This window comes from Bifidobacterium sp. ESL1133 (assembly GCF_058107325.1).
In genome coordinates this window covers 1-115,343 of record NZ_JBYLUI010000006.1, presented here as the reverse complement: position 1 = coordinate 115,343, position 115,343 = coordinate 1, and the positions used below count along the sequence as shown (strand labels likewise).

The 115,343-nt window shown below is 57.3% G+C and carries 86 protein-coding genes, 2 tRNA genes and 1 pseudogene (1 of these 89 running past the window's edge); 28 read left to right on the top strand and 61 right to left on the bottom strand.

Going from position 1 to position 115,343, the window contains the following annotated elements; translation table 11 throughout:
• The 5 genes from cydC to AC3B5A_RS07175 form a co-directional block, all read right to left on the bottom strand.
• Positions 1 to 420, bottom strand: the start of a protein-coding gene (gene cydC, locus AC3B5A_RS07195; RefSeq protein ID WP_489760702.1) for a thiol reductant ABC exporter subunit CydC. The gene continues 1,524 nt to the left of window position 1, outside the view; the window shows 420 of its 1,944 coding nt (coding positions 1-420); its start codon is at positions 418 to 420; the stop codon falls past the left edge of the window.
• Between the two features lie 4 nt (positions 421 to 424).
• Positions 425 to 2,374, bottom strand: coding sequence for an ABC transporter ATP-binding protein/permease (locus tag AC3B5A_RS07190; protein ID WP_489799987.1), 1,950 nt, complete (start codon positions 2,372 to 2,374; stop codon positions 425 to 427).
• Positions 2,375 to 2,579: 205 nt separating this feature from the next.
• Positions 2,580 to 3,617, bottom strand: a complete 1,038-nt coding sequence (cydB, locus tag AC3B5A_RS07185; protein ID WP_489799986.1) for a cytochrome d ubiquinol oxidase subunit II — start codon at positions 3,615 to 3,617, stop codon at positions 2,580 to 2,582.
• A complete protein-coding gene (locus tag AC3B5A_RS07180) occupies positions 3,614 to 5,071 on the bottom strand; it encodes a cytochrome ubiquinol oxidase subunit I (RefSeq protein WP_489799985.1) in 1,458 nt (485 codons plus the stop codon). Before AC3B5A_RS07180 ends, cydB begins: the two co-directional genes overlap by 4 nt.
• A gap of 45 nt (positions 5,072 to 5,116) precedes the next feature.
• Positions 5,117 to 6,292, bottom strand: coding sequence for an NAD(P)/FAD-dependent oxidoreductase (locus AC3B5A_RS07175; RefSeq protein ID WP_489799984.1), 1,176 nt, complete (start codon positions 6,290 to 6,292; stop codon positions 5,117 to 5,119).
• Positions 6,293 to 6,800: 508 nt separating this feature from the next.
• Here AC3B5A_RS07175 and AC3B5A_RS07170 point away from each other — a divergent pair.
• Complete coding sequence (locus AC3B5A_RS07170) at positions 6,801 to 7,631, top strand: Fic family protein (protein WP_489799983.1); 831 nt, start codon at positions 6,801 to 6,803, stop codon at positions 7,629 to 7,631.
• Between the two features lie 75 nt (positions 7,632 to 7,706).
• On the opposite strand, the gene AC3B5A_RS07165 is transcribed toward AC3B5A_RS07170, so the two are convergent.
• Both AC3B5A_RS07165 and serS read right to left on the bottom strand, forming a co-directional pair.
• Positions 7,707 to 7,791 (bottom strand) — tRNA-Ser (locus AC3B5A_RS07165).
• Between the two features lie 232 nt (positions 7,792 to 8,023).
• Complete coding sequence (serS, locus tag AC3B5A_RS07160; protein ID WP_489760696.1) at positions 8,024 to 9,310, bottom strand: serine--tRNA ligase; 1,287 nt, start codon at positions 9,308 to 9,310, stop codon at positions 8,024 to 8,026.
• Positions 9,311 to 9,444: 134 nt separating this feature from the next.
• On the opposite strand from serS, the gene AC3B5A_RS07155 reads away from it, so the two are divergent.
• From AC3B5A_RS07155 to rpiA, 4 genes are all read left to right on the top strand, one after another.
• Positions 9,445 to 10,566, top strand: coding sequence for a diacylglycerol/lipid kinase family protein (locus AC3B5A_RS07155; RefSeq protein WP_489799982.1), 1,122 nt, complete (start codon positions 9,445 to 9,447; stop codon positions 10,564 to 10,566).
• Between the two features lie 125 nt (positions 10,567 to 10,691).
• Positions 10,692 to 12,365 carry a phosphoglucomutase (alpha-D-glucose-1,6-bisphosphate-dependent) gene (gene pgm / locus AC3B5A_RS07150; RefSeq protein ID WP_489799981.1) on the top strand — a complete coding sequence of 558 codons (1,674 nt, stop codon included), beginning with the start codon at positions 10,692 to 10,694 and terminating at the stop codon, positions 12,363 to 12,365.
• 270 nt (positions 12,366 to 12,635) lie between these two features.
• Entirely contained in the window at positions 12,636 to 13,829 is a 1,194-nt protein-coding gene (locus AC3B5A_RS07145) for a ribonuclease H family protein (RefSeq protein WP_489799980.1), read from the top strand.
• 153 nt (positions 13,830 to 13,982) lie between these two features.
• Positions 13,983 to 14,681 (top strand): ribose-5-phosphate isomerase RpiA, encoded by a 699-nt coding sequence (gene rpiA, locus AC3B5A_RS07140; protein WP_489799995.1) that lies wholly within the window; start codon positions 13,983 to 13,985, stop codon positions 14,679 to 14,681.
• A gap of 169 nt (positions 14,682 to 14,850) precedes the next feature.
• On the opposite strand, the gene tpx is transcribed toward rpiA, so the two are convergent.
• Positions 14,851 to 15,357: a thiol peroxidase gene (tpx, locus tag AC3B5A_RS07135; protein ID WP_489799979.1), complete on the bottom strand. Its 507-nt coding sequence runs from the start codon at positions 15,355 to 15,357 to the stop codon at positions 14,851 to 14,853.
• Positions 15,358 to 16,402: 1,045 nt separating this feature from the next.
• Between tpx and AC3B5A_RS07130 the strand changes: the two genes are divergently transcribed.
• Positions 16,403 to 17,392 (top strand): mucin-binding protein, encoded by a 990-nt coding sequence (locus AC3B5A_RS07130; protein WP_489799978.1) that lies wholly within the window; start codon positions 16,403 to 16,405, stop codon positions 17,390 to 17,392.
• 1,295 nt (positions 17,393 to 18,687) lie between these two features.
• On the opposite strand, the gene AC3B5A_RS07125 is transcribed toward AC3B5A_RS07130, so the two are convergent.
• The 4 genes from AC3B5A_RS07125 to AC3B5A_RS07110 all read right to left on the bottom strand — a co-directional run bounded on the left by AC3B5A_RS07125 (position 18,688) and on the right by AC3B5A_RS07110 (position 20,618).
• The gene (locus tag AC3B5A_RS07125) at positions 18,688 to 18,777 is read right to left on the bottom strand and encodes a 30S ribosomal protein bS22 (RefSeq protein ID WP_003817716.1); all 90 of its coding nucleotides are present in this window, start codon (positions 18,775 to 18,777) and stop codon (positions 18,688 to 18,690) included.
• 214 nt (positions 18,778 to 18,991) lie between these two features.
• A complete protein-coding gene (locus AC3B5A_RS07120; protein ID WP_489799977.1) occupies positions 18,992 to 19,681 on the bottom strand; it encodes a hypothetical protein in 690 nt (229 codons plus the stop codon).
• A gap of 30 nt (positions 19,682 to 19,711) precedes the next feature.
• Positions 19,712 to 20,209, bottom strand: a complete 498-nt coding sequence (locus AC3B5A_RS07115; RefSeq protein ID WP_489799976.1) for a MerR family transcriptional regulator — start codon at positions 20,207 to 20,209, stop codon at positions 19,712 to 19,714.
• A 1-nt stretch (position 20,210) separates the two neighbouring features.
• Positions 20,211 to 20,618: a cupin domain-containing protein gene (locus AC3B5A_RS07110; RefSeq protein WP_489799975.1), complete on the bottom strand. Its 408-nt coding sequence runs from the start codon at positions 20,616 to 20,618 to the stop codon at positions 20,211 to 20,213.
• A gap of 303 nt (positions 20,619 to 20,921) precedes the next feature.
• Between AC3B5A_RS07110 and radA the strand changes: the two genes are divergently transcribed.
• Together radA and AC3B5A_RS07100 are read left to right on the top strand one after the other, a co-directional pair.
• Positions 20,922 to 22,337: a DNA repair protein RadA gene (gene radA / locus AC3B5A_RS07105; protein WP_489799974.1), complete on the top strand. Its 1,416-nt coding sequence runs from the start codon at positions 20,922 to 20,924 to the stop codon at positions 22,335 to 22,337.
• 124 nt (positions 22,338 to 22,461) lie between these two features.
• On the top strand, positions 22,462 to 22,983 hold the full coding sequence (locus AC3B5A_RS07100) for a cupin domain-containing protein (RefSeq protein ID WP_489799973.1): 522 nt from the start codon (positions 22,462 to 22,464) through the stop codon (positions 22,981 to 22,983).
• A 135-nt stretch (positions 22,984 to 23,118) separates the two neighbouring features.
• Here AC3B5A_RS07100 and AC3B5A_RS07095 read toward each other — a convergent pair whose 3' ends face one another.
• Positions 23,119 to 23,916, bottom strand: a complete 798-nt coding sequence (locus AC3B5A_RS07095; protein ID WP_489799972.1) for a 5'-methylthioadenosine/S-adenosylhomocysteine nucleosidase — start codon at positions 23,914 to 23,916, stop codon at positions 23,119 to 23,121.
• Positions 23,917 to 24,140: 224 nt separating this feature from the next.
• Between AC3B5A_RS07095 and AC3B5A_RS07090 the strand changes: the two genes are divergently transcribed.
• From AC3B5A_RS07090 to AC3B5A_RS07075, 4 genes are all read left to right on the top strand, one after another.
• Positions 24,141 to 25,004, top strand: coding sequence for an ABC transporter substrate-binding protein (locus AC3B5A_RS07090; RefSeq protein ID WP_489799971.1), 864 nt, complete (start codon positions 24,141 to 24,143; stop codon positions 25,002 to 25,004).
• 323 nt (positions 25,005 to 25,327) lie between these two features.
• Complete coding sequence (locus AC3B5A_RS07085; RefSeq protein ID WP_489799970.1) at positions 25,328 to 26,185, top strand: ABC transporter substrate-binding protein; 858 nt, start codon at positions 25,328 to 25,330, stop codon at positions 26,183 to 26,185.
• Positions 26,186 to 26,368: 183 nt separating this feature from the next.
• Positions 26,369 to 27,217, top strand: a complete 849-nt coding sequence (locus tag AC3B5A_RS07080) for an amino acid ABC transporter permease (RefSeq protein WP_489799994.1) — start codon at positions 26,369 to 26,371, stop codon at positions 27,215 to 27,217.
• 149 nt (positions 27,218 to 27,366) lie between these two features.
• A complete protein-coding gene (locus tag AC3B5A_RS07075; RefSeq protein WP_489799993.1) occupies positions 27,367 to 28,104 on the top strand; it encodes an amino acid ABC transporter ATP-binding protein in 738 nt (245 codons plus the stop codon).
• A 168-nt stretch (positions 28,105 to 28,272) separates the two neighbouring features.
• On the opposite strand, the gene AC3B5A_RS07070 is transcribed toward AC3B5A_RS07075, so the two are convergent.
• The 6 genes from AC3B5A_RS07070 to nusA form a co-directional block, all read right to left on the bottom strand.
• On the bottom strand, positions 28,273 to 31,545 hold the full coding sequence (locus AC3B5A_RS07070) for a glycoside hydrolase family 2 TIM barrel-domain containing protein (RefSeq protein WP_489799969.1): 3,273 nt from the start codon (positions 31,543 to 31,545) through the stop codon (positions 28,273 to 28,275).
• Positions 31,546 to 31,664: 119 nt separating this feature from the next.
• Entirely contained in the window at positions 31,665 to 32,870 is a 1,206-nt protein-coding gene (locus tag AC3B5A_RS07065; protein ID WP_489799968.1) for a riboflavin kinase, read from the bottom strand.
• 89 nt (positions 32,871 to 32,959) lie between these two features.
• Positions 32,960 to 34,147 (bottom strand): tRNA pseudouridine synthase B, encoded by a 1,188-nt coding sequence (locus AC3B5A_RS07060; RefSeq protein ID WP_489799967.1) that lies wholly within the window; start codon positions 34,145 to 34,147, stop codon positions 32,960 to 32,962.
• On the bottom strand, positions 34,140 to 34,751 hold the full coding sequence (gene rbfA / locus AC3B5A_RS07055) for a 30S ribosome-binding factor RbfA (RefSeq protein ID WP_489799965.1): 612 nt from the start codon (positions 34,749 to 34,751) through the stop codon (positions 34,140 to 34,142). The genes AC3B5A_RS07060 and rbfA overlap by 8 nt, the downstream gene beginning before the upstream one ends.
• Positions 34,752 to 34,914: 163 nt before the next feature.
• Positions 34,915 to 37,770 (bottom strand): translation initiation factor IF-2, encoded by a 2,856-nt coding sequence (gene infB / locus AC3B5A_RS07050; RefSeq protein ID WP_489799963.1) that lies wholly within the window; start codon positions 37,768 to 37,770, stop codon positions 34,915 to 34,917.
• Positions 37,771 to 38,011: 241 nt separating this feature from the next.
• Positions 38,012 to 39,166 (bottom strand): transcription termination factor NusA, encoded by a 1,155-nt coding sequence (gene nusA / locus AC3B5A_RS07045; protein WP_489799992.1) that lies wholly within the window; start codon positions 39,164 to 39,166, stop codon positions 38,012 to 38,014.
• A 305-nt stretch (positions 39,167 to 39,471) separates the two neighbouring features.
• Here nusA and AC3B5A_RS07040 point away from each other — a divergent pair, with 305 nt between their 5' ends.
• On the top strand, positions 39,472 to 40,230 hold the full coding sequence (locus tag AC3B5A_RS07040) for a hypothetical protein (protein WP_489799961.1): 759 nt from the start codon (positions 39,472 to 39,474) through the stop codon (positions 40,228 to 40,230).
• Positions 40,231 to 40,252: 22 nt separating this feature from the next.
• Here AC3B5A_RS07040 and AC3B5A_RS07035 read toward each other — a convergent pair whose 3' ends face one another.
• A complete protein-coding gene (locus tag AC3B5A_RS07035; RefSeq protein ID WP_489799959.1) occupies positions 40,253 to 41,917 on the bottom strand; it encodes a glycosyltransferase family 39 protein in 1,665 nt (554 codons plus the stop codon).
• Between the two features lie 240 nt (positions 41,918 to 42,157).
• On the opposite strand from AC3B5A_RS07035, the gene AC3B5A_RS07030 reads away from it, so the two are divergent.
• Positions 42,158 to 42,925, top strand: a complete 768-nt coding sequence (locus AC3B5A_RS07030; RefSeq protein WP_489799991.1) for a type III pantothenate kinase — start codon at positions 42,158 to 42,160, stop codon at positions 42,923 to 42,925.
• A gap of 135 nt (positions 42,926 to 43,060) precedes the next feature.
• On the opposite strand, the gene AC3B5A_RS07025 is transcribed toward AC3B5A_RS07030, so the two are convergent.
• The 12 genes and pseudogenes from AC3B5A_RS07025 to prfB all read right to left on the bottom strand — a co-directional run bounded on the left by AC3B5A_RS07025 (position 43,061) and on the right by prfB (position 58,240).
• Positions 43,061 to 44,473, bottom strand: a complete 1,413-nt coding sequence (locus tag AC3B5A_RS07025; RefSeq protein ID WP_489799957.1) for an ABC transporter substrate-binding protein — start codon at positions 44,471 to 44,473, stop codon at positions 43,061 to 43,063.
• A 79-nt stretch (positions 44,474 to 44,552) separates the two neighbouring features.
• On the bottom strand, positions 44,553 to 45,470 hold the full coding sequence (locus AC3B5A_RS07020; RefSeq protein WP_489799955.1) for a pseudouridine synthase: 918 nt from the start codon (positions 45,468 to 45,470) through the stop codon (positions 44,553 to 44,555).
• A gap of 52 nt (positions 45,471 to 45,522) precedes the next feature.
• The gene (glmS, locus tag AC3B5A_RS07015) at positions 45,523 to 47,412 is read right to left on the bottom strand and encodes a glutamine--fructose-6-phosphate transaminase (isomerizing) (RefSeq protein WP_489799953.1); all 1,890 of its coding nucleotides are present in this window, start codon (positions 47,410 to 47,412) and stop codon (positions 45,523 to 45,525) included.
• An 82-nt stretch (positions 47,413 to 47,494) separates the two neighbouring features.
• Positions 47,495 to 48,334: an amino acid ABC transporter ATP-binding protein gene (locus tag AC3B5A_RS07010; RefSeq protein WP_489799951.1), complete on the bottom strand. Its 840-nt coding sequence runs from the start codon at positions 48,332 to 48,334 to the stop codon at positions 47,495 to 47,497.
• Positions 48,335 to 48,347: 13 nt separating this feature from the next.
• Positions 48,348 to 49,340, bottom strand: coding sequence for an amino acid ABC transporter permease (locus tag AC3B5A_RS07005; protein ID WP_489799949.1), 993 nt, complete (start codon positions 49,338 to 49,340; stop codon positions 48,348 to 48,350).
• A 250-nt stretch (positions 49,341 to 49,590) separates the two neighbouring features.
• On the bottom strand, positions 49,591 to 50,511 hold the full coding sequence (locus AC3B5A_RS07000; protein ID WP_489799947.1) for an ABC transporter substrate-binding protein: 921 nt from the start codon (positions 50,509 to 50,511) through the stop codon (positions 49,591 to 49,593).
• Between the two features lie 292 nt (positions 50,512 to 50,803).
• Positions 50,804 to 52,429 carry a cell wall-binding repeat-containing protein gene (locus tag AC3B5A_RS06995; protein ID WP_489799945.1) on the bottom strand — a complete coding sequence of 542 codons (1,626 nt, stop codon included), beginning with the start codon at positions 52,427 to 52,429 and terminating at the stop codon, positions 50,804 to 50,806.
• Between the two features lie 202 nt (positions 52,430 to 52,631).
• Positions 52,632 to 53,117 carry an SsrA-binding protein SmpB gene (smpB, locus tag AC3B5A_RS06990; protein WP_489760442.1) on the bottom strand — a complete coding sequence of 162 codons (486 nt, stop codon included), beginning with the start codon at positions 53,115 to 53,117 and terminating at the stop codon, positions 52,632 to 52,634.
• A gap of 140 nt (positions 53,118 to 53,257) precedes the next feature.
• Positions 53,258 to 54,598, bottom strand: a complete 1,341-nt coding sequence (locus AC3B5A_RS06985; RefSeq protein ID WP_489760444.1) for a CHAP domain-containing protein — start codon at positions 54,596 to 54,598, stop codon at positions 53,258 to 53,260.
• A 96-nt stretch (positions 54,599 to 54,694) separates the two neighbouring features.
• Positions 54,695 to 55,618: a permease-like cell division protein FtsX gene (gene ftsX / locus AC3B5A_RS06980; protein WP_489799943.1), complete on the bottom strand. Its 924-nt coding sequence runs from the start codon at positions 55,616 to 55,618 to the stop codon at positions 54,695 to 54,697.
• Positions 55,619 to 55,823: 205 nt separating this feature from the next.
• Positions 55,824 to 56,916 (bottom strand): annotated as a pseudogene (ftsE, locus tag AC3B5A_RS06975) (cell division ATP-binding protein FtsE); the annotation flags it as partial.
• A gap of 202 nt (positions 56,917 to 57,118) precedes the next feature.
• Positions 57,119 to 58,240 (bottom strand): peptide chain release factor 2, encoded by a 1,122-nt coding sequence (gene prfB / locus AC3B5A_RS06970; RefSeq protein ID WP_489760482.1) that lies wholly within the window; start codon positions 58,238 to 58,240, stop codon positions 57,119 to 57,121.
• 358 nt (positions 58,241 to 58,598) lie between these two features.
• On the opposite strand from prfB, the gene dapD reads away from it, so the two are divergent.
• On the top strand, positions 58,599 to 59,561 hold the full coding sequence (gene dapD, locus AC3B5A_RS06965) for a 2,3,4,5-tetrahydropyridine-2,6-dicarboxylate N-succinyltransferase (RefSeq protein ID WP_489799941.1): 963 nt from the start codon (positions 58,599 to 58,601) through the stop codon (positions 59,559 to 59,561).
• A 204-nt stretch (positions 59,562 to 59,765) separates the two neighbouring features.
• Here the strand turns inward: dapD and map are convergent, their stop codons facing one another.
• Positions 59,766 to 60,542, bottom strand: coding sequence for a type I methionyl aminopeptidase (gene map / locus AC3B5A_RS06960; RefSeq protein WP_489799939.1), 777 nt, complete (start codon positions 60,540 to 60,542; stop codon positions 59,766 to 59,768).
• Positions 60,543 to 60,676: 134 nt separating this feature from the next.
• Between map and AC3B5A_RS06955 the strand changes: the two genes are divergently transcribed.
• On the top strand, positions 60,677 to 62,758 hold the full coding sequence (locus AC3B5A_RS06955; protein ID WP_489799937.1) for a M13 family metallopeptidase: 2,082 nt from the start codon (positions 60,677 to 60,679) through the stop codon (positions 62,756 to 62,758).
• A 261-nt stretch (positions 62,759 to 63,019) separates the two neighbouring features.
• Here AC3B5A_RS06955 and AC3B5A_RS06950 read toward each other — a convergent pair whose 3' ends face one another.
• The 7 genes from AC3B5A_RS06950 to AC3B5A_RS06920 all read right to left on the bottom strand — a co-directional run bounded on the left by AC3B5A_RS06950 (position 63,020) and on the right by AC3B5A_RS06920 (position 71,846).
• Positions 63,020 to 63,592: a single-stranded DNA-binding protein gene (locus tag AC3B5A_RS06950; RefSeq protein ID WP_489799935.1), complete on the bottom strand. Its 573-nt coding sequence runs from the start codon at positions 63,590 to 63,592 to the stop codon at positions 63,020 to 63,022.
• A gap of 327 nt (positions 63,593 to 63,919) precedes the next feature.
• Positions 63,920 to 65,740 (bottom strand): proline--tRNA ligase, encoded by a 1,821-nt coding sequence (locus AC3B5A_RS06945; RefSeq protein WP_489760452.1) that lies wholly within the window; start codon positions 65,738 to 65,740, stop codon positions 63,920 to 63,922.
• Between the two features lie 50 nt (positions 65,741 to 65,790).
• On the bottom strand, positions 65,791 to 67,200 hold the full coding sequence (locus AC3B5A_RS06940) for a PIF1 family DEAD/DEAH box helicase (protein WP_489760453.1): 1,410 nt from the start codon (positions 67,198 to 67,200) through the stop codon (positions 65,791 to 65,793).
• Between the two features lie 21 nt (positions 67,201 to 67,221).
• Positions 67,222 to 67,929 (bottom strand): oligoribonuclease, encoded by a 708-nt coding sequence (gene orn / locus AC3B5A_RS06935; protein ID WP_489799933.1) that lies wholly within the window; start codon positions 67,927 to 67,929, stop codon positions 67,222 to 67,224.
• Positions 67,930 to 68,329: 400 nt separating this feature from the next.
• Positions 68,330 to 69,877, bottom strand: coding sequence for an IMP dehydrogenase (gene guaB, locus AC3B5A_RS06930; RefSeq protein ID WP_489760455.1), 1,548 nt, complete (start codon positions 69,875 to 69,877; stop codon positions 68,330 to 68,332).
• Between the two features lie 111 nt (positions 69,878 to 69,988).
• Positions 69,989 to 71,143, bottom strand: coding sequence for an MraY family glycosyltransferase (locus AC3B5A_RS06925; protein ID WP_489799931.1), 1,155 nt, complete (start codon positions 71,141 to 71,143; stop codon positions 69,989 to 69,991).
• Positions 71,144 to 71,147: 4 nt separating this feature from the next.
• On the bottom strand, positions 71,148 to 71,846 hold the full coding sequence (locus AC3B5A_RS06920; RefSeq protein ID WP_489799929.1) for an L-threonylcarbamoyladenylate synthase: 699 nt from the start codon (positions 71,844 to 71,846) through the stop codon (positions 71,148 to 71,150).
• 167 nt (positions 71,847 to 72,013) lie between these two features.
• Here AC3B5A_RS06920 and AC3B5A_RS06915 point away from each other — a divergent pair, with 167 nt between their 5' ends.
• The gene (locus AC3B5A_RS06915; protein WP_489799927.1) at positions 72,014 to 72,670 is read left to right on the top strand and encodes a sugar O-acetyltransferase; all 657 of its coding nucleotides are present in this window, start codon (positions 72,014 to 72,016) and stop codon (positions 72,668 to 72,670) included.
• Positions 72,671 to 72,835: 165 nt separating this feature from the next.
• Here the strand turns inward: AC3B5A_RS06915 and prmC are convergent, their stop codons facing one another.
• From prmC to AC3B5A_RS06880, 7 genes are all read right to left on the bottom strand, one after another.
• Positions 72,836 to 73,900, bottom strand: a complete 1,065-nt coding sequence (gene prmC / locus AC3B5A_RS06910) for a peptide chain release factor N(5)-glutamine methyltransferase (protein ID WP_489799925.1) — start codon at positions 73,898 to 73,900, stop codon at positions 72,836 to 72,838.
• A 9-nt stretch (positions 73,901 to 73,909) separates the two neighbouring features.
• On the bottom strand, positions 73,910 to 75,001 hold the full coding sequence (gene prfA / locus AC3B5A_RS06905; protein ID WP_489799923.1) for a peptide chain release factor 1: 1,092 nt from the start codon (positions 74,999 to 75,001) through the stop codon (positions 73,910 to 73,912).
• 112 nt (positions 75,002 to 75,113) lie between these two features.
• On the bottom strand, positions 75,114 to 75,326 hold the full coding sequence (gene rpmE, locus AC3B5A_RS06900) for a 50S ribosomal protein L31 (RefSeq protein ID WP_489760461.1): 213 nt from the start codon (positions 75,324 to 75,326) through the stop codon (positions 75,114 to 75,116).
• Between the two features lie 137 nt (positions 75,327 to 75,463).
• Complete coding sequence (locus AC3B5A_RS06895) at positions 75,464 to 77,764, bottom strand: DUF2207 family protein (RefSeq protein ID WP_489799921.1); 2,301 nt, start codon at positions 77,762 to 77,764, stop codon at positions 75,464 to 75,466.
• 58 nt (positions 77,765 to 77,822) lie between these two features.
• Entirely contained in the window at positions 77,823 to 78,452 is a 630-nt protein-coding gene (locus AC3B5A_RS06890; protein ID WP_489799919.1) for a DNA-3-methyladenine glycosylase I, read from the bottom strand.
• A 72-nt stretch (positions 78,453 to 78,524) separates the two neighbouring features.
• Positions 78,525 to 80,195, bottom strand: a complete 1,671-nt coding sequence (locus AC3B5A_RS06885; protein WP_489799917.1) for an ABC transporter permease — start codon at positions 80,193 to 80,195, stop codon at positions 78,525 to 78,527.
• The gene (locus AC3B5A_RS06880; protein WP_489799915.1) at positions 80,192 to 81,088 is read right to left on the bottom strand and encodes an ABC transporter ATP-binding protein; all 897 of its coding nucleotides are present in this window, start codon (positions 81,086 to 81,088) and stop codon (positions 80,192 to 80,194) included. The genes AC3B5A_RS06885 and AC3B5A_RS06880 overlap by 4 nt, the downstream gene beginning before the upstream one ends.
• A gap of 170 nt (positions 81,089 to 81,258) precedes the next feature.
• Between AC3B5A_RS06880 and AC3B5A_RS06875 the strand changes: the two genes are divergently transcribed.
• Together AC3B5A_RS06875 and AC3B5A_RS06870 are read left to right on the top strand one after the other, a co-directional pair.
• Positions 81,259 to 81,999, top strand: coding sequence for a histidine kinase (locus AC3B5A_RS06875; RefSeq protein ID WP_489799913.1), 741 nt, complete (start codon positions 81,259 to 81,261; stop codon positions 81,997 to 81,999).
• Positions 82,000 to 82,024: 25 nt separating this feature from the next.
• Positions 82,025 to 82,582 (top strand): sensor histidine kinase, encoded by a 558-nt coding sequence (locus tag AC3B5A_RS06870; protein ID WP_489799911.1) that lies wholly within the window; start codon positions 82,025 to 82,027, stop codon positions 82,580 to 82,582.
• 35 nt (positions 82,583 to 82,617) lie between these two features.
• On the opposite strand, the gene AC3B5A_RS06865 is transcribed toward AC3B5A_RS06870, so the two are convergent.
• From AC3B5A_RS06865 to AC3B5A_RS06855, 3 genes are read right to left on the bottom strand one after another with little or no spacing between them, the layout of a single operon-like run.
• Positions 82,618 to 84,054, bottom strand: coding sequence for a hypothetical protein (locus tag AC3B5A_RS06865; RefSeq protein WP_489799909.1), 1,437 nt, complete (start codon positions 84,052 to 84,054; stop codon positions 82,618 to 82,620).
• 54 nt (positions 84,055 to 84,108) lie between these two features.
• Positions 84,109 to 84,687: an FtsX-like permease family protein gene (locus AC3B5A_RS06860; RefSeq protein WP_489799907.1), complete on the bottom strand. Its 579-nt coding sequence runs from the start codon at positions 84,685 to 84,687 to the stop codon at positions 84,109 to 84,111.
• Positions 84,684 to 85,514, bottom strand: a complete 831-nt coding sequence (locus AC3B5A_RS06855; RefSeq protein ID WP_489799905.1) for an ABC transporter ATP-binding protein — start codon at positions 85,512 to 85,514, stop codon at positions 84,684 to 84,686. The genes AC3B5A_RS06860 and AC3B5A_RS06855 overlap by 4 nt, the downstream gene beginning before the upstream one ends.
• Before the next feature lie 351 nt (positions 85,515 to 85,865).
• Between AC3B5A_RS06855 and AC3B5A_RS06850 the strand changes: the two genes are divergently transcribed.
• Positions 85,866 to 86,381 carry a ClbS/DfsB family four-helix bundle protein gene (locus AC3B5A_RS06850; protein ID WP_489760469.1) on the top strand — a complete coding sequence of 172 codons (516 nt, stop codon included), beginning with the start codon at positions 85,866 to 85,868 and terminating at the stop codon, positions 86,379 to 86,381.
• Between the two features lie 82 nt (positions 86,382 to 86,463).
• On the opposite strand, the gene AC3B5A_RS06845 is transcribed toward AC3B5A_RS06850, so the two are convergent.
• From AC3B5A_RS06845 to AC3B5A_RS06830, 4 genes are all read right to left on the bottom strand, one after another.
• Positions 86,464 to 86,835 (bottom strand): type II toxin-antitoxin system PemK/MazF family toxin, encoded by a 372-nt coding sequence (locus tag AC3B5A_RS06845; RefSeq protein WP_489760470.1) that lies wholly within the window; start codon positions 86,833 to 86,835, stop codon positions 86,464 to 86,466.
• On the bottom strand, positions 86,832 to 87,092 hold the full coding sequence (locus AC3B5A_RS06840) for an AbrB/MazE/SpoVT family DNA-binding domain-containing protein (protein ID WP_489760471.1): 261 nt from the start codon (positions 87,090 to 87,092) through the stop codon (positions 86,832 to 86,834). Before AC3B5A_RS06840 ends, AC3B5A_RS06845 begins: the two co-directional genes overlap by 4 nt.
• A gap of 66 nt (positions 87,093 to 87,158) precedes the next feature.
• Positions 87,159 to 88,598 carry an FtsX-like permease family protein gene (locus AC3B5A_RS06835; protein ID WP_489760472.1) on the bottom strand — a complete coding sequence of 480 codons (1,440 nt, stop codon included), beginning with the start codon at positions 88,596 to 88,598 and terminating at the stop codon, positions 87,159 to 87,161.
• Complete coding sequence (locus tag AC3B5A_RS06830) at positions 88,595 to 89,374, bottom strand: ABC transporter ATP-binding protein (RefSeq protein ID WP_489799903.1); 780 nt, start codon at positions 89,372 to 89,374, stop codon at positions 88,595 to 88,597. The genes AC3B5A_RS06835 and AC3B5A_RS06830 overlap by 4 nt, the downstream gene beginning before the upstream one ends.
• A gap of 123 nt (positions 89,375 to 89,497) precedes the next feature.
• Between AC3B5A_RS06830 and AC3B5A_RS06825 the strand changes: the two genes are divergently transcribed.
• From AC3B5A_RS06825 to AC3B5A_RS06815, 3 genes are all read left to right on the top strand, one after another.
• Positions 89,498 to 90,127 carry an NAD(P)H-dependent oxidoreductase gene (locus AC3B5A_RS06825; RefSeq protein ID WP_489760475.1) on the top strand — a complete coding sequence of 210 codons (630 nt, stop codon included), beginning with the start codon at positions 89,498 to 89,500 and terminating at the stop codon, positions 90,125 to 90,127.
• 164 nt (positions 90,128 to 90,291) lie between these two features.
• Positions 90,292 to 91,029, top strand: coding sequence for a response regulator (locus tag AC3B5A_RS06820; protein WP_489799901.1), 738 nt, complete (start codon positions 90,292 to 90,294; stop codon positions 91,027 to 91,029).
• Between the two features lie 238 nt (positions 91,030 to 91,267).
• Complete coding sequence (locus AC3B5A_RS06815) at positions 91,268 to 91,903, top strand: ECF transporter S component (protein WP_489799990.1); 636 nt, start codon at positions 91,268 to 91,270, stop codon at positions 91,901 to 91,903.
• A gap of 78 nt (positions 91,904 to 91,981) precedes the next feature.
• Here the strand turns inward: AC3B5A_RS06815 and AC3B5A_RS06810 are convergent.
• Positions 91,982 to 92,055, bottom strand: a tRNA-Ile gene (locus AC3B5A_RS06810).
• A gap of 85 nt (positions 92,056 to 92,140) precedes the next feature.
• Entirely contained in the window at positions 92,141 to 92,677 is a 537-nt protein-coding gene (locus AC3B5A_RS06805; protein WP_489799899.1) for an NADPH-dependent FMN reductase, read from the bottom strand.
• Between the two features lie 190 nt (positions 92,678 to 92,867).
• Here AC3B5A_RS06805 and AC3B5A_RS06800 point away from each other — a divergent pair, with 190 nt between their 5' ends.
• From AC3B5A_RS06800 to AC3B5A_RS06790, 3 genes are all read left to right on the top strand, one after another.
• Positions 92,868 to 93,875, top strand: coding sequence for a hypothetical protein (locus tag AC3B5A_RS06800; RefSeq protein WP_489799897.1), 1,008 nt, complete (start codon positions 92,868 to 92,870; stop codon positions 93,873 to 93,875).
• A gap of 97 nt (positions 93,876 to 93,972) precedes the next feature.
• Positions 93,973 to 94,665, top strand: a complete 693-nt coding sequence (locus AC3B5A_RS06795) for a hypothetical protein (protein ID WP_489799895.1) — start codon at positions 93,973 to 93,975, stop codon at positions 94,663 to 94,665.
• Positions 94,616 to 95,836, top strand: a complete 1,221-nt coding sequence (locus AC3B5A_RS06790; RefSeq protein ID WP_489799893.1) for a helix-turn-helix domain-containing protein — start codon at positions 94,616 to 94,618, stop codon at positions 95,834 to 95,836. Before AC3B5A_RS06795 ends, AC3B5A_RS06790 begins: the two co-directional genes overlap by 50 nt.
• Before the next feature lie 129 nt (positions 95,837 to 95,965).
• Here AC3B5A_RS06790 and AC3B5A_RS06785 read toward each other — a convergent pair whose 3' ends face one another.
• On the bottom strand, positions 95,966 to 100,009 hold the full coding sequence (locus tag AC3B5A_RS06785) for a DEAD/DEAH box helicase (protein WP_489799891.1): 4,044 nt from the start codon (positions 100,007 to 100,009) through the stop codon (positions 95,966 to 95,968).
• A gap of 542 nt (positions 100,010 to 100,551) precedes the next feature.
• Between AC3B5A_RS06785 and AC3B5A_RS06780 the strand changes: the two genes are divergently transcribed.
• Together AC3B5A_RS06780 and AC3B5A_RS06775 are read left to right on the top strand one after the other, a co-directional pair.
• Positions 100,552 to 102,444 (top strand): isopeptide-forming domain-containing fimbrial protein, encoded by a 1,893-nt coding sequence (locus AC3B5A_RS06780; protein WP_489799889.1) that lies wholly within the window; start codon positions 100,552 to 100,554, stop codon positions 102,442 to 102,444.
• Positions 102,445 to 102,803: 359 nt separating this feature from the next.
• On the top strand, positions 102,804 to 104,717 hold the full coding sequence (locus AC3B5A_RS06775) for a hypothetical protein (RefSeq protein ID WP_489799887.1): 1,914 nt from the start codon (positions 102,804 to 102,806) through the stop codon (positions 104,715 to 104,717).
• A 160-nt stretch (positions 104,718 to 104,877) separates the two neighbouring features.
• Here AC3B5A_RS06775 and AC3B5A_RS06770 read toward each other — a convergent pair whose 3' ends face one another.
• The 4 genes from AC3B5A_RS06770 to AC3B5A_RS06755 form a co-directional block, all read right to left on the bottom strand.
• Positions 104,878 to 107,385: a glycoside hydrolase family 2 TIM barrel-domain containing protein gene (locus AC3B5A_RS06770; protein ID WP_489799885.1), complete on the bottom strand. Its 2,508-nt coding sequence runs from the start codon at positions 107,383 to 107,385 to the stop codon at positions 104,878 to 104,880.
• 339 nt (positions 107,386 to 107,724) lie between these two features.
• Positions 107,725 to 110,664: a glycoside hydrolase family 3 protein gene (locus AC3B5A_RS06765; protein WP_489799883.1), complete on the bottom strand. Its 2,940-nt coding sequence runs from the start codon at positions 110,662 to 110,664 to the stop codon at positions 107,725 to 107,727.
• 399 nt (positions 110,665 to 111,063) lie between these two features.
• Entirely contained in the window at positions 111,064 to 113,961 is a 2,898-nt protein-coding gene (locus AC3B5A_RS06760; protein WP_489799881.1) for a glycoside hydrolase family 3 protein, read from the bottom strand.
• Positions 113,962 to 114,267: 306 nt separating this feature from the next.
• The gene (locus AC3B5A_RS06755) at positions 114,268 to 115,299 is read right to left on the bottom strand and encodes a glycosyltransferase family 2 protein (protein ID WP_489799989.1); all 1,032 of its coding nucleotides are present in this window, start codon (positions 115,297 to 115,299) and stop codon (positions 114,268 to 114,270) included.
• Positions 115,300 to 115,343 lie beyond the last annotated feature (44 nt).

Genomic DNA, 115,343 nt, shown 5'->3' with positions numbered 1-115,343 from the left:
GAACGTTGGACGCCCGATGCCGAACGCACGGGTGAGCACGATAGGCACGTAGACCATGAGAATATTGTATGGGTGGCGCGCCGAACGACTGATGAGGTAGCCGGAGGTGAACATGAGTCCGGCACCGCACACAAACGTCATCACGCCAAGAAAAAAGATGAAAGCGAGCTTGCCCTTGTGCTGCTTGAGATATGGCCAGAACCAGTGGTCATGGTCCCAGACCGCATGGTAATCGGTGTGCCGCGTGTGCCGGGCGTCCCCTGTCTGCGCCTCGACACGACCGGTCTGTGCTTCGCCCGCACCGGTGGTATGTATCTGTTCTTCGCCATGCACCGCCGGCGACGTGCCGCGCCGCTGTTCAGTCTGCGCTGACACACCATCGCCCGATGTCTTGTTCTTGCTGTCATTCCGCTCGCTCATGCGCTCACTCACCGTCCTCGTCCTCTCGCTCGTTCTTGTGCTGCGTCGCTGCCTGAGACACGCCTTTCGCACCGTTATCCATGCCCGATTCCCGACGATAACCATCGATGCGATTGCCGCCCATCTGCACGATAAGCTCGTCGAGTGGGCCCCCAGAGCCGATCAGTTCTTCCGGAGTACCGGATTCCACCACATGCCCGTGATCGAGCATCACCACTTGGTCCACATTGGACAGCCAGTGCAGGCGGTGTGTAGCGAAGATGACAAGATGGCCTTCCATGATGGGCAGCAGCGTCTGCTTCAGCTCATACTCGGTTTCAATGTCCAAATGTGCGGTAGGCTCGTCGAACAGCAGAATCTCACGAGACTTGTCAAGCAGCACACGTGCCAACGCGATGCGCTGCGCCTGACCACCACTCACACCCCTGTTTCCTTCTCCGATGCGTGTCTCCAAACCTTCCGGCAGCTGAGCAAGCCAGCCGTCAAGGCCAGCTTGGCGAGCAGCCTCAGACACGGCTTGTTCGGTGGCGTCTTCAACATAGAAACGGATGTTGTCAGCGATGGTGCCGCTGAAAATGTAAGGGGTTTGCGGAATATAGCTGACATGACGCTGCCATGCCGGAGCGTTGAAGTGGTGCAGTTCATGGCCATCCAGTTCGATGGCGCCTCGTTGGGGCTGGTTGAACCCAGCCATCACGTCCACCAGAGTGGTCTTGCCTGAGCCGGAACGGCCTATCACCGCTACTTTGGCGAAACCACTGACATCCAGCGATACATCATGCAGGGCGTCGTCCGGTTCATGGATTCCATCCTCCGGCACATCTCCGTCGCTGTTCCGCGTCTTGGCAGGGCGCTGTTGCTCCACTGCTTGCATGGCCGTGGAATGTCCGGCTGATTGAGCGTCGCTCTCTTCGGCCTTGGCACCATCGTAAGCAAAATCCAAGCCGCTGATATGAAGCTCGCTGTGCTCGTTCCAGCCATCCCATTCCAGGCTTTCGTCCACATCCGGATCAGGCGTGTTCAAGAACGCCATCACGTCCGACATGGCATTCTTGCCGTCCAGGGTGGCATGGTAATTTTCGCCGAACTGACGAATGGGCAGGAAATAATCCGGTGCCAAAATAAGTGCGAGCATGGCGGGAGCCAACGCCATCTTGCCGTCGATCAGATCGATGCCAAGAAACACCGCCATGATGGCGATGCCCAGCGTGGCGAAGAAGTCCAACGCAAAGGTGGAGGTCATGGCCACGCGAATCACGCTGATGGTACGTTTACGGAACTGCTCGCTCACACTGTAGATCTCGTCCTCGTACTGCTCGCTCACGCCCAGCATCTTCAACGTTGGCAAGCCAAGGATGCTGTCCACGAACTTGGAGTTGAGGATGCGGAACTGTGCATACTGTTTGTTGGAACGGTCTCGCGAGGCAAGCCCGAGAATGGCCATGAAGAAGATGAGCAACGGGAACATGAGCAGCAGCACCAAACCACTCACCCAGTGCTGAATCCATACGTATACCAGAATGACCGGTGGAATGAGCATCATGTCAGTCATCTTCGGCAGCACAATCTGCAGGTAGTTCTTCACCTGGTCAAGCCCGTCAATGAGCATGGTCACACTGGCACCGGTGCCACGCTGGGCGAGAGAAGCAGGTCCCAGACGGAATACCTTCTCTTGGATGCGCGGGTGCAGCTCGGTGACCACCGCGTCCGCTTGGTTGGCAGCAAGGCGCTGCTTGGCCACGTCGATAAGCTGACGCAGCAGATAGCAGGAGAAGAATTCTGCCAATGGTCCCCACAGTGACGAAACAGTGTGAAGCTTCCACACTTGAACAAGGCCGCTCGTCAATCCGTGCGCCTGTCCGACAATACAGAACGCCTGTACCAAAGAAAGCAACGACAGCAGCCCCAACGTACGCCGTACTCCCGTAAATGTAAACAAACTCTTATCAATCACCGTATCATCCCAACTGTTGCCGCATCGGTCTTGTGCCGATGCCGGCCCAACGCCGTCTCCTAGGCACCTGCCGCGCAAATCTGACAAAGCCCGAACCATACAGCAATGCCCGGAACCTGTAGATAAGCGCAATACAGCACTTCTATACTACAAGGCACCGGGCATTAAGCCAGCACATGGCCGCAAGTTGTGCGGCCGTTCACATTCAGGCTTGTGCAGCCTGTGCTGTGGCAGGCGAATCGCTCACCAAACGCTTGCGCTGGAGGAAGTAGCTCCACGCAAAGTAAATCAGCACAATCGGCAGCAGCACGCACAGCACGACCGTCATGATCTGCAGTGTGTACGGCGAGGCCGAAGCATCCTTGGCCAGCAAGCTCAGCGAGGAATCCTTGGCGATCATGACGCGCGGGAACAGCCCGTTGAAAATGAAGGCGATAATGCCCATCAGCGTCACGCCGCTGGAGATGAATGCCCAGCCGCCGCGCCGCTTGGTGACCGCCACATGGCCGCCTACCGTGGCCACGAGAATCACCACGGTGATGAACAGCGTAGAGAAGGTGCGTGCCTGGTAGAAGTCGGTCATGAAGAACACCAGAATCACGAAGAGCACCAGTGCCGGGTAGGCGATCCAGTACAGCTTCTCGCTGATGTTGAGCATGTGGCGGGAACGTTCGGCATCCAGCTTCAGGCTCAGGAAGTGCAGCCCATGCAGGAAGCAGAAGAACACTGTGGCGATGCCGCCGACCACGGACAGCCAGTTGACAACACCGAAGAAGCCGATGCGTGCATTGCCTTCAGCATCCATGGGAACCCCCTGGATGAGGCTGGTGAGCATCATGCCCAAGAGGAAGGGCGCCACCGTGCTGCCGATGAAGTTGGCCCACTGCCATACATTGCGCTCACGATCGGTGATGGCATGCCCGGCGAACTCGAAGGAGACACCGCGCAGAATAAGACCGACCAACACAAGGAAGAGCAGGATGTAGTAGCCGGAGAACAGGCTGGCATACCACAGCGGGAACGCTGCGAACATCGCACCGCCTGCAGTGATGAGCCATACCTCATTGCCGTCCCAGTGTGGGCCGACGGCACGCATGTACAGCGCACGTTCGTCACCGCTGCGAGCCACCAGGCGTGTGGCCATGCCCACGCCGAAATCCAGTCCGTCAAGGAACAGGAAAATCGCGAATACCAATGCGATGACGAAGAACCACAGCAGTTGCAGGAAACTCATGCCGTTCATGCCAGTGCCACCTTTCCTTGTGCCGAAGCCTTGTGAGCAGCCTTCTCAGCCACCGGTTCGGCCTCGAACTCCTCTTCCTTCTCCAGCGCCTCAGGCCCCTGATGCAGGGTGCGACGCGCGTAGAAGATCATCACGCCGCCAAGCAGCACGAAGAGCAGGAAGTAGACGATGTTCGTGAAGAGCAAGCTGCCCACCGTGGCCGTCGGCGATACACCGTCGGCGATGGTCAGCAGGCCGTAGACGAGCCACGGATAGCGGCCGAGCTCGGTGATGAGCCAGCCACCGGTGGTGCCGATGAAGGGCAGATACATGCAGATGCCCAGAATCCACAGCTTCCAACGGCTGTCGGCAAGCGTGTTCTTGGACTTGCGGGTGAACCACAGCGCCAGAATCGAAAGAATCAGCGTGGCGAAACCGACGGCGGCCATGAAGCGGAAGCTCCAGAACAGCACGTTGGTGGGCACGTAGTAGTTCATGTCCGAGCCGAACTTGGCGTCGAACTGCTGGTGCAGTTCCTGGTTGACGGTGTTCATGCCCTTGACCGCTCCGCTGAGCTTATGGTAGGCCAGCAGGGAAAGCATGGCGGGAATCTCAATGCCCTTGGTGGTCTTGGCCTGCTCGTTGATCAAACCGATGAGGGTCCACGAGGCCGGGTCTCCCGAGTCGTCGTACAGACCTTCGGTGGCCGCGAACTTCATCGGCTGGTCGTCGATAATGAAACCGGTCTGCAGATCGCCGGCGATGATGACCAAGATGGAGGAGACCAACGCAATGATGGCGGAGACGCGCAAAGAGCGCACGTAGAACGCCTTGTTGGCTGCCTGCTTCTTGTTCAGCAGACCGAAGGCGCTCATGCCAACCACCACGAAGCTGCCGGTGAGCAGCGCGCCGGTGATGACGTGCGGGAAGGAGCGCCACAGCTGCGGGTTACCGATGATGGCCGCGAAATTGGTCATCTTGGCATGCCCGTCCTTGGGGTCGATCTTAAAGCCGACCGGGTGCTGCATGAAGCTGTTCGCTGCCAGAATCCAGATGGCGGACAGCGTGGAACCCAGCCAGGTGAGCCAGATGAAAATGACATGCACGCCGGGCTTGAACCGCTTCCACGTGAACATCCACACACCTACGAACGTGGACTCCATGAAGAACGCGAGCAGCGCCTCAATGGCCAGAGGCGCACCGAAGATGTCGCCCATGAAGCGCGAATAGTTGGACCAGTTCATGCCGAACTGGAACTCCTGGATGATGCCGGTGACGATGCCGACCGCGAAGCTCAGGAGGAAGATATTCCCCCAGAACTTGGCCATACGCTGATACACGGCCTTACGCTTGAACACGTACAGCGTTTCCATGATGGCCACCGTGAACGCCAAGCCGATGCTCAACGGCACGAAGAAGAAATGGAATACCGTCGTCATCGCAAACTGAAAGCGCGACAGTCCCAAAACCGTCATGTGTCTCTCCCTTCTCTCTTGTCTAACCTCTAAACCCTTTAAAGACTAGTTGCTTTCCAGCATAGTCTTCACATTCGCCAACTCCAGCACGGAGCGGTCGTTGACGATCTTCTTGACGATCTGCACCTTGGCACCCTTGAGCTTCATGTGGCCGAACGCATCAAGCGAGGCGATGCCGCAGTGCGGGCCTAGCGAGCACACGGTGCCCAGGCTCTTGTACACGAACTTCTTGGTGGGCTGGCCGTTCATCGTGGCCACCAGGTTCGCCGCAGCGCAATCCGCCTGAGCGATGGAAATCTGGCCTGTCGTCGGGTACAGGCGACCGTTTGAAGGATCCTTGACTGCCGAAACGTCGCCGATGAGGAACTCGTTCGGTTCGCCGGCCACAGTGAGGTCGTCCTCCACCACCACGCGGTTGCGCTTCTGGTCGTAGCCCGAACGCGCGATGACTTCGCTGCCGCGTACACCTGTGGCCCAAATCACTGTACTGGCAGGATAATCCACATCACCACAGGACACCCCGTTGTCACGAACTTCGGTAATCGAAGTGGCTACGTGGAAGGTGACGCCGTGGCTTTCCAAGTACTTGACGCCCCAGTTGGAGAGCTTTTCGTCGAACATGGGCAGCAGGCGGGGCGAAGCCTCGATGCAGTCAATCTTGATCTTGTCTGCAGGAAGACTGTATTCCTTGACCAGATGGGGCATGCGCCATACCAGCTCGCCCAAGTATTCGATGCTGGTGAAGCCGCCACCGCACACCACGATGTGCAGGTCGTTCTCGTCATGACTGGTGTTGTATCGCTTCAGGTTGTCTTCGAGCTCACGGCGAGCGGCAAGTGCCGTATCGATGTCAACCAGTGAATAGCCGTATTCGGCAGCGCCAGAGATACCGAACGTCTCGGATTCGAAGCCCAAGGCATTCATGAGATAATCGTAGGCAACCGGTTCGCCGTTCTTGAGGAGCACCTTGTGGTTTTCTCGATCCACCTGCGTGACCTCGTCGATGATGACCTCGACGTTCTTCGGCGCCACCTCACGAATGTTGAATGTTACATCCGCAGGATCCTTGGTGCCGGCGGCCACCTGATGGAGCTGAGTGGACTCATAGTGGTATGGATTCTTGTTGATCAGTACGATGCGCGCATCGATGTGAGCGTGTGCCAACTTCTTCACAGCCCGCATGCCTGCGTAACCAGCGCCGAGGATAACTACGGTTTTCATTCCCGTTTCCCTTCTCATTTCATGACGAAACCGGTGCGGTAATACCGCCACCGGTTTCCAGCATCTCATTCGTCTTTGCCGAGACACATGGTATGGTGGACTATGAACAACGCGACATAATCACCTATGTCCCATCACTCATCGTTTAGATTCCAGTATACCACTGCATTTACCGCATAATTGCAACGATGAAGGCACGCGTAACGTGTTTTTCTACCAGCACGCACCCCGCTCCGGAAAACAGGCATCCGCGGCATGACTCTCACAGCGTAACCACGCCCATATCATGTGTGCCGAAATTCACAGCCTGCGCCTGGCGGCGTACCGAGAGATTGTTTGCACCTTCGCCTCATTGAACCGATATGCGCGAAGGCTGCGAATATGCGAGACAGCGGCGTTGTCTCCTGCAAGAACGGTATTGTCTCCCGCAAAGCAAGACCATTGCACTAGTATAAGTGACATCGGGCGTCGCACATACGGCAACACACACGCAATCCAGGAGGCGATCATGACCGCAACATCATCGTTGGGCGAATGGCTCAAGACCGAACGCGACCAACGCATCTCCCACGGCGTTTACTACTGGACGTCCATCCAGCTGACGTACAACTCCAACCATATGGAAGGCAGCACCCTAACCCGGCGTCAGATGCAGCAACTGTACGACACCGGCACCTTGACTCCGGCCGACGATTCCACCCCTATCCGCGCGGATGACATCATCGAAACGCAAAATCACTTCCGCCTCTTCGATCTGATGCTCGACCATTACCAGGAGCCGTTGAGCCACAGCATGGTCACCGGCATGCATGCCGTGCTCAAAGCCCGAACCAGTCAGGAACTCAGGCCGGACATGTGGGGAGTCGGAGAATACAAGCAGCACCCCAATCAGATAGGCCTGTTCGATCCAGTCACCACCACACCGCCGAATCGTGTGCGTCCCGCCATGGAGGAGTTGTTCTCACTCATGGACGAGTTCACCGGCACCGACGGACAACTCGCCCATTTTCACGCGGCTTTCGAGCGCATCCATCCCTTCTCAGACGGCAACGGTCGCATTGGCAGAATGCTCATGTTCAAGGAGTCGCTGCGAATAGGAGCACTGCCACCGGTTATCTTCGATGATCAGAAAGCACCGTACCTTGATGCTTTGGCAAACTGGACGGCAAGCACACCTGAATCATTGAGCAGGTTCATGCACGACAGCCGAGCACGATACCGCGACGAGGTACTCAACCAGTTCGATGCCGGCAACGAATTCATCTACGATTTCGCATCAGTTACCGACACTGCGGATTTTGACGCCCAGACGCAGCCAGGGCAGGCACAGCAACGGTAACACAACAACAACGTCAGTGTGCGGCCGGTAACCAAAAGAGCTCGGCCGGTAAACGGAAGCCTACCATATGAAAAGCGGACGGGGCGAGATTCGAACTCGCGGTGGGTTTCCCCACAACGGTTTTCAAGACCGTCTCTTTAGACCGCTCAGACACCCGTCCGTGCACATCTTGCGTGCAAATCGCAACTATAGCAGACCAAGTAGCCAACGACAACACTGGCAACGCTTCCACGCCATGGATGTCGATCTGCTACGCCATCTCAAAAGCCTCTTTCCCGCGAAAGCGTTGAGGTCTGATATGCCTTGTTTTCGAGTAAGACTCGGCCTAGCGGCCCGGAGCGTTCGAAAACAAGGCATATCAGACCTCAACGCGACGCAAGTTTAAAGAAACCCTACGCCTCCCACCGAGTCGGTTCAATCACCTCTCGGCCTCCCATGTACGCCCGCATGGCCTGCGGAATGACAATGGAGCCATCCTTCTGCTGGTGATTTTCAAGAATCGCCACCAGCCAACGCGTAGTGGCCAGCGTGCCGTTGAGCGTAGCGACGGAGCGTGTGGAACCGTCTTCCATACGCTCGCGGATGTTGAGACGACGCGCCTGATACTCGGTGCAGTTGGAGGTGGAGGTGAGCTCACGGTAGCGACCTTGCGTGGGCACCCAAGCCTCGTTGTCGAACTTGCGTGCAGCGGAGGAACCAAGATCGCCGGCAGCGGTGTCGATGGTGCGGTAGGGCACTTCCACTTTGGCCAGCATCTCCTCTTCCATGCCCAGCAGCTGCTGGTGCATGTCGTGTGCTTCTTCCTGCTTGCAGTAGACGAACATCTCCACTTTGTCGAACTGATGAACGCGGATAATGCCCGAGGTATCTTTGCCCGCGGCACCCGCCTCACGCCGGTAGCAGCTGGACCAGCCGGTGTACTTGAGCGGGCCGTTCGACAGATCGAGGATCTCATTCTCATGCATGCCGGCGAGCGCCACTTCCGAGGTGCCGACCAGATACTGGTCATCGGGCTCACGCAGACGGTAGATTTCGTCGGCGTGAGAGTTCAAAAAGCCGGTGCCGGCCATGACTTCGGGACGTACCAACGTAGGTGTGATGGCCAAGGTAAAACCGGCCGCTTCCGCCTGGTCGACCGCCATGGTCAGCATGGCTATCTGGAGTCTGGCCACCGCACCGCGCAGGAAGTAGAACCGTGAGCCGGAAACCTTGGCGCCGCGCTTCATATCGATGCCCGCTACGCCCTCACCCAATGCCAGATGATCTTTGGGCTCGAATCCTTCAGCCGCGAAGTCACGAATGGTACCGACCTTCTTGACGACGACATAATCGTCTTCGCCGCCTTCCGGCGCCTCGGGCTCCACCACGTTGGAAAGTTTCCACATCGCTTTCGTGTATTCGCCGGAGGCCGCATCCGCCTGAGCTTTGTAGCGCGAAACCTGCTCGGCCAGCTCTTTGGTCTGTGCGATGAGTTGCGCTTTCTCATCGGCAGCTGCGGATGCCACCTGCTTGCCGATGGCTTTTTGTCGAGCGCGCGCCTCTTCGAATTCCTTCAGCGAAGAGCGCCGCGTCTCGTCTGAGCTCAGCACTTCGTCGACGAGCTCCACAGACTCTCCGCGCTTGCGCTGGGACTCCTTCACCACGTCGGCATGTTCACGAATGTATTGGATATCTAGCATGATTTGAGTTTACTGTTTCAAGCCGACACGCAGGCGGCTCGCGCGGATCTTCGACGACTCGCAGAGCGCGTAATCGTTTCTCGCTCGTACTAGAGTGGAGGCATCTCTGCAGCCCAGACCAAGGATCGGTATCCATGCCTCTTGCCACAGCCATTGTCCTCGCAGTCGCGCTGGCCGCGCTCGTGGTGCTGGCTGTGGTACTGGTGCAACGTCATCTCAAACGCGAAGCCCGGGATCGGGAGCTGAGTGCCAGAGCCGGAGACCAAGTCCATTACGCGTTTGTGATCAATCCGTCCAAGCCTCGAGCCCAGCAGGCCAAAGCGCAGATTCGCCAGTTCTGCCGTACTCATGCTTTGGGAGACCCTGCTTTTTTCGACACCACACTGGACAAGGATGGTCGCGCTTGCGCACTCGAGGCGCTGGAACAGGGTGCCGACGTGGTGATTGCCGTGGGGGGCGACGGTACAGTGCGCACCGTGGCGAGCGCGCTGAGCGGGTCCGGTCATGCGTTGGGCATCATTCCCATCGGTACGGGCAATCTTTTTGCGCGCAACATGAACATTCCGATTGACGATATCGACGCAGCGCTCACTGTGGCCACGTCCCTCGGCGGAACGCTCATTGATGTGGGGCGCATGTCTTTGCTGGACGATGAGACCGAGACGCACCCTCACGCGTTCCTGATCATCGCCGGCATCGGTTTTGATGCGCAGATGATTGACGATACCGACCCGAAGCTCAAGAAAAGCCTGAGCTGGTTGGCCTATTTTGCCGGCGGTATGAAGAACCTGTTCGCGCCCAAGTATCGTGGCGACGTGACGATCACCAAGGCCGATGGAACAACGCACACCACTGCCGGCTTGGAGTTCCGCACGTTGATGAGCGGCAATTGCGGGCAGATTCCGGTCTTTTCCCTCATTCCGGATGCCAGCTATGACGACGGCCTGCTGGATTTCGAAATCATCGACACCACAGGCGGCCTGCTGGGTTGGGCCAACCTGCTCGGCGATGTGATGCACCAGACCATTACCGGCAAGGCGCAGCAAAGCCCGCTGTCCACCAATTCCACCATTGATCAGATTCAGGGTGTGTGCGCTGAAGTGCTGTTGAAGAAGCCCGCTCTGGCCGAGGTGGATGGGGATACGCTCAAGCGGACGCGTCATATCCGTTTCACCGTCGAACATCGCTCGTTGTTCGTGCGGGCCCCGCAGCCCGGTGAGGGTGAGAAGGTTGCGGACGAGAAGGTTGCCGCTTAACCGCCAAGGCGGCGCGTTGACAGCACCCAAGCACTCTTTAACCCCAAATGTGCACACAATATATCATCAATCGCTCAAAATAACACAAACTTGAACATGATATGCAATCGTGGCACAATAGAGGCATGGTAGCAAACAATGCGGGTATGCCCGCCACCCCATCCGACCTGATTGACGTAGACACAGTCATTGCCGACTACTACGACGCCATCCCAGACCCTTCCGTGCCCGAGCAGCGGGTCTCGTTCGGCACTTCCGGCCATCGCGGCTCCTCACTGAAGATCTCGTTCAACGAGGCACACATCGTGGCAATCTCCCAAGCCATCGCCGAATACCGTCGGCAGGCCGGCGTAAACGGCCCGCTTTATCTGGGGCGCGACACTCATGCGCTTTCCGGCCCAGCCGAGCGCACTGCCATCGAGGTGCTCGTCGCCAACGGCGTGCACGTGCGCATCGATGCACGTCAAGATTTCGTCCCCACCCCAGTAATCTCCCAAGCCATCTTGACCCACAATCGCGCCGCAGACGGTTCCCAGCGGTTCACCGGAGACGGGCTGGCCGACGGCATCGTGGTGACACCTTCGCACAATCCTCCCACCGACGGAGGTTTCAAGTATGACCCCGTCACAGGAGGACCAGCCCCTGCTGAAGTCACCGAGCAGATCGCAAGGCGCGCCAACGAGCTGCTGGGGCATTTCAAGGACATCAAGCGCATACCCTACGAGCAGGCCGTCAAGTCCGAGTTCGTCGAGCGATTCGACTTTAGAGAACACTACGTGAGCGACCTCGGCAATGTCATCGACTTTGAGGCGATCCGATCGTCCGGCGTTCGGCTGGGCATCGACCCTCTGGGCGGCGCTTCGGTGAACTACTGGCCGCTCATCAACGAGACATATGGTTTGAACATCGACGTGGTGCGTCCCCAAGTGGATCCGACTTGGCGGTTTATGACGCTGGACCACGACGGCAAGATCCGCATGGACCCCAGCTCCGTTTATGCCATGAAGGGCCTGGTGGACTCGCTCGACAACGGCGCTTGGGACAAGTACGATCTGGTGGGCGGCACTGATCCCGATGCCGACCGGCATGGCATCGTTTGCCCGGACTGGGGTGTGATGAATCCCAATCACTACTTGGCCGTATGCGTGGAATATCTGTTCGGCGGCAACCGCCCGGGCTGGCCCGAGGGCACCGGCATCGGCAAGACGCTCGTCTCCTCCAGTCTCATTGACCGCGTGGCCTCCTCGCTGGGAGCCCCGCTGGTGGAAGTGCCTGTAGGGTTCAAGTGGTTCGTCGACCCGCTCTTTACTGGAAAAGTGGCATTCGGCGGTGAAGAGAGCAGCGGTATGAGCTTCCTGCGCCGCGACGGGCACGTGTGGACCACCGATAAAGACGGTCTCATCCCCGACTTGCTGGCTGCCGAAATCACGGCTAAAACTGGCCAAAATCCTGCACAACTGCACCAAGCACAGATGGAGCGGTTCGGCGAGAGCTGGTACCAGCGCGTCGACACCCCCACCACGTTGGAGCAGAAGCAGAAGTTCGCCACCATGAGCGCTGATGACATCACTGCTGCCACACTAGCCGGCGAGCCCATCGAATCTGTGATGACCACGGCTCCTGGCAACGACGCTCCCATTGGCGGCCTGAAAGTGACCACGAAAAACAATTGGTTCGCCGCCCGTCCCTCAGGCACGGAGAACATTTACAAGATCTACGCTGAATCGTTCGACTCGCCAGAGACTCTGCAAACCGTACTGAGCGAAGCGGAAACGGTGGTGAACGCCGCGCTGGCATAAGAGCGACTTGCTGGTGTTGGTGGCGCCATATCAGTTATGTATGAGCGTCAGCAACACCATGCCCCAGACACGCGTTCGTCATTCGCGGTACAGTAGTGCGCAGTATGACGCACATATGGGGTGAGCGCGCCCGACGACGTTCCCATCCCACGCAAGCGATTGGCTGAGTGCTCTATATTTTCGAACGCTCCGGGCCGCTCGGCCAAGTCTTTACTCGAAAATATAGAGCACTCAGCCAATCGAGTCGAAACGTTTAAGGAACTATGACCTATGATTACAGTCTCCACTGATGGCAGCGCTCTCGGCAATCCGAACGGCCCGATGGGCTGGGCGTGGGCCGACCATGATGTGGATGCGGCACGCACGCCCGGCCACAGCCATGACGGCGACTGCGATGCCGGCGGCGCTACGAACGGCACCAACCAAATCGGCGAGCTAGTGGCCGTACTGGAGGCTTTGCGCGCCCACCCTGGCGATGAACCGCTAACTATCGAAACCGACTCGCAGTATGCCATCAACTGTTCCACCAAATGGGTTAAGGGTTGGAAAAAGAACGGGTGGAAGAACTCGCAAAAGAAGCCAGTCAAGAACGCGCCGCTGATCAAAGCTATTGACGCTGAGATTGCCGACCGTGAAGGCCCAGTAAAGTTTGTGTGGGTCAAAGGACACAACGGCAATCCCGGCAACGAGAAGGTGGACGATCTGGCGCACACCTATTCTGGGGACGCGCGCAGCGGCGTGAAGGACGGGTACTTGCCCTTAGAAGGTTGGCAGTCGCTGCTGGCCTCGGACTACGCGCGCGGCGTAGATATTCCCGCCGACGCTCAGCTGCTTATTGATGGCGAGATTACCAATGAGGAGTACCATCTCGGGCGCGGCGAATCGTCAGGTTCAAGCGCTGCTACCAGTGCCCCAAACAGCGAGTTTGCTGGCGCAACGCCCGGCAGTCGTTCTTCGCATACCAGCCGCACGCTCAACGATCTGTTCGACGAACCCGAAGGAGTGCCCGACTATGACTTCGGACATTCTTCTTCTAGTAATTCCAGCAATTCCAACGATTCTACGAATGCCAGCTCGTCCTCTCATCAAGTAGCTGACGATGCTTCCGACGTGCAGCAGAATACAGACGAATCTGCGACACCTCGCTCCCAAGGCGCAGCAAACGTTTCCCGCGAGGCAAATGATGGTGCCACCAGCGCCGCAGCAACCGGCAGTAGCAAGAGCAACAACACTGCACCAGCGTCTGCTCATCAAAATGCTCCAGCTCTCAGAGCCTCAAGCCTGAACGCCTCAGGCCTCACCGTTTCCGGCACGGTGCAGGTCTCCCCTCCGCCGTCCAGCAGCGCCACTTACACCGGTCAGCCCAAGCATCTCCACGGGTTTGTGGAAGTGGACGCGATGGTGGCAGGCGACGGCACGGTCACGCTCCAAGCTGCTCCCTTGTTCATCGGCGGGGCTAACTAGGTATTCACTCCCGTTGACCGCACGCGGCAGCGGCATACGCCAGACTTTGCGCGCAACATCAAGCGCCGATAAAGTACTGCAAAACCGGTAGTATACGAGAGAGATACCTCACATGGACGGCCAGGATTGGCCTCCACAGCAGTAAGGAGCATGATGGACAAGGCAGAACAGGATCGGCTCAAGCAGGCCGCAGGCATCGAAGCGGCGAAGATCGTGGAGAACGGCATGACCGTCGGTCTCGGCACCGGATCGACCGTGAAATTCCTGGTGGACGAACTCGGCCGCCGCACCCAAGAGGAAGGCTTGCAGTTCACCGGTGTCACCACATCCCGCCGCACACAGGAGCAGGCGGAGGGCTACGGCATCAAGATCATGGATATTGACGACGTGGATCACATCGACGTCACCATCGATGGCGCTGACGAGGTGGACAGCAATTTCAACGGCATCAAGGGTGGCGGCGCAGCCTTGCTGTGGGAGAAGATCGTGGCCACGAACTCCGACAAGATCGTGTGGATCGTGGACGAGTCGAAAGTGGTGGACACCATCGGCGCATTCCCCCTGCCGGTCGAGGTAATCCCCTTTGGCGCAGGCCACGTGGTGAAGCTGTTCGAAGAAAAGGGTTACAAGCCGGTGCTGCGGCTGGATGGCGACGGCAAAGAGGTACGTACCGACGAGAACAATTTCGTGGTGGATTTGCACTTGGAACGCATCGACCAGCCGGAAGCGTTGGCCGAAGACCTTATCAACACCGTGGGCGTGGTGGAGCACGGCTTGTTCCTGCACATGGTAGACACGGTGATCGTAGGCAACCCCAACGGCCCGCGTGTCATGCAGAACAGCAATAAGTAATACCGCACGCTCAGCCTCGCACCGGCCGATATCACCGCTCTAGGAGGGACGGCCGGCAGCGATGGCAGCAATAACTCAAGTCCGGCATACATCCGAAGTTATAGGGATGCGTGCCGGACTTTTGCATGCTATCGCGTGAGTAGCTGTTGCCGAGCTACTCGCAGAAAACCTACTTGAGTTTGGCGATGGCCTCGCGCGCAGCAGCGTAATCAGGTTCGGTACCGATTTCGGGAACCTGCTGGGTGTAGGCCACGGTGCCATCGGAGTTGATGAGTACCACGCAGCGTGAGAGCAGGCCACGCATGGAGCCGTCGTCGATGGTCAGGCCGTAATCTTCGCCAAACGTGGAGCGGAAGGCCGAACCGGTGATAACTCCGTCGATGCCTTCAGCACCGCAGAAGCGCGCGGTGGCGAAGGGCAGGTCCTTGGAGACGCAGAGCACGGTCACGTCGTCGAACTCTTCGGCCACCTTGTTGAAATTGCGCACTGACATGGAGCACACATCGGTGTCGATGGAGGGGAAGATGTTGAGCACGATCTTCTTGCCGGCAAGGCTGGCGGAATCGAAGTCGTTGAGGTCTTTGTCGGTCAGAGTGAATGCCGGGGCAGGAGAACCTACCTCGGGGAGTGCGCCGACGGTTTGTGTGGGATTGCCATCCAATGTAATTTGTGTCATATGGCCATTCTCCCACAGCCCGGCTGCAACCACCATTTACGCTGTCGGCAAGGGCGAACGGGCGCAACAGCGCATTCATGTCACGGCACTTGACCTTACCGCCAGAACGCTTGTTACCGATGTCACAGAGCTGTAATAAACTATAGAAATATGTGCATGTATGCAGTACTTTGCTGACATGCCTGCATCAATGAAGGACTCGACAATGTGTCGTTGTGGTGTTTGGACACAGAAAGAGAGATTGCTATGTCTCCCATAAGCCACGGTGTGACGAATTCGCGCCAAGGCCATACTCTTGCCGCTGTTGTCACCATAATGGTAGCGGTTGTATCCCTTGCCGGAGGCATCACCGCCTACGCGTCGTCAGTTTCCAGCACAAGTGCCGACTCTGCAGATAGCACCACCGCAACTTCACCTGCCGCTTCCGCAAGCTCGGCAGAAGCATTAAATATCACCCCCCCCCAGCGAGTCTGAACCTCTAACTTCCAGCACACCACTTCTAGATTCTTCCAATACCAGTCAAAACAGTACAGACGCCAACGCAGACGCTGATACATCGTCGACAGCCGATGCAGAGTCTTCGCCAAATCCAATATCTCCCGTCATATCTACACTCGGTGACGGCGCATGTATTACCACCAACATAGATTACAGAAATTTCAAAGTCACAGCTGTTGATCTGCCAAAAGGCAGCCAGAACCCTCACACAATCGACCAAGCCGAACCAGGCGCGTTGTACACATGCATCTACCACGCTTACAGCACCACGCAATTCAGATACTCCAACGGCACCGCCACACAAGGCGACACTTCACAAAACATCACACTCACCACCGCAGCATTCACAGAAAGAGCACGAGTATTAAAAGTGAAGCCGGGTTACCCTGTAGATACCTCTAAATCATATACAATACAGTGCTACTTTAACTCAACCGTACAAGGAACAGACTTCTCAAAAGCCCCGTATTATACCGGCTTGAGCAAACTCAAGTTTTTGTCTTCCGGGAAAAACAGCGATGTATATAATGCTACTTGTCCTGCGGCTGTGGGTGCAGTGTACCAACTCAACGGCAACTACCCAACCAACACCAGCGTGCAACCCTCATACAACCAAGTCTACGCACCAAACATCCCCGGCTACGACATCACCGTCACCAACGGCACCTACAACCCCACCACACGCATGGTCACCATCCCCAACCCCGTCAACACCAACGGAACCCCAGTCTACGGCAACAACCTCATGAACGCCACCAACGCCATCACCACCATCACCTACCACAAAGCAGCAGCCAACGCCACCATCCACTGGAACATCAACGGAACCGAAAACACCAACATGCAACAAACCTTCAACGGATACCAAGACGACCCCCTCAACACCGTCCTAGCCACACGCATCCCAGCAGGCTACTACGCACAACCAGCAAGCCCAGGCCTATCATGCAACGATTCTACCTGCACCATCAACACCACCTACCAGCCAGGACACACCGACTACTGGATCAACTGCTCAAAACTCATCACCGAAACCCAAACCAAAACACAAACACGCACCATCCACTACCAACACAACGACCACACCCAAGCAGCACCAGACCAAGTGGACACCATCACCTGGACCCGCACCAAAACCACCAACCCGGTCACCGGAACCACCACCTACACCAACTGGACCACAACAAACACCAATGACGGCACCACCAAAACCACCGGCTACTACCCACAAGCAAACAGCCCACACCTCGACGGATGGACCACCACAACCCCCACCACCCAAGCGCAAACCACCCTCCACACCGACGGCACCCCGGCAGCCGACCCAACCAACCCAACCAGTCCCACCGACCCGCAACTCACCAACCGCACCACCGAAATCACCATCTTCTACATACCCACCATCAAAGCACTCCCCTTCACCGGAACCACCACCAACACAACCACAATCACACTCACCGGACTAGTAACCGCTGTCATACTTGTCGCGGTCTCCTCAATACTCCGTCGCCACCACAACTCTCTCTCAACACGGTAGACGACGGCCACAAAGGGGTGGCTGGCACGGCAACCCTGCCCACACCAACCACCCCTCACACTTCCACCAACACCAACAACCAAACCCGCCAGACTTCCGTCGCCAGCCACAACCTCTCTCACCGGCAGACGACGGAACACAGGGTGGATGGCACAACTCCACAGCTGTCACCATCCACCCCACACAACCCAACGCACCAGAACCGTCACCAAATCTATTTCACCGACGGTTCCGCAGCGCACTGACACCGCCACGCAACACAACCGACACTGCCACCACTTCAACGACGGTTCCGCCGCACAACAATACTTCCACGCAACCAAACCGACACTAACCAGACTCTATCGACGGTTCCGCCGCACAACAATACGCCTGCGCACCAAAACCGACACTGAATCTATTTCACCGTCGGTCCCGCTGCGCAACAGCACCACCACGCAACAAAACCGACGCCAACCGCACTTCACCGTCGGTTCCGCCGCGGCTCAGCACCACCACGCAACAAAACCGACACTAACCCCACTTCACCGACGGTTCTGCAGCATAGCAGCACCGCTACGCGTTGGATACGATTCACTTACTCAATGCTCGACAGCGAACAAATCACGCCATTACCATACGCACAGATACGATAGTCTTCCTCAGCAGTACCGCATCCACACATGAGGAGGCCCGCCCCACAAGTGCAGGACGGGCAGAAACATGAGCCACAGGAGCATACTTCTCAATACCTGCAGCAGCTCCCCTACTTCAACTCGCTGTCACCGCCTCTTATGGCAAACCAGCACAGCGCCAGTATCACTACATCAGCAACACCAGGATGCACTTTAGCGGCCAGTACAACCGCCAACACCATCATCAACTCAACTAACGAAGCCGAACCAGGCCCCTCATTCTTACTACGCATGCTACGCATGCCTTTCTACTACAGTCGCGCCCTTCTAGGCGCGACTACTGTCACGCCGACGATTGCCGACCGGCCGATCGCCTTGCCCGTTACGGAAGACGTTCGACAAGCTCAAGCCTATCATGTATAGTAGGTTCTGTCAGTTGATGGACGCCCGTTAACGTTTCCAACTTTTGAGGCGGCGACACACTTCTTACACGGAAACGGTTCCCAACTGATAGGGCAGCTTCTTACTCTGTCCTCATACCTTCGGAGGGGTCTCAATTACGATTGAGACCCCTCTTTAATTCTGAAACCCCACCACAGACCTCGCAACATACAAAAGGCTCGAACCCAGAAGGTTCGAGCCTTTACTCCTTGCGTATCGCTAGGATACCGCAGACCGTCGCTACTTGCGCTGGTGACGAGTCTTACGCAGCATTTTGCGGTGCTTCTTCTTGCTCATCCGCTTGCGGCGCTTCTTGATGACGGAACCCATCTGAAGCCTCCATTCCTAGACTATACGATTGCAACTTTCCCTACTATACACAAAGAAGCCGACTTTCACGCTGCCCACTGTGCACACCATCCACTGCGAGCTCACCGACCACCGTGCACGCAGCACAGCCACACAGCACCTACTTGCGCGAACCTCCACCCGTGCAAGCTTTCCGTCTGCAGCGCGAGTTCCGCCCACAACGAGAAACTCCCGCCTACAACGGGAACTTCTGGTAGAAGCGCAGCACCGAATCCTTTGAGCCCGTGGCCTCGAACACCACTGTGTCGTTGCGCCACACGGCCGTGGTGGCGCCACTGTGGCTCTTCACCTTGGCATCAGCGCTGCCGTCTTTCTTCTCATCGCCAGCACCAGACGCATCACTCGATGCCGCACCATCATTCTTGCCCGATGTCTCCTTGACCACATACGCACCAGTGACATTGCCGGAAACCTTCACATCCCCCGAAGCCACATCTACACCGGACAGACCTTTGGAGAGCGTCTCATACTGCTTCTTGGCCTTGTCATCGCTTGGCCACTGGGCCACGCGAACCTCAACATCATCGGCCTTTTTACCGGTCGAATAAGTCATGGCATATTCCTCCAAAGGCGTGGATGCTTTCCACCCATCACTCGGAGAGACCTCAACGCGCGCAAAATTAAGCACGCTATCGGGCATGGACTTGAGCAATTCCGTGGACCCCTTCGGCAGCTCCTTCGCTTTGATGGAAGGGGTGGTGGGAGCGGATGCGCTTTGCTCAGGAGCCACCGGCTGAACGTTCTTATTCAACGCCCACCCGGGCCACACGAATGCGGACAGCAGCGCCAACACCACCACAACGGCGGCGCACGCCACCACAACAATGAGTTTGCGGTGGGAGGAAGACTTGTGATTGCTCGTCATAGACCTCATTGTTTCATAGCGGGCTGACGCTTACTCGCGCATGGAAGCGCTGCCTCCAACCTTCTTTGCGGCTTTGCGACTCAACTGTTGCGCCAGTTCAGACGCTCGCTCCCCGATACGCTGAGCTGCGTCCTCATCCCCATTGCCTACAGCCTGCCAGTAGTCGATTTTCAACGAAACGTACTCACGCCGTGCCTGGAGGAATGCTCGTTCCTCATCCAACCGGTTGCGCTGCCGTGCCAGCAGCTCCATCTCGACGCGAGCACCCACCTGTCCATTCTCCCGGTTGGCCATATATGAGCGCATATCAGCCAGAGGCATGCCGGTGGCATTGAGACAGGCCACAGTGGTAAGCGCGGCAAGATCGTCGTCGCTGTAGGCTCGGTGCCCTGATGAGGGGTCTCGCACAATGCCTGAGATGATGCCGATCTGCTCGTAGTAACGCAGTGTGCTTTCGGGCAGCCCGCAATACAGTGATGCTTCTTTGATGGAGTGCCACTGGCGTTGAGTGTTACGCTCGTCGTTCATGCTAGGCCAGCTTTGCATATTCATGCTCATCCACTGGTTCAAGCCAGTCGGTTGGTGTACCGGCAGCCATCACAGCGATGTGCGCGAAGGGGCTGTTGGGGCTGGCTCCGTGCCAGTGTTTGGTATCTGCGGGAACGACCACTACGTCGCCAGGCTCCATGCGCCGTACAGGTTCGCCTTCCAGCTGACAGTAGCCCACTCCACCCACGGCAAGAAGGATTTGTGCCGCACCGTGGTGCACATGCCAGTGGTTGATGCACCCGGGTTCGAAGGTAACGTTGCTTACGCCCACATGCTCGTCTCCGCCCAGCGGTGCTAGGTAGCTTTGGCCGGTGAAGTACTGGGCGTAGGCGTCGTTGGAGTCGCCGAGCGGGAATGGGCTGGGGTTGGTGGATTCGGTGATAGGCACGGGTGCTCCTTAATTGTTGAAGTACTATGCTGTGAAGCAATATGAACAGACTAAAAACTTCAAGTACTTGAAGTCAAACCGGCACTACTTCAACATCGTGTCCACATATCCACATCTTTGCTGTGCAAACAGCATAATCCACTTATCCACAGCTTTGGTTTCCAAACATCCTTACCACACAGTCCACACGATTCACACAGCTCACACAGTCAACATTGTTCACAACGCCAAGGTTTGTCCACAAATCCACATATTCGCCAGTTCGACTTGACCGGGTCGGCCGGCACGGCTAGCGTCGGAACCATGGCAAAAAGCACAACGCAATACGTCTGTTCCGAATGCGGGTGGAATGGGGCAAAGTGGTACGGGCGCTGCCCTGAATGCGGGCAATGGGGCACGGTTGAGGAGTTTCACGAAGCGCGACCGTCAGCTGCAAAACGCACCGCAGCTCAGGGCCGCACCTCGCGCACTCAAGCTGGTGTTGCTCCCCTAGCGGGTGCCGCAGCGGCCACACCGATCACCGGCATCAGCGCCGACGCCGAGCAGCGCACGTCCACCGGATTTTCCGAGTTCGACCGCGTGCTGGGCGGTGGCATCGTAGCCGGTTCGGTGGTACTGGTGGCAGGCGAACCCGGCATCGGCAAATCAACGCTGCTGCTCGAAACCGCAGGCAACATCGCCCGTTCCAAACCCGGGCAACCGGTGCTTTATATTTCCGGAGAGGAGTCCCAAGCACAAGTGCGCATGCGCGCCTCGCGCATTGCGGCTCTGGAACCGAACCTGCTCATGGCCGCCACCACCGACCTGTCCACGGCCTTGGCGCTCATCGAGCAGCATAAGCCGAGCCTAGCCATTGTGGATTCGGCGCAAACCATCGTCTCACAAGATGTTGATGGCATCTCCGGCGGCTCCACTCAGGTGCGTGAGGTGGCGAGCGCGCTCATCGACACCGCCAAAACGATCGGCGTCCCGGTCATGCTGGTGGGGCACGTGACCAAGGACGGCACCATCGCCGGGCCGCGCACGTTGGAGCATCTGGTGGATGTGGTCTGTCAGTTCGAGGGCGACAGCCAGACGGCACTGCGCCTGCTGCACGCGAACAAAAACCGCTTTGGCCCGACCGACGAGGTGGGCTGTTTCGATATGTCGGGCGAGGGTATCGAAGAGGTCACCGACCCTTCCGGCCTCTTCCTTTCCACCGATGATGCTCCGGTAGAGGGCACGTGCGTAACATTCACACTCGACGGTCACCGCAGCCTGCCCATCGAGGTGCAGGCGTTGGTCACCAAATCGGTGCTCCCCACCCCCAGACGCAACACCAACGGCATCGATCAGAACCGTCTTGCCATGCTTTCGGCTGTTCTCTACCGCCACGGCAAGGTCAATCTGCTCGCCAACGATCTGTATGTCTCCACCATCGCCGGTGGTTTGGCCAAAGAACCTGCGTGCGACTTGGCCATCGTGTCTGCACTGGCGAGCGCGTCAAAGGCCCGCCCGATCGACCGCGCCACGTGTGCGATCGGCGAGATATCACTGACCGGACAGGTACGCCCCGTCCCCCAGCTGGCACACCGGTTGAACGAGGCCGCTCGTTTGGGGTACACCAAGGCCGTGGTCCCGGTAACCCGTGGCCGTCAACGCACATTGAAGGCAGTGCCGGGATTGGAAGTGGTGGAGGTGTCGTCGCTACGCGACGCGTTGGACGCGATGGGACTGTAATCGGGTGCCACCCGCCCGCTACAATGGGCATGGCAGTTCCTCTTGTTAGCACGCTGGTTCGTTGCCGCAATGGCACTGCTGACCCACATTCGTTCACAACCCACATGCAGGTAAGGAAGTCACCATGGCCAACAGCATTCCTTTGGAAGACATGAGCGAATACGCTCGCAACGCAGTGCACACCCTCGACCTTGAGCCACACCCGGAAGGTGGCTGGTACAAGCAGACATGGCTGAGCCAGCAGGCTTCACAAGGCACGGTCGATGGTGAAGACAAAGGCCGACCGCTGGCTTCGCTTATTTACTTCCTGCTGGCCCAGGGCGATGCGAGCGCTTGGCATAAGGTGGATGCGGATGAGATTTGGCTGTGGCACGGACCTGCCACGGTGACCTTGGAGTTGGGCGGCAGCGGTGATGCTCCTGACGATGACCCCAAGCAGATCACCCGCGTAATGCTGGGGCAGGGCTTGGCTGACGCTGACAACGCTCGCCACGGCAACACTGCTGCCGCTCCCGATCAGGAACCGGTGGGACAGTATGTGATTCCCAAGGGGTACTGGCAGCGCACTGTTCCCGGCACCGGAGACGCCATCGTCTCATGTGTGGTAAGTCCTGGGTTCTCCTTCGACGGGTTCACGCTCGAATAGCCTCATTGCGAGCAATCCGCCGCCATGTCTGTATGCGGCACGCGCAAGAACGTAATGGTACGAAAACATAATGGTGGCGATGTGCTCCGGTGCGACTGGTGCACATCGCCGCTATTGTTTTGAGCGACTGTACGTTCAGAGACGTTCTGCCATCTGGCGCAGTGTACCCAAGGTAACGTCGGCGGCGGCGTCGGCCGCACGCTGCATGCTGCGCTGTTGGGTGTTCAAGTCACTGTAGGAATCACCGCACGGGTTGCTGATGCCGCGAATGCACAGGAACGGCACATCGCAACGAGCACATACCTGACCTGCCGAAGCCTCCTCCATGGCCTCGCCTTCGGCATCGAAGCGCGCTATCAGTTCGCGCAGTACATCCGGATCGGTGTTGAACCGATCGCTGGTAGAAAGGTTACCCACCACATAACTGGGCTGATGGTCGGCACTCACGTGGGCGTCCAAGGCCAGCGTTCCAGCCATCGCACTGCCTTGCTCGCGCAGTTCGGCCTGTGAGGCCACACGGTTGAGTCCAAGCTCCTGCGCAGCGCGTTCGGCATCGGCGACCAGTGCGGGGTCCGAGGGGAAGAATTTGAGGAACGGCTCGCAATCGGCGATGACTTCCATGTTGCTTTCCGCATAGTGCTGCTCACGCGCCACCACTACATCCGCAATGTCTAAACCAGGGTTGATGGAACCGGCGATGCCGCTGAAAATCAGAGCCTGCGGGTCGTAGCGGTCGATGATGAATTGGGCAGCGGCAGCCGAGTTGGCCATCCCCATGCCTCCCATGACCACCACCACATGCTTGCCGGCATACATGCCGGTCGTCACTACGTTGTGATGGATGGTCTCAGTGGTGGCATCTTGCAGAGATTCGACGATTTTTGCGGATTCCTCAGGAATCGCACATTGCACAGCAACAGTAGGAGTACTCATAGCTCTATGGTAATGCATGTCACACCCAAACCCACTGCTCGTTTGGAGCCGCAGACATCACCAGGCAAGGCCTCTATTCGTACCCATTCACACCACCGTTCCAACCCAAAACCGGCAATGCGCCAGTAGGGTGGTAACCATAGAATGGTGGAGCTTCCGGCTCCGCGCAGGTACGCGTGTGCAGTCGAATCATCATGGGCACGGCAAGGTTAAGGGACAATCACATGAGCATCTTCAACGGCAAACATATTCTACGCAACACAGCGGCGGCATTGGCAGCGGCCGTACTCGCACTCTCAGCCTCAGGATGCGGTTCCGAATCTTCCAGCGCGCCTGCCGATTCCTCGGATCCCACACAAATGACCGCAACGCCCGGAACTCTCACCATCGCCACCGGAGAGCCCGCCTATGCCCCATGGGTAATCGACGACAAGCCGGAAAGCGGCAAAGGCTACGAGGCGGCACTCTCCTATGCAGTAGCCAAGGAGATGGGTTTCAAGAACTCGGACGTAAAGTGGGTGCGCACCACCTTCGATGAGGCCACGGCCCCCGGCGCCAAGAACTGGGACATGAACATCCAGCAGTTCACCATCACCAAAGAGCGCAAGCAGGCGGTCGACTTCTCCCCCAGCTACTACAACGTCAAGCAGTCCATCGTGGTGCGCAAAGACTCCAAACTGGCGAGCGCCAAGTCAGTGAGCGAATTCAAGAATGCCACCGTTGGAGCCATGGTCGGTTCCACTTCCCTGGACTTCGCCCAGTCGAAGATCAAGCAGGACATCAAGATTTTCAACGATAACGCGGCATTGGCCGAAGCGTTGGATTCCAATCAGATCGACGCGATCGTACTTGACACCCCTACTGCAGTGGATGTGGTTAAGGAGAATCAGGTGAAGGATTCCGTAGTGGTGGGTCAGATTCCAGGTTCTGACGATCCGGAAGGCACCGGTTTCGTGCTGTCCAAGGATTCCAAGCTCACTCCGGCCGTTACCAAAGCCGTGAATGCACTGAAGAAGGACGGTACGCTGGACAAGTTGCAGAACCAGTGGCTGGCCGAGTACACCACTGACATACCTATGCTCAAGTAGGCACACCGGACTTTCAGGCGCACCGGACTTTCAGACAGGCGCGGCTCTCACCATACCGATGGTGGGGCCGCGCTTGTTTTATGCACAAACCAGATTCCACACAACAGGGAAAGTCATATCACAAAGAGAGCCACTTCACCCCTCCGTACAAGAGACAGACCGATGGCAGATGCCCGTACGCCCAAGACGTGTAGGACGGTACGGGTAGCATGGTGAGTGTTTCCGGCAACGCGATGCCTCGTCCGAAGACTCGCGCAGTCGAGTGACATCACCCTATCCAACTCAACGAAATATACGATTCTCCATTAGGCAGAGGCATCATCATGAGTGTTTGGAACCATCATTTCTCACGTGCTATCGCAGCCGTCAGCGCTGTGGCAATGCTGGCATTGGCGGCCGGCTGCGGCTCCGGCGGCGCAGCCGAATCATCCGATCCCAACGACGTCAAACAGATGACCGTGAGCCAGGGCACACTCACGGTGGCGACCGGCGAACCCGCCTACTCACCCTGGGTGCTCGATGACAATCCCGAAAGCGGACGTGGCTACGAGGCCGCCGTTGTCTACTCATTGGCCAAGCATCTCGGTTTCGCCAAAGAGGACGTGAAGTGGACACGCAGCACCTTCGATGCGGCCACCGCCCCAGGTGCCAAGGACTGGGATATGAACGTCCAGCAATTCTCCATCACCAAGGAACGCAAGCAGGCCGTGGACTTCTCCCCCAGCTATTTCAACATGACCGAAAGCGTGGTGACCCGCAAGGATTCCAAGTTTGCCAAAGCCACGTCCCTCAGCGAGCTGAAGGACGCCACCATCGGGGCCATGGTCGGTTCCATCAGTCTCGACATCGCCAAGTCGAAGATCAAGGACGACATCAAGGTGTTCAACGACAATGCGACCGTGGTACAAGCCATGAGCGCCGGCCAAGTGGACGCTGTGGTGTTCGACACTCCCACCGCCGTGAATGTCGTGAAAACAAAACAGGTGCCGGACGGTATGGTGCTCGGTCAGATTCCAGACTCGCAGGATCCCAACGGCATCGGCGTTCTTATGCCCAAGGATTCCAAGCTCACGCCTACGGTCACCAAGGCCATGAACGAGATGAAGAACGACGGAGAGCTGCAGAAACTGCAGGATCGTTGGCTTAAAGAGTACACCACCGACGTACCGGAACTCAAGTAGTACCCTTACTTTGGTGGGCATTGCAGGCAAGACTGCCCACCAAAGCGTTATCCTTACCCATCACAACCCGCTGAGGACGAGACAGACAGTATGAACAACACACCATCGGTTCCGAACCGATCCACGCCGACCGCGCAGAGCACTTCGGAAAAACCTACGCAGGGCAAGCTGGCTCACCATGAGATGAGCGTGAGCACCGTAAGCGAAGTGGAACTGGAGCGCCGGGAATTCCGGCGTCGGCAACGCTACCAATCCACCGCGGTGAGCGTGGTGAGCACCTTGGTGCTCGTCGCCGTCATCGTCATCGCGCTCAGGTTCTCCCCCGGCTGGCCGCACGTCAAGGAATCGTTCTTCTCCGGGCACTATTTCGTCCAATCCTTCCCCTCCATTCTCAAAGGCTTGTGGGTCAACGTCGCCGTACTCGCCATCGCCGTGGTGGGAGTGGCCATCTTCGGCACCCTCATCGCCGTCATCCGCACCAGCAAGGCCGCTGTGCTCTTCCCCTTGCGCGCGCTGGTGACCATCTACACCACCGTGATGCGCGGCATTCCCATGCTCGTGGTGCTGTACCTCATCGGTTTCGGCATTCCCGGACTCAATATTTTCGGCCGCATTCCGCCGGTCGTACTCGGTACCATAGCCGTGGTCATGTCCTATTCGGCATACGTCGGCGAGGTACTGCGCGCCGGTTTCCAAGATGTGAACCCCTCACAGCGTGCCTCTGCCCGATCATTGGGGTTGACCAGCGCTCAGACAGTGCGTTTGGTCGTCATACCCCAAGCCCTGCGCAAAGTGGCACCGGCGCTCATGAACGACTTTATCTCCATGCAAAAGGATGTGGGGCTCATCTCCGTGCTCGGCGTGGTGGACGCAGTGCGCGCCGCACAGATCGCCGTGGCTCGCACATACAATTACACGCCTTATGTGGTGGCCAGCCTGCTGTTCATCCTGCTCAGTGTGCCTTTCATCATCCTCAACGACTGGTATTCCGCCAGATTGCGCCGGCGTGAGCAGAGCGGAGGCACCGTATGACCTCCGAGCATGCACCGCACATCAGCACGCCGATCGAGAACGAGTCAGAAAGCAGCATGACCAATACCACATCAGAACCGCAAACAGCGTCGTCAAACAAGCAAACGGAAGCACAACAGCAGTCCGACCTGCAGACGACAACCCCCAACATGCAACCGGTATTGCGTGTGGATGGCGTGGCCAAGTCGTTCGGAGGCAACCACGTGTTGCGCGGCATATCGTTCAACATCCAGCCGCATGAGGTGGTGGCGTTGCTTGGCCCGTCCGGTTCCGGCAAATCTACACTCATGAAGTGCATCAACCTGTTGGAGCAGGTGGACGATGGACAAATCTGGCTGGGCGGCACCGACATCACCGACCCAGCAGTGAACGCCGACCAGAGCCGTTCGCGCATTGGCGTGGTCTTCCAGCAGTTCAACCTCTTCCCTCACATGACGGTACTGAAAAACGTGACGCTTGGTGCCATCAAAGTACACCATTGGAGCAAAGAGCAGGCTGAAGAGAAAGCCATGGGCTTGCTCAAACGCATCGGCATGGATGGCAAGGCTCACTCCTACCCTGACCAGCTTTCCGGCGGCCAGCAGCAGCGCGTCGCCATCGCACGTGCGCTTATGACTGAGCCGGAACTGCTGCTGCTCGACGAGATCACTTCGGCGCTCGACCCCATGCTGGTCGGCGAGGTGCTGGGCATGGTGCAGGAACTCAAAGAACAAGGCACCACCATTTTGATGGCCACCCACGAAATGCAGTTCGCCCGCGATGCCGCAGACCGTGTGATCCTGCTACGCCAAGGCGTCATTGCAGAGAACGGCACACCGCAAGCGGTGATGAACGAGTCGCAAGATGCCGATACCCGCGCGTTCTTCAGCCATTTCAGAGGGATCTAACCCACCGCCAGCGCGCGGAATAGCAAACAGCCTAGGCCCCACCAATAGAGCCTAGGCTGTTGCATATCAGCTGTTCAACACCTCACGCGCCAAGTCATCCGAAAACTCAAGAAGAGTGTGGTGGTATGCGCAGCAACGTTGAGCTGCGCATACCACCAGACCGTAGACTTACACCACTTGTGGCACAAGCTTGAACGAGCAACTGAATTGCTCATCGTCGAGCCGGTAGCGTTCGGCAAGCTCAGGCCCGCACGAGTTGGAGCCCATACCCGATTGCGCGTGATCAAGGCACAGCACGGTGTACGGCGCCTCTTCCAACTCATAGTCGTGGCCTTTATTGGTCAGTTCCTCCTGCGTGTACGGCGAGCAGTTGAAAGAGAACGGCGTCTCAGCCGCCACACTCAGGCCGGCATCGCCATCGTTCACCTCCACCGTGTCACAACCCCAGTGTGAACCGTTCTCCTGAGGCCGCAGATAGTGCTCGACCATGTTCGCCGCGCTCGACGAGAACCGGCCGTAGCGGCTGGCACGATGCTTGTCTTGGTAGCTCTCGTACGGCCCATAGCCGCAGTATTCCACCTGGCCCATAGCCTTTGGCAGGAAGAGACGCAGTCCGAAACGCGGCAGGAACGGGAATTCCTGAGCTTGACGAGTCACGTCCAAGGTGACCTTCAACGTGCCGTCGGCGGCGATATGCCATACGGCCCGCACTCGCGCGCACGGCTGGAGTGCATCAGCCGCCAACGCGATATCGGCACGCACCGTCACACTTCCGGCGGCCTCGGACTGCACTTCACAGGTATAGGCACGTGCACGAGTGCGGTCGTAGCCGGCAGCAACCCAATCCAGTTTGATGTTGCGGTCGTTGTCGGTCGGAGCACGCCAGATGTTGAGTTCGGCGGGCTTGACCAGCAGGTTGCGGTTGCGCACCGACATGGTGGCGATGAGGCCGGTGCGACGGTCGAACGTGTAACGCCAGTCAGCTCCCTGCACCACGATTTCGGCAGAAGACCGGGACACTGTGGGCTGCACGGCCTGAGATTCACCTTTACCAGCCTCAAGCAGTCGACCAGCCTTCTCGTTGCGCCGACCATCAACGGCTACAGCCACCTCGTCGAAGCCTAGATCGAAGCCCTTCGGCAGCAACGCTTCGGCCCGCTTGAGCCGGTAGCCGATCAGCAGCGTCACTTTGCCGGCTGACGGCACCTCTCCAATAGGCAGGCGCACCGCACCGTCGCCATGAGGGGCAATGTCGGGAGCTGCGAGCTCACCATGACCCACTTGCTCGCCGTCCACCAGCAGCGACCACGAGATGGTCAGATACTCGGCCAAGTTCACAAAGTCCATGTAATTGTGCAGTGTTGCCTCACCAGAGCCGGCGTTGAAGGAGACCACGCGCGCCGGACGGAAGACGTTCTTGAACTCTTTGAGACCGGTGTGCGGCGTGCGGTCGGGGTAGACGAGGCCGTCCATGCAGAAATTCCCGTCGTGCGGGAACTCGCCGTGGTCACCGCCGTAGAGGTACTGCTTGTGGCCGTGCACATCTCGACCAACGTCGATGGCATGGTCCGCCCACTCCCACATGCAGCCGCCGAGCATGCCCGGGTGGCGCTGGATCGCCTCGAAGTATTCCTCAAGATCGCCCGGACCGTTGCCCATGGCATGGCAGAATTCGCACAGGAAATATGGCTTGGTGCCGTGGTCGCCGTCGTCGCCGGTGGAGCAGACGCCGTGCGGGCCTTCGGGCGTGAAATAGGCGTCGATCTGCTCGATGGAAGGGTACATGCGCGAGTGCAGATCAAGGTTGGTATAGTCGAGCCCCTCGCGCGGCGCGCCGTGGATTGCGGACTCGTAATGGGTCAGTCGGCTCCCATCACGTTGCTTGGTCCAAGCCAGCGCTTGCTCGAAGCCGCACCCGTAGCCGGACTCGTTGCCCATCGACCAGATGACGATGCCGGGGTGGTTCTTGTCCCGTTCCACACTGCGCTGCACGCGGTCGCAGATGGCGTCGGCGAACCGTGGTTCATCGGCGATATGGCCGTTCCAGCAGGTGTCTGCGCTCATCCCCTCTCCCGATTCCAGCATGGCCTCTTCGATACCGTGCGTCTCGATGTCCGCCTCGGCTATGACGTAGAAGCCAAGCTGATCGTACAGCGCGTAGTACAGGGGCGCGTTGGGATAGTGGCTGGTGCGGATTGCGTTGACGTTGTGCTCCTTCATGAGCTTAAGATCGCGCATCAGCTGGTTTTGGTCAATCGCAAAACCGGTGACCGGGTCGCCATCGTGACGGTTGACGCCGTGGATCTTGACCGGCTGGCCGTTGACTTTGACCACGCCATCATCCACGTGCACCTCACGAATGCCGATAAAATCGGTAATGACCTCACTGGGGTCAGTCCCGCCATCTGTGGCGAAACTTTCCAGCTCCACCCGGTACAGGTTCGGTTGTTCGGCGTTCCACAGGCTTGGCTGCGACACCGTCCACGACACGCTAGCCGTTCCGCCGTCTGGGTTTACGTTCACCTCGCTGCTCTCCAGCAGCTTCCCGTTCTGGTCGTACAGCGAAGCCTTCACCGGGCAGGTTACGCCGGCGCCCGTTGCGGTGCACGTCTCAGCGTTGTCCGAGCGCGAAACGCCGGACGCTTTGAGGAAGTCGATGTCTACGCTGACTTTAGCCTCGCTCAAATCGGCAGCAAGTGCCGTGTGCACGAAGTAGTCGCGAATGCCGGCCTGAGGTCGGCGCAACAGGTACACACTGCGGAAGATGCCGCTCATACGGAACTTGTCCTGATCTTCCAAATAGCTGCCGTCACACCACTTGAGCACGAGCACCGCCACGCGGTTGCGTCCCGGTCGTAGCAAATCCGTTACTTCGAACTCGCTCGTGGCGTGGCTCACCTGGCTGTATCCGGCCAACTCACCGTTCACCCACACGTAGAAGCATGAGTCCACGCCTTCGAAGTTGAGGAACGCCCGTGGTGCGTGAGGATTAGGATCATAATCAACGTCGCGCAAATAGACGCCGCACGGATTGTCCTGCGGCACGTAGGGCGGGTCGAAGGGGAAGGGATAACGCACGTTGGTATACTGCTGGTGGTCATACCCGTTCATCTGCCAGACCGAAGGTACGGTGATGCTGGTGAACCCGGTGCTCTCTGCGGCTGTACCCTCGTCCGCAAGCGCTGGTTCGACCTGAAAATCGGCATCATAGAAGGCTTTTTCGCCATGACTCAGGAACGTGGACACCTCGGCATCCAGATCGTAGATGCTCGGGTAGTAGCGGAACGCCCAGTCGCCGTCCAAACTGACGAAGCGGTCGGAATGTTCCCTCCGCTCACCGCGCAGGTCAGCCGGCTCGGCATCAGGGATAAAGTAGGCGTGCGCGGGTTCGGTACCCACATGCAGCCGTGTCAGATCTTCATACCATCGTTGGATAAACACGATACTCCTAACCTCATTGTAGTGGATCCGCTTTGATCGCACTCAACGTGCCATTTTACTCTGCGTGCTATCGTCCCCAAGATATTTCGGATTTAACGAAAAAGCGAACATGAATTTGGTTAGATTGTGGTTGCATCCTGCCCACCGTTAACGCTCAGCGTCTGGCGCACATAATCCTTCATGGCCTCAACCAGTTCGTCACTGCCGCCGAAGTCCACTTGCGCACGCAGGAATTGCGTGAACTCCACGCGCACCCTGTGGCCGTAGAGCTCCAGCCAGTCGTCGGTGATCGCATACGGTTCCACCACACGTTCGATCTGCCCCAACTCAGCCCGATAGGTGGGCTTGGTGCCAATCGAAATGGCCGCCGGCCAACGCCACTGGGAGCCGGGCATCATACGCATCCGGTCATGTTCGAAGCTCGTCTGCGCGTCCGCCGGCCCCAAATCCACCAGCCAACCGGCATACACCCCGTCCACCGGAACATATCCGTCAATCTGCGCGCCGAGGTTGGCAGTGGGGAAACCCAACGCACGACCCTGCTGCTCGCCATGGACCACTTCGCCTTCCACGCTAGGCTCACGTCCCAGCACATCGGCTGCTGCACGCACACAGCCTTGGGAGAGCAGGTAGCGCACGTTGGATGAGCTCCACACACGCACGTTGACGCTGTTCACCGACTTGCTCCAAGCGCGGAAATCGGTTTTGCTCATACCCGCACGCGGGTCGGCCGGCTCGCCCAATCCAAGCGGCGCATGAGCTTCGATCATCCTGGGCACGCGCGTGTATCCTGGACCACAGTCATCCACTACCTCAAGTTCGAACACACCCGCGGCCTGCGCCAACGTGTCAATGTCTTCCACTCCTCCGCTGGCACCGGCACCCATCGTAGCGTCGTGTCCCAAAACCAGTTTGTTCATACCGAGCTTGCCAACCAGCTGCCCGAGGAAGAAACGGTATGATTTCGCTGCGAACGCCATGGTGTAGTGCACCACGAGCACATGGTCGACACCCATGCGCTCGAGTTCGCGCAGACGATCATTCACCGAACTCAGCGCGCCTGCATCGTGGAAATCATCTGGCACGTCGGCTCCGGCGTGCGACGCAGCATACCCGTGCGCCACACCGGGACGCGGATCGAACATGATGACCACGGCAAATGAACCGTCAGCTTTTGCCAGTTCCACCGTACGCTTGATGACAGCCTGATGCCCCTGGTGCATGCCGTCGAACGACCCTACGGTCACCACCGCATGCCTAGTGCGGCTCAGCAAAGGCCAATCCACCAATCCCGACTCGTCAGGCTGTAATCTCGTAACGTTCATCTGGTCAATTCTCCTGCATCAGCTTGTAACATCTCCACTGTAGCAGCCCGGAGACGCATACGACAGTCCACTTTTCAGTCGGCCAGAAATTAGGCAGGATTGGTCGGTGTAGCAGACTGGGCTGGGAATACCACTACTGGCTTGACTTCATCCCGGCTGGCAGCACTGACCAAAGCGATGACCTCACCGGTTTGCGGTATGTACGCCGCACTAACATCGCTGGTTTCGCCAGTCTCGCTGAACATGCGCTTCAATCTGCGACCATAGCGCAAATCCTGCGCTTCTCGCGCACTCACCTCGAGCGTAGGCATAACCGCCTGCACAGCCTCGAGCATCGAGTAGGCACATTCCAGCAGCGCGTCACGATCAGCATCGAGCACCACCCGGTTGCGGGTTACCTGTTCACCCTCACGATTGGTGAACGTGCGCGGCTGAACATGAGCGGTGACCACGTTGAGACCATCTGATTCGAAACGCCCTATGCGTAAACGGCGCAGACGCGTCAAATGCCCACCGGCGCCCAATAGCTGTCCCAAATCGCGCCCGAGAGAACGGATATAGGTGCCGGCAGAACAGCTGACTTGCACATCCACGTCCACGACAGGCGCAGCGCCAATAGTGGGATTCGTCTGCCTCACTGCCAGCACTTGAAAGTCCGAAATAGTCACCTCGCGAGCTGTAAGCTCGACCTCCACTCCAGAGCGAGCTAAATCGTAAGCCCGTTTGCCATCGACTTTAATCGCAGAATAGGCGCTAGGCACCTGTTCGATGCGCCCAGTCAGGTGTTCTGCTATCGTTTGCTTAATCTGTTCAGCATCGATCAGCACCGGTTGTTCGGTATCCACGTAGTGTTGCTCTGCACCGATACTGCCTGAGTTAGACCGTATCTGTCCATGTTCGGCGACACTGTCTGCCGGCGGTTCACTCACTGGCACATGCTCAGCCTGCGCATCTGCGCCATGATGTGCGCGCAGGCCCAGCAGTGTGGGCACACTTTGCACAATATCGCCATCGGCATCGTCGGTGGTGGTGGTCTGTCCCAAACGAATCGTAGCCTCATACGTCTTGTGATGGTCGACGATGTAGTTGAGCAGCCGAGTGGCATGGCCGAACCCGATGACCAGCACCCCGGTGGCCATCGGGTCGAGCGTGCCGGCATGCCCCACGCGGCGCATATGCAACGCGCCGCGTACAGCGCCCACCACATCGTGACTGGTCACGCCCTGCGGCTTATCCACCACCAACAGGCCGGAAAGTTCCTGCTTGGCCTTACTCATCGGCCTCATCAGCAGTAGCGGCGACATCAAGCGCATCGGTCACATCACTCGTCTGCCCGGAAGTTTCGCCGTCAAGATCCAGCCCGTCGCTTTCGACATCGGCATACGGGTTGCCGGCAAAATGTTCCTGCGCTTCGGCACGACGGTTTTCGAAGTCTTCGGCGGTCTTCTTGCGAGGGTGCTCGTACGGGTCCTCTCCCCCGGCATAGCTCGCCACAGCGCGCGTTTTTTCTGTCTCCTCATCGCGCTTGCGGGCAACGGCAAGAATATCTTCGATCTCATGCGCCTCGCTAGGCACCTCGTCGTAGACGAATTGCAGCTTCGGAGTCAGCCTCAATCCCGCCTTGGTACCGACCAGTGAACGAAGTTTGCCTGTGGCTTGGTTCAGCGCCTGCTGCGCACGCTTACGCTCACCTTGTGCTTTGCCCTCCTGGCCGAGCTGGGTCCAGTACACTTTGGCCTGCTGCAGGTCTCCGGACACTCGCACGTCGGTAATGGTGACCCCGTCCAAACGCTTGTCGTGCAGCTCGCGCTCCATGGTGGATGCGATCACACGCTGTATCAACGCCGCAATACGTGCGGCCCTCGGGCTGTCTCCTGCCACAATTACCTCCTACTATGCACGGCACACTCACTTACTGTGCAATACTGTGCTGTGCCGTGCTGTGGTGCGTCACCAATCGCGCCGGCAGTTCGCCGATACCGCGACCCCGCAAAGCATGCCCGCAGCGCGTCGGCACAAAGCCTGACCGCGCTGCGGGTGCTCGCTACTTGCGCTCAATTTCCTGCATCTCGAAGGTCTCGATGATGTCGCCGTTCTCGATGTCGTTGAAGGAGCCGAGGTTGATACCGGCCTCGTAGCCTTCCTTGACCGACTGCACGTCGTCCTTGAAACGACGCAGCGAGGAGATCTCCAGGTCGTTGACCGTGGCCACACCATTGCGCAGGATGCGTGCCTTCGTACCGCGCTTGACCTCGCCGTCCTGGACCATGACGCCGGCGATGTTGCCGAACTTGGAGGAGCGGAAGATCTCGCGGATCTCGGAGTGGGAGGTGGTGACCTCCTCGTACTCCGGCTTGAGCATGCCCTTGAGGGAGGCCTCGATGTCTTCGATGGCCTTGTAGATGATCGAATAGTACTTGATCTCCACACCCTCGCGCTCGGCCAAATCCGCCACCTGGCGGTTGGGTCGCACGTTGAAGCCGATGATGACGGCCTTGTCGACCGTTGCAAGGTTCACGTCGTTCTGGGTAATGGCACCCACACCGCGGTGGATGACCTGGATGCCAACCTCGTCGGAGACCTCGATCTTCATCAGGGACTCTTCCAGAGCCTCGACGGAACCGGAGGAATCGCCCTTGATGACGATGTTGAGCATATCGACCTCAGACTTGGCGAACTGCTCCTTGAGGCTTTCCAGAGAGACGATCTTGCGACGCTTGGCCAGCTGAGCCGCACGCTCGGACGCCTGACGCTTCTCGGCGATCTGGCGGGCGGTGCGGTCGTCCGGAGCCACGAGGAAGAGGTCGCCAGCGCTCGGCACCGACGTGAGACCCAAAACCTGCACTGGAGTAGAAGGCTCGGCCTTGTCCATTGGGTTGCCGTTCTCGTCGAGCATGGCACGCACGCGTCCGTACGACGTTCCGGCCACAATCGAGTCACCCACGCGCAACGTACCGGACTGCACCAGCACTGTTGCCACGGCACCACGGCCCTTGTCAAGGCGCGCCTCGATGGTGGCACCACGTGCATCCATGTCGGGATTGGCCTTCAGATCCAACTCGGCATCAGCGGTGAGCAGCACCGCTTCGAGCAGCTTGTCAACGTTCGTGCCCTGCTTGGCGGAGATGTCGACGAACATGGTGTTGCCACCGTATTCTTCGGGGATCAGACCAAACTCACTGAGCTGGCCACGCACCTTGTCCGGGTTTGCACCGTCCACATCAATCTTGTTGACGGCCACCACGATCGGTACGTCAGCCGCTTGGGCGTGGTTGATGGCTTCCACGGTCTGCGGCATCACACCGTCATCCGCAGCCACCACCACGATGGCGATATCCGTCACTTCGGCACCACGCGCACGCATGGCGGTGAATGCCTCGTGGCCTGGCGTATCGAGGAAGGTAATCCTGCGTTCGTTGCCTTCGAACTCGACACCCACCTGGTAGGCACCGATACGCTGGGTAATGCCGCCGGCCTCGCGCGCTATCACGTTCGTCTTGCGGATAGTGTCAAGCAGACGGGTCTTACCGTGGTCGACGTGACCCATGACGGTAACCACCGGCGGGCGAGGCTTGAGATCCTCATCCTCCTGCAGTTCCTCTTCGTCCAGGTCGATGTCGAACTGCTGCAGCAGCTCCTTATCCTCTTCCTCTGCGGACACGATCTTGATGGTCCAGCCGATTTCCTCGCCCAAAATCTGGAACGTGGATTCATCGAGGGACTGTGTGGCCGTGGCCATCTCACCCAAGTGGAACATCACCGTGACCAAAGCGGCCGGATTGACATTGATCTTTTCGGCCAAATCAGCGAGTGTGGCACCCTGACGCAGACGAATTACCTGACCGTTGCCAGTGGGAATGCGAACACCGCCGATGGTCGGTGCTTTGATCTCCTCAAAGTCACGACGCTTTGCCAAACGGTTCTTGCGCGCCTTGGAAGACTTGCCTCCCTGACGCCCGAACGCACCTGCTGCACCGCCGCGACCGCGGCCGCCCCTGCTGGGACCGTGCGACGGAGCTGCACCCTGGAAGTTGCTGGGGCCGCCCTGACCACCTTGGAACCTACCTCCGCGATTCTGATCGCCGCCGGTTCCACCTTGGCCTTGACGGGTGTGTCCCCACTGCCCGGGGCGTGGAGTGCCGCCATTGCCGGGACGAGGACCGCCGTGGAAACCTCCGCGACCACCCGTAGGACGTCCGCCTCCACGACCACCACGGCCGTTGCCCACAGTGGGACGTGCCATCGGGTGAGGACGAGGAATATCGCTGGGAACCGGGGCACGCATACCCTGGTTGCGATTGAACGGATTATTGCCTGGACGAGGACCGGAAGCCGACTGCCCTGGAGCAGACGGACGAGCGGACTGTGCACCACCCGCATTGCGAGGGGCACCGGCACCTGGCCGAGGAGCACCACCCTGAGGACGGGCACCACCGCGCGCATCCGGCTTGCCCCCGGAACGGGGACGCGCGCCGCCGTCGGGACGACCTGCGCCATGCGCTCCTGCACGGGACTGACCGGGCTTGGCGGAGAAGCGAGGAGCAGATTGCGGCCTTGCGTTGGAGTGAGCCGAAGCGCTCTTGGGAGCATCGGGCTTTGCACTCTGTCCGTCGGACTGGGGCTTTGGTTTTGCAGCTCCCGAAGCGGCACCCGGTTTGGGTGCGCCAGCGGCCGGTGCTGACTTCTTGGCCGGAGTCACGGCCTTGGAACCATGCTGTTCTTCGCTCTTGCCCCCGGCATTCTGCGCCGGGAAGGCGGCCTTGAGCTTACGTACCACAGGAGCTTCGACAGTCGACGATGCCGACTTGACAAACTCCCCCATATCTTTCAACTTATTCAAAACGGTTTTACTGTCCACGCCAAGATCTTTGGCGAGTTCATATACGCGCTGTTTTGCCACTCAGTGTTCTCCTAATATTGTGGGAACCAGACCGCGCATATGCATACGCGATTCAGTTCCCGATGACGGCGAGCTTACCCTGACTCATCGTTCGACCATGATCGTGTTACCTCGTCTCTGTCCGATGCCGACACACTGCGCGCCAACACTCGGTTTTCCAGTACCCAGCATACTCGTGACGCTGGATGCCGCGAACATGTTCCGGTGCCAACCGTGTCGGCACCGGAACACGTGTAAGTTGCTACTGCTCCTGGCCCGACGGCACCTCGGCTGTCTCCGACACCTCACCAGCGTCGGAAGCACCTGCCACATTGACATCATCAGTTGAGTCAGCACCCTGAGCTGCAGAGGCGGAAACCACAGGAGCTAACTTGGCTTCAGCTGCCATCGCAGCCGCATGCTTCTCTGACGATTCGATGCCGATCTTCCAGCCTGTGAGTTTGGCTGCAAGGCGGGCATTCTGCCCCTCTTTGCCAATGGCAAGGGAAAGCTGATCGTCATGAATGTATGCCACAGCGGTCTTGTTTTTCTCGCTCACCACGTTGACACCGGTAGCCACCGCCGGTGACAAGGCCGCAGCCACGAACCGCTCCGGATCCTTCGACCAGTCCACGATGTCAATCTTCTCTGAACCGATGTTCTCCATCACCGCGCGCACACGAGCGCCTCCCGGGCCAATCAATGCACCCTTGGGATTCACCCCCTCGGTGTTGGCTCGCACAGCAAGCTTGGTACGCGCACCCGCCTCACGGGCGATAGCCATGATGGAAACCGCTCCGGAGACCAGTTCGGGAACCTCGCGCTCAAACAACTTGCGGATAAGCTCCGGATGCGATCTGGAAACGACGATTTCCGGCCCCTTCAATCCACGGCTTACAGTAACGACATAGACGCGCAACCGCTGCCCGTGGCGATACCTCTCTCCCGGAACCTGCTCGCGCTTGGGAAGAATGGCCTCAACATCACCGACAGCGATGTGCACGTTGGCGGTGTCTTTGCTGTCCTGCTGCACAACTCCAGTAATGAGGTTGCCCTTCTGACCTGCGAACGCACCAAGCACACGCTCGTCTTCAGCGTCACGGAACAGCTGACGAATCACTTGTCGCGCAGTGGATGCGGCAAGACGGCCAAAGTCCTGTGGAGTATCGTCGTATTCTTCACCCCACTCCACCGCCGGATGCGGGTTCTCTTCAGTGGGCTTGTCACGATGCTCATCGCGTGCCCAGATAATGAATTCTCCAGCGCGTTCGTCAAGCTGCACACGTGCCCTTGCCGCCGCATGCGGGTTCTTGCTATATGCCAACAGCAACGCTTCGGTAAGCGCATCGTCCAACGTCTGGGAATCAATTCCCTGCTCTGCCGCCAGCTGATGAATTCCTGCCAGGTCTAGTTCCATGGTCGCCAAGACCTCCTCATATGAAGTTATGTTCTCACCAATATTCTGCACTACCTACGCCGCCGCCCTCAAGCAGCCCGACGGACCCTCGCCCGCTTAGTCACAGTAAAGCATTATTCTAGGTGGTTATGCAGACACGCTTTTCTGTTTTCATGGCACTTCACGGACATCTTCGACGTGTCTTAGCATCGCTTTGTACGCTTGCCCTACTGCCGATGCTGGCCTCGTGTTCGGCGCCCGGTGTGTCCGCCGCACCTCGCGACACCTCAGCGACAAGCGCTTGCGAATCAGCGTATTCTGCGGCTGTGCAGGACTCGAATCTTGCAGATGGTCAGGTGCCCATCGCGCGCCGATACCTGGCCGCCGACGCAGCACAGGGATTGTGGATCGAGGCAGCTTCCACATGCCCTTCTCGCTTCGCCGAAGGCACAATGAAAAGCGCCCAGGCATCGTTCCAGCGAGCATCACTGGCCGGGCTGCTGGGAATAGCAGACCCCGAGCCTGCACAAGTCAACGCACGCACACAATCGCTGAGCGCCCTTGACTCGCTGCAGGAAACCAATATTGCGGCCAAGTCCTTCTCTTCCATGGCTCAGGCAGAAGATCGCGCGGGCTTCGCCACACAAGTGCTCGCTGCGAAACACATGCCTGGCGCCACTCTGGCCCTGAGCGACAACCACAAGGCCATCGCCTCCAGCGTGCTCAGTCTGGCGCACGTCAGCCCTGACCCCAGGCAAGGTGTCTACGATACGAATGTCCTGCTTGAGCATCCGGAAAACAGCGTGGATGAGACCAACGGACTGCGTGCCCCCACCATTTCGATCGTGGAGATGAACTGCGCACGAGAAACCATCGAGGCACTGTCCCCCACATCAGAACAGTCTGACGGAGACAGGGAAGGCCACAACAAAGGCGCTACTCCCGGTCATGGCACGCATGACACCAGAACACACACCTCACAGTCTCAGGCCGAGCTCAAAGCACTGTCTGAGGTTGCCGCGTCCCGTGCGTATCTGGCTTTCACTTTGGGCTATCCGGCATTCGACGCAGCGCTATACCGTTAGGCATAACGAACCGCGGCGCTTGTTAGGTCCGCAGCTCGTACACGCTCAGTCTCTGCATACCGAACTCCTGCGTGCTGATTTGCCGATAGCGCTTGTCTTGTAGCGGCTTTGCAACACTCGCGGCAGACAGCACCGTGACCTTTTTGGTGTGCAGTTCTCGTGTGGAGCGAATCTGCGCCTGACTGCCGTGAAGCGGGGCAAAACCGCCCCGGGATGTCACCTCATGCGGTTCCATGAATCTCATGTCGCAGCCATGGTAGTAATACTGTGCCTCAATGTAAGCGAACTCGTCCGCAGCCACCACGGTATTGTCCGGCGAACACTCCACATGCTCACGAATCGTCTTGCTTTGCGGTGCTGTACCGTTCACAAAGTCGATATTGCCGTCTTGACTTACGTGCACTACGCCGATCATTAGCACCATCAGAGCACATACATATGCCGCCATTGCCTTGACGCGGGGAGTGCAGAGCATACTCCACACGCTCCTGCCGTGCCGCGCGTCTGTTGCCCCGGTCTCTCCCACCTCGGTGTCTCGGTTCAACTCATGTGATATCCGGCCAGCTTGCGCCCGCTGTTTCCACGCTTTTTCCACCAGCATCGCGCAAATGAAGCCAAGCAGAACATAGCTGAACAGCGAGAAAAACGACGAATAGCGCTGCACAAACATGGGCGTTGCCCCAAAAGATTCGCGCAGCGCATCAATACAGGCAAATGCAGCAAACGGCAATATGGCACAACCAAGCAGCACACCAACAACGTTGCGCGCATGCTGCGAGCGCTCATCCTTGGCAATCCGTCGGAACCCGACTGCCACCAGAGCAACGACAGCCAAGCATATCACCGATTGCAGTGTACCGATGAAGCGGGTGCCTGAACGCCCGAATATCAGCAGGGAGAGTGTGTCCGCCAAAGCACGCAATGTCACGCCTTGTCCGAGGAATGGGTTGAGTGAAGGATGTATCAGCTGATCGACTGCTGTGGGGGCATACGGCACAAACAGCGCCACAGCCAGCACATATGCCCATATCCAGCGCCATCCTCGGCGCTGGACCACCGAGCGAACCGTGAACATGAGCACATGCGACGCCCACACCATCGCCGTGACGTACAGCGTATACATGCCCAACGCCACCAATACGGCATAAGCCACCCAATAACGCCGTTTGTGCGAACGCACCGCACGCACCAACACCACCGTGGCCGCCACCACTATCAGACTCGCCATGGCATACATGCGAATCTCGAAACCGAACCGCACATGATATGGAGCCAATACCGTGAATGGAGCGACAAGATAGGCTACACGAGTTCCGGCCAAGTCCCTGACCAGAACCAGCATCAGAGCCACGGCAGCACCCGCGCATAGGGCGCTGAGCAAACGTAACGCCCACTCATCCCATGTGGTTGCACCCGCCCAAAGCTTCAGTACCAAATAATAGAGCGGAGGATGAGTGTCCACCGCAGTAAGAGCCAACATCTCTCGAACCGGGCGTTGAGCTATGGTAATCGAATAGCCTTCGTCGAACCATACTGACGCACGGCGACCAGCCATCTGGCTCAACGCGGCACTCAACGCAAACGACACCAACGCCAGCGGCCACAACGGCCAATGGTTCACTCTGCTCCACCAAGCAGGCACATTCAATCCTCCCTGCCTGCTCTCGCGGTATGGTGTGTGGCGCATCACTCTTCCCTCCCATGTTGGTATTCCAACAGCGTGAGCAACACTAGCACAGCAAAGATGCGTTTGAGGTGCGATGCATGATAATTCAGGGATAACTCAGGGTCACGCATTTCTTGGCAGTACATATACGCAGGCAATGAGTCCTGCACCACACCTGTCTGCCAGTCAGTCTTCAGCGTTCGTATTCTGGTGTGCACGGCCTCCCATATGATGAAGCCACAAGACGAAAGGCTCGGCATCATGCTCATTGCAGTGGATATAGGCAACACCAACATCGTGATCGGACTGCTGGATCGGGGCGAAATCGTGAGCACATACCGGCTCACCACCAACGGAGGCCAGACCTCGGACGAATACGGACTGACGTTGGTGCAGATGCTCGCGCTCGACGGCCTGAAGCCGGACAACATCGACGATGTCATCATCTCTTCCGTGGTGCCGCAGGTCATGCACTCGTTCCGAGCCAGCATCGTCAAGTTCCTGGGATTCGAACCCATGGTGGTTGGCCCCGGCGTAAAATCCGGTCTGAACATCAGGCTCGACGACCCCAAGTCACTTGGCGCCGACTGCCTGGCCGATTGCGTGGGAGCATATTACCTGTACGGCGGACCCGTACTCGTAGCCGATTTTGGCACAGCCACCACGTTCAACTTTGTGGACGAACAGCGCTCCATCATTTCCGGTCTCATCGCCCCCGGTCTGCGAACCGCTGCCGGAGCACTGTGGAACGGCACGGCACAACTGCCGGAGGTGGAAATCACCCAACCGGATTCCATTCTTGCCACGGGTACCAAAACCGCTATGCAAGCAGGCCTGTTCTATAGTTTCCTTGGTGGCACCGAACGCATCATCGACCAGTTCCACCAAGAGATTGGTTCCGATTTTACCGTAGTGGCCACTGGAGGCCTGGGCGCCATACTCGCCGACCATACCGACATGATCGATGTCTACGACCCCGATCTCATCTTCAAAGGCATGGAGTTCATCCACCGCAAAAACAAGCAGTAGCCGGCAACCGACAATTATCAACCATAAGGATCTGCCTCATTGGGGTATGCGGTCTGAGTGCAGGCACCGCATACCCCAATGCCAAGGCTGAACCTACACACACGGTATCGCTGCAGCAAGTCGCGAGCGCACATCCTAGCGCATCGTAAAGCCTTGATTGACGCCATACTCCTTGAGATTGGCCTGCCACTGGGCAATGCCATCTTTCAGACTCACTTCAGTGCCCGGATTTTCCGGCAACTGCAACGGACTGCCGTCAGCGTTGGTCTGCCCTTCTTCAATACGCTTCTGCGTCTGATCAAACACCAGTTTTTTACTCGACCATTCATATGCCTTGCCGACCGTAGATCGGAAATTGCTGCGCGCATACACCTCAAATGGCAGATACTGATGTTCTGACGAGACGGATTGTGCAGCAGCAGACAGCACGCGGTTGAACTCCTGCCCGCCAAAGTAGGGCACATCGACTCCGCGCGAGTCCTTGACCGTCGTCTTCTCAAGAAACGCCTTGCTGGACAAGGTCTGCACATCCGCGGGGAATGCGCCGCCTTCAACACGACGGTCGATGCCTTCCCTGCTGTGGCATACGTATTCAATGAAGCGCAATGCCGCCCGAGGTTTGCGGCTCGACTGCAGGATGCTCAACGCCGATCCACCATTCTCAGCCCCTCCGGGTTTACCGTCTGCGGTAGGCATGGGAGCCACACGCCACAGACCTGCAGATCCAGGCACATCGGTCAGCAGCATCGACGGCATCCATGCACCGGAAAATACAGATGCCACGCTTCCTGAGCCTATCGCCCGTTTCCACCCGTCCGACCACGTGGTCAGGCGTGTGTTCACCAGGCCCTCATCAATCATCTTCTGCCAGAATTTGGTGAAGCTCATGGTGCCGCCGTCTTTACCCAAATTCACCGTCACGGTTTTGCCGTCCGCAGAAGAGCTGAACGGGTTGCCTCCTGCCAGCCAGATCATAGCGTTGTAGAAGCTGGCGTCCCCGGAGTCGGCTGCGATGGTGATGCCGATCGCTTTAAGCTTCTTGGCGGCACGATAGTAGTCATCCCACGTATGGATGGCGGTGGCGTCGACACCTGCTTGTTCGAAGTCCTCCTGATTGTAGAAGAACGCCATGGGACCGGAATCCATAGGAACGCCGTACACGCGTTGATTGAGTTGTACGCTCGACCATGTGCCGGGCGTGAAGGCAGAACTGTAGGATTGCGTCATATCGGTCATGTCGAGCAGCTGCCCGCTCACCGCGTATTGCGGCAGCGCGTAGTATTCCAGCTGCACCACGTCGGGCAGGCCGTACCCGTCCTGTATGGCGGTGTTGAGGTTGTCGTAACCGCTCTGGTTCTTCACATCGACACGAATGTCAGGGTTGTCTTTTTCGAAAGCCCGCGCCTCGGATTGCATGCTCGGCTCCCAAGACCACACGCTGACCACGGTTCGCGTATCCTGCTGGCCGCAGGCACCGAGCGCCAGCATTACCGCCGAGACGCACAGCGCTGCGACTGCACGCTTCCATGCTCCCCTTCGCTTTGCCATGCGCCTCCTGCCCTTCGATTCGATCCCTGTTGCCGGTCTTGTTGTCTTCCACTGTGCTGCAGCCACTGGACTGCGCTAGTCAAGCTGCGCAATGCGTGGTTGACGACATGCCCAGTGGCATGCTCGAGAGAAAACACCGTGGTGCACCGGTAACCGGATCCGAGAATTCAAGGGATCGCGCTACAAGCTCGAGCGGTTGCGAAAAATCATCGTATGCACGCGTCCGAAGCTCGGGATACATGTCATCTCCGACTATCGGCAAACCAAGTGCGCTCATATGCACCCGCAACTGGTGGGTTTTGCCGGTTCGAGGGTGCAACACATAGCGACGGTACAATGCGTGCGAACGCGTGCGGCCGACATGACGACGCTGCGCCGTATCTATGCCACCGGCACCAGTATTGACGCTGGCACCGCTACCGCGCAAACATGGCATATCCACACTGGCAGAACCGGTCTTGAGAGCAATGACATTGCTATGAGCCAGCTCAATGTCGGTTTCTGCATTGGGCATTCCGGGCACTTCGTAGGCTTGCAGGCGGCCGCGTTCCTTGACGATGTGCGAGCGGCGGCGCAGCGGGAAAACGCTCGGCGGATCGAGGCAGGCAACTGTCCCTGTTGGGGGACGAACAAGAGGTGCTGCCGGAGCCAAGCATTCATACGTTTTGACGGCACGATGCTCTTGGAACAGCGTCTGATACGCACCTCGCAAATTCGGTTCACGCACGAACAGCACCACTCCAGCCGTCATACGGTCCAATCGATGAGCGGGGACGATGCGTTCATCTCCGAACTGCTCACGCAAACGAATGAGCGCAGTCTGCCGGTACCACATGCCGCGCGGTGTAGTGGCCAGAAAATGCGGTTTATCCACCACAATGATGGACGCGTCGGCATAGAGTATCGGCAGGTCGAATGGAATTTCCGGCTCGTGAGTCACCCACCGGTGAGCACGACCGCGACCATGATCCTCGCCCCGACCTTCCTTGTCACGCATCGTACATCAATCCCACGCACGGTATGTGCATCACAACAGCACCGCTATTCGACTATTCGACAGTCACCGATTTGGCAAGGTTGCGCGGCTTGTCCACGTCGTAGCCTTTGAGACCAGCCATATCAAGCGCGAGCAACTGCAGCGGCACCACGTCGACCAGCGGGCTGAGCAGTGTGGGGCATGGAGGCCGCCAGAAGACCACATCGGCGTATTGTTCGGCATCCGGGTCGCCTTCTTCGGCGATAGCCACGGTGAATGCACCGCGCGCCTTCACCTCTTCGATACCCGAGATAACCTTGCTATGCAACGTATCCCGCCCTCGGGCCGAGGGCACAATCACCACAACCGGCTCGCCGGGCTCCACAAGCGCGATCGGCCCATGCTTCAGCTCCCCGGCAGCAAAACCTTCCGTGAAGGTGTATGCAATCTCCTTGAGCTTGAGTGCACCTTCCATAGCGACCGGATAGCCCACATGGCGCCCCAGGAAGAGGAACGAATGAGCGTTCAGCAATCGCTCGGCGGCACTCTTCACCGTATCGCTCTGCGTGTCAAGCACCCACTGAATCTTCTGCGGCATGGCCTTAAGCTGAGAGACAATATTGTGGATCTCATCGGTGTACAGCGTGTTCTTCACCTGAGCCAAGTACAAGCCAAGCAAGTACGCCGCCACGATCTGAGCCACAAATGCTTTGGTGGACGCCACCGCAATCTCCGGTCCGGCATGGGTATACAGCACCGCATCGGACTCACGAGGAATACTGGAACCTTGCGTGTTGCAGATGGCGAGCACGCGAGACCCCTGTTCACGTGCATGCCGCAGCGCCATCAGGGTATCCATGGTCTCCCCTGACTGTGAAATCGCGACCACGAGCGTGCGCGGGGTGAGGATCGGGTCTCGGTAGCGGAACTCGTGAGCCAGCTCCACCTCGACGGGGATACGTACCCAATGTTCAATCGCGTACTTGGCCACCATGCCGGCGTAGCTTGCAGTGCCGCACGCCACCACGATGATCTTGTCTACCGAGCGGAACACCTCCGGCTCGATACGCACTTCGTCCAGCACAATATCGCCGCCGGCGTTGAACCGGCCGAGCAAGGTATCGTTGACTGCCGCTGGATCTTCATGGATCTCCTTGTCCATGAATGAATCCCAGCCGCCCTTCTCCGCAGCTCCAGCATCCCAATCCACAGTAAAGCGCTTGGAATCCGTGACCGGGTTGCCCTCAAAGTCAGTCACGGTCACATCTTCACCGCTGATGCACACCGCCTCGTCCTGGCCTAATTCCATGGCCTCTTTGGTATGGGCCACGAAGGCTGCCACGTCGGATCCGAGGAAGTTCTCATGCTCTCCCAATCCCACAACCAATGGGGAATCATGCCGGGCGCCCACAACGATGTCAGGCTGCCTGGAATCGACGGCGAGAATGGTGAACGCTCCAACCAGCATGCGCGCTACACGGCGCAGCGCCTCGAACAAGTCAGGTTTGCCGGTCGACTCGATAATGTCGTTGGCGGCACGGCCAAGCAGCTTGGCTGCCACTTCGGAATCGGTTTTGGATAAAAATGTGACACCTTGGGTCTGCAGGTTCATGCGCAGCTCACCGGCGTTTTCGATGATGCCGTTGTGAATGATGGCGATGTTGCCGTCTTCGCTGGCATGCGGATGTGCATTGACGTCACTCGGTTCACCGTTAGTAGCCCAACGGGTATGCGCGATGGCCGAGGTCGCTGCCGGAAGCGGATTGTGGTCAAGATCCGCTTCCAGATTGGCAAGCCTGCCAGCTTTCTTGCGTACTTCAGCGCGCTCCAGTCCTGGCGCAACCACGGCCACCCCAGCCGAGTCATAGCCACGATATTCCAAACGAGCAAGGCCTTCCATGCACACGTCAAGCGGCTTGCCGCACGCGGTCATGCAACCTGCATATCCTACGATTCCACACATACTGCCCCATGGTACGTGACCCTCATGAAAAAGCAACACTCTTTTTCATGAGAGTCATGTCACAGCGCTTAAGAGAATCTGACTACAACACATGGTTCAGGAATTCAGCGAACCGGGTACTATCCGGATGATCGATAATGTCGGAACCGCCGTGCTCCACCACCACACCGCCGTCCATGAAGACGACCTGATCGGCCACTTCCTTGGCGAAGCCGATCTCGTGAGTCACTACGATCATGGTCATACCGTCATCAGCCAGGCCGCGCATCACTTTGAGCACTTCGCCGACCAGCTCGGGGTCGAGCGCAGAAGTAGGCTCGTCGAACAACATAATTTTGGGATTCATGGCAAGAGCTCTGGCGATGGCCACGCGCTGCTGCTGTCCGCCTGAGAGCTGCATAGGGTAATAGTCAGCACGATCAGCCAGCCCGACTCTCTTCAATTCTTTGAGCGCTTGCTCCTGCGCTTGTGCTTTGGGCACTTTGGCTACATGGACCGGCGCTTCCATCACATTCTCCAGAGCGGTCATGTGTGGGAAGAGATTGAAGCGTTGGAATACCATACCCAACTGTGCTCGCTGCGCAGCCACCTCTTTTTCATTGAGCGTCTGCAGCTTGTCTTCCCCACCGCGATTGACATGCTTGAAGCCCATGAGTTCACCGTTGACTTCGATGCTGCCGGCGCTCAAGGTCTCCAGTTGGTTGATAAGCCTCAGCATGGTTGATTTCCCTGATCCAGAGGGGCCGAGAATCACGGTTACGGTGCCTGGTTCGACGGTCAAATCAACGCCTTTAAGTACATGCACTGGGCCGAATGCCTTGTGTACCCCTCGCGCCTTGACTGCGGGAACCGTGGCGCTCCCGCTGCCGGTTTGTTGTTCTGCCACTGCTGCCTTACTAGGCTGTACTGTTGCTGTTGACATGTTAAAGCCTTTCTTATGCATTCAAACCGAGAAATGCGCTATCTACCGTCTTGCCCGAAGCGGCGATGTTGCCGGATTCGACATTCGATTCACCCGCTGATGCAGCACCGTCAGTTTGTACGCTGCTCTGCTTACTGAACCCTTTGCCGAAATATTTTTCCAACCTGGACTGCAGTACCATGAGTACCGAGGTAATGAGCAGGTACCAGATACCGGCCACCAGTAGCAACGGAATGGGCTTGTAGATGCGATTCGCAATGGTGGTGGTGGCAAACTGCAGTTCAAGGGTGAAAGGAATGGCCATGACCAGTGAAGTGGTTTTGAGCATACCGATGGTCTCATTGCCCGTTGGCGGCACGATGATACGCATAGCCTGCGGCAAAATGATGCGGCGCATAATCTGACCGCGACTCATACCCAACGCCTGCGCGGCTTCTTCTTGGCCTAGATCAACCGCATCGAGGCCGGTGCGCACAATTTCCGCGAGGTACGCCGCCTCATTGAGGGACAGTCCCAGCAGTGCCGCCAGGAAGCCAGGCTCGATGAGGTTGTTCACGTCCTGCGAACTGATTGACCAGAACGCGATATCCGTGAAAGGAATACCCAAGGAAATCCTCGGCACCAGCACTACGAACAGCCCCCAGAACACCAGCTGCGTGTAGACAGGCGTGCCACGGAAGAACCAGATGTAGAACCAGCTGACACCGCGCAGTACCGGGTTCACTGATTTGCGCATCACGGCCAGCACGACTGCCAGCACTATGGCTATTATCATGGCACCAACGGTGAGAATCAATGTCCAGCCGATGCCGTCCAACACATTCTCGTCAAACAGGTAATGCCAAACTACCGGCCATTCGAGCTTGTCGTTCGTGACCAATCCGTGTGCCAGTCCGAGCGCCAGCAAAGCTACAATGATGCCGGCGACGATAGACCCAGGACGCTTGACCGGCAACGCCTCGATGGGATTCGGTATCTCTGATTGCTGGGTACGCTGATGATGCATGGCGCCTTCTTTCTTAGGTGACCGCTCAAAGCAATACGCGGTATGTAGTGTTGCTGTAGATAAAGAAACGGATAATTATTGGAAGTGACGTTACTTATGCCACTGCGGATGAACCTTGTAACAGTTGATTGCTCGTCAGTCCGCTCTTGAATGTCGCTCTAAACCCCAATAAGCGAATCCACACGCGCATCGTCGTCTAGCCACACGACTCGCGCAAGGACTTCCCTCGGTCTCGATACGCGTCTGAGCATCAGTCATCATTCACCTCAGGATTGATCTCCGCCCGCTCAATAGCTCCGGACTCCACGCCCCAATATTTGAGGATTTTCATATACGTGCCATCGTCAATCAGCTTATTAAGGGCGGCTTGCATGGCTTTGGCCGCTGCAGTATCCCCTTTCTTCACAGCTATGGCTTGCGGGATGACACCAATTTGACTGCCGAGTTCTTGCAATGCTTTCCCGGTTTGCTGTACCGCGTATCCGCCAACTGTAGCGTCCGAATAGAAAGCATCGGCTTTGCCGGTTGTCACCGCAGTGGTTACGTCGGTTTGCAAGCTCATTGATTGAACATGCAGTGGCTTATCCTGTTTGACTTTGCATTGTTGCTTGGCATCAAGCAAATCTTCTTCTTGCATGGTGCCTGTCTGCACAGCAACGGTTGTACCGCAGAGATGATTGATATCCACCTTGCGTGGGTTGCCTTGCTGCGTGACAAACCGGGAGCCACCGGCATAATCGGTGATGAAATCCACAACCTCCATACGATCTGGAGTGATGGTAAAACCGGAGATGCCTACATCGTATTTATATCCGATTCCTGGAATGGCGGAATCAAACGGGGTGTAGATTGTCTGCTCACGCAATCCCATCACCTTAGCTATAGCTTTGGCGATGTCAATCTCAAAACCGACGGCCGTTTTACCGTCTTGCGCCACGAACTCCACAGGCGCATAGGTTGTTTCACTGCCCACGGTCAATACGCCGTCTTCAGAGATCTCCTTCGGCACTTTTGCCATGACCTCCGGGTCTGCAGCTATATGGCTCACATCGTAGCCGGGAATAGTGGCGTTCGCACCTCGGGCGTCAGAGGTGCCGCACGCTCCTAGAGATCCCAACAACGCCAATGCACTTGCTGCAGCGCATATGTTTTTTACATATTGCCGAACCATATACCACCTCTCCCCTAGCAAATCTGTATTACCGTTCACTCAAGCATAACACATACTATCCACAAGAAAGAATATTTATTCATACTCATATCAATATTCACACCACCACATATTTTGATCATCTAGAGCTGCTTCATACACAGCTTATACAAGCTCGACGGCACATCACTACATCCACTCACACCTAATGGAAAAGATTCCCGACCAGGCACCATTGCCGATCTAATATGAGCAGAGTGTCCAGCTCTTCATTGCTGGACACCCTCAACACTTTGCAATTTATTTATAGCAACTATGCGGCGGACAACGGCAAACCTAGACTGCCACAAATATCACCACCCAGAATACCGCCGAGCAGATACGCCTGTTTGATACTGAATTTACTTTGACCCATCCAGTTCAGCGTCGCTTTGACATCGCTATCGTCCCACTTATCTGGATTAGTAAGCACCAACACTGACTTTTTAGAACCAGCAAGAGCACTACCAACAAGAGCATCCGGGAAATTAGCACCCGTTGCAAATACTGGGTTTGAGAAGCCTAGTGTACCGTCTTTGACTGCATACTTGGCAATTGCCCCACTAGTGGCATATCGAGTTGCGCCCTGAACCCGGTCCACACTGCGCACACCAGCGGAGCGCACTTGCGATTCCACCTTTGACGGAACTGCTCCAGTACCACCGAGCACCACTACTCGATTAAACCCGCGTGCTTTGATGTCGGCAACCGTTTTAGCATCCAACCCAGAGTTACTGTCAGCAAGGAAAATAGGAGATTTCTTTGCATATGCGTAGGGAGATATGGAAAGCGCATCCGCAAATCCACCGCCTGTAGTCACAATGGCAGTATCAGACCACTTCACACCAAAGGTGGAAGCACCTTGCTCATAAATCTTGGCAGCTGTATCGTACCTTGTGCTTCCTGCTATACGAACCACGCCATTCGCTGGAACCAAACCAGCAACCGAACGTTCCACTTGTGCCGAGACCGCACCGGTACCACCGGCAATAATTACGCGGGACGGCTTTAGACGAGTAATCTGGCTCTTGGCTTGTACTGACAAAGTTGCTGGATCCGTGAGCATCACTGGGGCGTTTAATCCACCTGCCAGACCGGCAGCAGACAACGCATCAGGATAGTTATCGCCGCTCGCCAGTATCACTGTCGAGGACTTGCCAGGAAAAGCTTCCGACACTACCTGACTGGCCGTGTCGTATCGAAGATTACCTGCTAGTTTCTTAGGAGTGACACCAAATTGTATATTGCTGATTTTACTTTGGCATGCTGACCCCTGAATAGGAGAAAAATCAGTAATCGGATTATAACTAATATCGAGATCGAGCCTTGCAACAGGTTTCATTGATTCGAGTAATGTTTTCAAAGGCAGAATATTCCGAATCTGATTATTTTTGATAAACAATACCGTTAGACCTGTTAAACCTTGCAATGCATCAATATTGCTAATACGGTTGTCACTCAAATCTAAGTATGTGAGCTTCCGTAAATCACGAAGAGGAGTCAGATCAGATACTTGCGTTCCAATAAAGTGTATACTTGTTAAGCTCGTGAATACTTGTATACCCTCAATACTCTTAATTGCACTAATTAATTCCCAACTCGGATGAGGATTAGGATCAGTGAACACTGTATCGATATATGTTACTTTAGATATCGCTTTACTGGTCAAAATACTATCTGATTTTGTATTAGTAAACCACGACATCAATTCAGCAAAGTTAGGATCGGGGAAGCATTGACGCACCGTAGACTTATCAGGTACGCATGCCGTCTTGGCAGACACCGCGTTACTCGAGATTGTCGACTGGGAAACATCATCTGCTTGTGCAGAAGTTGCGGATGCCACAAATGACGCAAGTAACGTTGTACCTGCGGCAATACTGGCTGCTAATTTTTTCATTAATCCTACGTGTCTTTTTGACATGGGACATCCTTAACATGCTATTAAGAAACTGCGTTGCATCGCTCTCAACTTCTGGCGACCGTGCACAACACTATGTTGCACATGTGATCTATATTACATAAACTAATTCAACTCGACAACACTTGTTACATCCAGACATTCAATATGAGGTGAACTGGTGTTCCCAATTATGCTGCAATCAATATGGAAGACGGTTCTTATACCTCATCACGCGCAGGGCCTCGCGCTTATCTTGTTCCTCACGCAAGGCTTGTCGCTTGTCATATTCTTTCTTACCTCGAGCTAGAGCAACCTCGACTTTCACTCTGCTTCCTTTGAAGTACAAGCGCAACGGCACAACAGTATATCCCTTGGCATCGGTCTGCCGGCTGAGTTTGGCTATCTGAGCAGCATGCAGCAACAACTTGCGCTTACGCTTGGGAGCGTGATTGTTCCATGTACCGTTAAAGTACTCAGGAATGTTGGCATTCTCCAGCCATACTTCGCCACGCCTGTCGATGGAAACAAATGACTCTGCCAGCGAAGCCCTGCCCTCACGCAGCGACTTCACCTCAGTTCCAGTCAGAGCCACACCTGCTTCGTAAGTGTCTTCAATAACATAGTCATGGCGCGCTCTGCGATTCTGTGCAACATTCACCTCAATAGGCTGTTTGTTATTCGCCATACTTGTCCCCAACCTTGTGTCCACTACTCTGTCTAAGACGGTATCTCTTATCCCAACTGTACATGATTGACATGCAGCAAACACCACCACGTAGCAGTGACGTACTTTCAACTCAATGCCCTATAAACCTATCTGAGTAATCAGCGATGAATATACTCATAAGCTCCCAAATTACCAGTCAAAGTCTCACGTGCCGGGAAGGTCGCAAAACCCTTGCCGCCTTCAGAAATCACAATCGAGTTGCTGAAGATACCCTCCACAATCGCCACATGCCCACAAGTAGAATCAGCAGTCCAATGTCCGCCTACACTTTGTCCAGCAGCAAACACCACTATGTCGCCGACTTCTCGCGGAGTACGATCAACACTATACCCTTTACGCCGCGCAGAATCTGCCCACTGTGCGCCATTACCAAAATAATCACCTACAGGCAATCCAAGCTGGTGACGGCGTATATAAGCCCACAATGTGCAATTTCGCCCTGGGTACGAGCTATAACCTTGACCAGAATCACCTGACGGATGACCAGCATAACCAGCTGAGGGGGCACTAGGCGCAGGAGCGACTTGAGCTGGCGCCTTCCCTGTAGAAACCTGCTGTGCTCCTCCTGAGTGGGCGTTTACAGTGGTGTACTGCGGAGCTACACTTTGGTTCATCTGGTCGATCTTCGCACCCAAAATCGTAATATCAGCAGCCTGCCTGGCAGAAGCACTCGTCAACTGACTCTTCTGAGACTCCAACCTCTCACGAGCAGCAGCACTCTGATCACGCAACGCCTGCAAACTCGCCTGCTTAGCAGAAGCAGCATCATACGCCTGCTGAGCCGAAGCCGCCTGCACATCAGCCTGACTCTTCAACTTCCCAATCTCCCGCTCAATAGCAGACAACCGCTGCTTACGATTCTGTGAAGTGTTCAACGTCACGGCATCGTCTGCAGCCGCATTAGCCTCACTACGAGTCACCGCAGCAGAAGACTGCATCTTATCAACAAAATCCTGCGTCGTAGAAGACTTCGTCACCACATCCATCACCGTCGACGCCTCGGAACCATGAAAACTATCCCGAGCCTGCTGAGCCACACCGGCCTTGGCATCATCATAATCAGCACCGGTCTGCCTGATCTGCTGCTCCAGATTAGCCTTATCCTTCTTCGCAGCAGCCAACCTATCCGACGTGGACTGAGCCAGACTCTTCGCCTGCGACGCAGAATCCTCAGCCTTCTGAGCATCAGCCTGAGCATCAGGAATCTTATTGGACGTCAAATCATCAAGCTGCAGAATCTGATTCGCCAAATCCTGATTCACACCAGCCAACTGCTTCTTCAAATCAGCCTGCTCAGCCACACGCTGCTGATACTCATTCACCACACTGGCCCGCGCCTGCGGCACACCAGCCGACAACACAAACGCACCCGAACTCAACACTGTGACAGCCGACACCAACAAACCAGCCACCACATTCACACGCCGCATCCTACCCATAGAAATTCACCATCCTTATGCAACTAAGCACCCATTGTACAGGACTAAGCTTGAACCCGTGTCGCACGAGCAATTGCAACATTTCGAGGCAACAACTCATACTTTCAGATACCGTCGCAGCGATATTGCGGAGGCAATGGCAGAAAGCACGGCAGCACCCACAATCAGCGCAGGTGCCGTCAACCACACTGTGGTCTGGTCGATAAACGGCATCCATTGCACCGATTTGGCGATGCCATCGGTAATGAACACTTGTACGATGGCGCTCAGCGCCGCGGATGCCAACACCGATCCCAGGAATGATGCAAATACACCTTCTAGGATGAACGGCAATCGTATCGTCCAATTCGAAGCTCCGACGAACCGCATGATCTCCGTCTCGTTCTTTCGGCTCGCCGCACTCATGCGGATAGTCGTGCCGGTCAGCAGCACCGCAACAATCACCATTACCACAGCCAGCACAACAGTGACCGCTGTGGCTTTGTTCAGTATGCTGAACACAGGGTCGAATATCTGACGCTGATCCAGCACTTCCTCCACTCCCGTTTTGCCGGTGAGTATCTCGGACACCTCTTGGTATTTTGTGGGATCCTTGAGTTTGAGCCGCAGCGAATCCTGCATGTCGGCCGCGGTCAAGGTCCTCCCTTGATAGACGCCATCCGGGTACTGCTTGAGGAACGTGTTCTTGTAGAACTCATCGCGGCTCTGATAGGTGATTTTGGATACCACATCGCTCAGATCACTGTTGATTTTGTCCTCCAGATCAACGATCTCCCCTTGTGTTGGAGCCTTGCCACTGGAGCAGTTGGCCACTTGGCTGGTGCCATCCGGGCACAGCCACACCACGACTTCTACTTCCTTGTACCAGTCGCCCTTGGCCTTGGTAACCTGGGCCTGCATGAGCGCTGAAGCACCGATGAAAACGAAAGAGATGAAGGTGACCAACATCACCGATAAAATCATGGAGACATTTTGACGAAGGCTCGTCCATGTTTCCGAAATAATGAACCGCAATCTCATTGCTGACCTTCTCCTCTATCTGTACCCTGCTGTCGCTCTGCCGAACCATTTGATTGGCTGCGAGCAGTTCTCCCATTCTCGGCATGACGCGCAGCAGACTCGTTCCGTACCCCGTTTTCTTCTTTGACATGCTGCTGAACTTGCTCTTTCATGGAAGTCTCTGCACCAGCTTTGCGAGCGCCACCCTTGGGCTTCAAATCGCCGATGCCGCGCCCCCATGTCATCGTGGTCTCAGCTGATTGGAACACTTCGCCGTACCGCCCTGTTCTGCCTGAGTGCACTGAGTTGGCCAATCTGGCAATACCATCATCGCCGCTGGCAGTAGCATTTACCGCATCAACTACCGCATCCATAGCCTGACGAGTGTCTTCGGAACGATTGCGCCGTCGCACAGAACGATTATCCGTCTGTGCTGTTTGCATTGCCGGTGCCGCCTGAGTCCCCTGCATCGTCTGCTGCACTTGCAATGGCTGCACCGCAGATACTGAGTCTTGTGGCGCCTGCGCCCTGCTTGGAGCCGCTGCAGCAGGAACCGGTACGGAGTTATGCATCACCGGGTCGATGACCTGCGCGGCTTTCGACTCCACTTCGGCATCCGGGAAGTACAGAGCCGAATCATAGGAACCATGAGCCTCGTTACGCACAATCTTGCCGTTATGCAGCTCTACGACGCGCTTGCGCATCGAGTTGACGATTTCCTCGTTGTGCGTGGCCATCACAATCGTGGTGCCGGTACGGTTGATGGCATCGAGCACCTCCATGATGCCAAGCGAAGTGGTGGGGTCGAGGTTTCCTGTAGGCTCATCGGCCAACAGCAACTGCGGATGGTTCACATAGGCGCGAGCAATGGCCACTCGCTGCGCCTCTCCACCAGAAAGCTCATGAGGATAACTCCGCTCTTTGCCGCTCAAACCAACTGTTTCCAACACTTTGGGCACCAAGGAGCGAATCGTGGACCGATTGGTGCCGATCACTTCCAAGGCAAACGCGACATTCTGCCACACGGTCTTGTTGTTGAGCAGCTTGTAATCCTGGAACACGAACCCTATGGAACGCCGGTACTGCGGCACCTGACGGGACGTCAAACGTCGCAGATCACTGCCGGCCACACGAATCTCCCCGTCGGTGGCTTCTTCTTCTCGCAACAACAAACTCAGCAGCGTTGTCTTGCCTGAGCCCGAAGCACCCACCAAGAAGACGAAGTCTCCTCGATCGATGTTCAGATCGATCGAGTCCAGTGCTGCTCTGGTGCCCTTCGGATAAATCTTCGTGACCTTGTCCAGTGTGATTAGCGCCATCCGCTCTCCTTCAGTTCGGAAGAAGCCCCGGTACGAGATGTACCCTGAACTCCGGCCTGACAGGCGTTGCCTGTGTAATCCATACAACCCATAACACTACAACTTCACGACACCTGACGGTACCGCATACATATCTGCCCAAATACCTGATGAACTATGTGAGTTCACCGGTGCATTCTTCCCTTGTTTCAGGGTGAATACGCTAGCTCTCGGCAGTCTGCCGCCGCTGTTCATGCCGCCAGCGAATGCCGGCATCGATGAATCCATCGATGTCACCGTCAAACACCGCTTGAGTCTGCGCGGTTTCAAAACCGGTACGCAAATCCTTGACCATCTGGTAAGGGTGCAGCACGTAGGAACGCATCTGATCACCCCAACTGGCTTTGATGTCGCCGGCCAGTTCCTTCTTCTTGCGAGCCTCTTCCTCATGGCGCAGCACCAGCAGCCTGGATTGCAGCACAGCCATGGCGGCGGCTCGATTCTGGATTTGGCTTCGCTCATCCTGCATCGTCACCACAATATTCGTGGGCAAATGGGTAATGCGCACCGCGGAATACGTGGTGTTCACTCCCTGACCGCCAGGACCGGACGAGCAGTACGTATCTACCCTAATATCTGAATCCGGAATATCAATATGGTCGGTGGCCTCCACCAGAGGCACGACCTCAACTGCCGCGAAACTGGTCTGACGCCGGCCTTGATTGTCAAACGGCGAGATACGCACCAGACGGTGCGTGCCTCCCTCCACCGAGAGTCTGCCATACGCATAGGGCGCATCCACTTGGAATGTGGCCGATTTGATGCCCGCCTCTTCAGCGTATGAGGTATCCATCACCTTCGCCTTATAGCCGTTGCGCTCGGCCCAGCGAAGATACATACGCAGCAGCATTTGCGCGAAGTCTGCCGCATCCACGCCGCCGGCACCCGAGCGAATCGTCACCACAGCGGAACGCTCGTCATACTCGCCGTCAAGCAGCGTCTGAATCTCCATCTGGTCGAGCTCAGCCTGCACGACAGCCACTTGCGCTTTGGCCTCCGCCATGGAATCGGCATCATCCTCTTCCTGCCCCAACTCAAACAACGTTTCCACGTCATCGAGCTTGGCTCCGATGGATTCCAGCTTCTTCAACTGTCCCTGCAGCGCCGAGAGCTGACTGGTCACCTTCTGCGCGTGCGCGGTGTCATCCCATAAATCCGGTTTGGCTGCTTCCTGTCCCAACTCATCAATCTGGGACTTCAACCGATCCACATCCAGCGCCTGGGATATCGAATCGAACTTGGTGCGCGCTTCGCCCAAGCTCTGTGAAAAATCAAAATCTGCCATCATTCGCCCTTACTCACTGCCTACCGATTATCTGTGCCGGTTCCGGCAAGTCAATCAAAACACGGAGAATATCGCAGGAACGACCACCGCCAGCAGCATGGCGACCACAACGACGATGCACGTCAGCTTCGTCATTCGCTCGCGCCTCGCCCTCCGCTCCCGCTCATTCCTATAGTCATTCACGCTCGCCATTGTATCTGTGACGCCTGATTTCGCCATGCCTTGTGAATCAATCCCATACTTGATCAAAAGACATGCCACGAGAACTATGATATAGGCACACGGCACCGCTACACTAAGCAGTAATCAGTTCCGTAACGAGCAGTGCACGTTTCGGCCGACACCTGCAGGAGGACGTATGAACGAACAACGCAAAGCATGGGGCTGGGGTCTGGCCTCCATCGACGAACAAGGCGAAACACTGGATGTGTGGTTCCCCGAAGCCCATCTCGGCGAAGTACCGGACAAGAGTTCGATGCCAAATCATCGTTTCGGCACTTTAGTTCGCAATGAGGCGGATGCACGAGGCATACGCCGTGAGGCCATGTTCGTGCAATCCAATCTTGACGACCCGGTCAATGGTGCCGCAGATGCCTATCTGCGTCTGCATCTGCTCAGCATGCGCTTGGCTGCGCCGAACACACTGAACCTTGACGGCATCTTCGCCGAACTCTCCAACGTAGTATGGACGAATATGGGTCCGTTTGCCGTACCGAACTTTGCACAACGCAAGCTTGACGCGACGGCCGTCGGCAACGACGTGACCGTACTGAGCATTGACAAGTTCCCGCGCATGGTGGATTACGTCGTGCCCGAAGGCGTGCGCATAGGCGATGCCGACCGTGTACGCCTTGGCGCGCACCTGGCCGCAGGCACGACCGTGATGCATGCCGGATTCGTCAATTTCAACGCAGGTACGCTCGGCACTTCCATGATTGAAGGCCGTGTATCGCAAGGCGTGGTGGTGGGTGACGGCTCCGACGTCGGCGGTGGTGCTTCGATTATGGGCACGCTCTCGGGTGGCGGCAAGCTGCGCAACTCCATCGGTGAGCACAGCCTGCTTGGCGCAAACTCGGGTATCGGCATCAGTCTTGGCGACAACTGCGTAGTGGAGGCCGGCCTCTATGTCACCGCCGGCACGAAGATCACCCTGTTCGACAAGGCGAAGCTGGCTGCCGGAGAGCCGATGGAGATCGTCAAGGGCGCAGATCTTTCCGGCAAAGACAACATCCTCTTCATCCGCAACTCCGTGACCGGCACCATTGAGGCGCGCCACCGCAAGACAGGTATCGAACTCAACAAGAAGCTGCACAAGAACTAAAACCAAAATCTGCAATACCAATCAGCCTCTAGCAACCATCTCGCACTCGCAAGGGCTGCTAGAGGCCGTGCTTGAATCTACTCGTATGCGGTAAGTGTCGCCAGACTGCAAAGTCTGATACATGCGCACTCTCATCAAGCTCCGCTTACGTGGGCATGATGAGAGTCAACACAATAAACACCATGCGCAGAAAATGTATCCTGTCTACTCGCGGACGGTGAGAATTTCGGGGCCGCGTTCCGTGATGGCGATGGTGTGCTCAGTGTGGGCACCGCGCGAACCATCGGCACTGCGCAGCGTCCAGCCATCACCCTGATCCTGGTAGATTTCATCAGTGGTTTTCATAAACCACGGCTCGATGGCGATGGTCAGGCCCGGACGCAGCTTATAGCCATGATGTGCTCGGCCATCGTTGGCCACATGTGGATCGGCATGCATCACACGACCGATGCCATGCCCGCCAAATTCAAGGTTGACGCTGTAGCCCTGCTCATGCGCGACCTCACCCACCGCAGAAGAGATGTCGCCCAGACGATTGCCCGGCTGAGCTGCGGCGATGCCTGCCACGAGTGCGTCCTCGGTGCATTTGATAAGACGCAGATCCTCAGGATCGGGGTGAGCTCCGACCACAAAACTGATGGCGGAGTCCCCGCACCAACCGTTCACACTCACGGCAAGATCGAGACTGAGCAGGTCTCCTTCCTTGAGGTTGTAGTCGTAGGGCACACCGTGGAGCACAGCATCGTTGACAGAAGTGCAAATATAGTGTTTGAACGGGCCGGTGCCGAAGTCGGGCGCATAATCCACATAGCAGGATTCGGCGCCTTTGCAGCTTTCGATGCGCTGGCGCACGATGTCGTCAATCTCAAGCAGGTTCGTGCCGACCTTGGTGACTTCCTTGAGTTCTTTCAAAATACTGCCGACAAGGCGTCCGGCAGGTTTCATCGCCTCTATCTCGGCGGGGGTCTTCAGTTCAATCATGCCTCTAACCCTACTGCGCGTTCCCAACATCGAAACTACACCGGCAGTGCTCTGCCGCAACACTGTGCTGCCACGAGGTTTAGCCATACCTATGCTCAGGTGCCGGTGTCATCGAAGCCGCGTAGAGTGGTGACATGGTTACTTCTCACATTTCAGGTATTGATCCTTCCTCGTTCTCTTCGGTCATTACACCGGGAGACGATTTATTCCGTTTCGTGAACGGGCCGTGGGTGGACACCTACAGCCTTCCCGAAGACCGGGCCCGCTACGGTTCGTTCGACAAGCTCGCCGAGGATGCGGAACGCCAGGTTCGCGACATTCTTGAGGATGCTGACTGCCCGGCACACAAGTCCCAGGCGCTCTACCGTTCTTTCCTGAACACCGATGCCATCGAAGAGGCGGGCATCGGGCCCATCAGCGCCGATTTGGAACGCATCGATCAGGCAGACAGCAAGATTGACCTGACTCGGGCGCTTGGCGCGCTCGACCCTGCCGACGGACCGAGCTTGTTTGGATTCGGCGTGTATGGTGACCCGGACAATCCTGAGATGAATATTCTGCACTTGGAACAAGGCGGCATCGGACTGCCTGATGAGGCTTATTATCGAGAAGACCGGTATCAGCCAGTTCGCGAGCAGTACAACGCCATGGTGGCGAAGCTGCTGGAATTGTCAGGCCGTGCATCCGATGCCAGTCAGGCATCTTCCCAAGCCAGTCGTTTCTTGGAAGTGGAAACCGCCATCGCTTCCCACCATTGGGACAATGTGAAGACGCGTGACTCCCAGCAGACCTACAACCCCACCGACTTCGATGAGCTTGCCAAGTCACTTGAGCATTTTGACCTTAACGCATGGATTGAGGCGTGGCAGCAGTCTTATGACGGCACCGCGGTGAGCAGTACTCAACCGGTTGATTTGAAAGCCGCAATGGCCAGGACCATCGTGCACGAACCGAGCTTCTTCTCCGGTCTGGATTCGTTCTGGGACCACACCAGCTTGGATGACTTGAAACTGTGGGCTTCGATCTCGCTTATCCGAGGCTGGTCCAGTGCGCTGAGCCACGATTTTGATGTGGCGCACTTCGATTTCTATGGTCGTGTACTCTCCGGCACCACGCAACAACGTGATCGTTGGAAGCGCGGTGTCTCCTTGGTCAACGGCATCTGCGGCGAGGACATCGGACGCGAATATGTCAAGCGCCACTTCCCCGAGACCTCCAAGCAGCGTGTGGAACAGCTCGTCACCAATCTTATCGACGCATACCACGTCTCCATCGAGCACAGCACGTGGCTGAGCGAGGAGACCAAAGCCAAGGCATTGGAAAAACTCTCTAAATTCACTCCGATGATCGGTTATACCAACCACTGGCGTGACTACAGCGCTCTCACGCTGAGCGCCGATGCCTCTCTGGTGGAGAATCTGCGTGCGGCATCCTTCTTCGAGAATGGAATCCAGCTTTCCAAGGTCGGCAAGCCTGTGGACCGTGAAGAGTGGGAAATGAACGCGCAGACGGTAAACGCCTACTATGACCCGTCCATGAACGTCATCGTGTTCCCTGCGGCCATCCTGCAACCTCCGTTCTTCAATCCGGATGCGGACGACGCGGCCAACTATGGCGGCATCGGCACCGTCATCGGACACGAAATCGGACACGGATTCGACGACCAGGGCAGTCAGTACGACGGTGACGGAAAGCTCCACGATTGGTGGAACGCCGAAGATAAGGCGAATTTCCAACAACTTACCGCCGCACTGATTGAGCAGTACAATGCATTCACCCCTTCCCAGCTGCTCGACAAGTATGCCGATAATCCCGATCAGGCGCCTCATGTGAACGGCGCTCTTACCATCGGCGAGAACATCGGCGATCTGAGCGGCGTCAACATCTCACTCAAGGCGTACGCATTCGCACTGGATAAAGCCGCCGGCAAGCCGGTTGACAGCTCTGCAGAAGGCATTGAACAGGCACTGGCAAGTGCCCCAGTGCTGGATGGGTTCACTGGTGTGCAGCGCTTCTTCCTCAGCTACGCCTCCATCTGGCGCACTAAGCAGCGCGATGAGCTCACCGAGCAGTACTTGCAGATCGATCCGCATTCTCCCTCGGAGTGCCGTACCAACGGCATAGCGCGAAACGTTGACCTGTTCTATCAGGCGTTTGACGTTACGCCGGATAACGCACTCTGGCTGGCTCCACAAGATCGCGTGCACATCTGGTAGTAGCAACTTTTGGTGTGCGTCCGCCATTACACACGTTCTCCTAAGTGCGCAGCGGACGCACACCACCGAGGTGGAAACGGCATTCTGCAACTGGTGCTGGCATCCGCCGATCGACGTGACCGACATGATGCCACATTGTCGGTCACGTCGCTACAGACCGCTGTTCGATCAGTGTATCGAAAAGAAATTTACACAACGCAGGTCCACCCCGTATATGCCTGGGCATCAGCATCATCTGATTCGCGCATTGTTCCGTTTGTATCAGTATGGGTCCTCACCAGTGGCATCAGCAGGTATGGGAATCATCTCACCCGATGCTGCGTGAGATGATTCGTTTTCCCACGGCAATGTGTGCTTATCGCGTATGTCGGTAGGCTCTGCACCTTGAACATGTTGTTCCAAGGGTTCGCGGTCTGTCTGCGCCGCGTTGTCAACTTCTGTTGTGCCTTCTGCAGATCCATGTTCAGCACGCCCTGCGCTGTGCTTGACAAACGTCGCCGTTCCCAGTGACAAATCATGCCCGATACCAGCCGCTTCCAACACGAGACGACTGCGAGTTTCACCGTTCACGCTCCACTCCTCGGCCCCTAACGAACCGGTGACAATAACAGGGTCCCCTTTGTGCACGCTATCCACCACGTGCTGCGCCAATGTGCGGAACGCTTTTACGACAATCCACACCGTAGGCCGGTTAACCCATTGGCCGCTCGTCTGATTGAAATATCTCGGGGTGTATCCGACGCGCAATGTGCAGCCAAGCAGTTCCTGTTCTCTGCCGAAGCGTTCTGGATCTGCACCTACAAAACCGCTGATAGTAACCGTTGCCCGTTGCATAGTGTCTCCTGTCTATCAAGTTGACTGCAGAGACAAAGCAATTATCAGCAACCCATCCTTGCAGAATGGACGCTTGCGCTGTTCAACCCAATGTCCGCCTTGCCTCTGCGGTGATACCAGTATGCGGCATCTCACCTCGGCACCGGTCATAAACAGAGTATTGTGGACGAAAGGTCAGCACCCCGGCGTGTCTGTGGATAACCCGAGAGGTCGGTTAGACATCATCAGCACAACAAATAGACATCTTCTACATATCTGCACAACTACATAACAAAACGGGGTCAGCGGTAACCGCCGACCCCGATCATTGCTCATACCTCCAGGTTGTTACGCGCGCAACGCCTCAAGCCTCGAGACGATAACGCCCGCCGCATCTTCAGCCGGCACGCTCTGCACCTGTTCACCGGTGCGATCGCGTACTTCAAGCGTACCGTTCTCGATGGTATCGCGCCCAGCAACCACTACCAACGGCACGCCGACAAGCTCGGCATCCTTGAACTTGACGCCCGGAGACACCTTTCTGCGGTCGTCGTAAATAACCTCAATGCCTTGCTGTTCCAGCTGCTCCACCAGTGATTCGGCGGCCTCGAACGCCTCTTCCTTCTTGCCGGTGGCCACCACATGCACCTGAGCCGGAGCAATATCGACCGGCCACGCCAAGCCCTTCTCATCATGATGCGACTCGGCGATGCACGCCATGACACGTGACACCCCAATGCCGTAGCTGCCCATCCAGACCGGCACGGCCTTACCGTTCTGATCAAGCACCTTGAGTCCCAGAGCTTCGGAATACTTGAGTCCCAGCTGGAACACTTGGCCAATCTCCACACCGCGTTGGAAGGACAACGGACCGGAACCATCAGGGCTCATGTCTCCCTCACGAACCTGAACCGCCTCAACCGTACCGTCAACCTCGAAATCGCGCCCATACACCATGTTGAATGCGTCCAAGCCCTCTTGGTCGCCACCGGTCACCCAGGCCGAACCACGAGCGATATGCGCGTCGAGCAGATAACGCACCGGCTGCTCCACATCAGCACCCTCGGCACGAGCCTGGGGCCCGAGCACCATCGGCCCGATGTAGCCCTTGACGAACTCGGGGTGTGCTTTGAGGTCATCCTCGCTCGCCTCTTCAATCTCCGCAGGAGCAAACTGAGCTTCGAGACGCTTCATATCAATCTGGCGATCGCCGGGAAGACCTACCGCCACAATCTCGCGCCACGGCTCATCATGCTCGTCGTCCTCAGCATGCTTGACCGCGATAATCACGTTCTTAAGCATGTCCGCCTGCTCCCAAGCGCGACCATCCTCACGCGGATACAGAGACTGGCACTGCGACACCATATCGTCAATCGAACGAGCATCAGGCAACGGCTTGAGTTCCATGGCTGCCGTACCCGAGCAATCAATCTCAGGCACATCAGGAGTCTTCAACGCCTCCACATTCCAAGCCTTGCCGCTGGGAGCCTGAGCAAAGGTGTCCTCACCAATGGCCAATGGAGAGAGGAATTCTTGAGACTCGAAACCACCCATCGGACCGGAGACAGCATGCACCATCACATAGTCCAAGTCAAGCCGCTGGAAGATGCGCTCGTACGCGTCACGCTCGTCGACGTATGCCTGCTTCAGCCCGTCCTCATCGAGGGTAAACGAATAACCGTCCTCCATGATGAATTCTCGGCCGCGAACCAGTCCTGCACGCGGGCGGAACTCGTCGCGGTACTTGGTCTGAATCTGGTAGAGCGTGAGCGGCAAATCCTTGTAAGACGAGTACATGTCCTTGACCAGCAGCGTGAACATCTCTTCGTGCGTGGGCGCCAGCAGATAGTCAGCACCGTGGCGATCCTTCAACCTGAAGATATTCTCACCGTATTCTTCCCAACGGTGAGTGGCCTCGTACGGTTCCCGCGGCAGCAGCGCAGGGAAGTGCACCTCTTGCGCACCGATGCCGTTCATCTCCTCGCGAACCACGGCCTCGACCTTGTTGAGCACCTTCAACCCCAACGGCAGCCACGTCCATACGCCCGGGGCCGCTTTACGGATGTAGCCGGCGCGCTGGAGCAGACGTGCGGAATCAACGTCGGCATCGGCCGGATCCTCACGCAGTGTGCGCAGGAACAATTGGGACATACGAAGTGCTTTAATCATACCTCAAAAATATGCGTCCGAGCCGACAAGAGCACAAGACAACCATGCTCTTAGAACAGCTCATCCTGACTGAATTCATCGTCTGAGGCTCCATTCTGACTCTGAGCCGCTCGAGTAAATGCCAACGCCCCCTGATCTTGCAGCAAAGCGACCGCCGACTGGCAACGGTCACGCAAATCACCGTCCAACATCACCGCCTCCGGTGCGACCATGAACGCACGGTCGTTGATGCCTTCCAAATACAAGCCGTCCAGCCCCTCCACACGCGAAAGCGCCACATATCCCATGCCTGGCACGAATGTGCGGCGCAAATCCATCACCGCACGGTCGAGCGTCATGCCCTGCGACTTGTGGATGGTAATGGCCCATGCGCAGCGCAGCGGCACCTGCTTGACCGAAGCGAGCACCGTATCGCCATCCATCATGTCCCACGACGCTTGCTTCATCGTGACAGTATTGCCGTTCTCAAAGGTGACGATCGGCCATCCACCCTTGTCCTGGTCTACGAATCCCTTCACCGTTCCGATGGAACCATTGACGAACTGCCGATCGGTATCATTGCGCAAGGCCATCACCGTAGCTCCGGTTTTGAGCACCAGATGCTCAGGGGCGAGCATGTTCTTCTTCAGACGGGCAACGAGATCTGCAGCACCGGCAGACTCGGCATCGTAGCCGTGCGTCTCATCTTGAATCTGCGCCAAACGAAGATCGTTCAGTGCATCCGCCTGCTTGTTAACAGGGAAAAGATGCACTGCAATCTCACCTTCTTGCGGTGCGATACCTTGCCGGCCAACCAACACTTCACGGTCGTCCTGACTCACTGCCCCTTCGCGAATATCGGTGAGCACGTCCAAGAGTCGGCCACTGTCCTGACGATGCTGCTCGGTCAGATAGCAGACAACCGGATTCAGCTCGTCCCATACCAACGACTGCGTGACGAACCCCTCCGGATCTTTGCCTGCAGCAGTATATCCGTCACGAAACGCTTCCAGTTCTGGGCTGGGCATCTCAGCAGCCCTGCCAGAGCGACGCACCGGAGGCAGCTGGAAGAAGTCGCCCGACAACACCACCTGCAATCCGCCAAACGGTTCGGGGTTGTGGCGCAAGGCACGGCATACCTCATCCACCATGTCGAACAGCCAGGCATGCAGCATGGAGACCTCGTCGATGACCAGTACGTCAACCGCTTGTATTTTGCGGCTACGACGAGCTCGGATACGTTTCAGCAGTGGCGGTGTCATCACTTGCGCGATACCGACGCCACTCCACGAATGGATTGTCAGGCCGTCAACATGAGTGGCCGCGATACCGGTGGATGCGGTGACGGCAACATTCAGCCCGTTGGCACGAGACTGACGCACGAACTCGTTGAGCACGTAAGTCTTTCCTGCCCCAGGAGCACCGGTGATGAAAACGTTCGCTCCAGCGTTCAGTATGGTCAACGCTTCAGATTGTTTCATCACTCACTCCTCTGCGACGCTTTAATAATCGGCCTTCTGCGGGTGATTCGGGTCTTCGACCGGGTTGCCGTTGTTCTCATAGACGCGCAGCAAACTGGTGCTCTCCACCTCAGCCGCGAGCGCCTTGGCCTGATTGCTGTCAGGCCCGGGAGCCGGGGCGAAGAAGGCTTCACGGTAGTAACGCAGCTCATCGATCGACTCGATGATATCGGCCAACGCGCGATGTCCGCCATGCTTGGCCGGCTTGTTGTTGTAGACCGCAGGGTACCAGCGGCGCGACAGCTCTTTCATCGTGCTCACGTCAATCACGCGGTAATGCAGTTGCTTCATGAGCTTTGGCATATATTTGTCGAGGAATTTTTTATCGGAGCCGACGGAGTTTCCTGCAAGATGGGCTTTGCCGCGTGCAGGCAGGAAGCGCTTGACATAGGCCACGACCTGCCGTTCGGCCTCCTCAAGGCTTAAACCGTCCTTGTGCCATTCGTCCACGAGACCGGAAGAGGTATGCATGTTGCGCACGAAATCATTCATATGGTCTTCCGCGGCCTGGCTGGGACGAATCACCAAGTCGATGCCTTCGTCGAGCACCTTCATGTTGAAATCAGTGGGAACTACGGAAACCTCGCATAGCTCGTCATTGAAGATGTCAAGCCCGGTCATCTCGCAGTCAATCCAAATCATGCGGGAATCTTCCGCGCTGAATGTCAAATCCTCATTGTTCTCAGCCATCCCGGCCCACCTTTCCTCACTCTACAGAACTCACGATTTTACCGCGCAGCAACGACGCGTATTGCGTGTAGTTAGGCCACACGCATCACAAGTCCCGGGTTGCCCGCCGGCATACGTTGCGCCGGATGCTCAAGGCCGTTCGGCCAAGCCTACGCCGGCGCAAACGCATGTCTGTCCACAACTCTCGCAGAGACAACCATCATCGCCATGACATTGATGGTCTACGCCAGCTCACCACTGCTGACTCAGCACCTACTATCAGCGCGCGAAACGAGCACCTTCCTCAAGAGGAGTTATTTGCGGATACCCTGTATTTTCGAGTAAAGCTCGGCCTACCGGCCTTGAGGGTTCGAAAATGCAGGGTATCCGCAAATAACTCCGGGATTACCGTGAAAGGAAATCAGTTATGGAAGCCGTTGTAATTCGGAGCTTCGGCCGTCATCACGATGTCGTGCGGATGAGACTCGCGCAAACCGGCGTCAGTGATGCGGATGAAACGTCCCTTCTCCCACATTTCCTTGATATTGTGCGCACCCACGTAGAACATGGATTGATGCAAGCCACCGATCATCTGGTACAGCACAGCATTCAAAGACCCGCGATACGGCACTTCGCCTTCCACGCCCTCGGGAATGACCTTGTCGTTGCTGGTCACATCGGCCTGGAAGTAGCGATCCTTGGAGTAGGACTTCTTGCCACGTGGCGCCATGGCACCGAGCGAGCCCATACCACGATAAATCTTGTACTGCTTGCCGTGGAGCAGTACCTTCTCTCCCGGAGCTTCCTCACAGCCGGCGAGCGTGCCACCGAGCATGACCGTGGAGGCACCGGCCACCAACGCCTTGGCGATGTCGCCGGAATAATGGATGCCGCCGTCGGCGATGCAGGGCACACCAGCGGCTTGGCACACTTGAGCGGCTTCATAGACAGCGGTGAGCTGCGGCACACCGACACCGGCCACCACGCGGGTGGTGCAGATCGAGCCGGGGCCGACACCGATCTTGACCGCATCCACGCCGGCTTCGATCATGGCTCGGGCGCCGGAGGCCGTGGCGATATTGCCACCGATGACCTGCACGCCAGCGAAGGCCGGATCGGACTTGATACGTCGAATCATATCAAGCGCCAGACGAGCCTCGCCGTTGGCGGTATCCACCACAAGCACGTCCACGCCAGCTTCCATCAAGGCCGAGGCACGCTGCCATGCATCCCCAAGGAAACCGATGCCGGCTGCCACACGCAGACGACCCTGATCGTCTTTAGTGGCATCCGGGTATTGCTCGGTCTTCACAAAATCCTTGACCGTAATCAGGCCGGCCAGAGTGCCGTCAGCATCCACCAGGGGAAGCTTCTCGATCTTATGCTGCGCCAGCAGGCGGTGCGCGTCGTCACGGGAGATGTCAGCCGGACCGGTGATGAGATGCTCACGGGTCATCACGTCCTTGACCTTCAAGTGGTCGTAGTCCTCGGCGGCGATGAAACGCATATCACGATTGGTGATGATACCGACGAGTTTGCTGTCATTGTCCACCACTGGCAGACCGGAAATGTGGAAGCGACCGCACAGCTTGTCGAGATCCGCCAGCGTGGCGTCGGGATTGACGGTGAGCGGGTCGGTGATCATGCCGGACTCACTGCGCTTGACGATATCGACCTGCGCGGCCTGATCGTCAATGGAGAGATTGCGATGCAGCACGCCGATACCGCCGTTGCGGGCCATGGCAATGGCCATGTCGGACTCGGTCACGGTATCCATTGCAGCGGAAATTGCAGGAACCTTCATGGTGATCTCACGCGTCAGATGCGTGGTGGTGTCCACTTGAGAGGGAATCACATCAGTCTCGTTGGGCAGCAGCAGCACATCATCATATGCCAAACCAAGCTGGGAGAACTTGTCAGGTAACGGTGAATACGAAGAACCAGAATCACGTGTTGAATCTAAAACCATGGCACAACTATATGGTCGGCATATGACATCCACACCCCTCAGACAGCACGCTGCGCGCCGCGCGAAACAGACATTGCAGCAATAATCGATCTCAGTGAAAGGTGGGCCCGCCTACCGCTCGTTCTCGTCTTCTTCTTGGGCCGCGTGCAGAGCAGCCGCAGCATTTTCCTCACGCCATTCCGGCATTCTTCGTCGCAGATACGGCATCATCGTAAACACCGTCAGTACCACTGCGGCGATGATCATGGCGCTGACCACATAACGCACTTTGAAGAACAGAATCATGATGGAACCGAAGGAAATCAGAGCCGCCCAACCCCACAGAATCAGCACCGCCCCCTGCACGCTGTGCCCGATGCGCAGCATGCGATGGTGCAGGTGCATGCGGTCGGGATGCATGGGAGACTGTCCCTTCGCCAAACGACGCACAATGGCCAGCACCATGTCCAGGAACGGCAGGAACAGCACCAACAACGGCAGCAGAATAGGCATGAACACCGGCAGATAGATGCTGGTGTGCACCGATGCGGGATCGAGATGGCCGGTCATGATAATTGAAGCGCAGGTGATGAGGTATCCCAAGAGCATGGAGCCTGAATCCCCCATGAACAGTTTCGCCGGATGCCAGTTGTGCAGCAGGAAACCCACACACATGCCGACCATCGCCACGTCGAGCAAAATAGCCATGGACGCATAGCTGGGCGACGAGCGAGCAATGATGTACGAGTAAATAGCAAAGGCGATACCGCCTATGGCCACTATGCCCGAGGCCAGACCGTCAAGACCGTCAACGAAGTTCACCGCATTGATTGAAGCGACGATAAGGAATGCGGTGATGGCCATGGAGATGCTGGGAGAAGCGGTGACCAGCGAGCCAAAGGGCAGGAAGATGGTCTGCACCCCGCCCCACGCCACAAAAACAGCGATGAGCAGCTGCCCGGCAAGTTTGAGCATCCAATCCAAATCCCACAAGTCGTCCGCCATGCCAAGCAGGCAGATCATCGCCGCACCGGCCAACACCACCCAAGCCTGTCGCGAACCTACAAACAAGCCGGAAATGAAAGGAATTCTGCTTGCAAACAGCAATGCGACCGTAAAACCGACCAGCATGGCCAAGCCGCCCATACGTGGGGTGGGCACAGTGTGCACGTCCCGGGCGCGCACCTGACCTACGGCCCCGATACGGATGGCCAAGTGACGCACCAAAGGCGTGACCAGCCACGTGACGCCGCCGGCGATGGCCGCGATGAACAGATACACTCTCATGCGCTCACCCCTGCACGTCAGAGTTCGACATTGCGGAAGCGGATGCGTTGCCACACTCGGCGCCTTCACCGGCGAGCACCGACAGAATGTCGGCTGAGGAAATCTTGCCTTCCCGAACGATCTCGACGCCGTACCGTGCGCCGTCATTCCCCATCACCACGGTGCTCGCCACGTGCCCGCCGGTGGGGCCACCGTCGAGATACAGATCCACATCATCGCCGAACGCAGCGAATGCCTCATGCACAGTCTGCGCACTCTCCTGCCCTGACCGGTTAGCACTCGAACACGCCAACGGACCAACCTTGCGCAGTACTCGCAGACACGGCTCACTGTCAGGCACACGCACCCCTTGAGTACGTTGACCGTGTCCATCCGATTCCACAGTCGCAAGCCGGCAGTCCTCACGCGCCTGAGCAATCGGAGAAAAAGGGCCAGGGAGAAAAGCCTCAGCCAGTCGTTCCAACGGTTCGGACAGATACAAGCCCAACCGCTCAAGGTCAGCAACGGAGCTCATGAGCACCTGCAACGGCTTGGAAAGCGGACGCTGCTTGGCTTGGTATATGCGCGCCACCGCGCGGGAATCGAACGGGTTGCAGGCAATGCCATATACCGTGTCGGTCGGCAGCACCACCAGTCCACCGGCTTTTATCACTTCTCCTGCCCCAGCCAACGACGACTCGTTGATTTCGCATATCTCGCTCATGACGCCTCCGCAAATCTCTTGTCCAATTGCACCATTGCGCCGCGACTTCGTCACCCTCAATGCCGTGCGATATGCGGCACAACTCACACACTTCAAACCTCACTGCAATGCGATACAATGACATCATCAACCAACACATGCCACGAGCGATACCAATGGAGGACAGCATGGCATCAGTACCACCGTTTGAACTGGAACAGCCGCATGACAGCGAACTTGACGAGATGCTCGCCGGAAAAATCTACGACGCTTCCGACCCTCAGCTCGAAGCCATGCGCGTGAGAGCCGCCGACCTGTGCTCCACATTCAACTCAACACCTCGAAGCGACGCCTCGAAACGTGAACATATACTCAACTCGTTACTGCCCCACCACGGCGAAGGATTGGACATCGCCGGCCCCATCGCATTCGATTACGGATGCCACACCACATTCGGCGACCGCGTTTATGCCAATTTCAACCTGACCATACTCGACTGCGCGCCCGTCACCATCGGCAGCGACGTGCTCTTCGGCCCGAACGTCTCCCTGCTGCCGGCCTCGCACCCAATCCGTTGGCAGGATCGCAACATGCGCCGCCGCGACGACGGCAGCTACTACGACTATGAGTTCGCCAAGCCCATTACCATCGGGTCGAACTGCTGGTTCGGCGGCAATGTGACGGTCATCGGTGGGGTGACCATCGGCGACGGGTGTGTGATCGGCGCAGGTTCGGTGGTGACACGCGATATTCCTGCCAACAGCGTGGCCGTGGGCAACCCTGCACGGGTGATTCGCACCATCGGAGATGCCGATGCGGCCATCTATCAGGAATATGCGCAGTAGGCGCGCCTTATCAACATCAACGTCCCATTTCGTTCCGTGAGCACTCTTGCCGGACCAAGAAGCAATGCCTCTCTTAAGAATCGTTGAAATATCAACGATTCCATGCATCGGTAACTGCACACTGTTCGTTGCATGTACTCACGGAACGAGACACAGGCTTGTCTGCTAGCTGTTGAACGCGTATAGGTATCGCGGCCGGCCAGTGAGGTCATTACCGGTGGCAGCACGGTCAAAACCCTGCGATTGCGCGGCTTGGACGAGTGCTTTGCCTTGACTGATGTCGTGCTCCATGACCAGCAAACCACCAGGACGAAGCAGTTTTGCCGCACGGGCAATGATGAGCTCGGGAATGCGCAGCCCATCATCTGAACCACCATAGAGCGCCATCGCTGGGTCGTGGTCACGTACCTCGGGCTGTTCAGGAACCTGTGACGCGGGCACGTAGGGCGGGTTGGTGACCACCGCATCGATGGTACCGTCCATTTCACACAATGTCTCGGCAGCTGTGGCATCGCCTTGCAACAGGTGATATCGACTTGCATCACGATCTCGCTGAGCCGAACCCGCGGCAGCAGTGCCGGGTTTAACGGGACTCGAAACCAAGGTTTGCGATGATGCCGGTACTCCGAGCACCGCATCGCGATTGCGCCGCGTCCAGACCAAAGCCTCGTTTGACTGCTCCACAGCCCATACCTCGGCATCCGGCACCTCGCTGACGAGAGCCAGACCTATAGCCCCACTGCCAGCACACAAATCCACCAATCGTGGGGCGGGTATGCGCTGCTCGGTCAGCCAGTCGAGCGCAACTTGCACCACCGTCTCGGTTTCGGAGCGAGGAATAAAGACTCCGGGCCCCACCAGCAAGTCAAAATATCGAAATGGCGCATGACCGACAATGTATTGCAATGGTTCACGAGCGGCGCGTCGATCCACCATGTCAAGGAAGAATTGCTCTCGAGCCTTCTCATCCGCTGTGTTGTCATCGTGTTCTCGTTGTGCCGCTTCGACGCAGCCAGCACGATCTCGGCCGCTTGAACAGCGACCGCCTGAAGGAGACCACTCTGCCTTGCCAGCAGACAGATCACGACCAAGCAGCAGTGCCGTATCCACATCTCGTAGTTCAACCCCGAACGCATGCGCCAGCAGCAACTTCGCATCGTGCATCGGCGTCGGTACACCAGCCGCTTCGAGAGCGCGTGCGGCACCGTCAAGCAATTCGGCCGTGCTCATCGCACCTCCTCAGCCCTTATTCGCGCCCAATCGTTCTGCTTCGTCAGCCTGAATATCGCTGTCGATCACGGCCTGCAGGTCGCCGTCGAGCACCTGATCAAGGTTGTACGCCTTGTAGTTCGTACGGTGATCCACAATGCGGTTCTCGGGGAAATTATAGGTGCGAATGCGCTCGGAACGATCCAGCGAGCGCACCTGCGAGTGACGCATGTCGGCGGCCTCGACGGCTTCTTTCTCATGTTTCATGGCAAGCAGGCGCGATTTGAGAACGCGCAAGGCGGCCGCACGGTTCTGAATCTGCGACTTCTCGTCTTGCATGCTCACCACCACACCGGTGGGAATGTGAGTCATACGAACGGCCGAATAGGTCGTGTTGACCGACTGACCGCCGGGGCCCGAGCTCATGAAGATATCGATTTTGAGATCTTTGGGATCGATCTCGATCTCATCGTCATCGTCGTCAGCCTCAGGGAACACAATGACACCGGCTGCTGAGGTCTGGATGCGCCCCTGCGACTCGGTGACGGGAATGCGCTGCACACGGTGCACGCCGCCCTCGTATTTGAGGCTTGCCCACACACCGTCTTCCGGCGCCGGGTTGCCCTTGGCACGGATGGCTATCTGCACGTCCTTGACGCCACCAAGCTCAGTCCCGTTCTGGCTTTGAAGCGTAACCGTCCAGCCGCGCTTCTCGGCGTACCGGGTATACATGCGCAGCAGGTCGCCGGCGAAAAGGGCTGCCTCGTCGCCACCGGTGCCGGCCTTGATCTCCATGATGGTGTCACGCGCGTCGTCTGGGTCTCGCGGAATGAGCGCAGTGCGCAGCTGCTCTTCCACGCCCGGCAGCTTGGCTTCCAGTTCTTTGGCTTCGGCGGCGAAATCCGGGTCTTCCCCGGCCATTTCCTTGGCTGCTTCCAGGTCGTCGCGCACACTGCAATATTCGTGGTACGCAGTGACGATGGACCCCAGTTCGGCCCTGCGCCGTCCAAGCTTGCGCATGGCCGCAGGATCGACGGCAACCTGAGGCTGACTCATCTGCGCTTCGATGCCGTTGTATTCTTCTTCAGCCTTGACCGCTGCTGTGAACTGTTCGTCTGCCATCTACCCTACCTATTTCCGCCCTGTCGCGCACCTTGCCCGTACATACAAAAACGCCAGCATGCAGAAGGCCTGAATACCCAAGCCAATCTGCCATGCTGGCGCGTGAAGAATGCTACTTGCTCTTCTTGCCGTAGCGACGCTCGAAGCGTGCAACGCGGCCACCGGTATCGAGGATCTTCTGCTTGCCGGTGTAGAAGGGATGGCAGCTCGAGCACACATCAGCCGTCATGTGGTCGCCCTCAACGGTGGAGCGAGTGACGAACGTGTTGCCGCACGAGCATGTGACCTGTACGGTGTGATAATCAGGATGAATACCCTGCTTCATAATGTCTCCTAAGGAATTCAGGTGACCCGGGTCGCCTAACCCCGCTGGTCAGACGTGAACCGGAACTGTAAGTACTATAGCCATTGGCCTCGACGCATCAGCACGCTTGTCTCACGGCGAACGGCCGGCGGCACGCGCTACCTGCCGCCGAATGAACCGTCGCCGGCACCGCCGCCGCTGCCTGAAAAACCGCCGTCGGAGAAGCTGCCGTCAGACGAGCTGCCGGATGAGAGCACATGCTCAACGCTGGCCTGCACATCGTCAAGACCGGAGGCCAATTGCGCCCCGAAATCGGTGAAATCGAAACCACCTCGCGCATCCGACGAAGCTGTGGAGTCGGATTCGGTGAGCCTATCGGGCACACGACAGTACCAGTACAGCGGCAGGTCCCTGACATGCTCGTCAAGCCAGTCACCGTCGTTCAGCTGAGGATAGGCTCGCCCCAAACGCTCGATGAACCACCGGTCCGAGCCGATTGCTGTGGCATAGACGAGATATCGGCTCCACAGGCGCACATCGGGGGAATCGGATGCCATTGCATCAGCATCGTCCAGATAACGCTCCAAACCCAGCAGCTGACGGGTCTCACGCACACCCTTGCTCGTCAATTTGGTATACCGGGGAAGCTGCAGCAGAACCAAGTAGCAGAACATGACGGGAAGCCCCATCAGGAGCGTGAGTCCCCAGCCCTCATACCGCCACACACGCAGAAGGAATACCACATCCGTCACGCACGCCACCACCGTCACCGCCACTGCCAGAGCCACAAGCCAGTCGGGGCGAGCCAACCGTTGATGCCTGAATTCGCGCTGCGCACAGGTGGCGAATCGCGCATGCAACTTGGCACCGTGCTTCCAACGTTCAAGCTCATTACCAACCTGCTGCAAATCGAACACAGGCGAATTGAACCGATGCGCGCACGCTTGCAGGAAGGTCAGCAGCGTGCGCTGCGAATCCGACAGAGTCGGGCCGGCACCATCTGGCCGCCGCTCGGTCATGACGATCGTCGTCGTGTTCCCGCCTTGCTGCCGTGCCGTCTCCTCGGCCTGCACATTGTCGGCAGTGCGAACATCGACGGTTCCGTACCATGTGTGCGGTCCGGGATACAGGGCGATGAGATGCATGCAGGCAAGTTCCAGCAGTGTGGCGGACATGCTTCTCGAGTCGACTTTGGATTCACGCCCTTTCACCAAGCCATACAGTTTCGCCGCACTCGACGCACCGATGTCGGGAATTTCGCGGTTGTACCGGACATCGTCAAAGTTCGTGACGCTACGGTTCGATAGCACCACAGCGGCCAGCAACAGTGCTATGGCAACCATATTGGTCACACCATAAGCGAGGTATCGCTCGCCCCTGCTGCGAGCAACATAGTGCGCAGAATCCTCCTCGTGCCGCTCCTCCTCCATGATGTCGTCCTTGCGCTCGCCATGCTGGCGATGCCTGACCGTTCCCATCGCGGCACGGTCGAACATCGATACAAGATCGACATGGTTTTCCGGCTCCACGCTCTTGGCTTCGAACCTCAAGTGCCCGTCCGCGGCCCGTGACGTGGTACTCGCCCCGCCGTAGTGCAGCCACGCCCACGACCGAGCAGGGACGACCCCCTGCGGCAGCGTGACGTCGGCACTCAATGTATCGATCAACGTTGTGTTGTCGTCACCGACCGGTTCCCACTTGAAGTACGCCACATCGTCATAAACGCTCACCACGTCCTTGAAAGTCATGGAGACATCGAACTTCATGCTGCTCGCGGAGTCGGTGACCGGAATGTTCCAGCCGATCTCCACAGTGTCCCCTGCACGGCCGTTACTGGAATCGCTCGACGAAGTCTCGTCATCACCATCCTCGTCGGCATCACTGCCATCAGCATCGTCATCGGCACTGGCAACATTGCCGCCACTCTTACCGTCTTCACCGCCGTATTTGTCTTCGACGAGAGCATCCTTGGCCACAGCGTCGAACTCGCTGCTCGTCATTGCCGCAGGTCTATAGGCGCACAGGTCCATGTCCTTGCATTCGTCGGCATTGACGGAGGCGTACCAGCTGCCGGCATCCACCTCATCCCAATCGTCACGCTCCAGGTTCGCTTTGGAATCGGTGGTGCCGTGCCGGTATACCGTACCGGTCGCAACGTCCTTCACGGAGACGTCGGTGATGGCGCTCAGCTGCTCGTCACTGAGCTGGTAGCGCTGGTACAGCTGGTGCCACGGGGCGCTGCGGTGAGGCAAGGAAACATCGATGTGCTCAGTGAACCGCAGGTCGCCGTTCTTGTGGACGACCACGTCGTAATCGAGCGAACGGTAAGTGACATCACGGTCCCGGGAGCCGCCCTTAAACCCAACGGTGAGGAGCAGGAGCACCACAACGGCGACCACCGCAACCACCGCAACCGTCACTGCATCGTTGACCGCTTTGCGGGTCAGTGTTCTCGACATGCATATCCTTTGTCGTCAATCAACAGCTCCAACCGACGTTGCCCGTACCGGCCACCACTCACCCGGCGCGGAAGCATCCGTCAAGATGGTCGTCAACCATGCCCGCGGACTGCATGAACGCGTACATAGTGGTAGGGCCTACGAATTTGAACCCAAGCTTTTTCAGCGCCTTGCTCATGGATTGGGCTTCGGGCGTGATCGCCGGCACCTGCTCCACCGCGGTCGGGCGCCGCACAAACGTCTTGCCGCCCACCAAGTTCCACAGGTAATCCGCCAGAGATACCCCGTCGCGCTTCATGCTTACGACAATCTTGGCGTTCGCGATGACCGCCTCGATCTTGCCACGGTGACGAATGATGCCGGCATCGTCGAGTAAAGACGGCACTTCCCCATCCATGCGCGCGACTTCTTCGGGTATGAAATTGTGGAACACCTCGCGCATGCGCGCCTGCTTCTTCAAAATGGTGCTCCACGACAGCCCGGCCTGCATGGCTTCCAGACACAGCCTGGCAAACAGTTCGTCCGAGTCATGGCACGGCATACCCCATACCTCGTCGTGGTCGATGACTTCCAACTCACTCGTGTATGCCCAGAAACAGCGCGGCACACCGTCCCGGCCCACTACAATGGTCCTCGCCTGCGTCTGCATCTCATTGTCGCCCGGGCCGGTCACCTCTTCATCGCGCATGGCATTACCTCATCATCTGTCGATGCACATTTTCCATGCATTATACAAAACCGCAGTCCATTCATCGGCAATCTACTGATGAAGCGCGGCGTAACCTTCCAGAGTATCAAGGATGCGCAGCTGGCGCTTGTCGTAGAGTTTGGCACCGATATGCGTGCCCGCCACCAGGACGATGAGGGCATTGATTACGGCGGTGATGGCAATGGCCGGAACATAGAAAACGCCAAAGTCTACTGCGAACAGACCAACGAACGTCACCGCCAGGGTCGGGATCATGACGACAAACGTAAGCAGCGCATAGAGCAGCGGGAAAACGAACTGGGCCGTGGCCCTGCCCTGAGGCGTGTTGAGCGGGCGTTCCAGTGAAGGCACCGGGTAGAGCATCGTGCACGACGAGATTTCCGCCAGCCCCAGCATCGCCCAAGCAATGGCCAGACTGATGGCAGCAAAACAGGCAAACCGCAGCCAACCTGCACCGGTCTTCCATTCTCCGGATACCGCAAGCAGTATCAGAGCCAGCACGGCGATGTATATCGTGGAGTATACGACCTGGACGCGCACTCGGGCATGCCGGTCGTCACGCCCGCTCACCCCTGCGAGCACTTGCATGGTCAGCCCTTGACCGTCATAAGCCAGGCCATTGCTCTCACACATCATCATGAAGCACGATGCGATCGGTAATATCATCCAAGTCGCAGATGCTAAAGGAGGCGCTTTGAACAGTAGCGGCACAACGGATATGGCTACAAACAGCAACGGCATCACCAGCAGCATCGACTGGCGTGGGTCGTGCTTGAGGCAAGCGACCAACCGTGCGCTTATCGCCCCGGAGGGGCCCTCTGGCATCCAAGCGAAGGCACCGATGCCTTTGACTCGCTTGGCCTCACGCACTTTCGGTGTATGCGTACGCTCGAACCGCAGACACCATACGGAACCCATGAAGCACAACACACATGTGAGAGCAAGCACCACAATCCTGCCGACGATGGCGATGGCGTTGCCGTCCATTGCGTCGAACGGCAGTTGCATAGCTGCAGCGAACGGAGTCCAGGCTGCAAAGCCGGCGAAGTTCGTAAGAGCAGCGGATATGGCTGTAATCTTTGCCACAATTGCACTTCCGCCCATCAAGGCAGTCGTCGAGGAAAGATAACCAGAACCGGCACCCATGCCCATACAGAAGACAAGCGTAACCAAGGTCATCACGGTGGTCGATCGCGCCACCAGACTCATCAGTGAGACGCACAACTTGGAGATGCTCATGAGCGTCACCACGAACAGCGGCGCCGCCAACAGAGCCATGACGAACGCTGCCGGACCCAGCGGAATATAAGCCACCGACCAAAGCAGCAGTGCCAACAGGCAGGTGATTGCGGGCGTACCGGAGAGGCCAGAGAGCAGCATGCCGCCTTGGAGCTGCGCATCGGGGATGCCGTACAGTTCGAAATGCTTCGGGTCGAGGCCGGAACCTTGCCCGGTGTAGAGCACTTGCATGAGGATGACAAGCAAGGAGAACACGAGTGCCACAATCACCACGATGTTGCGCATAAGCGGGGTCGCGTCCGCAGGTGTGATACTTGTCGAGAACGCACGGTTTACGCCGAATGCTGCTTGCCCGATGCCGACGACCACAGCCAAGGCGAGCAGCCAGGTGATGACGTAGTTCGCGAGCTGCCATGCGGAGGATTTGAGCGTGGCCCACGTGATGGCCCAGCGCATCTGGACGATAGTGAGTGCCGTCTTCATCGCGCAGTTCCTTCGCTTTGTGCCGTGGGCTGTGAAACCTGACCGGCGGCGTCAGTACCGTTAGTGCCTTCAACGTCGCCAGACTGCGCACCACCAGTCAGCCATTCCAGGTGCGCGGCACCATGGCGACCGCCTACCAGCTCCAGGAAGCGGTCTTCCAAGTCCTCACCGGCGGAAACCTCCGCGAGGGTACCGGCGGCCTTGACTTGGCCGTGGTCGATGACGGCCACATGGGTGCACATCGACTCCACCAGCGCCATGACGTGCGAGGAGATGATCACCGTGCCGCCCGTGGCAGCGTACTCGAGCAGAATATCTTTGAGATTGGCCGATGAAACCGGGTCGACCGATTCGAAAGGTTCATCGAGCACCAGAATGCGCGGATCGGCAATCATGGCGCTGGCCAGGCAGATCTTCTTGGTCATGCCGGTGGAATAATCCTTGACCATGGTGTTCGCACTGTCGCTCATGTCGAAAGCGGCAAGCAGATCCTGGGCACGCTTGACAGCCTCGTCTCGCTTCATATCACGCAGCATGCCAGAATAGACAAGCAGCTGCAGACCAGTGAGGCGGTTGAAAATCTGTTCTGTCGAAGGCATGACGCCGAGCAGTCGTTTGGTCACATTGATATCGCTCCATACGTCATGCCCAAGCACGCTGATGGTGCCGGCATCAGGTTTGAGCAGTCCGGTGAGCATACGTAGCGTGGTGGTCTTGCCTGCGCCGTTGGGACCCACCAACCCATAGAACGAACCGGCGGGGATGGTCAGATTCAGATCAGCAACCGCACGCTTGCCATTGAAACTCATGCACAGCCCTACGATGCTGACCGCAGTCGCTTGCTGAGCAGGGAGTACGCGACGCACCACATTGTGTTCAATATCATCTCTCATGGTTTTAATATACCGAATTTATTACTATGCCGCCTTGATACGACCAGTTTCGTCAACGAAACCAACATTCCACACCTGCCCAAACTTAGCCAAACTCCGCCTATTGAACATACCCACTGAACATACCCACCCTGATTCGATGCATCATGCAACATCGGTATAGTAGCGGTATGACTTTCAAGGAACGTGTGCAGCATGCCCGGCAGGAGCCGGCACGGACCTTCCCCCAGTACGCAACGATGGTGTTTGCGCTCGGGGTGGTTTTCGCCATACCGGACTCGGCGTATATGGGTAGGCTTGCCCTGCTCATTGCCCAGCCCTTACTCATCATCTTTCTGTACGTCGGCATTCGCAAAGTGCCAAAGCTGGCAGCGCAGCGAATACTAGCGGTATTGCTTATTACAGTATGCATTTGGTCAGCTCCGTTCCTGCGCCGCGGAGGCTATCTGCTGACTTACATCGTCATCGCCGAAATGTCACTGCTGTTCAGTGAGACGTTCGGCTATGTCACCATCCTAGCATCCTCGCCTGTGATGTGGGTGCTCTCCCCCGTGCTCAACATGATGCTCATCTTCCGAGAATTCGACTACTACATGTCCTCGGTCTACGTACTGTTCGCAGGCATCCTCTTTATGGTATTCACCTCGCAATCCACCAAGCTGCAGCGAACCAATGACCAGCTAGGGCGCAGCGTGGATACCATAGAGTCGCTCACACTCTCACGCGAACGGGCGCGCATGGCCTCCGAGATGCACGATTCGCTCGGCCAGCAGCTCTCGGCCATCCATTGCCCACGAATCGGCGCTGAGCGCGCTGACACGAGCAGAAACCTCCGCACAGCAAGGCACACCATCGGGGCAGCACGATCAATCTCTGCACGCCAACGCACGCCCGACCAAGCTATTCGCTGACTCTGACACCAGCAATAAACCGGCAATGCTCGAAGATATCAAATCGGCAAAATCAGCGCTAACCCGTGCGGACAGCATCGCCAAAGGTACGCTCGCCGAAGTGCGGCAACTTGCTCGTGCACTCAGCCCCTCGGCCTTCGGTCAGCGTCTCAACAGCGAAACCATCGCACGCATGGCCGATTCCTTCACCGCTGCGGGCCTGAAGATGACCACCAGCATCACGGGGGACACTGCGCTCTTAAGCGAAACCGAACAGACACTGCTGTTCCGCGCACTGCAGGAGACCTTGACCAACGCAGTGCGCCACGCCCACGCCACGAATGTGCATATCAGTCTCACCGTCGGCGTCAATTCCACGCGCCTCACTGTGGAAGATGACGGGCCCGGCATGGACGAGGCAGACGCTGATCACGGCTTCGGACTGGCGGCGCTGCGCCGTCGTTTCGAGGAGGCTGGCGGGAGCATGACCGTCGGCGAATCACAGACCTTGGGCGGCACAGATATCACGCTCGTGGCACCTCGTGCCTCGTGCCGTTCCGCGCAACCACAACCGTTCCGAACAGCCCCATCAGCGAAACCGTAAACCCGAAACCAGCGCGTCTGCAATCAACTTGAGACTCAACCTCGCACCAAACCATTGCGCGCAACAAGCCAGGAACACACCAGCGTCACCGCAAGCCCCACTGCCAGCAGGGCCAGCGCGAGCCACACGAACGAGCCGAACGGTATGGGCATGGCGCGAACCGGTATGCCCTCGCGGTTGAAACCGAAAGCGATGCCGACCATCACCATCGCCACCGCCGCCACGGCAATCACGATACCCACCACCACGTCAATCAGCGTCTCCAGCACGGCAGCAAGCGTGAGCGAGCCGCTCATCACACCGAGCTGATGGAGCCGTCGGTTCTGAGCGCGTCGTTCGCTCAGCATAATGGCGACCGCCTGCATAAGGAAAATGAGCGCGAGCGCCGCCCCGCCCACAATCATCACCGAAAGTGCTTTCTGCCCAGACAGTCCTCGGGCAATGTAGCGCTCCGAGAACTCACGTTTGGTCTCTACTCGCACGTCGTTTGGAACGGCGCTCTTGACCTGCCGCACAATACGAGGAACATCATGCATCGAGGCTGCGGCAATGGCTGCGATACCGCAGTTAGTATCTCCAGTTTGCGGCAGTGTACCGCTCAGCGCCAGAAAGTCCATCTGCAGACCCGGCATGCCCTGCGGCGGGTCGATAAGCGCCACCACGCGTACAGCGTGCGTACGGTCGTGCCCGTCAATGAGCTGAACCGTATCGCTGAGCTTGTGCCCCACTACCTGTGAACTCATCGCCACCCGGCCAGGACCTAGGTCTTGCAAACTTCCTTTAGTCACATGAGGCACACTGGCCCTGCCGCCCTCGTCGGCAAGCTGCGCGACATCGGCCCACGCGACATTGACAATCTCACTGGATCCTTCCGCCAGCCAGCGCTGGGTCCGGTAGGTCTGTACTGAACTTGCTTGTTTGCCTAGGCAGCTCACGGCTTGGGCAATGGCGTTCTCGTGAGCCACGTTGTCGGTAGAGACAACCACATCCGCTTTGAGCGGGTCGAGAGTCAGAATCGCACCTCCTGCCGCACCGGCACGCGAAAGCCCCAGGAATGAGACAACGATAGTTAGTACCATGATGACAGGCATCGCCACGGAAATCGACCCCTCGGTCTCCCGGCGCGAACGCTGAGCAGCCAATAGCCCTGAACCGCGGGCGCTACCCCGCGAAGCCAGTCTCACCAACGAACCCACTGGAACCGCAATCGCGGCGACCAAAACTGGGGCGGCGGCATAGGCGAGCACGATCACCACAACGACGAGCAGCATGGTGCGCACATCCAACGTCATCGCCGGTATAGGAGAGACCACCAGCACCATGGCAAGCGCGAATGCCGCCACCGCCACAGTGCCACGCACCTTGTCGACTCCACGTTTGCCGAGCTTTTGCTGCTGCAGGAGGGACAGCGGCGCCTCACGCAGCAGGGAACGCATGGAAAACATCACACCAAGCAAGCTTGCCGCCAGCATCAGGGTGAATCCAAGCAGCGCGAAACTGAGCCGGGCCCGCGTCTGCAATGTCGATCACTGCGAAGCATAGGCAAAGAAACGGCCCACCGGAGTGACCAATGGCATGCTCAGGGCAGTGCCCAATGCCGTACTCAGTACCAGTGGCACCGAAAACTCGCCCAATGCAAGCGTAATGGCACGCCGGCGAGAGAGCCCGGCAAGCCGCATCAACCCGTACTCGCGCCGGCGCTCCTGCACCAGGAACGACACCGAGGAGAGCGTCAGAAACACCGCAACCAAGATGCAGCACCCCGCCGAGATGCCGGCAAGCATAATCGCCGAGGTATAGTCGCCATCGACCACAATGCGCTGGTACATGCTCATACCGGTAAGGTCCGGCTCGCCATCGCGGGCCAGCGCGGAACCGAGGATCTGCAGCAGCATGCTCGTCAGTACAGAAGCCAAGGCCGTTGCCACGCACAACACCGCGTAGGAGGCACGGTGGGCCTTGACCAGCGCCTTCACCATGGAAGCGAAGGAAGGATGCCGAGTGCCGATTCCGTTGGCTTCGTTGGCGCCATTGGTTTTACCGGTTCCGCCAGATTCGCCGGCGCTCGTGACCAGCACCATCGCATCATCGACATTCGCGCTCATTGTGTCACCGCCCGAGGCTGCACACCCTGTGCATGACCGCGCCCAGCGCCGCCCGTACGCTCCTGCGCGTGTACTTGCTGCGCCATCTGCACGAGGTGATCCGAAAGTTCCTGAGCACTGGCGCCGCTGCGCACCGATTCCACGTGCCCGTCAAGCAGGAAAACCGTACGCTGGGCCCGCGCGGCCACATTGGGGTCGTGCGTGACCATGAGCACCGTGCGCCCCTGCTCCACCATCCGTTCGAACGCATCCAGCACCAACGCGGCACTGCGCGAGTCGAGCGCGCCGGTAGGCTCGTCGGCGAAGACGATGGCCGGCTGGAGCGCGAGCGCACGAGCAATGGCGACCCGCTGACGCTGACCGCCGGAAAGCTCACTGGGATAACGCTCTGCGCAGCCTTGAAGCCCCACCGCGGCGAGCGCCTGCTCCGCTGTGCCTGACTCAATGCGTCTGCCGCCGAACAGGTCGGAAAGCATGACGTTTTGCAGGCAGGTGAACGCTTCCACCAGGTTGTAATCCTGAAATACGAAACCGATGTGGTCCCGTCGCAGGCGCGTCAGCTCCCCCTCACCCATCGTCGTCAGGTCGCGTCCGGCCACGCGCACCGACCCCTGTGCTACCGGAAGCAGGCCCGAAGCGCAATACAGCAACGTCGACTTTCCCGCTCCGCTCGGCCCCATCACCGCGGTCCACGAGCCCGGATCGCAGGTGAGATCCACGTTTTCAATGCCGGGAGCGGAGTCTGAGGCATCGTTCCCGTAGCGGTACGAAACACCACTGAGTTGCAGCGGGTCGTCCCGCAAACCCTCATCGTTCACCGTTCCCACAGCATTCCTTGCGCGTTCTGTTCTCGTTGTCATCTTCGTCAGATCACTCTCCCTGCCGTTCCGTCGTCCATCGTCCGAGCACCTACCGTCCATCATGCCGAGAAAACGCGCGGACAGCGATATGCCAAACGTCATGTCGAACCCTGAATCCCGCAATGGTCTGTACAGTGGATATCCTGAACAAACCCTGACCGAAGCAACGGCATCAACGAAGTCAGCATCGCAAATCCATCAGGCGCTCAAGTCACCCTCATTGTTCCCTTGATAAATGAGAAAGCGCCCACCTCAGACGCGCCAAAATAAGCTTTATGCTACGCTGTAAAAACCACCCCTATAGATTAGGAGATGCACATGCGCACGTATGCCAACCCGGAAGAACTGGTCGGCGAAATCAACAACAGGTATGACAAGTTCATTGCCGAGTTCGATTCCGTACCCGAGGAGCAGCGCGACGTGTTGGTGGACGGTGTCGATAAAACACCGTCGCAAATGATTTCATATCAAATCGGCTGGTTGACGTTGCTGCTGGCTTGGGAACACGATGAGAGCCAAGGCAAAACTGTCATAACCCCGGCCCCCGGCTACAAGTGGAACAATTTAGGCGGACTGTATCAGCAGTTTTATCAGGACTACGGCAAGCAAACACTGAAAGAGCAACGCAAACAGTTGGATCAATTAGTCGCCCAGGTGTGCCAGTGGGTGGCAACGCTCAGCCAAACCGAATTCCTGGAAGCCGGGCAACGTCAATGGGCCAACAATAGCGCCCAGTGGCCGATTTGGAAATGGGTGCACATCAACACCGTGGCTCCTTTCACCAATTTCCGGCCCAAAATCCGAAAGTGGAAAAAGCTGGTAACTCAGTCCTAATTGAGGGCAAAACGTCAATCATGACATCACTGCACGGTCTATTACTGTCTGCATCTGCGTTCAGAGATGAGTAAAAAGACAGCTACACCGGAATGACCATCATGTTGGGCTGAACGTAGCAGCCGAGGATGCGTGAGGTAATAACGTCCATGTCTTCGTCGCATAGACGGCCGATTCTACGAGCCTCACGAGCACTTAAGTCAAGCGCCCGAATTTGCTCGATTTGGGTGTAACCGTCAATCCACCCTTCACCGTCTTCCCGCTTGGTCTTCTTCAATGGTTGATGCAGTTCGAAATCCGGCCTACCATGCGAAATGGGAATCACCACGGTCGTGCTGCAGTTGCGATTGAAACCGTCATTGCTCACCACTACCGCAGGGCATTGCTTGGCTTGCTCATGACCTTTGGAGGGGTCAAGACCCACCAATACCACGTCACCATAATGCCAGTTCACAGCGCTTCCTCCCCTACCGGCGCACCGAACGGGTCCTCGCTCGCCCGGTAAGGCTCACTCCGATTCTTGAACAAGTCATCCAGATTGGTTACATGAATGACCCGCATGTTCGTACGAACCGGCTTCAAGATGATGGAACCGTTGCGGACCGTGGCCTCGACCTGCTCGCCGTCCTTCAACCCCACTTGTTCTCGTATACTTTTGGGGATACGCACACCTTCGGCGTTACCCCATTTCGACAGCGTCAATGTAGTCATAGCAGCCTCCCATCACAACACATAACGTATATCCCAGTATATACCTTACACACCACTCGCACTCAGCTATTCGCCGATGGTGGTCTGGATGGTGGCGATGGCCGACTCCTGCAGGGCGCTGCGCGCTGTCACGTATGTGGCGAATGACCCAATGACGACGATTGGCGCACTCACGGCGGCGAGGAGGCCCCACGGAACGACGGGTGCGAAGCTGCCGGATATCGGCATATAGGCCACTGCGGTGAGGAGCGCAACCATGACCGTTTCTCCGAGCGCGATGATGATACTGGTCATCATGAGGATGAAGCCATCCAAGACAGAGAGCACGATGAGTTGGTCGGGACTTGCACCAGCCACGGAAACAAGGGCCAGGTCGAGGTTGCGCTCGCTGGCAGATATGGCGAAACTGGCGAGAGCGCCGATGAAAGCGATAAGCAGCGCAGCCCACAGGCCGGACAGTATCTCCTTTGGACCGCCGGACGTGAGGTTCTCCAAACCCGGAACGGCTCGCACTGCGGCGGTACTGGTCTGACCGGCCGCGAGCATACCGGCGGCCAGAAAAATGCATGACGCCAGAGCGACAATGGTGGCACTGAACGCCTTGCCACGGCTGCGCACCGCAGCCTGCGAGCGCGCTATTTTCCAGATGGCCGACTTCACCGGCACCAGTCGGGTCCAGAATCTGGTGATCGCGCCGATAACCGGTCCGCCAGCACGGGCCAAGGCGACGAGCAGTAGAATGATGCCCAGCACCGGGCCGGAACCGATGAAATTGAGGACGGTGACAACCTGCTCCTTACTCAACGCTTGAGAACTGCCGCGCGAAAGATAGAGAGCCAGAACGATCGGCATCACAAGAACGAGCAATGCCATGGCAAACGCGACTTTGCCTCGCACACGCGTGGCAGTTGCTTGAGGAGCATCGCCCTGCGCGCGAGCCAGCATCTGGACCGGGACCATCTGCTCCAGTTCCTTCAGCGTCAGGCGCGTGGCCAGCAAGGCCACGACGGCCCCAGTAGCAAGCCCGGTCAGCACAGAACGCGGGAAATTGCGCCACGTAAAGGTGAACGGCACAGGCAGACGCGCACCAGGAGAATAGAAATCGATGATCCGAGGGGCAAGCAATGGCGAGACGAGCGCACCGACGAGCGACGCCAGCAGGGTCAGCACCAGCACTTGCGCCATGGTGATGAGCAACACCTGCCGAGGCGTGGCCCCTAAGAGCGAGAGCAAAGCCAACCCCTGCCTGCGCTGCCGGATCGAGGCCTGCAAGGTCTGCATGATGACCAAGCAACCCAGCGCGATGGCCGTGGCATACACCATGCTTAAGCCTGAGGCAAGATACTTGGCCGGGTCGCGCGTCTTGACCGAAAGCCCCATGTAGTAGTCGTTGACGCCCATGCTCACGCTCAAGGCGCACAGGATGGTCTGCACAGCGACCAGCACCAGCAGCACCCCGGCCCAGATGCCCTTGTTGGTTTTGAGGTCATTCCATGCCCACTTCATGCGCGCGCCCCCTGCGGCGCAGCAGCTTGCATATCCGCCGCGCCGACGAATCTGCCGTCCCGCATGGTATAGACCACATCGCTGAGGCTTGCCAGTCGCGGATCATGGGTGACGATGACGACGCATTTGCCGGGCCGGTGGGAGTACGCCTTGAGCTCGTCAAACACCAGCTGCCCGGTACGCTGGTCGAGCGCCCCGGTGGGCTCGTCGGCGAACACCACGTCAGGGTCGGCCACCAGCGTGCGAATCAGGGACACCCGCTGCTGCTCGCCTCCCGAGGGGGAGCCGGCGGCGTCTTTTTCATGACCATCCATACGGAACTTGGCAATCAGTTCTGAAACAGCCGCCCGGTTTACTTTGCGACCCGCGAGGTTGAGCGGCAGTTCAATGTTGTCGCGCACGTTCATGGACGGGACGAGATTGTAGGCCTGAAACACGAAACCGATGTGCGAACGGCGGAACAGCGCCAAATCCTTCTGACTTTTATCATGAATCGCCTCACCCAGTACCCAAGCGCCACCTTGCGAAATCGGCTCCAACCCGGACAGGCAGTACAGCAACGTGCTCTTCCCGCAGCCGGACGGGCCGGTAATGGCAGTCATGCCGTTGCCTGCGTTGAAGGCAAGATCGCTGAACACCGGCGTGGCGGTCCCGTCGCCGGAAACGAAACTCTTGCCCAGATGCTGCGCCACCACCATGGCGCCGGGCTGCGCACCCGAACCGTTCACCACATCAGCGCTCATCATCGAAATTCCCTCCTGTACGCTCATAGCCATAGTTCAACCATTCGCTTACTATCTTGCCGCTTTACAGCACAGTGAGTGATATGCCGAAAGTCATATCGAACCCTGAAATACCATGGCTGAACCGCTTAGCATGAACGGAACTAGAATGAGCGTATGACCAAATTACTGACATTTACGGCCAATCCCGAGCCAAATTCACTGACTCAAACCGTCGGCAAGGCGTTCCTGGAGGGAGGGGCCGAGGCCGGCGCAGACACCGAGTTCGTGGACCTGCACGAAATCGGCTTCGACCCCACCTACACCCTGGCCGACCGCAAGCAATACCTGAACGAAGGCCCGATGCCCGAGGACGCGGCGGCACTGCAGCGCAAGATCGAGGATGCCGACGTGATCGCGCTGGTCTTTCCGATTTACTGGTGCACCATGCCGGCGATGATGAAGGGCTTCACCGAGCGGGTGCTCTGCCGTCATTTCGGCTACAATCCGGACAAAAGCCCGAGCGCCATCGCTGACAAGACCTTCCGCGTCATCATGCTCACCGGCAGCTCCGAGCAGTGGTACCGCGACAACGGCATTCACGATGCACTCTACAAGCAGATCATCTACTACATGTTCCACCACTACTGCGGCGTGGATAATGCCGAGCTGGTGTACGTGGACGAGCTGAGCATGGGCGACGATTCGGCTGCAGCCCGCGCTCACGCAGCCAAACATATCGAGAAGATTAAAGTGCTGGGTTCCTTGCTGGCACAAGAACAACAAGAGACGCAACGCCAAGCGTGAGGCTGACGCGAAGCACACAAGCGTCTTTGCTGGACAGGGCATCGAGATGACTTTCCCTAGTAGATAGGAAAAGTTCCCTTCTTTTCAAACGTTCCCTACTATACTAGAGAAAGTTACGTTTCACACAGACTTTTGGTATTGCGTCATAGGGCATGGGAGTACGGATGAATGAGCAAGCATCTGGCGTGGTCGGGCTGCTCATCGTGGACGATCAGGAGCTGATACGCACCGGGCTCTCGCTGCTCGTGGACGACATGGACGGCATCGAAGTGGTCGGGGCGGCACGCGATGCCGCCGAAGCGCTCGACCTGGCCGCGGCTCACCCGGATATCGACGTGGCACTCGTGGACGCACGCATGCCAGGGACGAGCGGACCGGAGCTCATCGCGCAGTTCGACCAGCGCTTCCCCACCATCAAGTGCATCCTGCTCACCGCGTTCGACGAGGACGACAACTTGATCAACGCACTCAAGGCCGGAGCCGTGGGCTACCTACTGAAAGACGTTTCAGCAGCCGACCTCGAACAGGCCATCCGCACGGCGGCAACCGGCGGACAGGTACTTGGCGCGAGCGCCGTACCCTGCGCCATGCAGGTGATTGCCAACGGCTCACGCACAGCTGCACCCGATGCGATATTCGCGAGTACCGACACCAGCTCTACCCTGCCAAAGTCATTCGGCACCGCATCTGCTCTCGAAGCACAAACGCTGCTTGATGAGCTGACCGAACGCGAGCGCGAAATAGCCTATCTCGTTGCATCCGGCAAGACAAACTCGGAAATCGCAAAAGCCGTGTTCCTTTCCACCGGCACTGTCAAGAACCACATAAGCCATATCTTCCAAGTCCTGTGCGTGCGCAACCGCACAGAACTCACAGCGCTCATGAACGGCACATTGAACTAACTAGCACCTTGGACTAGCTAGCGCATTGGCCAGCGTTGCTATAAATTCGAATGATATCGTGCTCAATCTCACCTGTGTTACCTATTTACGAACACAGGCGTTGCGCAGACGCCTTTACTGCTAGAGTGGCAACCGGCGTCTCCGCCCGGGCTGCGCAGGTCAAGGGGACGTCTGCTATTCATACACTGTGCGCAGCTGAAACACGAGGAACACTGTGGACAACCATGCCCAAAATCACATTCAACCATCTCAACATTCACCACTTGCTTCACCCACATCACATCGCCTGCGCTGGAGAACCGCCGACATCGCCGTCGGAGCAGCATTAGGCGTGGCCTGTGGTGTGGTGTTTTGGGGATTCAACTTCGCCTATTCCGCACTGTCGCCCCTGCTCGGAGCCATCCTACCCGGCATCGCCAGTCTGCTGCATGCCTTCTGGTATTTTTCCGGCCCACTCGCCGTACTGATCATTCGCAAACCCGGCGCGGCAATCTTCGTCAATTTTGTGGGTAGCAGTGCAGAAATGCTGTTCGGCAACCAGTATTCGTTCTCGTTCGTGTTCATCTCAGCGCTGCTGCAAGGACTGTGCGCCGAAATTCCGTTCGCACTGATGCGCTACCGCCGTTTCAACCTGATTCTCACCGTTGTTTCCGGAGCACTCACCGCGGTAGAATACGGTATCTATGTGCTTCTGTTCCGCTTCCAAGGCGTGGCGTTCCTCAGTCCGCGCGGCATCACGCACATGGTGTGCGAGATCATCGGTGGCATCGTTATCGCCGGAGTGATGAGCTGGTTCTTATTCCTCGCCATTGCCAAAACCGGGGCACTCGACCGTTTTGCCTCAGGCCGTGAAGTACGGGCTCGCAAAGCGTGAACAGACGCTGTCGGTGGTTTGTCACTCATGCCGCACACAAACCAAACTAGGCAAACAGAAAACTGACACACCGCTAAGTGGGGCCGCTCGGGCTTGAACCGAGGACCGACGGATTATGAGTCCGATGCTCTAACCGACTGAGCTACAGCCCCACGCCGGCGCGAACGCCAGCATCAAGAAGCTTAGCAGAAGCGCCGACCATACGAAACGCTCAGGCACAACACGCTATGCAAACGGCTATTTGTTGCTCTCCACGAACTCAGCGAATGCTTGCGCGAACTTGCGCAGGAAGTCCTTCGACTCCTCAACCACATTCCCTTCATCGTCCAGCCCTGAGGCCGCGTTGAAATACACTTCCGGCTGTCCCATAAGCTTCATGTCAAGGAACAGCGCCACGTTGCGCAGGTGGGATTGTGCTTGAGTCGTACCCAAGGCGCCCATGGACGCACCGATAATCGCAGCAGGCTTGCCAGCAAACGAGCTCTTGCCCCAAGGGCGCGAAGCCCAGTCAATAGCGTTCTTCATCACGCCTGAGAAGCTTCTGTTGTATTCCGGGGTGACGAACAGCACACCGTCAGAATCCTCCACTGTCCGCTTCAAGTTCAACACTTCGGCCGGCATGCTCTCGTCCAGATCCTGGTTGTACAGCGGCAGATCCATGTTCACATAGGTGAATTCCACACCGTCGGGCAGCAAGCGTTCGACGTTCTCAGCCAGACTTTTATTGAAGGAGTCCTTGCGCAGTGACCCTACGAATACAGCTATCTTGACCATGATTACTCCTTTGTTATTCACATGCACGAATCCGCACGGCACCAACGTTTCAGGCCAGCCGACGAACCCGTCTCCACATCCCAGCCTAGTATGCTCCCATGCGTGTTGCACGCGTTGCGCTTGGAGGAAATACGCACCATACAATGGAATATGCGAGAGCAATGGTCACCTGTGAACGAAGGGAAGCACCATGCAAGAGCCAAGCACACTCCATGTGATCAGCCCGCTCACTTGGGTAAGCAACGAATTTACCAGTCTCAACGCAAGGCTGCACCCACCGCGATACCAACTGCACACCCACCATGGGTTATCCCCACTGCAAGATATCGGAAAGACGGACGGCGTGTGGATTGCGCCCGAGTTATTGGTTGCGTTGAACGCGTGGCGTACCAGGCATGGCGCATCCGATCTGCAGCTGGCAACCCCTCGTACGGATTGGGCCGAGCATGTGCAGCAACACCTACTGGGACGCGCTTGCATCGCTGCTGATGTCGGCACCATACGCCGTTGGTCCGATTATCCGTCCGCTCTTGGCAGCCGCCCATGGTCAGGATTGCGTCAGGGCCGCATCACAGGATTTCGAGCCGCCCGCCGCACGTTGAACGAATTGCAGCACGACCTCTCACCAGCCCCTGCCGAATCCGTCATCGAACTCAACGGCCATGTTGCCTCCATTCGTGAAGAATGGTGCGTTCTCGTACATGCAGGGCGTGCCGTTGCCGCAAGCGGATACTGCGTCCATCATCCGACCGGCAGCATCGGCCTTGCCGAGCGCACCAGCCAGGAACAGTCCGTCACAACAGTGTTCGACGGCGCCAGGTTCCATATGTCATACCGAGACACGGCACTGCAAGCCGCCGAGCAGGCCGCTCAAGCCGCGCATATCGGCACTGCCAGCATGATTGTCGCATTCTCGTCAAACGCTTTAGATCAGTTGTCATCCCGCCCCTCAAAACCCGTTATCTTGGAAGTCAACCCTGTCTGGTGCACGGCTCCATACCCATTCGAGGCAGGCTCCTCCCGAGACATATCCGAACGCCTCGCTGAAGGAGCTACGGTATTTCTGGATTCAATCATGTCTGCGAGTACCGCAACCACTCACATCAACACCATCCCGCCTGACGATCTCGACTCCACCTATCGGCCCGACCCCTGGATGAGCGCCACCCACAGACGCCGTTATGCGAGTTTTCAATAACATCAAACGCAGTATCCACACATCAAGTTGACCATACGTAGCCACACATGTATCATAGTTCATATATTTCCGGTTTTCCACATAGAATTGAGGGGCGATGGGAACAATACAAGCAGATTTCGCCGGCAACTACCGGAGAGTGCAGCATGATGACGCTGACGCAGAAATAGAACGCCGTTTCGGCTTCCCTGCCTCCCTCATACGATCAGCCGCAACGCTCGCCTTGCGCGAGGCTTCCGGAATCGATGATTTGCACGCACAGCAAAGCGCGAAAGGCGCGATGTTCTATCATCATTTCGTCATAGCGTTGCGCGATAGCCTTGACATCCTTCCAGAATGGGATGCACAACTCCTCACCGACATCAACGCCTCCCCTCGCGCCTATCATTCACGACTCGGAATTGGTTTTGCCGTCGTCCATAACCTTTCACGCGCGAAAGACTCCTCAGCCCATCCTCGCGTCAGCCTATGCAACACCACCGCAACAGAGGTTGCAGAAGGCAACAGCGCGGAGGATGACATCTTCTCGAGTTTCTTTATCCGGCGAGAGATAGCGCAACATGGGACGCTATGGCTGATTGTCTATCACAAAAATCCTGACGACACCGCACACATCGAAGTATCGCTCCCATCCTCGGTCAGCACAAACAATATCGTTCAAGGGTGGAGTGAGCGTATAATCCTTGACCCGGTAGGCTTGAATACTTCCTATCCCGAGCAATTAATGGAGGAGCACCACGATGACGGCAATGGAGAAGAGAATATCGTTGTCTCCATTTCCGAGCGATAATCCCCACCGCTCCCTGCTTGACCCCGGGCGAATCACCAGTGCGCGAGAAGCGGCCGGACTGACTAAAGTTCGTCTTGCCGACGCCATGGGTGTCACGGAGCGCACCATATCAAACTACGAAAAGACAGGTGCCCCAGCAGAAAGCAGAACACACCTCGCGCAGGCACTCAACGTCATGCCCTCATATTTCGACATCACTCCAGAGACACTGCATGTCACCGACCTTGACGAAAGTCAGGTTTGGTTCCGTTCAATGCGAAAATCCACTGCTTTACAGCGGAAATCTGCAGTCGGACATGGTCGTTATGCCTTGCTGTTATTCGCTTGGATTGAGGCACACTTTTTTCTGCCACCACTGAACTTCGACATCACCAATGGAGAGAACCTCTCCCCTCAGGATGCAGCCTCCCTGCTGCGCAGCGATTGGGGATATGGAGAAAATCCACTGCCTAGCCTTACCAAACTAGCCGAATCACACGGTATAAGGATATTTTCTTTGCCCCCCGTGGATGAGGCAGTCGATGCATTCAGCTTTGTATTCCAGGATACTCCATACATTGCTGTGGATACTGTAAAATCAGCAGAACGTATACGTTTCGACATCGCGCATGAATTAGGCCATCTTGTCATGCACGAGTCAGGGTTGAGTGAGCGCCCGTTCGACGCAGATGCCTCTGCTCCACACCACAAAGCACGTCCGCGCGATATTGAGCAAGAGGCTCATGCATTCGCATCAGCACTACTCATGCCCGCGCACCGTGTACTGTCCCTCATACCTCCAGAGGGCGGAACAAAAGAAATCCTCAACGCAAAACGATATTTCAAGGTCTCTGCGATGGCTATGGCGCACCGTGCACACGATTTAGGCCGCCTCTCCGACTGGTCATACCGAAAAGTCTGTTCACAACTCACCTCATTGGGATATCGCACCGCCGAACCACGCGGCATTGAACCGGAACAGTCAACGATTTTCAATTTCATTGCTGAGTCAAACAGGAAAAAAGGCATTTCGATACGCACGCTCAGTGAGGAAACCGGCTTGGTTCCTCAAGAGATCCATGACCTGTCTTTCGGCAGAATCATGGCAGTTACATCACACAATCCACATCCGGACGAGAACGTGACAATACCGCAGCCCACCCTGACCTTGCATAAAGGCGGGTTGCTGTAGCGTCATCCCTACCTTCCACCACACTTACGCGGAAGATCGACAACCGATGACTCATCATCCCCAAGACAGCAACATCACGATATCAGCAGTCACGGGCATACCCGTGCGACTGACAGACGCCCACCGGCCTCATCCCAGCAGCGCCAGTAGGTCGTCTTTGCTGAGTTTGGCCATGCCGCCGCTGGAATTCGAACTGGCTTCGTCAACAAATCGGCTCGCCAGATCGGTTTTGGTACGCTGCATTTCCAGAATGCGCTCTTCGATGGTGTCTTTGGCCACCACCTGATACACGTTCACATCGTTTTTCTGACCGATGCGGTGGGCGCGGTCCGTGGCCTGATCTTGTGCCGCGGCATTCCACCACGGATCGGCATGCACCACCACCGATGCGCCCGTAAGGTTGAGACCGGTGTTGCCGGCTTTGAGCGAGATGAGGAACACCGGCGTGGAGTCGGCGTTGAACTGGTCGACCAGTTCAAGACGTTTGCGTTTGGCAGTCGCACCGGTGATGGTGTAATACTCCACGTGCTCGCGCCGCAAACGCTGCGCCACCAAGTCAAGGAAGCTGGTGAACTGGGAGAAGATCAGCATTTTCTGCCCCGCATCCTGGCAGCTGGACACCAGTTCTTCGATCGCATCCAATTTTGCCGACGGCACAGCTCGCGCACGCTTGACGTCACTTCCTGCAGTTGCGGCGGCTGTGGCCTCGGCATCAAGCGCTGCTCCTGCCTCCACTTCGTCCACAGCGGTGTCTCGTGCCGGTGCCCCCCATGCCCGGCTTTCATGTTTCACTTCGTTTACGCCTACGTTGTCAAACAACAAACGCGGGTCACAGCACGCTTGACGCAGGCGGGTCAGCTGTGCCAAGATCTGAATCTTGCCCGTTTTGAATTCGATGTCTCGCTGCTTGTTGAGCGTGGCACGCAATTGTTGTTCCAGCGCTGCATATAGTTTGCGCTGTTCGCCTTCCAACCGTACCGTGATGACGTTTTCGATCTTGTCCGGCAAATCTTTGAGCACTTGCGATTTGAGTCGCCGCAAAATGAACGGCCCAACAAACGCTTGCAGCTTCTTCTGTACTATGGCATCGCCACTCATGATGGGCATCTCGAACCGTTCACGGAAATGCTTGTATGATCCAAGCATGCCGGGCATGAGAAAGTCGAAGATGCTCCACAGTTCGGAAAGTCGGTTTTCGATAGGGGTACCGGTGAGCGCGAACCGGTGCTGCGCGTTGAGACTGCGCACCGCCTGCGAGGCTTTGGTAGCGTGGTTCTTGATGTATTGCGCCTCATCGAGCACCATGCAGGAGAAACGCAAACTACGGTAGTCTTCCAAATCGCGACGCAACAAGTCATAGGAGGTAATGAGGACGTCAGGCACGTCGGCGCGCAGCTTGGTATCGCCTCCGTCGCTGCTGCCGCCAGCATCTGCGACATTGCCCGAATCCTTGCCCGAAGCTTTCTGCGCGGCCTCAACGCGTTGCAGCACACCTCGTCGCTCACTCTTCGTCCCGGCCATCACAGCAACATTGAGACCAGACGCGAATTTCTCGCATTCTGCGGCCCAGTTGTACACCAGTGACGCCGGGCAGACAATAATATTGGGCCCTATTCCGCGTTGTTCATCGACCCGGGAGAGCAGGAACGCCAACGTCTGTACGGTTTTTCCCAGTCCCATCTCGTCAGCAAGGATGCCGCCAAACCCTTTGTCCCAGGCCGCATTAAGCCAGCGGAAACCTTCCTGCTGGTAAGGCCGAAGCACCGACTTAAGAGACTCGGGCACTTGGTAACGCGCCGCATCAACGGTTTTCATTCCGTTCAAATAGGAGCGGAATTCGTCGCTCTTATCGTCTTCGTCGGCTTGTGCGTCCAGATAGTAGGCTTCGTACGCTGGCACGGCAACTGGACCGGCGGAAAGTTCTCCGGGTTTGAGCCCCAAGTCAGCGCTTACCTCGTCGAGCTTACTGGCGTCCATCTGGCTTAAATCTACGAACGCTCCGTTGCTCAAACGGTGGAACCGACGGCGTTTATGGTAGCTTTTGAGCAGTGCCGGCACTTCCGCAGGGTCGATTTCATCGGCGATCGGCGAGATCTCAACCAGCCCCGAACGTACGCTCAGGCCTAATTTCAGTACCGGATGAGAGACGGTGCGCAACCCATCAAACGCAGGCGTGCAGAACACCTGACCAATGCTGCGTAATACGGGAAGCCCCTCGTTGAGCAGCTTATATATGGCGTCGTCGTCGCTTTCACGAATTCGCGCAAAGATACCGTCCGGCGCCGGGAAGTAATGACGGGCAGCTTCCACAGCCAAACGTTCGGTGTCTTTATCTCGAGTCAACGGCTCGTTGGGGCCGATGCCGAGAAAGACATGGAATCGTTCTTCGCCGTAGCGCGCTTGAATGTCGCAGGTCACTCCGTATTCGTCACGGTCCAGATAGGTCTCAATCTCACACGGAGTCTGGCGCAACGCCAAAAGTTCATCAGGCACCACTACCGCAGCGCCATGCGCCTGTACACCGGTACCGGAATCTGCGGAGGCAGACACGAGTGCGTCATGATCCGCTTGATGCGACGACGTTTGCCCCTCAATCTCGCTTTGCGCCGCAAGCCCATTCATATCTGTCTGCTTGCGTTGCACAGGAACCAGCTGCGGCAACACCGTGCGCGCAAATTCCTCCACATCGCGTGATTCCAAATATAATTCGCTGCCCTCCACAGAACCACTGGGCGAACACAGCACAGTGAGCACTTCACGCTCGGCGACCATGCTCTGCGAACACCGATGGACGGCCTGCCCCTGCGTTCCATGCAGCGCACTTTCGCCGCTGGGATGAACTATGACGAACGACGCCACAGACCCCACAATGAACCGGTCCACGCTCAACCGATGACGAATCACATACCCTTGCCCCCCACTAGGAGAGGCCGCCTGCCGATTCCTCACTCCAGAGGCACCATATGAGCCAGATACACCCGTCCGGCGCCCGGCTTCATCACGAACATCACTCGGCACAATCTCAATGCCCAAGTCCGGGTCACCGTCCACTACATGCATGGGGGTAGCCGCCGTATGCCATCCGCCACTGGCCGCAAAGTCGAATGTGGCATCCTGATCCACATAGAGATTCAGTAGTTCCGCCGCCTCATCGTCGGACAATTCCACGTGCGCATTGTCGCTTTTAGTTCTGTAATAATCGTATCCGAGAGTGATGGAACTGCGAATCTCCACTGCCCGTTCCACCAAATGCAGCAGCTCACGACTGCGCTCATCGAACGCATCGCGTGTATGCACGAACGCCAGTTTCTTACCGTACGAGAAGAACCTACCGTTCTTCACTGCGTCGACCAGATTGTAAATATCTTTGACCACATACGAGATGTTGCGCCGTGGGACGGTAATGTGCAGGCGCAAACCCCAACGTCCCGAACGAAAATCCTCAAGCAAGGGGCGAAGCACCACGCTGCCGGGGGTCACGGTGAGACTTGCCTGAGCTCCAGCCATTCCTTCTCCCGAAGCTTTGCTGCCCACGGCTTTGAGCAGTTCCAGCTGCCGGTTTTTTGCCTGTTCCTGTTGCGCCGAACTTTGCGCCGCCATAAACTGCTGCAGCGTATATGAGGTCCGCTTACGTACTCTTCTGCCTGCTTGGAGAGACAATTCAGAACCGTTCCTTGCACCCACGGGGTTTTGCGGATCGAAATCCTGCGGACGTCGGTTGTACCGCATGATGAGAGCCACAACATGCTTGCACGTCTTTCCATACCTGCCATATGCCGGGCACGTACAGCTCGAATCGACGATTTCACCGCGCGTTTCGTCGATTTTCGCCCACACTGCGTATTCCCCGTCGAGCCCTGCAGAATCCACAGAACAGCTCAGTTGGAGCGCTTTTCCTTCTGATTCACAGTTCAACGAGTTCATGCGCCCACTGTCGATAATCTCCTGCGCACGGTAGAAAGCATTGCCAGCGCTAGCCTTAAGCGTGGTATCCGATACCGGATGATGGCCTGCGGCACCAAACGTGGAGCCGGTTTCATTGTCGTCTTCATATGAGGTATCGTCGTATTCATACCCTTCATCAAACCCGCTGAAGGAGTATTCTGTGGGATCAACGCCAAATCCACCGGAGCCACCAGTCCTTGACCCATACACCGAAGCATGCCAGTCCACAGTAGGCCTCCCATCATGTCCCAATACACAACAACGCGGATTTCAGGCCGCGCAAACACAAAGTTTGATTCTACCTCTGTATGCGGCAACCTGCAACATGGAGAGCCACTGAGGAAGAGTTCGATTCCCAGCTTTCTCTCAGGATACTTTTCATCACAAAAGGCTGATATATCAACAGAAAACCAGAAGTCCATCACTCCTTTTTGTGACTTGCGTCACATTTTAGAAATTCTCAATAGTCGCCGCTCGTGCATATGTCTATTTATTTTATGCTTTATCAGGCTTTTTTCAGGTAAGCACATATTTTACTAGACAGTTTCCTACTGTACGTCTGAAAAATGGCGGTAATTTGAGGAAAATGGAGGCACCTTAGCATGCTAATCTTTCTTATGAAGCCTGAAACTTATGCTGAGTGGCACGCGCTACGAAACATAACAACGAAAGTTTCATGAATAATATCAACGATTCATTCGCCTGGACAGGGCGGGCGGCTTAGGGCTCGCCCAATCATGTACAGCAAATGTTTCCTGAAAGGATTCACATTGAAGAAATCATCAAAGCTCTCGCTGGGTCTGGCAACCATCGTTGCCGCCTCGCTCGGCCTGACTGCAGTCAGCGGCTCCGCCATGGCTGCGTCCACCGTACTGCCTGTTGGCTCCGGTGCTACTATCACGATTAATGGTTCAGATGCCCTCAATCCTCTGTCCGGCCACAAGTTCAAGGCCGTGCAGGTTGGCGGATACGCCGATGCTGAGACCGACGGCACCGACCTCACCAACGTTTCCGTAAACACCGTCCCCGCCATCCAGAGCGATGCCGCCGCCGTACTCGGCGAGATGGCTGCTGCTGGCGAAAACATGGGCTTCACGGGCGGCACCGCTGGAGTTGACCCTCACTACACCGGCAACGCCATCGGCCAGGTTGCTGAGCACTGGCTCGGCTATACCGATGCCTCCGCCACCAACAACGTCGACACCACGTCGAACGGCGCTCACGCTTATGACGGCGCTCTTCGCCACTTCGTGACCAAGCTGCAGAACACCGCATCCTTCAAGGCTGCGCTTGCGGCAGCTACGGAAACCACGGAAGCAGCAGCCGGCGCGGCTTCGGTTTCCATTCCGGGTCTCACTGAGGGCATTTACGTTGTCATTGACACCACTGCCATGCCTTCCACCAATCCTGCCACTGGCCACAGCTCCTCAGCTCCCATGCTTGTGGGCACCACGGTCGGCAACGGTGCGACCGCTCCTCAGAAGACTGGCGGCTATTCCTTCGCTGCCCAGCCCTTGGGCGTCATCAACATGAAGAACGAGAAGCCCGGCCTGACCAAGGAATCGAATGCAACCGGCGCCGAAGGCCCCGGCAGCATTCTGACCTACACACTGAAGCAGCACGTGCCGAACACCGCCGCAGCTACTGATTACACCTTGCTCATCAAGGATACGCCGAGCACCGGTCTGCAGTGGCAAGGCTCCTCCAATGTTGAGATCAAGGCCACGAAGAAGGGCGCTGCTGAAGCAGTGCTCTCCCCGAGTGAGTACAGCATCCGCATCGAAGGCACCCCAGCTCCCGATCCAGCTAACCCTTGGACCGGTGACGGTACCTCGCAGATCATCTTCGATCTCTCGAACGCCGTCAAGAATCAGGGTCTCGAGTTCGACTCCATCATCACCATCACCTACAAGATGAAGGTCGTTGACGATGGTACCGGTAGCTGGTCCAACAAGGCTCGCTACACCGCCTGCTCCACCGTCTCCAGCCAGGAGCCTCAGTGCTACACGACCGAGGCTACTTACCCCCAGGGTACCCCCAGCGCCAAGACCTACAAGCTTGAGCTCGACAACAAGTCCAAGGCTGACGAGAGCCTCATCGCCGGCGCCAAGTACACCATGAAGGATGCCGCTGGCAACCCTGTCACCTTCAACCTCGGCGCTAACGGCGAGTACGTCCGTGCCGAAGGTGCCGCCATCACCGCTCAGTCCGTGACTGAGATGGTTGTGCCTCGCGCTGCCGTGACCGATCCCGGTGCCGATGGCATCCTGCAGATCACCTACCTGCCCAAGGGCACCTACACCATCACGCAGACCGCTGGTCCTGAAGGCTACTCCAACACCTTCAAGCCCGAGTTCACGGTCACCGTTGACGAGGTTGTAGATCCTTCCACCAGCACGGTATCCACTCACGGTAACTGGACCAACAGTGGCGATGCTTGGGGTCTCGTAGCGGCCAACAGCACCCCCACCGACATCGATGGCGCAACTGCCTTCTACGTGGTGACCGTCTACTCCGTCAACAGCATCACCCAGCTGCCTATGACCGGTGGCGCCGGCGTCATTCTCGCCGTCATCGTGGCCATTGTGCTCCTGGGTGCCGCTGGCACGCTGACCTTCTACAAGAAGAAGATGCAGAAGCAGGTTGTGGCTGCCGCCATCTGAGCCTCACCGCTCAGTGCCTAGGCACTAACAACTGAATTCAGAGATTGTCCCCTTCGGCTCCGGCCGGAGGGGACAATTTTTGTATTGCGTCTTACGGCAATGCACCATTACGACCACATACCATTGCAGCCATGTACTGTTGTACCAGCACACATGAAGTTGCAACGTCAGTCTCATATTCTTGCGATATCCGTCTCCCATCGGCACATCACTGATACACTGAAACCGAGCGCAACCGCACTCCAGATGATTCACACATTCAGGCAGGGAAAAGTAGTTTTAGAGATGTAACAGATGAGCAGTGCCCCTTCCTGATAGCAGTGCGTGAATACACCTGCACCTTCGATCAAAGGCACTCAATGACACACCTCAACTCAAAACGACTCCTCGCCACATTAGGAGCCGCAACACTCACCCTAGGGCTGACAGCACCACTGACCGCACAGGCTGCGGAACCAGCGGAACTGTCATTCCCAACCGCGCTATCACAACCCAACAGCCAAGATACTGATCTTCAAACCGACAACATTGATTCGCTTATCGGAGTGACAACAACCCAAGAATCGCCAGACAATCCAACCACTCGCTCTTCCTCTGGCGGAGCATCGCGAGCCGCTTCCCAGCCCCGCCCCGGACATTCCGAAAACGTACCTGCTGGACAACTCAGCGAAGCTCCACGAGACGTGGCCATTCCAGGCATCACCTTCCTTGAAAATTCCAGCGTACAGGTTCCCCAGCAAAACCCCACATACACATCCAGTGCGGTTAAAGCCTCCCCCTCGTCACAAGGCACCACCGACGGCATCTCCATCAACGGTGTCAAACAGGACTACAACGCGCAGATTCCCTACTGGTGCAGCGCAGATAACGACAACTACGCTTCACTGCACCTGTGCTACCGCAAAACGAACCTTTTCAGCTGGCTTTCCAGCTATGCATCGTTGGGAGAACAGCTCTCACTCATCTCCAATAATCCTCACATCATCTTCAACGATGAAACAGTACCGGCTGACGTAGCCGCCTTCTTAAAGACAGGAGTCCTTCAACGCTCCATGCAAAATTGGAACTTGCTGCTCGGCAAGGACTTCTTCCTGCTCAAATCACAACTCACGTTTACTCCAACCAACCAATCCGGGAAAATCGTTGCCAACGCCGAACGTGACTATATTCAATGCCTCCAGCTATCGACCGATTACCGCAAGGGAGTCGCCGCATCAGCCAACCATCAGACACTCAATATCAATACGACTTCTTATAACGACGATATTGCCGAGTTTGCAAAGAAAGCCACACCAGGAGGGTTCTTTACTCGCGGATACTCTTTCGAACGTGACAATGAAACTCAACCAAGCCAGCAGCGTACCACAGCAGTGGGTTGGAACTGGTGCGGAAGCGGAGCATATCTTGAATGCACGCAAGGCTCAACATTTGAGGAAGCCAACGGATACTGGATCGATCTTGTCAACAAGGCGTGGGTCAGACACATGAATCACGAACTCGGCCACGTCCTTGGACTGACCCATCCTCTCGACCCTACGCAATCCACAGACAGCAGAGGAGACTACATCAACGGCCCGCTGGTCATGCAGTACAATAATGACAGTCTTAATTCCATGCTGGATGGCAGCCTGAACACATCTGTGCAATACCGCATGATTAAAGACTCGATTACCGCAGGTGCCAACTTCCTGCGTAACAGTCCTAACGGTAAGCAGCCAGTGGCCCAACGCAGCATCAAAGTCACCGTCAAAGACGCCAAGGGAAATGCCGTGTGGTGGCGGAGAGCACCCATATCGAACAGCACACAACGCGTGGGATATTACGGGGCATACAGTTGGACTTCTGCACCTTCTTCTCGGTTGCGCGACAATCAAAGCGAACAGCTGCAACGTTTCACCAATACTATTGCCTTCACGTCGGCTGGTTTGGATCAATGGTCTCCGACCAGCCAGTTGCCGGCAGTCAATGCGCCGAGAATGTCTGGATACAAAGTTTCCGTGGATGGCGGCCATAGTTGGTCTGACACCGCCACCGTTCCCGCACTCACCTTGCCCTCCATCACCCTAAGGACTTGTTACTACAACAGCGCACGCAATTGGGGCACTGCTGGGCTAGATTGCCCAGTGACGAACTTCGGCTTAGCCAAGCCTGCTGACGTGCAAGTCATCTACGCGCCGGCTTCTAGCGTGAAGAACATGAAGGCGAGCGATGAACTCTCCGACAAGCAGAGCACAATGCTGCCGCTCAAGCAACAGTTTGAACAAGTCTCGTAGCAGTAGCCTCGTTTACCAGGCTCTCTGCTTCGACTGAACGTGCCCCTCCGGTCAAGAAAAACCGGAGGGGCACTCGCATCTCCTGCATCTCCTGCATCTCCCGCAGCGCGCAAAGCCACTGCCGAAGCCGATGCCGCTAATATATGGAAACCCTACCTCGTCACAACGCGCACATGACTGAATGGGTTCCATCGCTCACGGTCAGAGTGGGATGGTCGTCCCCTCCGACTCGCACCACAGCGAGCGCCTGACCGAAGTAGGTTTCGCTCTCACCGCTGAGATAACTGCCTCGGTTGAATGGTGCGGCGCTGCCGAACGCCAGCAGTTGCGCGTCGCCAGATACCTGTGCGCGCAGCATGCCGCGAGCCATGGGTTTGATTGTGCCTTGGCTGTCGGTGTAGCGCACGTTGACGAATATTACCCGCTGTTGTGCAGTCCCGGTTTCCACATCCAGCCGCAGTTCGGTATCCTCCCCTGCGCTGACCAGCCTGTGCCGTCCGATTTCCATACCGCGGGCATCGTAGGCCACTGCTTCCAGAATGCCGGGAGCCCATGGCCATGCGAATCGGGCCACACAGCCGCCGTGCAGTCGCCGTGTACCGATGTTCTTACCGTTGAGCCATAGCTTCACTGTGGCGGCGCGCGCATACACTTCTACGTAGGCTGGCATCCCGTCGCACCCGTTCCAGCTCCACGAGGGTACGGCATCACTCATTTTCCACGCGCTGGGCGAGTGCTTGCTCCCAACATGCGTGGGCGGCCTGACCGCAATAAGCGGTCCGGACTCCTCTTCAAGAGCAACCCTAGTGTATAGAGCTTCCCCAAGCGGCGATCCGTTGAGGTCGAGACGGCCCGATCCGGCTGAAACCCAACCAAAGTCGCTGCCCAAGTCTGCGTAATCGTCACACTCCCATGCTCCCACGCCCACTTCGCCCAGGTAATCCATGCCCGCCCAGACGAAGTCACCGATGAGCCTGGGATTCGCTTTGGCCAGCTCCCGGAACTCGTACGCGTCCGAGCAAAAGGTTTCGGTGCCGAGTATGAGACGCTGTGGGTATCGCTGCAGATCCTTGCGATACCGCGTGATGCCGTAGTTGTATCCGGCCACATCCATGCGCGCGAAGGCATCTCGGGTCACCGCGTCGCAGGCAGGCAACGCCGCTCCTGTTTTCATCACATCAGCACCAAGCAGCCCGGCCATCTGATTGAAGAATTCGCTGCCGACCGCACGCTGAACGTCGGCGGTGCCGGCACGCTGCGCACCATGCCTAACGATGCTGCGCACCGCACCGTTCTTCGGCCTCTCACCGGGCACATACTGGTGAGCTTCATGCTTGTGCGCCGATTCGATCTCATGCCGCGCCTTCGCATCGGAATATTGACCGAACCCGAGACTGCTGAGCAGGTTGAAGAAGATGTTGACGCCACAGGTCACCGGGCGCGTGGGGTCGAGCCGGTGCAGATGCTCGCTCATCTCCTCTGCCAGCCGAATGCCTCTTCGTTGAGCGGTTTCGCTCACTTCGTTGCCGGTGGAATACATGATCACACTAGGATGGTTACGGTCTTTTGCCACCATGTCCGCCAGGTCGGCGCGCCACCAGTGGGGCAGCTGGGAGGCGTAATCGTATGCGGTTTTGTGGATATACCATTGGTCGGCGTATTCGTCCACCACCAGCATGCCGAGGCGGTCGCACGCTTCCAGCATGGATTTTGAGCACGGGTTATGGGCGGAGCGTATGGCGTTGTACCCCTGCCGTTTGAGTAAGCTCACCTTGCGCTCTTCGGCCTGCGGATAGGCCGCCGCCCCCAAAATACCGTTGGTATGGTGCACGCAGGCTCCTTGGAGGATGACGCGTTCGCCATTGATCAGTAGACCGTGTTCGCCCCATTCCAGTGTTCGGATGCCGAAGGTGACCTCTGCGGCATCGCTCTGGCTTGCGGTTTGCTGGGACGGTGCCGCTGCTGGCAGGAAATCCACACGGCAGCGGTAACGATTTGGCTCGTCCACAGACCACAGCCGGGCTTGCGGAACTTCCAAATCCACAGAACCTTTACAGGCAGGCAGGTCCACGGTTCCTTCGGCAGCGCAGGTGTCAGGTTCATCATCCAACGGGTACAGTCGCACCCTCGCCTCACCCGGCACCGTGGCCTGAACCGTAACCTGCACACGCGCAGGGTCGGTACTCACCGTGGTGATGCTTACGCCATTGACTTCCACGTGGCCTGCAGGCCCCACCCACAGTGCCACCGGGCGGTAGATGCCAGCACCTGAATACCAACGGCTGTTGGGTTGATCGGCATTGCGAGCCACTACCCGTATCTCGTTCTCACGATCGAAATAAAGCTTGTCCTCTAGATCGACATAGAAATTGGTGTACCCGTACGGCCTGAATACCAACCGTTCGCCGTTCACCCACACTTCGGCGTTGTGGTATACACCTTCGAATTCCAGCAGCAGCGCCATCCCCTGCCATGAAGGTTCGGGCACAAACCGCTTGACATACTCGTAGTCGCGCCCTTCAAACCAGCCTGCATGGCGACCGGAAGGAGCTTGCTGGGCGCGCGGTTCGGCAAGCATGGCGTCGTGAGGCAGAGTGACTGGTTCATAAGGCTCATCCGTGTCAAGGTGCCGGAAACTCCACCCGTCATTGAAATCCAACCGACGCATCTTCCCCTACTTCCCGGTTCGGCATCGAACCATATGCCAGTATGCAGTCAAGTCTACTCAACGCTATGCCGGACATATCTTAAATCAGGCCTTCTTAAGTCAGGCATATCTTAAGTCAGGCACTCTGATATCAGCTAGACCTCCACGCTCATCATGCGCGGCTATCGGCATGTGCAGAACAGGTAGCTAACAAGTTGATCCGCCAGCACATACAAAACGGGCAGTCGCAACCGAAATTGCAACTGCCCGTTAGCGTTGGCGCAAGCCGGAGACCGGTTTGCCCCTGCTCTCAAATCAGGCTTTCAGGAAGCCTGAGCGAGAACGGTGCGGGATGGAGGCTTACTCCTGTCCCGGCTCGGATTCTGCCGCAGCCGTGGCCGCAGCTACCTGAGCCTTGCTCTGTGCACGACGCTTGAAGAAGCGGCGGAAGGCCACAATCTCCAGGACGATGAAGAGCACTGCCGCGATGGCCCAGACCACGTACATCGCAGTCTTCCACATCGGGGTCGGCACCTTGGGCTCGCCGTTCTCATACACCCAGCTGTTGGCCGAAGAGTAGAGAATGTTCTTGCAGGCCTGACGCATGGCCTTGACCGAGGTGGCGGACTTGTCCGTCACGTGGTTCGAGGTCTTCGTGGTGGCCAGCATGGTGTCGTTGCCGGCACGCACGGCCTGGTCAGCGTTCATGTAGCCGTAGCCCGCGAAGTAATCGGTGACGGCGAAGCCCTTGAAGCCCCACTCGTCGCGCAGCACGGTGGTCATGAGCTTCGGGTTTGCAGCGGACCAGGTGGGTCCGATGTAGTTGAAGGAGCTCATGACGGCAGTGGCGCCGCCCTGCTTGACGCTCATCTCGAAGGACTTGAGGTAGACCTCACGGATGGCCTGCTCGTTGGCCCACTCGAGGCACATGTTGTTACGGTTGGTCTCCTGATCGTTGAGCGCGAAGTGCTTCATGAAAGCGTTCACACCCTTCGACTCGGCACCGGCGATCTCACCGGAGGCCTGGTAACCGGAGAGCACGGCATCTTCGGAGAAGTACTCGAAGTTACGACCGGAGAACGGGCTGCGGTGGATGTTCTGCGAAGGAGCATACCAACCGGTCACGTTCATGTCGTGTGCCATGTCGCCGATCATCTTGCCGAAGTCGTTGGCGATCTTGTGGCTCCAGGTGCAGGCAACGGACACGGAGGACGGCAGACCGATGGAGCCGACCTTGGTGAAGTTGTTGTTCAGAGCTGCCGGGCCATCGGCGTCGGTGAGCTGTACCTTGCCGACGGAGTCCACGGCGGGGGTGCCGTAGCCGCCGTTGGCGGTCAGGGAGTCCATGTCCTTCATAGTCAGCTCATCGAGCAGCTTGTCCCACTCAGGATCGTTGTAGTCCTTGCCGCGCAGGTCGGCCAGACGCACGTTGTTCTTCGCACCCGTGGTCGGCATCTTGTCGGAGTCGTTGTTCTTCAACGCCTTCTGGAAGTTGCCGTTGTTGGTGAACTCGCTCTTGACCTTGTCGCTCATGGTGAAGTTCGTCGGAGCGGCGGTGGCCTGAGCGTAGTTTGCGAAGTGGCCGGCGCGGGACAGGTAGGTGACGCCCTCGCCCTTGGCTTCGTCGAACTGGTTCGTGGCCACGGTCTTGTCGCCGTTGTGGGTCTTCGACTTGGAGTTGTAGGTGATCGTGGACGGAATGTTCACGGTCTTGGAATCCAGCACGGTGTGCGAGTCGGAGTTGATGGAGATGTCGTAATCACCCTGCTCCAGCACGTAAGCCTTGGCCTTGTTCTCGTCGTAGGAAGCCATGTCGTCGTCCTTGAAGGAGATCTTCAGGGTCTGGGACTCACCGGGCTTGAGCTCCTTGGTCTTGTCGAACTTGACTAGGTTGGCGCTGGACTTCTCGATGCCACCCTCGGTGTACGGCGGGTTGTAGTAGACCTCGACGACGTCCTTGCCGGCCTTGTCGCCGGTGTTCTTGACGGTCACGTCGAAGGAGACCTTGCCGTTCGAGTGGGAGATGGAGCCCATCTTCTGGTCGAACTTGGTGTAGCTCAGGCCGTGACCGAAGGGATACTGCACGTAGTCGGTGTAGTTGATGAGGCCTTCCTTGGCGGCGGTCTCATAGAACTTGTAGCCCACGTAGATGCCCTCGGTGTAGTTCACGAAGGTCGGCTTGACCGTGTTGGTCTTGCCACTGAAGCCACGCACTTCCTGCGCCAGGTCGTCCACGTTGGTGTATTTGAAGTCACCGGTGTTGTTGTTGGTGACGCCCTTCTTCACATCCTGCAGGAAGGTGTCGGAGGTCTTGCCCGAAGGGTTGATCTTACCGGCAAGCACCTTGCCCAGCGAGTTGAAACCGGTCTGGCCGGCAGGCGGGCACCATACCACAGACTTGATCTGCGGGTAGTCCTTGACGAAGCTCAGCTGCATCGCGTTGCCGCCGTTGTAGACCACGGTGACGTTTTGGAAGTTCTTGGTGACCAGGTCGATCATGTCCTTCTCGGTCTGATCGAGCTCGAGGAAGGACTGTCCGTCCTTGAAGTCCTCATAGTCCTTGGAGTTGTTGTTGTAGGGAACGCCTTCGGCCTTCATGTTGGTGGGAAGGTCGAGACCCTCGCCGCCTTGACGGGCCAGCACCACGACAGCCTCATCGGAGAACTTCTTGGCGTTGTCCACGGTCTGCGTGCTGTACTGCTTGGCGGGAACTTCGGGCAGATCCCATTCGGGGCCGAACATGACCTTGGCCACCGGGCGCTTGGGAGCGTACTTGGTGTACATGTCCGACAGCTCGGTGTTGGTCTGCAGGCCGGCGTTCTTCATGCCGTCGAGCAGGGAGACCGTCTTGTACTGGTCGTTCATCTGGCCTGAGCCGGTGCCCGCGTAGATGGGGTTGGTGGAAGCCCAGCCGAACACGTTGACCTTCTTGCCCTTGAGAGGCAGGTTGGAGTCGTCGTTCTGCAGCATGGTAATGCCTTCAGCCTGCACGTCCTCAGCCATCTTCTGGGCGCGAGCCTTGGTGGAATCCTGCAGCTCGTACTTCTGGGCCGACGCGTTGTTGAGCAGCGTGACCAGCGGCCCGTTCATCATCGTCGACACTGCGGCCACAATCGCAACCATCACGATCAGCCATGTCTGGCTACGCACCATCTTGCGTGTGCCCACGTTCTTCACCGTCTTTTTATTGACGGCGACGCTGATGACGACAGCCAGCACCAGAAGCACGCCGATTACCACCAAATATGGTATAAGCGACTTCAAGACGTTGACGACATCAGCCATGTTGATTTGCAGCATGGTCTGCCTCCTTCTTGAATCTCCGCAGAGATCAAGGCGAGCCGCCGACAGCTCTTGTCGACGACCATAGTCAGGCGCACACAGCCCACTTGCCGCGCACACCATCAGGTGAACCCTTAACTCGCATCCCTTCGCGAGCGTAGGGTCTGCACCCCATTATGCCTTGCTGTCTATTGCATCAGAAAGAGCTGTGAGAATAAGGGGTAAACGACAAACTGTAGCGTGGTGTGCATGTTTTGCGCAGCCACATTCCACAAGCGGTATGCGATGGAGCGTGAGTGGCGAGGAACTCAGGAGGCTACCGCGAACCCCAACCACTCACTTTCGTATGCATCACTCTCCTTTCCGCTCCATCGTTATCACCGCCGTTTTCTCAACACCTGTCAAGGGCAGCAGTCACTATGCCCTTTGCTTCTTGCGACGTGCAAGAAAGCGCCGTATGGCCACCGCTTCCAGCACAACCGCCACCAGCACCAGGACAACAGCAGTCACTATGTAGGCGATCTTCCAGGCCGGCGTTGCCTGCTTGGGCTCACCGTTTTCGAACATCCAACTGTTCACCGTGGTGTAGAGGATGTTCTTGCAGGCACGGCGCATGGCGATCACCGAAGTGGCACTGTGGTCGGTGACATGGTTGGTGGTCTCGGTGCTGGCCAACATGATGTCGGTGCCGCCGCGAATCACTTGGTCGGCATTCTGGTAGCCGTAATTCGGCCCGGAGAAGTAGTCGGTCACCATCATTCCTCGGAAGCCCCACTCACCGCGCAGCACCGTTTGATTAAGCGCCTTTTGCGCACTGGTATATGTGTTGCCCACATAGTTGAACCCACCCATCAACGCCTGTGGGGTCTTGCTGGATTGTTTCATGACCATCTCGAACGGCTTAAGATAGATCTCACGCATGGCCTGCTCGTTGCTCCACGTGCACAGCTGACCGTTGCGCTGCACTTCCTGCTCGTTGAGCGCGAAATGCTTGGTGAAGCTGTAGATGCCATGGTCGGCGGCTCCCAGCACTTGCTGGGCAGCCATATCCCCCGTGAGCACCGGATCTTCGGAGAAGTATTCGAAGTTACGGCCGCCGAAGGGACTGCGGTGCATATTGACCGAAGGCGCATACCACCCGGAGACGTTCATATCGCGTGCCATGGTGCCGATCGCATCGCCGAAGCGGTGCGCGATGTCCTTGTTCCAGGTGCAGGCCACCGTCACGTTCGAAGGCAATCCGATGGAACCCACTCCGGTGAAGTTGTCCTTCAACGCCGCCGGACCGTCCACGTCGGACATACGCGGTTTGCCTATGGATGCAATCGCAGCGTTCTGATAGCCGCCGTCAGCGATGAGCGTGTCCATGTCCTTGAAGCTCAACTCATCGAGCAACTTGTCCCATTGACCGTCATCGAAGGACTTGCCGCGCAGATCCGCCAGACGCACATTGTTCTTGGCACTGGTGGTCGGCATCGTATCGCCGGGGTTATCGAACTTCTTCGGATCGTAGTTGCCGTTGTTGTAGTAGGTCTTCTTCACATTGTCGGGCATCGCATAGTCAGTCGGGGCTGCGAGCGCTGCGCTGCTATTGGAGAAATGCCCGGCACGACTCAGATAGTTGACGCCGTTGCCTGCCACGTCGTCGAACTGGTTGGTGGCGGGCACCTTGTCGCCGTCGTGCGTGTTCGATTTCGTGTTGTAGGTGATGGTGTCGGGAACGTTCAGCGTGTGCGATCCGATGACATGATGGCTGTCGGAGCGGATGGAGATGCCGTAGTCGCCCTGCTCCAGCACGTAGGCCTTGGCGTTCCTATAGTCGTAGGACGCCAGGTCATCGTCCTTGAAGGAGATGTGGATGCGCTGGGACTCTCCCGGCTTCAACTCCTTGCTTTTGGCGAAGGTAACGAGGTTGGCGCTGGCTTTCTCGATGCCGCCGTCGGTGTACGGCGGATTGCTGTAGACTTCGACAACGTCCTTGCCGGCGTTCTTGCCCTTGTTCGTCACGGTCACGTCGAACGATACCTTATGCCCGCTGTAGGTCACCTCGCCCATGTGCTGGTCGAAGTTCGTGTAGCTCAGGCCGTAGCCGAACGGGTACTGCACCACGTCCTCGTAGTTGATGAGCCCTTCGTCCGCGGCGGTCTCGTAGTATCGGTACCCCACGTAGATGCCTTCGGTGTAGTTGACGAATCGGGGCGAGCGTGTCCCTCTGGCCGATTCAATCTGGAACTCCTGGACATTGTTGTAGGGGAAATCACCGAAGTTGTTCCATGACGGCGTGAGTTTCATGTCGGTCAGGAAGGTGTCGGAGGTCTTTCCCGAGGGGTTGACCGAGCCGTTGAGCACTTCGCCCAAGGCCTTGAAGCCCGCCTGACCGGGGTGCGGCACCCACAGCGCCGACTTGATCTGGGGATAATCCTTGAGGAAGTTCAGCTCGAAGGCGTTGGCGCCGTTATAGACCAGTACGACGTTGCTGAAGTTGCGCGACACCAGGTCGAGCATGTCTTTCTCTGACTTGTCGAGTTCAAGATAGTGTTGACCGTCGGTAAAGTCGGCATAGTCCTTGGAGTTGTTGTGGTAGGTGATGCCTTTGGCGTTCATATTGGTGGGCAGATCAGTGCCTTCGCCGCCCACTCGGGAGATGACCACCATGGCGGTGTCGGAAAATTGCTTGGCGCCGTTCATCATGGAGTCGCTGTAGTTGGAAGCAGGAGGCTCCGGGAGCGTCCAGTCGGCTTCGGTCACGCCGATGACGCCTCGGGCTTTGGCGTAACCGGTGTAGAACTTCGACAGGTCGGTGTTGGTCTTATATCCGGCCTGCTGCAAACCGTCGAGCAGCGATGTGGTGGAATATGATTCGTCGAGCGCTCCGGAACCGGTGCCGCCATAGACCGGATTGGTGGACGCCCATCCGAACACGTTGAGGTTCTTGGAAGCTCCTTTGTTGGACAGCGGCAGCATGTCGTCGTTATTCTGCAGCAAGGTGATGCCTTCGCGTTCGATGTCGACCGCGAGCTTGTTGGTCTTGGAGATACTGGACTGTGACAGCGTGTGCTTGGTCGCGGTGGCCATGGTGATCATGCTGTTCAACGGCCCGGAGAGCATGGTGGCCACGGCGGCGATGCTGGCGAGCGCGGCTGCGACCCAGGCGCTCGAGTGTGTGAGCTTACGTACCGCACGGTCTTGCACCGTACGCCTGTTGACTGCGGCGGTGACGATCAGCGCCAGCACCAGCGCCGCTGCGATCACCACCAGTTCCACTCGTATTGATTTGACGACGGCCATCACGTCGTCGATATTGACTCCGAGCATGTTTCTCCTTCTTTGGATAACTGAAATCTCTCTGACACATCACCGCTACATTGCGGAAGACTAGGAACGGCACATGCGTCTGATTCCAGCAAACAAACTTCAAGCACCTGAAGTTTCAGCAAAACTGCCAAGCTGTCAAAATATCAGCACAACCTGCGTATCTTCGCAGCGCAGTGCATTCGTGCATACCGAACGTCATATAACCGTATATTCGGCAGAGAGAAGACATCTCCTTGCTCGGTCACGAGCCCGAAAAGGCTGCGGTGCCTGTCATGAGAGAAGGTCCCATGCAAGAAGAACTCGGAATCAGTTGAAGCCGATCACATTTTCGGCCACACGGTAGCCGTAACGGATGAGCCAGCGTCCGGTGGCTCCAGGCAGGTTGATAGCCAAGGAAGGCAACTGCTTGCGCACATCATGAGAGATGGCGGGCGAATGTTGTTTGAGATTGTCCCACATCTGGCGCTTCACCTCGTAATTGTGCGGGTCCTTCGACAGGATGAGGAACACGCTGGCGACCACACTGTTGATGGACAGGAAGTGAATCATGTATCGGTACAATCCGCGCGAGACCATGCCGGGTTCAGGCGTGGCATCGGCCATGATGCGGTTGATGCGCACCAGCTGATCCACACGGCTCACCATCACATCGGTTTGTACGCTCTGACCGTCCCTGCCGATGAAATAGTGGTACAGCGGAGTGTCCAGATAAATGAGCGAAGACACCCACGGCAGCGGCTGATACGCATAGATGAAATCAACGTAGAACGTGTGCTCGGGCAGGATGGTATGCGCCTGACGCAGCACTTCGGTACGGAAGGTCAACGCGTGCATGATGAGGTATTGTGCGATGCCGAAACGATGCAGGTCATCCCATTCAAGACGCACGTCGGCATCCATCACACGGTTGAATCGCACCACATGCTTGCGCCGCTTGCCTACCTTGTCGTACACGTAGTCGGTGACCACCATGTCAACCGGATTGGTTGAGCCCCGCTGGCCGCGCAACACGTCAAGCATACGAGACAGAGATCCTGCATCCACCCAGTCGTCGGCATCCACCACTTTGACATAGGCTCCGCGGGCTTGGGCCACACCGGCGTTCGTGGCGCCGCCATGCCCCTTGTTGTTTTGATGAATCGCGCGCACTACGCCAGGATTGGCCGCAGCCAAAGCATCAGCCAATGCCGCAGTGCCGTCGCACGAACCGTCGTCCACCACCAGCACTTCCACGTCGTCCGAACCGGTGGCCGTCAGCGAGTTGACACAGCGTTCCAGATAGTCCTCCATGTTGTATGCAGGGACTACGAACGTAAGCGTTACATCACCGGAGGGTATTGCCGCAACCGTTTGCGACGCATGGAAAGGCGTACCGAGTGGGC

What these genes read in the sequence shown, in the direction of transcription:
- cydB (WP_489799986.1), bottom strand. Translation starts at nt 3,617, where the DNA reads ATGAACGGCATGAGTTTCCTGCAACTGCTGTGGTTCTTCGTCATCGCA.
- AC3B5A_RS07180 (WP_489799985.1), bottom strand. Translation starts at nt 5,071, where the DNA reads ATGACGGTTTTGGGACTGTCGCGCTTTCAGTTTGCGATGACGACGGTA.
- AC3B5A_RS07175 (WP_489799984.1), bottom strand. Translation starts at nt 6,292, where the DNA reads ATGAAAACCGTAGTTATCCTCGGCGCTGGTTACGCAGGCATGCGGGCT.
- AC3B5A_RS07170 (WP_489799983.1), top strand. Translation starts at nt 6,801, where the DNA reads ATGACCGCAACATCATCGTTGGGCGAATGGCTCAAGACCGAACGCGAC.
- serS (WP_489760696.1), bottom strand. Translation starts at nt 9,310, where the DNA reads ATGCTAGATATCCAATACATTCGTGAACATGCCGACGTGGTGAAGGAG.
- AC3B5A_RS07155 (WP_489799982.1), top strand. Translation starts at nt 9,445, where the DNA reads ATGCCTCTTGCCACAGCCATTGTCCTCGCAGTCGCGCTGGCCGCGCTC.
- pgm (WP_489799981.1), top strand. Translation starts at nt 10,692, where the DNA reads ATGGTAGCAAACAATGCGGGTATGCCCGCCACCCCATCCGACCTGATT.
- AC3B5A_RS07145 (WP_489799980.1), top strand. Translation starts at nt 12,636, where the DNA reads ATGATTACAGTCTCCACTGATGGCAGCGCTCTCGGCAATCCGAACGGC.
- rpiA (WP_489799995.1), top strand. Translation starts at nt 13,983, where the DNA reads ATGGACAAGGCAGAACAGGATCGGCTCAAGCAGGCCGCAGGCATCGAA.
- tpx (WP_489799979.1), bottom strand. Translation starts at nt 15,357, where the DNA reads ATGACACAAATTACATTGGATGGCAATCCCACACAAACCGTCGGCGCA.
- AC3B5A_RS07125 (WP_003817716.1), bottom strand. Translation starts at nt 18,777, where the DNA reads ATGGGTTCCGTCATCAAGAAGCGCCGCAAGCGGATGAGCAAGAAGAAG.
- AC3B5A_RS07120 (WP_489799977.1), bottom strand. Translation starts at nt 19,681, where the DNA reads ATGACGAGCAATCACAAGTCTTCCTCCCACCGCAAACTCATTGTTGTG.
- AC3B5A_RS07115 (WP_489799976.1), bottom strand. Translation starts at nt 20,209, where the DNA reads ATGAACGACGAGCGTAACACTCAACGCCAGTGGCACTCCATCAAAGAA.
- radA (WP_489799974.1), top strand. Translation starts at nt 20,922, where the DNA reads ATGGCAAAAAGCACAACGCAATACGTCTGTTCCGAATGCGGGTGGAAT.
- AC3B5A_RS07100 (WP_489799973.1), top strand. Translation starts at nt 22,462, where the DNA reads ATGGCCAACAGCATTCCTTTGGAAGACATGAGCGAATACGCTCGCAAC.
- AC3B5A_RS07095 (WP_489799972.1), bottom strand. Translation starts at nt 23,916, where the DNA reads ATGAGTACTCCTACTGTTGCTGTGCAATGTGCGATTCCTGAGGAATCC.
- AC3B5A_RS07090 (WP_489799971.1), top strand. Translation starts at nt 24,141, where the DNA reads ATGAGCATCTTCAACGGCAAACATATTCTACGCAACACAGCGGCGGCA.
- AC3B5A_RS07085 (WP_489799970.1), top strand. Translation starts at nt 25,328, where the DNA reads ATGAGTGTTTGGAACCATCATTTCTCACGTGCTATCGCAGCCGTCAGC.
- AC3B5A_RS07080 (WP_489799994.1), top strand. Translation starts at nt 26,369, where the DNA reads ATGAGCGTGAGCACCGTAAGCGAAGTGGAACTGGAGCGCCGGGAATTC.
- AC3B5A_RS07075 (WP_489799993.1), top strand. Translation starts at nt 27,367, where the DNA reads ATGCAACCGGTATTGCGTGTGGATGGCGTGGCCAAGTCGTTCGGAGGC.
- AC3B5A_RS07065 (WP_489799968.1), bottom strand. Translation starts at nt 32,870, where the DNA reads ATGAACGTTACGAGATTACAGCCTGACGAGTCGGGATTGGTGGATTGG.
- AC3B5A_RS07060 (WP_489799967.1), bottom strand. Translation starts at nt 34,147, where the DNA reads ATGAGTAAGGCCAAGCAGGAACTTTCCGGCCTGTTGGTGGTGGATAAG.
- nusA (WP_489799992.1), bottom strand. Translation starts at nt 39,166, where the DNA reads ATGGAACTAGACCTGGCAGGAATTCATCAGCTGGCGGCAGAGCAGGGA.
- AC3B5A_RS07035 (WP_489799959.1), bottom strand. Translation starts at nt 41,917, where the DNA reads ATGCGCCACACACCATACCGCGAGAGCAGGCAGGGAGGATTGAATGTG.
- AC3B5A_RS07030 (WP_489799991.1), top strand. Translation starts at nt 42,158, where the DNA reads ATGCTCATTGCAGTGGATATAGGCAACACCAACATCGTGATCGGACTG.
- AC3B5A_RS07025 (WP_489799957.1), bottom strand. Translation starts at nt 44,473, where the DNA reads ATGGCAAAGCGAAGGGGAGCATGGAAGCGTGCAGTCGCAGCGCTGTGC.
- AC3B5A_RS07020 (WP_489799955.1), bottom strand. Translation starts at nt 45,470, where the DNA reads ATGCGTGACAAGGAAGGTCGGGGCGAGGATCATGGTCGCGGTCGTGCT.
- glmS (WP_489799953.1), bottom strand. Translation starts at nt 47,412, where the DNA reads ATGTGTGGAATCGTAGGATATGCAGGTTGCATGACCGCGTGCGGCAAG.
- AC3B5A_RS07010 (WP_489799951.1), bottom strand. Translation starts at nt 48,334, where the DNA reads ATGTCAACAGCAACAGTACAGCCTAGTAAGGCAGCAGTGGCAGAACAA.
- AC3B5A_RS07005 (WP_489799949.1), bottom strand. Translation starts at nt 49,340, where the DNA reads ATGCATCATCAGCGTACCCAGCAATCAGAGATACCGAATCCCATCGAG.
- AC3B5A_RS07000 (WP_489799947.1), bottom strand. Translation starts at nt 50,511, where the DNA reads ATGGTTCGGCAATATGTAAAAAACATATGCGCTGCAGCAAGTGCATTG.
- AC3B5A_RS06995 (WP_489799945.1), bottom strand. Translation starts at nt 52,429, where the DNA reads ATGAAAAAATTAGCAGCCAGTATTGCCGCAGGTACAACGTTACTTGCG.
- smpB (WP_489760442.1), bottom strand. Translation starts at nt 53,117, where the DNA reads ATGGCGAATAACAAACAGCCTATTGAGGTGAATGTTGCACAGAATCGC.
- AC3B5A_RS06985 (WP_489760444.1), bottom strand. Translation starts at nt 54,598, where the DNA reads ATGGGTAGGATGCGGCGTGTGAATGTGGTGGCTGGTTTGTTGGTGTCG.
- ftsX (WP_489799943.1), bottom strand. Translation starts at nt 55,618, where the DNA reads ATGAGATTGCGGTTCATTATTTCGGAAACATGGACGAGCCTTCGTCAA.
- prfB (WP_489760482.1), bottom strand. Translation starts at nt 58,240, where the DNA reads ATGGCAGATTTTGATTTTTCACAGAGCTTGGGCGAAGCGCGCACCAAG.
- dapD (WP_489799941.1), top strand. Translation starts at nt 58,599, where the DNA reads ATGAACGAACAACGCAAAGCATGGGGCTGGGGTCTGGCCTCCATCGAC.
- map (WP_489799939.1), bottom strand. Translation starts at nt 60,542, where the DNA reads ATGATTGAACTGAAGACCCCCGCCGAGATAGAGGCGATGAAACCTGCC.
- AC3B5A_RS06955 (WP_489799937.1), top strand. Translation starts at nt 60,677, where the DNA reads ATGGTTACTTCTCACATTTCAGGTATTGATCCTTCCTCGTTCTCTTCG.
- AC3B5A_RS06950 (WP_489799935.1), bottom strand. Translation starts at nt 63,592, where the DNA reads ATGCAACGGGCAACGGTTACTATCAGCGGTTTTGTAGGTGCAGATCCA.
- AC3B5A_RS06945 (WP_489760452.1), bottom strand. Translation starts at nt 65,740, where the DNA reads ATGATTAAAGCACTTCGTATGTCCCAATTGTTCCTGCGCACACTGCGT.
- AC3B5A_RS06940 (WP_489760453.1), bottom strand. Translation starts at nt 67,200, where the DNA reads ATGAAACAATCTGAAGCGTTGACCATACTGAACGCTGGAGCGAACGTT.
- orn (WP_489799933.1), bottom strand. Translation starts at nt 67,929, where the DNA reads ATGGCTGAGAACAATGAGGATTTGACATTCAGCGCGGAAGATTCCCGC.
- guaB (WP_489760455.1), bottom strand. Translation starts at nt 69,877, where the DNA reads ATGGTTTTAGATTCAACACGTGATTCTGGTTCTTCGTATTCACCGTTA.
- AC3B5A_RS06925 (WP_489799931.1), bottom strand. Translation starts at nt 71,143, where the DNA reads ATGAGAGTGTATCTGTTCATCGCGGCCATCGCCGGCGGCGTCACGTGG.
- AC3B5A_RS06920 (WP_489799929.1), bottom strand. Translation starts at nt 71,846, where the DNA reads ATGAGCGAGATATGCGAAATCAACGAGTCGTCGTTGGCTGGGGCAGGA.
- AC3B5A_RS06915 (WP_489799927.1), top strand. Translation starts at nt 72,014, where the DNA reads ATGGCATCAGTACCACCGTTTGAACTGGAACAGCCGCATGACAGCGAA.
- prmC (WP_489799925.1), bottom strand. Translation starts at nt 73,900, where the DNA reads ATGAGCACGGCCGAATTGCTTGACGGTGCCGCACGCGCTCTCGAAGCG.
- prfA (WP_489799923.1), bottom strand. Translation starts at nt 75,001, where the DNA reads ATGGCAGACGAACAGTTCACAGCAGCGGTCAAGGCTGAAGAAGAATAC.
- rpmE (WP_489760461.1), bottom strand. Translation starts at nt 75,326, where the DNA reads ATGAAGCAGGGTATTCATCCTGATTATCACACCGTACAGGTCACATGC.
- AC3B5A_RS06895 (WP_489799921.1), bottom strand. Translation starts at nt 77,764, where the DNA reads ATGTCGAGAACACTGACCCGCAAAGCGGTCAACGATGCAGTGACGGTT.
- AC3B5A_RS06890 (WP_489799919.1), bottom strand. Translation starts at nt 78,452, where the DNA reads ATGCGCGATGAAGAGGTGACCGGCCCGGGCGACAATGAGATGCAGACG.
- AC3B5A_RS06885 (WP_489799917.1), bottom strand. Translation starts at nt 80,195, where the DNA reads ATGAAGACGGCACTCACTATCGTCCAGATGCGCTGGGCCATCACGTGG.
- AC3B5A_RS06880 (WP_489799915.1), bottom strand. Translation starts at nt 81,088, where the DNA reads ATGAGAGATGATATTGAACACAATGTGGTGCGTCGCGTACTCCCTGCT.
- AC3B5A_RS06875 (WP_489799913.1), top strand. Translation starts at nt 81,259, where the DNA reads ATGACTTTCAAGGAACGTGTGCAGCATGCCCGGCAGGAGCCGGCACGG.
- AC3B5A_RS06870 (WP_489799911.1), top strand. Translation starts at nt 82,025, where the DNA reads ATGCTCGAAGATATCAAATCGGCAAAATCAGCGCTAACCCGTGCGGAC.
- AC3B5A_RS06865 (WP_489799909.1), bottom strand. Translation starts at nt 84,054, where the DNA reads ATGCTGGCGGCAAGCTTGCTTGGTGTGATGTTTTCCATGCGTTCCCTG.
- AC3B5A_RS06860 (WP_489799907.1), bottom strand. Translation starts at nt 84,687, where the DNA reads ATGAGCGCGAATGTCGATGATGCGATGGTGCTGGTCACGAGCGCCGGC.
- AC3B5A_RS06850 (WP_489760469.1), top strand. Translation starts at nt 85,866, where the DNA reads ATGCGCACGTATGCCAACCCGGAAGAACTGGTCGGCGAAATCAACAAC.
- AC3B5A_RS06840 (WP_489760471.1), bottom strand. Translation starts at nt 87,092, where the DNA reads ATGACTACATTGACGCTGTCGAAATGGGGTAACGCCGAAGGTGTGCGT.
- AC3B5A_RS06835 (WP_489760472.1), bottom strand. Translation starts at nt 88,598, where the DNA reads ATGAAGTGGGCATGGAATGACCTCAAAACCAACAAGGGCATCTGGGCC.
- AC3B5A_RS06830 (WP_489799903.1), bottom strand. Translation starts at nt 89,374, where the DNA reads ATGGCTATGAGCGTACAGGAGGGAATTTCGATGATGAGCGCTGATGTG.
- AC3B5A_RS06825 (WP_489760475.1), top strand. Translation starts at nt 89,498, where the DNA reads ATGACCAAATTACTGACATTTACGGCCAATCCCGAGCCAAATTCACTG.
- AC3B5A_RS06820 (WP_489799901.1), top strand. Translation starts at nt 90,292, where the DNA reads ATGAATGAGCAAGCATCTGGCGTGGTCGGGCTGCTCATCGTGGACGAT.
- AC3B5A_RS06805 (WP_489799899.1), bottom strand. Translation starts at nt 92,677, where the DNA reads ATGGTCAAGATAGCTGTATTCGTAGGGTCACTGCGCAAGGACTCCTTC.
- AC3B5A_RS06800 (WP_489799897.1), top strand. Translation starts at nt 92,868, where the DNA reads ATGCAAGAGCCAAGCACACTCCATGTGATCAGCCCGCTCACTTGGGTA.
- AC3B5A_RS06795 (WP_489799895.1), top strand. Translation starts at nt 93,973, where the DNA reads ATGGGAACAATACAAGCAGATTTCGCCGGCAACTACCGGAGAGTGCAG.
- AC3B5A_RS06790 (WP_489799893.1), top strand. Translation starts at nt 94,616, where the DNA reads ATGACGGCAATGGAGAAGAGAATATCGTTGTCTCCATTTCCGAGCGAT.
- AC3B5A_RS06775 (WP_489799887.1), top strand. Translation starts at nt 102,804, where the DNA reads ATGACACACCTCAACTCAAAACGACTCCTCGCCACATTAGGAGCCGCA.
- AC3B5A_RS06770 (WP_489799885.1), bottom strand. Translation starts at nt 107,385, where the DNA reads ATGCGTCGGTTGGATTTCAATGACGGGTGGAGTTTCCGGCACCTTGAC.
- AC3B5A_RS06765 (WP_489799883.1), bottom strand. Translation starts at nt 110,664, where the DNA reads ATGCTGCAAATCAACATGGCTGATGTCGTCAACGTCTTGAAGTCGCTT.
- AC3B5A_RS06760 (WP_489799881.1), bottom strand. Translation starts at nt 113,961, where the DNA reads ATGCTCGGAGTCAATATCGACGACGTGATGGCCGTCGTCAAATCAATA.